This is a genomic window from Sinimarinibacterium thermocellulolyticum, from assembly GCF_040327995.1.
Classification (GTDB): Bacteria; Pseudomonadota; Gammaproteobacteria; order Nevskiales; family Nevskiaceae; genus Solimonas; species Solimonas thermocellulolyticum.
On the sequence record NZ_JBEPIJ010000003.1, the window covers coordinates 170,095 to 261,642 of the forward strand.

At 67.8% G+C, this 91,548-nt stretch carries 87 protein-coding genes and 2 pseudogenes (1 of these 89 only partly in view); 54 read left to right on the forward strand and 35 right to left on the reverse strand.

Annotated elements, in window-relative coordinates:
- From ABSH63_RS04000 to ABSH63_RS04015, 4 genes are all read right to left on the reverse strand, one after another.
- A protein-coding gene (locus ABSH63_RS04000) for a class I SAM-dependent methyltransferase (RefSeq protein ID WP_352887647.1) crosses the window boundary here: on the reverse strand, nt 1-397 show its 5' portion. 881 nt of this gene lie to the left of the window's left edge; 397 of the gene's 1,278 nt are visible here — the first part of the coding sequence; its start codon is at nt 395-397; its stop codon lies beyond the left edge, outside the window.
- Nucleotides 398-415: 18 nt separating this feature from the next.
- Nucleotides 416-1,180, reverse strand: a complete 765-nt coding sequence (locus ABSH63_RS04005; RefSeq protein WP_352887649.1) for a DUF1365 domain-containing protein — start codon at nt 1,178-1,180, stop codon at nt 416-418.
- A 16-nt stretch (nt 1,181-1,196) separates the two neighbouring features.
- Nucleotides 1,197-2,522, reverse strand: coding sequence for an NAD(P)/FAD-dependent oxidoreductase (locus ABSH63_RS04010; protein ID WP_352887650.1), 1,326 nt, complete (start codon nt 2,520-2,522; stop codon nt 1,197-1,199).
- Nucleotides 2,523-2,624: 102 nt separating this feature from the next.
- A complete protein-coding gene (locus ABSH63_RS04015) occupies nt 2,625-3,272 on the reverse strand; it encodes an arylesterase (RefSeq protein ID WP_352887651.1) in 648 nt (215 codons plus the stop codon).
- Nucleotide 3,273: 1 nt separating this feature from the next.
- On the opposite strand from ABSH63_RS04015, the gene ABSH63_RS04020 reads away from it, so the two are divergent.
- The 4 genes from ABSH63_RS04020 (at nt 3,274) to ABSH63_RS04035 (ending at nt 8,724) form a co-directional block, all read left to right on the forward strand.
- On the forward strand, nt 3,274-3,945 hold the full coding sequence (locus ABSH63_RS04020) for an ABC transporter ATP-binding protein (protein ID WP_352887653.1): 672 nt from the start codon (nt 3,274-3,276) through the stop codon (nt 3,943-3,945).
- A complete protein-coding gene (locus ABSH63_RS04025; RefSeq protein ID WP_352887654.1) occupies nt 3,938-6,415 on the forward strand; it encodes an ABC transporter permease in 2,478 nt (825 codons plus the stop codon). Before ABSH63_RS04020 ends, ABSH63_RS04025 begins: the two co-directional genes overlap by 8 nt.
- A 175-nt stretch (nt 6,416-6,590) precedes the next feature.
- A complete protein-coding gene (locus ABSH63_RS04030) occupies nt 6,591-7,565 on the forward strand; it encodes an SH3 domain-containing protein (RefSeq protein WP_352887655.1) in 975 nt (324 codons plus the stop codon).
- A 91-nt stretch (nt 7,566-7,656) separates the two neighbouring features.
- Complete coding sequence (locus ABSH63_RS04035; protein ID WP_352887658.1) at nt 7,657-8,724, forward strand: MBL fold metallo-hydrolase; 1,068 nt, start codon at nt 7,657-7,659, stop codon at nt 8,722-8,724.
- Between the two features lie 72 nt (nt 8,725-8,796).
- Here the strand turns inward: ABSH63_RS04035 and ABSH63_RS04040 are convergent, their stop codons facing one another.
- A complete protein-coding gene (locus tag ABSH63_RS04040) occupies nt 8,797-9,261 on the reverse strand; it encodes a helix-turn-helix domain-containing protein (protein WP_352887659.1) in 465 nt (154 codons plus the stop codon).
- A 141-nt stretch (nt 9,262-9,402) separates the two neighbouring features.
- On the reverse strand, nt 9,403-11,118 hold the full coding sequence (locus tag ABSH63_RS04045; protein WP_352887661.1) for a potassium/proton antiporter: 1,716 nt from the start codon (nt 11,116-11,118) through the stop codon (nt 9,403-9,405).
- Between the two features lie 106 nt (nt 11,119-11,224).
- Here ABSH63_RS04045 and ABSH63_RS04050 point away from each other — a divergent pair, with 106 nt between their 5' ends.
- Complete coding sequence (locus ABSH63_RS04050) at nt 11,225-11,707, forward strand: c-type cytochrome (protein ID WP_352887662.1); 483 nt, start codon at nt 11,225-11,227, stop codon at nt 11,705-11,707.
- Between the two features lie 316 nt (nt 11,708-12,023).
- Nucleotides 12,024-12,722, forward strand: coding sequence for a TorF family putative porin (locus ABSH63_RS04055; protein WP_352887664.1), 699 nt, complete (start codon nt 12,024-12,026; stop codon nt 12,720-12,722).
- 63 nt (nt 12,723-12,785) lie between these two features.
- Here the strand turns inward: ABSH63_RS04055 and ABSH63_RS04060 are convergent, their stop codons facing one another.
- Both ABSH63_RS04060 and ABSH63_RS04065 read right to left on the reverse strand, forming a co-directional pair.
- Nucleotides 12,786-14,297: a YifB family Mg chelatase-like AAA ATPase gene (locus ABSH63_RS04060; protein ID WP_352887666.1), complete on the reverse strand. Its 1,512-nt coding sequence runs from the start codon at nt 14,295-14,297 to the stop codon at nt 12,786-12,788.
- 122 nt (nt 14,298-14,419) lie between these two features.
- A complete protein-coding gene (locus ABSH63_RS04065) occupies nt 14,420-14,671 on the reverse strand; it encodes an accessory factor UbiK family protein (RefSeq protein WP_352887668.1) in 252 nt (83 codons plus the stop codon).
- Between the two features lie 229 nt (nt 14,672-14,900).
- Here ABSH63_RS04065 and glnK point away from each other — a divergent pair, with 229 nt between their 5' ends.
- The 5 genes from glnK (at nt 14,901) to ABSH63_RS04090 (ending at nt 19,270) form a co-directional block, all read left to right on the forward strand.
- Nucleotides 14,901-15,239, forward strand: a complete 339-nt coding sequence (gene glnK / locus ABSH63_RS04070) for a P-II family nitrogen regulator (protein ID WP_352887670.1) — start codon at nt 14,901-14,903, stop codon at nt 15,237-15,239.
- A 16-nt stretch (nt 15,240-15,255) separates the two neighbouring features.
- The gene (locus ABSH63_RS04075) at nt 15,256-16,707 is read left to right on the forward strand and encodes an ammonium transporter (RefSeq protein WP_352887671.1); all 1,452 of its coding nucleotides are present in this window, start codon (nt 15,256-15,258) and stop codon (nt 16,705-16,707) included.
- Between the two features lie 133 nt (nt 16,708-16,840).
- On the forward strand, nt 16,841-17,179 hold the full coding sequence (locus ABSH63_RS04080; protein WP_352887672.1) for a P-II family nitrogen regulator: 339 nt from the start codon (nt 16,841-16,843) through the stop codon (nt 17,177-17,179).
- A gap of 69 nt (nt 17,180-17,248) precedes the next feature.
- Nucleotides 17,249-18,541, forward strand: coding sequence for an ammonium transporter (locus ABSH63_RS04085; RefSeq protein WP_352887673.1), 1,293 nt, complete (start codon nt 17,249-17,251; stop codon nt 18,539-18,541).
- 309 nt (nt 18,542-18,850) lie between these two features.
- A complete protein-coding gene (locus ABSH63_RS04090) occupies nt 18,851-19,270 on the forward strand; it encodes a DUF4124 domain-containing protein (RefSeq protein ID WP_352887675.1) in 420 nt (139 codons plus the stop codon).
- Between the two features lie 36 nt (nt 19,271-19,306).
- On the opposite strand, the gene speE is transcribed toward ABSH63_RS04090, so the two are convergent.
- A complete protein-coding gene (gene speE / locus ABSH63_RS04095) occupies nt 19,307-20,161 on the reverse strand; it encodes a polyamine aminopropyltransferase (RefSeq protein ID WP_352887678.1) in 855 nt (284 codons plus the stop codon).
- 66 nt (nt 20,162-20,227) lie between these two features.
- Between speE and speA the strand changes: the two genes are divergently transcribed.
- Nucleotides 20,228-22,117: a biosynthetic arginine decarboxylase gene (speA, locus tag ABSH63_RS04100; RefSeq protein ID WP_352887679.1), complete on the forward strand. Its 1,890-nt coding sequence runs from the start codon at nt 20,228-20,230 to the stop codon at nt 22,115-22,117.
- 1 nt (nt 22,118) lies between these two features.
- Nucleotides 22,119-23,288: an alpha/beta fold hydrolase gene (locus ABSH63_RS04105; protein WP_352887681.1), complete on the forward strand. Its 1,170-nt coding sequence runs from the start codon at nt 22,119-22,121 to the stop codon at nt 23,286-23,288.
- A gap of 21 nt (nt 23,289-23,309) precedes the next feature.
- Here the strand turns inward: ABSH63_RS04105 and ABSH63_RS04110 are convergent, their stop codons facing one another.
- Both ABSH63_RS04110 and icmF read right to left on the reverse strand, forming a co-directional pair.
- Complete coding sequence (locus tag ABSH63_RS04110) at nt 23,310-23,591, reverse strand: alpha/beta fold hydrolase (protein ID WP_352887682.1); 282 nt, start codon at nt 23,589-23,591, stop codon at nt 23,310-23,312.
- 153 nt (nt 23,592-23,744) lie between these two features.
- A complete protein-coding gene (gene icmF / locus ABSH63_RS04115) occupies nt 23,745-27,011 on the reverse strand; it encodes a fused isobutyryl-CoA mutase/GTPase IcmF (RefSeq protein ID WP_352887683.1) in 3,267 nt (1,088 codons plus the stop codon).
- A gap of 118 nt (nt 27,012-27,129) precedes the next feature.
- On the opposite strand from icmF, the gene ABSH63_RS04120 reads away from it, so the two are divergent.
- Nucleotides 27,130-28,179: an AraC family transcriptional regulator gene (locus tag ABSH63_RS04120; protein ID WP_352887684.1), complete on the forward strand. Its 1,050-nt coding sequence runs from the start codon at nt 27,130-27,132 to the stop codon at nt 28,177-28,179.
- Here the strand turns inward: ABSH63_RS04120 and ABSH63_RS04125 are convergent.
- Complete coding sequence (locus ABSH63_RS04125) at nt 28,167-28,913, reverse strand: SDR family NAD(P)-dependent oxidoreductase (protein WP_352887686.1); 747 nt, start codon at nt 28,911-28,913, stop codon at nt 28,167-28,169. The genes ABSH63_RS04120 and ABSH63_RS04125 overlap by 13 nt on opposite strands.
- On the reverse strand, nt 28,910-29,161 hold the full coding sequence (locus tag ABSH63_RS04130; RefSeq protein ID WP_352887687.1) for a toxin-antitoxin system HicB family antitoxin: 252 nt from the start codon (nt 29,159-29,161) through the stop codon (nt 28,910-28,912). Before ABSH63_RS04130 ends, ABSH63_RS04125 begins: the two co-directional genes overlap by 4 nt.
- A gap of 725 nt (nt 29,162-29,886) precedes the next feature.
- Between ABSH63_RS04130 and ABSH63_RS04135 the strand changes: the two genes are divergently transcribed.
- The 5 genes from ABSH63_RS04135 to ABSH63_RS04155 all read left to right on the forward strand — a co-directional run bounded on the left by ABSH63_RS04135 (nt 29,887) and on the right by ABSH63_RS04155 (nt 34,600).
- Nucleotides 29,887-30,336: a hypothetical protein gene (locus ABSH63_RS04135; RefSeq protein WP_352887688.1), complete on the forward strand. Its 450-nt coding sequence runs from the start codon at nt 29,887-29,889 to the stop codon at nt 30,334-30,336.
- Nucleotides 30,337-30,423: 87 nt separating this feature from the next.
- A complete protein-coding gene (locus tag ABSH63_RS04140) occupies nt 30,424-30,846 on the forward strand; it encodes a hypothetical protein (RefSeq protein WP_352887691.1) in 423 nt (140 codons plus the stop codon).
- Nucleotides 30,847-31,106: 260 nt separating this feature from the next.
- Nucleotides 31,107-33,263 carry a TonB-dependent receptor gene (locus tag ABSH63_RS04145; protein WP_352887693.1) on the forward strand — a complete coding sequence of 719 codons (2,157 nt, stop codon included), beginning with the start codon at nt 31,107-31,109 and terminating at the stop codon, nt 33,261-33,263.
- Nucleotides 33,264-34,397 carry a PepSY-associated TM helix domain-containing protein gene (locus ABSH63_RS04150; protein ID WP_352887694.1) on the forward strand — a complete coding sequence of 378 codons (1,134 nt, stop codon included), beginning with the start codon at nt 33,264-33,266 and terminating at the stop codon, nt 34,395-34,397.
- Complete coding sequence (locus ABSH63_RS04155; protein ID WP_352887695.1) at nt 34,394-34,600, forward strand: hypothetical protein; 207 nt, start codon at nt 34,394-34,396, stop codon at nt 34,598-34,600. Before ABSH63_RS04150 ends, ABSH63_RS04155 begins: the two co-directional genes overlap by 4 nt.
- 25 nt (nt 34,601-34,625) lie before the next feature.
- On the opposite strand, the gene ABSH63_RS04160 is transcribed toward ABSH63_RS04155, so the two are convergent.
- Nucleotides 34,626-35,336, reverse strand: a complete 711-nt coding sequence (locus tag ABSH63_RS04160; protein ID WP_352887697.1) for a sterol desaturase family protein — start codon at nt 35,334-35,336, stop codon at nt 34,626-34,628.
- The gene (locus ABSH63_RS04165) at nt 35,333-36,079 is read right to left on the reverse strand and encodes a FadR/GntR family transcriptional regulator (RefSeq protein ID WP_352887698.1); all 747 of its coding nucleotides are present in this window, start codon (nt 36,077-36,079) and stop codon (nt 35,333-35,335) included. The genes ABSH63_RS04160 and ABSH63_RS04165 overlap by 4 nt, the downstream gene beginning before the upstream one ends.
- An 87-nt stretch (nt 36,080-36,166) precedes the next feature.
- Here ABSH63_RS04165 and ABSH63_RS04170 point away from each other — a divergent pair, with 87 nt between their 5' ends.
- Complete coding sequence (locus ABSH63_RS04170; RefSeq protein WP_352887700.1) at nt 36,167-36,481, forward strand: ribbon-helix-helix domain-containing protein; 315 nt, start codon at nt 36,167-36,169, stop codon at nt 36,479-36,481.
- Nucleotides 36,468-36,890, forward strand: a complete 423-nt coding sequence (locus ABSH63_RS04175; protein WP_352887702.1) for a type II toxin-antitoxin system VapC family toxin — start codon at nt 36,468-36,470, stop codon at nt 36,888-36,890. Before ABSH63_RS04170 ends, ABSH63_RS04175 begins: the two co-directional genes overlap by 14 nt.
- On the opposite strand, the gene argH is transcribed toward ABSH63_RS04175, so the two are convergent.
- Entirely contained in the window at nt 36,885-38,288 is a 1,404-nt protein-coding gene (gene argH, locus ABSH63_RS04180) for an argininosuccinate lyase (RefSeq protein WP_352887704.1), read from the reverse strand. The genes ABSH63_RS04175 and argH overlap by 6 nt on opposite strands.
- A 131-nt stretch (nt 38,289-38,419) precedes the next feature.
- Here argH and ABSH63_RS04185 point away from each other — a divergent pair, with 131 nt between their 5' ends.
- The 5 genes from ABSH63_RS04185 to ABSH63_RS04205 all read left to right on the forward strand — a co-directional run bounded on the left by ABSH63_RS04185 (nt 38,420) and on the right by ABSH63_RS04205 (nt 44,391).
- Nucleotides 38,420-39,535 carry a sensor histidine kinase gene (locus ABSH63_RS04185; RefSeq protein WP_352887706.1) on the forward strand — a complete coding sequence of 372 codons (1,116 nt, stop codon included), beginning with the start codon at nt 38,420-38,422 and terminating at the stop codon, nt 39,533-39,535.
- A gap of 2 nt (nt 39,536-39,537) precedes the next feature.
- Nucleotides 39,538-40,281 carry a LytR/AlgR family response regulator transcription factor gene (locus ABSH63_RS04190; RefSeq protein ID WP_352887707.1) on the forward strand — a complete coding sequence of 248 codons (744 nt, stop codon included), beginning with the start codon at nt 39,538-39,540 and terminating at the stop codon, nt 40,279-40,281.
- 62 nt (nt 40,282-40,343) lie between these two features.
- Nucleotides 40,344-41,267, forward strand: coding sequence for a hydroxymethylbilane synthase (gene hemC, locus ABSH63_RS04195; RefSeq protein ID WP_352887709.1), 924 nt, complete (start codon nt 40,344-40,346; stop codon nt 41,265-41,267).
- A gap of 2 nt (nt 41,268-41,269) precedes the next feature.
- Nucleotides 41,270-43,207 carry a uroporphyrinogen-III C-methyltransferase gene (locus ABSH63_RS04200; RefSeq protein WP_352887710.1) on the forward strand — a complete coding sequence of 646 codons (1,938 nt, stop codon included), beginning with the start codon at nt 41,270-41,272 and terminating at the stop codon, nt 43,205-43,207.
- A complete protein-coding gene (locus ABSH63_RS04205) occupies nt 43,204-44,391 on the forward strand; it encodes a heme biosynthesis HemY N-terminal domain-containing protein (protein ID WP_352887712.1) in 1,188 nt (395 codons plus the stop codon). The genes ABSH63_RS04200 and ABSH63_RS04205 overlap by 4 nt, the downstream gene beginning before the upstream one ends.
- A 13-nt stretch (nt 44,392-44,404) precedes the next feature.
- Here ABSH63_RS04205 and ABSH63_RS04210 read toward each other — a convergent pair whose 3' ends face one another.
- Nucleotides 44,405-45,448: a 2Fe-2S iron-sulfur cluster-binding protein gene (locus tag ABSH63_RS04210; protein WP_352887715.1), complete on the reverse strand. Its 1,044-nt coding sequence runs from the start codon at nt 45,446-45,448 to the stop codon at nt 44,405-44,407.
- Between the two features lie 12 nt (nt 45,449-45,460).
- Here ABSH63_RS04210 and ABSH63_RS04215 point away from each other — a divergent pair, with 12 nt between their 5' ends.
- On the forward strand, nt 45,461-46,330 hold the full coding sequence (locus tag ABSH63_RS04215; protein ID WP_352887717.1) for an SDR family oxidoreductase: 870 nt from the start codon (nt 45,461-45,463) through the stop codon (nt 46,328-46,330).
- A gap of 56 nt (nt 46,331-46,386) precedes the next feature.
- Nucleotides 46,387-46,505, forward strand: a pseudogene (locus ABSH63_RS04220) (MscL family protein); the annotation flags it as partial.
- Nucleotides 46,506-46,525: 20 nt separating this feature from the next.
- On the opposite strand, the gene ABSH63_RS04225 reads toward ABSH63_RS04220, so the two are convergent.
- A complete protein-coding gene (locus tag ABSH63_RS04225; protein ID WP_352887719.1) occupies nt 46,526-48,004 on the reverse strand; it encodes a DUF3336 domain-containing protein in 1,479 nt (492 codons plus the stop codon).
- 124 nt (nt 48,005-48,128) lie between these two features.
- Here ABSH63_RS04225 and ABSH63_RS04230 point away from each other — a divergent pair, with 124 nt between their 5' ends.
- Entirely contained in the window at nt 48,129-48,620 is a 492-nt protein-coding gene (locus tag ABSH63_RS04230) for a DUF456 domain-containing protein (RefSeq protein WP_352887721.1), read from the forward strand.
- A gap of 8 nt (nt 48,621-48,628) precedes the next feature.
- Here the strand turns inward: ABSH63_RS04230 and ABSH63_RS04235 are convergent, their stop codons facing one another.
- Nucleotides 48,629-50,401, reverse strand: a complete 1,773-nt coding sequence (locus ABSH63_RS04235; protein WP_352887724.1) for a LysM peptidoglycan-binding domain-containing protein — start codon at nt 50,399-50,401, stop codon at nt 48,629-48,631.
- 203 nt (nt 50,402-50,604) lie between these two features.
- On the opposite strand from ABSH63_RS04235, the gene pip reads away from it, so the two are divergent.
- The gene (gene pip, locus ABSH63_RS04240; RefSeq protein ID WP_352887727.1) at nt 50,605-51,552 is read left to right on the forward strand and encodes a prolyl aminopeptidase; all 948 of its coding nucleotides are present in this window, start codon (nt 50,605-50,607) and stop codon (nt 51,550-51,552) included.
- Here the strand turns inward: pip and ABSH63_RS04245 are convergent, their stop codons facing one another.
- Nucleotides 51,553-52,017 (reverse strand): Lrp/AsnC family transcriptional regulator, encoded by a 465-nt coding sequence (locus ABSH63_RS04245; protein WP_352887729.1) that lies wholly within the window; start codon nt 52,015-52,017, stop codon nt 51,553-51,555.
- Nucleotides 52,018-52,149: 132 nt separating this feature from the next.
- Between ABSH63_RS04245 and phhA the strand changes: the two genes are divergently transcribed.
- From phhA to ABSH63_RS04260, 3 genes are read left to right on the forward strand one after another with little or no spacing between them, the layout of a single operon-like run.
- Nucleotides 52,150-53,088, forward strand: coding sequence for a phenylalanine 4-monooxygenase (gene phhA / locus ABSH63_RS04250; protein WP_352887732.1), 939 nt, complete (start codon nt 52,150-52,152; stop codon nt 53,086-53,088).
- Entirely contained in the window at nt 53,085-54,176 is a 1,092-nt protein-coding gene (hppD, locus tag ABSH63_RS04255) for a 4-hydroxyphenylpyruvate dioxygenase (protein ID WP_352887733.1), read from the forward strand. Before phhA ends, hppD begins: the two co-directional genes overlap by 4 nt.
- Entirely contained in the window at nt 54,173-55,309 is a 1,137-nt protein-coding gene (locus tag ABSH63_RS04260) for a homogentisate 1,2-dioxygenase (protein WP_352887734.1), read from the forward strand. Before hppD ends, ABSH63_RS04260 begins: the two co-directional genes overlap by 4 nt.
- A 9-nt stretch (nt 55,310-55,318) precedes the next feature.
- Here the strand turns inward: ABSH63_RS04260 and ABSH63_RS04265 are convergent, their stop codons facing one another.
- Nucleotides 55,319-55,498 (reverse strand): hypothetical protein, encoded by a 180-nt coding sequence (locus ABSH63_RS04265; protein ID WP_352887737.1) that lies wholly within the window; start codon nt 55,496-55,498, stop codon nt 55,319-55,321.
- A gap of 345 nt (nt 55,499-55,843) precedes the next feature.
- On the opposite strand from ABSH63_RS04265, the gene ABSH63_RS04270 reads away from it, so the two are divergent.
- From ABSH63_RS04270 to maiA, 4 genes are all read left to right on the forward strand, one after another.
- On the forward strand, nt 55,844-56,389 hold the full coding sequence (locus tag ABSH63_RS04270) for a hypothetical protein (RefSeq protein WP_352887740.1): 546 nt from the start codon (nt 55,844-55,846) through the stop codon (nt 56,387-56,389).
- Nucleotides 56,390-56,526: 137 nt separating this feature from the next.
- Nucleotides 56,527-56,700 carry a hypothetical protein gene (locus ABSH63_RS04275; RefSeq protein ID WP_352887743.1) on the forward strand — a complete coding sequence of 58 codons (174 nt, stop codon included), beginning with the start codon at nt 56,527-56,529 and terminating at the stop codon, nt 56,698-56,700.
- A gap of 59 nt (nt 56,701-56,759) precedes the next feature.
- Nucleotides 56,760-57,782: a fumarylacetoacetate hydrolase family protein gene (locus ABSH63_RS04280; protein ID WP_352887746.1), complete on the forward strand. Its 1,023-nt coding sequence runs from the start codon at nt 56,760-56,762 to the stop codon at nt 57,780-57,782.
- A gap of 16 nt (nt 57,783-57,798) precedes the next feature.
- The gene (maiA, locus tag ABSH63_RS04285; RefSeq protein WP_352887749.1) at nt 57,799-58,446 is read left to right on the forward strand and encodes a maleylacetoacetate isomerase; all 648 of its coding nucleotides are present in this window, start codon (nt 57,799-57,801) and stop codon (nt 58,444-58,446) included.
- A 52-nt stretch (nt 58,447-58,498) separates the two neighbouring features.
- Here maiA and ABSH63_RS04290 read toward each other — a convergent pair whose 3' ends face one another.
- Nucleotides 58,499-59,017, reverse strand: a complete 519-nt coding sequence (locus ABSH63_RS04290) for an acyl-CoA thioesterase (RefSeq protein WP_352887752.1) — start codon at nt 59,015-59,017, stop codon at nt 58,499-58,501.
- Nucleotides 59,018-59,165: 148 nt separating this feature from the next.
- Between ABSH63_RS04290 and ABSH63_RS04295 the strand changes: the two genes are divergently transcribed.
- Nucleotides 59,166-59,849 (forward strand): alpha/beta fold hydrolase, encoded by a 684-nt coding sequence (locus ABSH63_RS04295; RefSeq protein WP_352887753.1) that lies wholly within the window; start codon nt 59,166-59,168, stop codon nt 59,847-59,849.
- Here ABSH63_RS04295 and ABSH63_RS04300 read toward each other — a convergent pair.
- Nucleotides 59,846-60,325 carry an Lrp/AsnC family transcriptional regulator gene (locus ABSH63_RS04300; protein ID WP_352887756.1) on the reverse strand — a complete coding sequence of 160 codons (480 nt, stop codon included), beginning with the start codon at nt 60,323-60,325 and terminating at the stop codon, nt 59,846-59,848. The genes ABSH63_RS04295 and ABSH63_RS04300 overlap by 4 nt on opposite strands.
- Before the next feature lie 125 nt (nt 60,326-60,450).
- On the opposite strand from ABSH63_RS04300, the gene ABSH63_RS04305 reads away from it, so the two are divergent.
- The 4 genes and pseudogenes from ABSH63_RS04305 (at nt 60,451) to lpdA (ending at nt 65,436) form a co-directional block, all read left to right on the forward strand.
- The gene (locus ABSH63_RS04305; protein WP_352887757.1) at nt 60,451-61,710 is read left to right on the forward strand and encodes a thiamine pyrophosphate-dependent enzyme; all 1,260 of its coding nucleotides are present in this window, start codon (nt 60,451-60,453) and stop codon (nt 61,708-61,710) included.
- An 11-nt stretch (nt 61,711-61,721) separates the two neighbouring features.
- Nucleotides 61,722-62,726 carry an alpha-ketoacid dehydrogenase subunit beta gene (locus tag ABSH63_RS04310; RefSeq protein WP_352887759.1) on the forward strand — a complete coding sequence of 335 codons (1,005 nt, stop codon included), beginning with the start codon at nt 61,722-61,724 and terminating at the stop codon, nt 62,724-62,726.
- A gap of 5 nt (nt 62,727-62,731) precedes the next feature.
- Nucleotides 62,732-64,027, forward strand: a complete 1,296-nt coding sequence (locus ABSH63_RS04315; RefSeq protein WP_352887761.1) for a dihydrolipoamide acetyltransferase family protein — start codon at nt 62,732-62,734, stop codon at nt 64,025-64,027.
- Nucleotides 64,024-65,436, forward strand: a pseudogene (gene lpdA / locus ABSH63_RS04320) (dihydrolipoyl dehydrogenase). Before ABSH63_RS04315 ends, lpdA begins: the two are co-directional and overlap by 4 nt.
- Before the next feature lie 120 nt (nt 65,437-65,556).
- Here the strand turns inward: lpdA and ABSH63_RS04325 are convergent.
- Nucleotides 65,557-66,543: a hypothetical protein gene (locus ABSH63_RS04325; protein WP_352887764.1), complete on the reverse strand. Its 987-nt coding sequence runs from the start codon at nt 66,541-66,543 to the stop codon at nt 65,557-65,559.
- 84 nt (nt 66,544-66,627) lie between these two features.
- A complete protein-coding gene (locus ABSH63_RS04330) occupies nt 66,628-67,419 on the reverse strand; it encodes an undecaprenyl-diphosphate phosphatase (RefSeq protein ID WP_352887765.1) in 792 nt (263 codons plus the stop codon).
- 22 nt (nt 67,420-67,441) lie between these two features.
- Between ABSH63_RS04330 and ABSH63_RS04335 the strand changes: the two genes are divergently transcribed.
- Nucleotides 67,442-68,203 (forward strand): pteridine reductase, encoded by a 762-nt coding sequence (locus tag ABSH63_RS04335; RefSeq protein ID WP_352887768.1) that lies wholly within the window; start codon nt 67,442-67,444, stop codon nt 68,201-68,203.
- 85 nt (nt 68,204-68,288) lie between these two features.
- Here the strand turns inward: ABSH63_RS04335 and ABSH63_RS04340 are convergent, their stop codons facing one another.
- Both ABSH63_RS04340 and ABSH63_RS04345 read right to left on the reverse strand, forming a co-directional pair.
- The gene (locus ABSH63_RS04340) at nt 68,289-69,365 is read right to left on the reverse strand and encodes a bifunctional transcriptional activator/DNA repair enzyme AdaA (protein ID WP_352887770.1); all 1,077 of its coding nucleotides are present in this window, start codon (nt 69,363-69,365) and stop codon (nt 68,289-68,291) included.
- A 50-nt stretch (nt 69,366-69,415) separates the two neighbouring features.
- Entirely contained in the window at nt 69,416-70,192 is a 777-nt protein-coding gene (locus ABSH63_RS04345; RefSeq protein ID WP_352887772.1) for an NRDE family protein, read from the reverse strand.
- Between the two features lie 60 nt (nt 70,193-70,252).
- Between ABSH63_RS04345 and ABSH63_RS04350 the strand changes: the two genes are divergently transcribed.
- The 3 genes from ABSH63_RS04350 (at nt 70,253) to ppk1 (ending at nt 74,696) form a co-directional block, all read left to right on the forward strand.
- Nucleotides 70,253-71,086: an EcsC family protein gene (locus ABSH63_RS04350; RefSeq protein WP_352887774.1), complete on the forward strand. Its 834-nt coding sequence runs from the start codon at nt 70,253-70,255 to the stop codon at nt 71,084-71,086.
- A 109-nt stretch (nt 71,087-71,195) separates the two neighbouring features.
- Entirely contained in the window at nt 71,196-72,524 is a 1,329-nt protein-coding gene (locus tag ABSH63_RS04355) for an NAD(P)/FAD-dependent oxidoreductase (RefSeq protein WP_352887776.1), read from the forward strand.
- A gap of 69 nt (nt 72,525-72,593) precedes the next feature.
- The gene (gene ppk1, locus ABSH63_RS04360) at nt 72,594-74,696 is read left to right on the forward strand and encodes a polyphosphate kinase 1 (RefSeq protein ID WP_352887778.1); all 2,103 of its coding nucleotides are present in this window, start codon (nt 72,594-72,596) and stop codon (nt 74,694-74,696) included.
- Here the strand turns inward: ppk1 and ppx are convergent, their stop codons facing one another.
- Nucleotides 74,697-76,217 (reverse strand): exopolyphosphatase, encoded by a 1,521-nt coding sequence (gene ppx / locus ABSH63_RS04365; RefSeq protein WP_352887779.1) that lies wholly within the window; start codon nt 76,215-76,217, stop codon nt 74,697-74,699.
- A gap of 222 nt (nt 76,218-76,439) precedes the next feature.
- Between ppx and ABSH63_RS04370 the strand changes: the two genes are divergently transcribed.
- The 3 genes from ABSH63_RS04370 to ABSH63_RS04380 all read left to right on the forward strand — a co-directional run bounded on the left by ABSH63_RS04370 (nt 76,440) and on the right by ABSH63_RS04380 (nt 77,921).
- The gene (locus ABSH63_RS04370; protein ID WP_352887781.1) at nt 76,440-76,763 is read left to right on the forward strand and encodes a c-type cytochrome; all 324 of its coding nucleotides are present in this window, start codon (nt 76,440-76,442) and stop codon (nt 76,761-76,763) included.
- Nucleotides 76,764-76,782: 19 nt separating this feature from the next.
- Nucleotides 76,783-77,130, forward strand: coding sequence for a c-type cytochrome (locus tag ABSH63_RS04375; protein WP_352887782.1), 348 nt, complete (start codon nt 76,783-76,785; stop codon nt 77,128-77,130).
- A gap of 143 nt (nt 77,131-77,273) precedes the next feature.
- A complete protein-coding gene (locus tag ABSH63_RS04380) occupies nt 77,274-77,921 on the forward strand; it encodes an outer membrane beta-barrel protein (RefSeq protein WP_352887784.1) in 648 nt (215 codons plus the stop codon).
- Between the two features lie 173 nt (nt 77,922-78,094).
- On the opposite strand, the gene rpoD is transcribed toward ABSH63_RS04380, so the two are convergent.
- The 4 genes from rpoD to rpsU all read right to left on the reverse strand — a co-directional run bounded on the left by rpoD (nt 78,095) and on the right by rpsU (nt 82,741).
- Entirely contained in the window at nt 78,095-79,999 is a 1,905-nt protein-coding gene (gene rpoD, locus ABSH63_RS04385) for an RNA polymerase sigma factor RpoD (RefSeq protein ID WP_352887786.1), read from the reverse strand.
- Between the two features lie 84 nt (nt 80,000-80,083).
- Nucleotides 80,084-81,826: a DNA primase gene (gene dnaG / locus ABSH63_RS04390; RefSeq protein WP_352887787.1), complete on the reverse strand. Its 1,743-nt coding sequence runs from the start codon at nt 81,824-81,826 to the stop codon at nt 80,084-80,086.
- Between the two features lie 105 nt (nt 81,827-81,931).
- Nucleotides 81,932-82,378 (reverse strand): GatB/YqeY domain-containing protein, encoded by a 447-nt coding sequence (locus tag ABSH63_RS04395; protein ID WP_352887789.1) that lies wholly within the window; start codon nt 82,376-82,378, stop codon nt 81,932-81,934.
- 147 nt (nt 82,379-82,525) lie between these two features.
- Nucleotides 82,526-82,741: a 30S ribosomal protein S21 gene (gene rpsU, locus ABSH63_RS04400; RefSeq protein WP_352887791.1), complete on the reverse strand. Its 216-nt coding sequence runs from the start codon at nt 82,739-82,741 to the stop codon at nt 82,526-82,528.
- Between the two features lie 114 nt (nt 82,742-82,855).
- Between rpsU and tsaD the strand changes: the two genes are divergently transcribed.
- Both tsaD and folB read left to right on the forward strand, forming a co-directional pair.
- Entirely contained in the window at nt 82,856-83,914 is a 1,059-nt protein-coding gene (tsaD, locus tag ABSH63_RS04405) for a tRNA (adenosine(37)-N6)-threonylcarbamoyltransferase complex transferase subunit TsaD (protein WP_352887792.1), read from the forward strand.
- A gap of 12 nt (nt 83,915-83,926) precedes the next feature.
- Nucleotides 83,927-84,298 (forward strand): dihydroneopterin aldolase, encoded by a 372-nt coding sequence (gene folB / locus ABSH63_RS04410; protein WP_352887794.1) that lies wholly within the window; start codon nt 83,927-83,929, stop codon nt 84,296-84,298.
- A gap of 112 nt (nt 84,299-84,410) precedes the next feature.
- Here the strand turns inward: folB and gmhB are convergent, their stop codons facing one another.
- Nucleotides 84,411-84,974: a D-glycero-beta-D-manno-heptose 1,7-bisphosphate 7-phosphatase gene (gene gmhB / locus ABSH63_RS04415; RefSeq protein ID WP_352887796.1), complete on the reverse strand. Its 564-nt coding sequence runs from the start codon at nt 84,972-84,974 to the stop codon at nt 84,411-84,413.
- Between the two features lie 183 nt (nt 84,975-85,157).
- Complete coding sequence (gene glyS, locus ABSH63_RS04420; RefSeq protein ID WP_352887798.1) at nt 85,158-87,242, reverse strand: glycine--tRNA ligase subunit beta; 2,085 nt, start codon at nt 87,240-87,242, stop codon at nt 85,158-85,160.
- 183 nt (nt 87,243-87,425) lie between these two features.
- Between glyS and katG the strand changes: the two genes are divergently transcribed.
- The gene (gene katG, locus ABSH63_RS04425) at nt 87,426-89,627 is read left to right on the forward strand and encodes a catalase/peroxidase HPI (RefSeq protein ID WP_352887800.1); all 2,202 of its coding nucleotides are present in this window, start codon (nt 87,426-87,428) and stop codon (nt 89,625-89,627) included.
- Here katG and ABSH63_RS04430 read toward each other — a convergent pair.
- Nucleotides 89,569-90,195 carry a primase-helicase zinc-binding domain-containing protein gene (locus ABSH63_RS04430; RefSeq protein ID WP_352887802.1) on the reverse strand — a complete coding sequence of 209 codons (627 nt, stop codon included), beginning with the start codon at nt 90,193-90,195 and terminating at the stop codon, nt 89,569-89,571. The two genes, katG and ABSH63_RS04430, sit on opposite strands and share 59 nt — an antisense overlap.
- A 136-nt stretch (nt 90,196-90,331) precedes the next feature.
- On the opposite strand from ABSH63_RS04430, the gene ABSH63_RS04435 reads away from it, so the two are divergent.
- Entirely contained in the window at nt 90,332-90,649 is a 318-nt protein-coding gene (locus tag ABSH63_RS04435; protein ID WP_352887816.1) for a type II toxin-antitoxin system PrlF family antitoxin, read from the forward strand.
- Nucleotides 90,649-91,107, forward strand: coding sequence for a type II toxin-antitoxin system YhaV family toxin (locus ABSH63_RS04440; protein ID WP_352887804.1), 459 nt, complete (start codon nt 90,649-90,651; stop codon nt 91,105-91,107). Before ABSH63_RS04435 ends, ABSH63_RS04440 begins: the two co-directional genes overlap by 1 nt.
- The last annotated feature ends 441 nt before the right edge of the window (nt 91,108-91,548 follow it).

Below are 91,548 nucleotides of genomic sequence, written 5' to 3' on the forward strand. Positions count from 1 at the left end.
GGTTCTTCTCGTAGGGGCCTTTGTAGTACGGCTCGTTGAGATACAGCACGGCGAGCAGTTGCGACAGGTCGGGCGAATCCCAGCAGCCGTCGAGATAGGCCTCGCCGAAGCCGACCTCGCCGCCGCGCAGCACGTGACCGACCAGCGCGCCGGAGTGGATTTGCAGCACGCCGTGCGGTCCCGGCTCGCTGCCGCGAAAGCGGCGCAGCTCGCCGTTGGGCAGGCTCACGTCGAGCGTGCCGATGCGCAGGCCGCGCAGCATGTACAGCAACAGGCGTAGCGGCCAGGACAGGCGTCCGCCGGCGGGCTTGAGTGCCGCCGGCAGGTCCGGGGAGAAGCCGTCGCGCTGCAGGATGCGGTCCAGATCGGTACGGCTTCCGAGGTCGCGCTCGTTCATGTCTTTGCCTTCCAGTGATCAGCTCACGTTCGGGCGCAGCGGGTCGGGTTTGCGGAAGAACCGCGCACCGCGCAGCCACAGCTTGAGCGCCTCCCAGTGAATGCCGGCGACGACCTTGATCGTCATCCACGGCATGCGCAGCACCTGCGACAGAATCGCCGTGTCGCTCACCGCGAGCCGCTCGCCCGCCAGCGTCGCGTCGAGAATCGCCTCGCCCCCTTGCGTTTCGCGGATCGCCACGCGGATGCGCGCACCTGGCGCGCCCAGCGTGAAGCGATACTGCCCGACGCGGTCGAGGAAGGGCGAGACATGGAACACCTTTTCCTTCTCGATCGGCACCTCATACGGCAGCGGGGCGCCGCCGGATGCGAGCACATAGCTGTGCTTCTCGCCGAAGGTGTTGTTGACCTCGGCGATGACCGCGCGCAACGTGCCGTCGCGGTGCTCGCAGTACCACAGGCTGATCGGGTTGAAGGCGAAGCCGAGCACGCGCGGGAATGTGAGCAGACGGATGCGGCCGCCGTCGAGCTCGACGCCGCGCTCGCGAAGTACTCCCTCGGCCCATGCGCGCAGGCCGCGGCCGTCGCCGTAGTCGCGCGTGCGCAGCGACAGCAGGTTGAAGCGATCCAGCGAGAACAGGCGCAGTCGCGCGGACAGTGCATCGAGCCGGTCGATGTCGACGAACAGATAGAACACGCGGTAGACGAAGCGGTAGAACGGCGGCACAAGGCGCCGGTGCATCACCCGCGTCGCGTAGAGGCAATCGTCCTCGTTCCGGATCATCGCCCTGCGGTCCCCGTCACACGCCGCTCGCCCAGGCCGGCAGGCAGTCGCGGTCGATGCCGGCGACGCAGCGCAGACCCGAGACCAGGCCGTCCTCGTGAAAACCGTACCCGGTCCAGGCTCCGGCCCACCACAGGCCGCCCTTGCCCTGGATGCCGGCGAGCTGGCGGTGCGTGCGCACGCTGTCGGGGCCGTAATGCGGGTGGTGATAGACGGTGTCGTAGACGATCCGCTCGGGCGCGATCTCGCGCGTCGGGTTGAGCGTGACGACGTAGTTCACCGGACCGGCGATGCCTTGCAGCAGATTCATCCAGTAGCTGCCGGAAATCGGGCGGTCGTGGACCTCGCGGTCGAAGTCGACATCGGTGTAGCGCTGCACGCCCTCGCCGAAGGCCGCATCGTTGATGTAGTTCCACGAGGCCCAGGCGCGGCGTCGGCGCGGCAGGTAGCTGTCGTCAGTATGCAACACCACGCGACTCGCGTTGTAGGGAATGCCAGCGAGCACCTCGCGCTCGTCGTTGCCGGCGCCGTCGCCGATCAGGCGCAGCGCCTGGTCGCTGTGGACCGCGCAGACCGCACGATCGAAGCGCTCGCTGCCGGACGTTGTTGATATCTCCACGCCACCGACGACGCGCCGCAGACCGGTCACCGCGGCGTTCAGGCGCAGCTCGCCGGTATAACGTTCGAGCAGCGCCTTCACATACGTGTGACTGCCGCCGATCAGCGTCTGCCAGGTCGGCTGCTGGGTCGCGGTGAACAGCGAGTGCGCGTCGAAGAAGCGCATGAAGTCCGCGGCCGGATACGCCATCGCCTTACGCGGCGAGCAGCTCCAGATCAGCCCGGCCATCGGCAGCAGATAGCGCGCCTGCAGCTCGGCCGAGAAGCCGGCGTCGCGCAGAAAGTCGCCGAGCGAGCCGCCGGGCAGCGCATCGGCCCTGAGCAGACGGTTGCAGACGCGGTTGAGGCGAAGGATCTCGGTCAACAGGCGTAGATGGCCGAGGCGCAGCAGGTTGGCCGGCTGCGCGAACACGGTCAGCAGATTATCGCTGCCCTTCCATTCATACGCACCGCGGTTGAGCGAGACGCCAAAGGACATGCTCGTCGGCCGCGTGCGCACGCCCAGCTCGCCGAACAGCGCGGTGAGGTTCGGATAGTTGACGCCGTTGTAGACGATCCAGCCGGTGTCCACCGGCTGCACCCCGTCCGCCGTCGGCACCTCGATGGTGTGCGTATGCCCGCCGACGCGGCCGTCCTGCTCGAACAGCACGACCTCGTGGCGGCGCGCGAGAAAGAAAGCGGCGGACAGGCCGGCGATGCCGGAACCGATGACGGCGATCTTCATGGAGGTGGAGTGAGCAAAGGGCGCAAAACGCGCCGCTTTTATACGCGAAACCGGTGCGACAGGATGCGCCGCGGCGTCACGACACTGCGGCTGGTGGCGCACTCAGGGCGCAGGCAATGCGGCTTCGATGGTCGGCCACGCCGCATCCAGCATCCGCGGCTGGGCGTCGGCACTGGGATGGATGCCGTCGTCGAGAAAGGCATCGGGGTCGAGTGCGATGTCGGCGAGAAAGAACGGCACCAGCGGCACATCCAGCGCCCGAGCCACCTTGGTGAAGGCGGCCTGGAAACCCTGGGTGTAGGTCGGGCCGTAATTGCTCGGGATGCGCATCTCGAACAGCACCGGCGTCGCGCCGGCGTCGCGGCACAGCACGGCTGCGCGGCGGAGATTGTCTTCGAGCTCGGTCAACGGCAGGCCGCGCAAACCGTCGTTGCCGCCGAGTTCGATCAGAACCATCTGCGGCCGATGGCGGTCCAGTAACGCGGGCAGTCGCGCCAGCCCGCCGGCGGTGGTCTCGCCGCTGACGCTGGCGTTGACGACGCCGTGCGGATAGCCTCGCTGCCGCAGCCGTTCCTGCAGCAGCGCGACCCAGCCGCGCTCGGCCGGAATGCCGTAGGCGGCGCTGAGGCTGTCCCCGAGCACCAGTATCGTCGGCGAGCGGCCGGCAACATGCTCACCGGCCGCAGCCTCGGCGCGCGCGCAACACGCGGCGAAAGCCAGTGCGGCGGTAACAACGAGACGGAGCAACATCGTGGCAAGAACCGTGGTCGCCGCGCGCGGCGTGGGCAAAGAGGTTAGCAGCGGCGGCGCGCCGCTGACGATTCTGAGCGACGTGTCGATGAGCGTCGCCGCCGGCGAGTCGCTGGCGATCGTCGGCCGTTCCGGCTCCGGCAAGACCACGCTGCTGTCGCTGCTCGCGGGTCTCGACCTACCCAGCGCCGGCGAGATCGAGCTCGACGGCACGCGCATCGACGGCCTCGACGAGGACGCGCGTGCCGGCCTGCGCGCCGGCCGCGTCGGCTTCGTGTTCCAGTCGTTCCAGTTGCTCGCCGGCTTCACCGCGCTGGAGAACGTGATGCTGCCGGCGGAGCTCGCCGGGCTTGCCGATGCGCAGGATCGCGCGCGCGCGGCGCTGGAGCGGGTGGGCCTGGGCAAGCGCCTGGATCACTATCCCCACCAGCTCTCCGGCGGCGAGCAGCAGCGCGTCGCGCTGGCGCGCGCATTCTCGGGCGAGCCGGCGATCCTGTTCGCCGACGAGCCGACCGGCAATCTCGACACCACCACCGGCGCCGAGATCATCGACCTGCTGTTCGAGATGAACGCGGCGCGCGGCACGACGCTGATTCTGGTCACGCACGATACCCAGCTCGCCGCGCGCTGCGGCCGCCGAATCACGCTGCGCGAAGGGCGGCTCGATGGCTAGTGCGATGGCTTATGCGGCACGCCGCCTGCGCCGCGGCTGGCGCTCGGGTGAGCTCGTGGTGCTCGTTCTGGCGCTCGCCGTCGCGGTATCGGCGGTGTCGGCGGTGAATCTGTTCACCGAGCGCGTGCGCGCCGCGCTCGAAGCGCAGACCGGCGAGGCGCTCGGCGGCGATCTGCTGTTCCGCTCGCGCAAACCCTTGCCGGACACGATCCGCGCGCCCAGTGCGCAGGTGCGCAGCGTCGATACGACCTCGTTCGCGACGGTGGTGTTCGCCGGCGAGGCCTCGGTGCTGGCGTCGATCAAGGCGGTGGGCGAGGGCTATCCGCTGCGCGGTGCGCTGCGCGTCGCCGACGAGCCGTTTGGCCCCGCGCGTGCCGCCGACGGCATTCCGCCGCCGGGCGAGGCCTGGGCCGATGCGCGCCTGTGGCAGGAGCTGCGGCTGCAGCCGGGCACGCCGGTGCAGACCGGCGCGATCGCGCTGCGCGTCACCCGCGTGCTCGAAAACGAGCCGGATCGCGGCAATGGCTTCGCCGATCTGGCGCCGCGGTTGATGATCAACGCTGCCGATCTTGCCGCGACCCAGCTCGTCGGCCCCGGTTCGCGGGTCGATTACGTGCGCCTATTCGCCGGCCCGCCGCAGGCGCTGGCGCCGCTGCTGGACGCCGAGCCGCCGCCCAATGTGCGCCGCGTGCGCCCGCAGCAGGCGCGGCGCGAGATCGGCAACGCGCTCGACCGCGCCGGCCAGTTCCTCGATGTCGCGATTCTTGCGGCGACCCTGCTCGCCTGCGCCGCGGTCGCGCTGTCGGCGCGCCAGTACGGCGAGAAGCTGCGCGACGAAATCGCGCTGCTCAAGACCCTGGGTGCGCGTCAGGCGTTTCTCGGCCGTGCGCTCGTGGCGCAGTTGCTGCTGCTCGGCGCGATCGGCGCGCTGCTCGGCGCCGGCATCGGCTACGGCGTGCAAGCCGTCATCGCCGCGCTGCTGTCCGATCTGCTGCAGCTCAGCCTGCCGCCGGCGCCGCTGTGGCCGCTGCTCGCCGCCGCCGCGCTCGGCCTGCTGATGCTGCTCGGCTTTGCCGCACCACCCTTGCTCGCGGCGCGGCGCACGCCGCCTGTGCGCGTGTTCCAGCGCGCGGAAACTGGCTCGACCGGCGCGCGTGCGACCTGGCTCGCCGCACTGGCGACCGCCGCGGCGCTGCTCTGGCTCGCCACCGGCGAGCCGAAGATGGCGCTGGCCGTGCTCGGCGGTTCGGCGGCGGCGTTGCTCGCGCTCGCCGGGCTGGCCTGGCTCTTGGTGCTGGCGCTGTCACCGCTCAAGCGTGCGGTCGGCATGTCGTGGCGCTTCGGTCTCGGCAATGTCGCGCGCCGGCGCCGTGCGACCATCGCCCAGGTTGCGGCGCTGGGCCTTGCGCTGATGGCGCTGCTGCTGGTCTCGGTGGTGCGCGAGGACTTGCTCGTGAGCTGGCAATCCAGACTGCCCGAGGACACGCCCAACCAGTTCCTGATCAACATCCAGACCGAGCAGGTCGAGCCGCTGCGGCAGTTCTTCGCCGAGCGTGGACGCGGCGAGCTCGAGCTGTGGCCGATGGCGCGCGGGCGTCTCGTCGCGCTCAACGGCGAGCCGGTCACCGCCGATTCGTTCGACGATCCGGAAACCCAGCGCTGGATCAACCGCGACTTCAACCTGTCCTGGGGCACGACGCTCAACGAGGACAACCGCGTGATCGAGGGCGAGTGGTGGGGCGAATCCGGCGCCGGCCAGCCGTGGCTGTCGGCCGAGGACTATGCGATCGAGCGATTGGGCCTGAAGCTCGGCGATACGATGACGCTGGACTTCGCCGGCGAGCAGGTGACGCTCACGGTCACCAACTTCCGCACCGTCGGCTGGGACAGCTTCAAGCCGAACTTCTTCCTGCTGACGACCCCCGGCGCGTTGTCGGACGCGGTGCCCAAGCAGTGGTTGTCGAGCTTCCGGCTGGAGCGCTCGGAGCGCGCGCTGCTGCGCGAGCTGGTCGCGCAGTTTCCGAACATCACCGTGCTCGACATCGAGGCGATGCTGCAGCAGGTGCGCGGCATCGCCGAGCGAATCGCCACCGCGGTGGAGTTCATCTTCCTGTTCACGCTCGCGGCGGGTCTGTGCGTGCTGCTCGCGGCGATCGAGGGCACGCGCGCCGAGCGCGTGCGCGAGACCGCGCTGCTGCGCGCACTCGGCGCGCGCTCCGGGCTGATCCTGCGCGGGCTGATCGCCGAATACGCGGTGCTCGGCGGGCTTGCCGGCCTGGTCGCGGCGATCGCCGCGCAAACCGTGGCCTGGGTGCTGGCCGAGCAGGTGTTCCGGATCCCCTACGGCCCGCGGCCGCTGCTGTGGCTGATCGGCGCGCTGGCCGGCGCCGTCGTCGTCGCCGTGCTTGGCTGGATCTCGCTGCGGCCGACGCTGAACACGCCGCCGAAAACCGTGCTGCAGCAGGTCTAAACGACTTTGCATGTCCCGATCCCCGGGACGGCCGGGATGAGCGGAACGCCCATACCGCCGAGCCGAGCGGTGCAGGGTTCGCGTTTGCCCGATCCGGGCATGGGCAAAAGTCCCGGCTTGGTGTTTGCGTGCAAAGGCCGTTACGATCGGGGCGGATGGAGGGTCCGGGGGGACCATGTTCAGAACACCAGCCATTGCCGCGCTGCTGGCCGTGGCGGCGAGTGTGTCGGCGGCGCGTGCCGAAGTCCCTGCGTTCGCGGACGAGCTCGGTGCCTTCGTCGACGAAGTGCGTCACGGCGCGCTGCTCACGCCGCAGCGTTACCGCCGCGAGCTGGCGCCGATTCGCAGTCGCGATCAGCGTCGCGCGGTCTTGCCCACGCTCGATGTCGTCGCCGGCCGTCTCGACGAACGCACCTGCCTGTACCAGTTCCGCCTCGCGCTGGAGTGGTCGGGCAAGCCGCTGGACCAGGGCGATGCCACCGTCGGCGGCCGTTCGCTGATCCAGCAGGCGCCGTGCGCGACCCTGTCGAACGAGGTCGTCGCGCTCGCGGTGTACGAGATCGCGGCGCTCGAGCGCCGTCTGCAGCAGGGCGGCCGCTTCGCACTCAACCGTGAGCGCGACGCCATCATCGCCGCAGCCCGCCGCCTGCCGGCGCAGGACGTCGGCGCGCAGCACGGCCTGACCGGCGTGACCATCGACGGCCGTGTCAATCTGCGCATGGCGCCCTCGCTCGATGCGCCCGTGCTGGCCAAACTGGCACCGGCCTCGGTGGTGCAGCTCGCCCCGACCGCGAGCCCCGAGTGGTTTGCGATGCGCGACCAGCCGGGCTATCTGCACGCCAGTGCGTTACGCTCGATCCAAGCCAGCCACCCTACGGAGGCACCGCCGCCGGTGGGCATCGCCGCCACGGCCTTCCTCGAGGCACAGGTCGGGGCCGCGCATGTCTCGGTGCGCGACTCGCCATCCCTGAGGGGGCGCGTGCTCAAGCGGCTCAAGCCGGGCACGCCGGTGCAGCTCATCGAAACCCCCGAGGCGGGCTGGTTCGAATTGGTCGACGGCGAGGGCTTCATCCACGAAGCCGGTCTGCTGCGCGTGGTCAAGTCCGCAGCCGTCGACGGTGGGGCGATGCGCCCGCGCTCGGTGTACTGAACGAGCCGGCGGCGCGGACGCGCTAAGCTCGATGTCCGCACCCATTGCGATGCGGCGCGCTGGCCGCATCGCCCGCACCGACCCTGCCCTCGTGAGTAGCCACAAGAACGGACTGGATTTTCCCTTCGACACGGCCCCGGCCCCGGGCGCGGTGCAGCCGATCGCGGACGGCGTGCTGTGGCTGCGCATGCCGCTGCCGTTCGCACTCGATCACATCAACGTCTGGGCGCTGCGCGACGGCGACGGCTGGACGCTGGTCGACACCGGCATGCAGAGCCGCGCCACGGCCAAGGCCTGGGACGAGGCGTTCGCCGGCGCCCTCGCAGGGCTGCCGGTGACGCGTGTGATCTGCACGCACATGCACCCCGACCACATCGGCATGGCGGGCTGGCTGACGCGACGCTTTGCCTGCAAGCTGTGGATCACGCGCCTGGAGTACGTCATCTGCCGCATGCTGGTCGCCGACACCGGCCGTGAGGCACCGGCCGACGCGCTCGAGTTTTACCGTGCCGCCGGCTGGAATGCACGCGCGCTGGAGCACTACAAGGCGCGCTTCGGCGATTTCGGCCGCGGGGTCTATGCCTTGCCCGACAGCTACCGGCGCGTGCAGGCCGGCGAGTCGATCGACATCGGTGGACGCACATGGCAGGCGGTGATCGGTCACGGCCATTCGCCCGAGCATCTGTGCCTGTATAGCCGCGATCTCAAGCTGCTGATCTCGGGCGACCAGGTTTTGCCGGGCATCAGCTCGAACGTCTCGGTGTTCCCGACCGAACCGGAGGCCGATCCGCTCGGCGACTGGCTCTCGTCGCTCGCGGCGATCCGGCAGGCACTGCCGGACGACGTGCTGGTGCTGCCGGCGCACAACCTGCCGTTTCGCGGCCTACACGCGCGGCTGGACGACTTGATCGCCGGGCATCGGCGCGCGCTGGAGCGATTGAGCGCGCTGCTCGTCGAACCGCTGCGCGTGGTCGATGTCTTCGAGGCGCTGTACAAGCGGCCAATCGACGGTGACGAGCTGCTCGGACTGGCGACCGGCGAGGCGCTTGCGCATCTGAACTATCTGCGCTTGCGCGGCCGCGTGGAGCGCAGGCGCGGCGCCGACGGCGTCGACCGCTATCGCGCGATCGCGGCGCCGGGCTGCCCGGCGAACGCGTAGTCCGGCGAGGCCGAACCCGGTGCGCATCGAGCCACGGTGGCTCGATCGGCGAACGCTCGGTGAGTCCCGCCGTCAGGACTCGGCCGGCGCTTGTGGGTTCGCGGCGCTCAGCGCCTCGAGGCGCGCGCGTGCCTCTTTCTTGCCCAGACCGCGCAGCTCGGCGATCGCCGCGAGCTGGCGTGCGCGCGGCTTGGCCTTCTGGTGCTCCCAGTTGTAGACCGACTGGCCGCTGACACCGACCAGCGCGCCCATTTCGTCGGCGGTCAGGCCCAGGCGCTCGCGCAGCGAACGAAAACCCTTGGCGACGAAGCGGTGGCGCGGACCCTGCTCGGCCGGTGCCGCGGCCGGCGCCGCCTGGGACTCGCGTCGCTGCAGCCGCGAGATTTGTTGTTCCAGTGCGGTGATCTGCCGCTTGAGCGCGGTGATCTCGCGGCGCTGCGCCGTCACCGTGGCGCGCAGCGGCGCAAAGTGCTGGCGCGCCACTTTGTTGGACAGGCGTGTGATTTCGCTTTTGAGCAAGCCCGCAATATCGGCCATGGGGAACTTAGGCTGGAGAAAGGCCGGCCTAGTATGCCCCAAGCGGCCAAATGCTTTCCATGGCGCAGATTTTTCGGTGTGGAGAACGTCGATTGGACACAGGATCGCGTGTCGATGGCAGCGTCCGCTTCTGTAGGTGCCTCAGTGTGGCAGGCGCAGGCCGATTTCGACCGGACGGTCGCCGTCGACGGAACGCACCACGAGCTGCAACTCGCCGAGGCGCAGGCAATCGCCGACCACCGGATGCGGTAGATGCTTGCGCAGCAGCTCGGCGAGCGTCTGTTCGCCGGCACCGTCGGGCAGGCTCAATCCATAGGCCTGCGCAAGCTCGCCGAGGTTCACCTCGGCACTGACGACGAACTCGCCGAAAAAGCGGCGTGCATCGGCGCCGGCGGGCTCCTGAGCGGACTCGAACAGGCGATCCAGTGCTTGCAGTTGCGACTGCGGCGTCAGTAGCGAAACGTAGTCGCCGGCCGCGAGCTCGCCCCATTCGCGATAGCCGAGCACGCGTCCGCCGCGCGCGATACAGATGATGCGCGACAGCTCCGGCAGCACCAGATCCTTGGGGCGCATGCCGATCAGCCGGCTGTTGCGGGCGAGCCGGTAGCTGACCACCTCGAAACCGCGCTGACCCGGCAGATCGATGTCGACACGATGGATGCGTGCCGAGGTCGCCGGTACCTGCAGGCCGAGCAGCTTGGCTGCCGATGCGACCGTCGAGCCCTGGACCACCAGCGACACCAACACGATGAAGAAGGCGACGTTGAAAAAGAGCTGGGCGTTCTCCAGACCGGCTAGCCACGGATAGGTGGCAAGCACGATCGGCACCGAACCGCGCAGTCCGACCCAGGCGATGTAGATCTGCTCGCGTACCGGAAAGCGAAACGGCAGCAGGCACAGCCATACCGCCAGCGGCCGCGCCAGCAGAATCAGCGCCGCCGAAATCACGAGGCCGGGCACGATCAGCGGGACGAGCTGATGCGGTGTCACCAGCAGGCCGAGAATCACGAACATGCCGATCTGGCTCATCCACGCGATGCCGTCGTGGAAGCGGCGGATGCCGGCAGCCGAACGGATCGGGCGATTGCCGAGCATCAGGCCGGCGAGATAGACCGCGAGAAAGCCGCTGCCGCCGGCCAGCGCGGTGAGTCCGAAGATCAAAAGACCGCCGAACAGCGCGAGCAGCGGATACAGCGAATCGCCCAGCGTCAGGCGATTGATCGACGCGACCAGCAGCCAGCCGCCGGCCAGCCCGAAGGCGGCGCCGACCGCGCCCTGCTGCAGCAGCATGCCGAGCGCGTCGACCGCGCCGAAGGTTTCCGGTGCCTGCAGGTACAGGATCAGCGCCAGTGTCAGGAACACCGCCATCGGATCGTTGGTGCCGGATTCGATTTCCAGCGTCGAGGCGACACGCTGATTGAGCGACACGGCGTTGGTGTGCAGCAGCGAGAACACCGCGGCCGCGTCGGTCGAGCCGACGATGGCGCCTATCAAAAGACCCTCGGCGAGGCTCAGTTCAAGGATCCACGCCGACAACAGGCCGACGATCGCGGTGGTCACCAGTACGCCGATCGAGGCCAGCGCCACCGCCGGCCGCAGGCCGACGCGAAAGCTGGTCAGGCTGGTGCGCATGCCGCCGTCGAACAGCACCACCGCCAGCGCCGCAGTGGCGGCCAGGTTGGCCAGCGGATAGTTGTCGAAGCGGATGCCGCCGGGGCCGTCCTCACCGGCGAGCATGCCCACGACCAGGAATACCAACAGCAGCGGCACGCCCAGACGTGGCGTGATCACCGTGGCCAGGATGCTGACCATGAACAGCAGGCCCGCCAGGAAGATGAGCTGATTGGTCAGTTCCATTCGCAGGATTGTAGCGACGGCCCCGAGCGGCTAGGCGGCGCTCTAGGCCTGCCGCTATACTTGCGCCCCTTTGCCCGTCGGCACGTCCTGATTGAGGAGCGTACCCGTGGATCACAAGGACCACGACAAGGTTTTCTTCGCGAACTTCGGCGCCGTCATGGCGGTGCTGTTCGGCATCTTCTTCGTCTGCATCATCGCGGCGTCTTGGATCAGCGGTGACGAGCAGATGAGCCCGGCTGCGATCGCACTGGTCGAGGAACGCATCCGGCCGGTCGGTAAGGTGATCACCGACCCCGCCGCGCTGGTCAAGGTCAGTGCCAGCGCCGCTTCGCGCGCGCCGTACACCGGCGAGCAGCTCAATGCCCAGCTCTGCGCCGGCTGTCACGCTGCCGGCGTGCTCGGCGCGCCCAAGGATGGCGATCGCGCCGCGTGGTCGCAGCGCCTCGGCGCCGCCGGCGGCATCGACGGCCTGGTGGCCTCGGTCGTCAACGGCAAGGGCGCGATGCCGCCGAAGGCCGGCGACGCGAGCCTGAGCGAGGATGAGATCCGCGCCGCGGTCGAGCATCTGCTCAAGGATGCCGGGCTGTAGGCCGGCGCGTCGTCCCGAATCACGAGAAGGCCGGCGTTGCCGGCCTTTTTCGTGGGCGTCGGCGACATTGCACCGTTTTGGTGCGACGCCCTGCGTGCGGCCCGGTTGTCATGCCGTCAGCGGGGCCTGTCCGAGCGCATCGACATCAGCTTGTCCGCAAACCGACACGCGCGTGTCGCGCAGTCTGCGCAGACTGCGCGCCGTCGCGCGGGTGGTGAACCTTCGGCACTTGGCATAATGCTTGCAGAAACCCGGCGGGGCCGCGGGAGAGCGCTAGACATCCGCGGAGTCATCCAAACTTCAAAGAGGCTTTCCTATGACATTCAAGCGTTCGGTTGTGAGCGCCGCGGTTCTGGGTGCGAGCGTGTTCTCCGGTGGCGCCGTCGCTGGCGTGAGCGGCAATGTGGGGGTCAGCAGCCAGTATCTGTTCCGTGGCATCGAGCAGAACGGTGATGCGGCGGTTTCCGGCGGGCTGGACTATGCCCATGACTCCGGTTTCTACGTCGGCACCTGGGCGTCGACGATCAACTTCAATGGGGTGAGCGCGAGCGGCGTGTCGACCGAGGTCGACCTCTACGCCGGTTTCAGCGGCGAGGCCGGGTCGCTCAGCTATGACCTGGGCGCGATCTATTACTGGTATCCAGAAGAGGGTGAGCTGGACCCGAAGCCGGATCCGTCCAACAACACCTTCGAGCTGTACGGCTCGCTGTCGTTCGGGCCGGCGACGATCGGTCTGTACTACAGCCTCGCCGACTACTTCGCGGTGACGGACGAGGGCGTGATGTACCCGTACCTCGACCTGTCCTTCCCGATGTCCGACAAGCTCAGCCTGGATCTGCACGTCGGTCAGCAGACTTTCGAAGAAGATGGCATCGAGGACATCGTCGACTACAGCATCGGTGTGTCCGCCGACGCCGGCAACGGCTTTTCGATGGGTCTGGCCTTCGTCGCCACCGACATCGACGACGATGATCCGAAACTGGTCGTCAGCGGCAGCTACTCGTTCGATCTGTAAGCGAACGTCGGTCGTCGTTTCGAAGGGCCGCCTCGTGCGGCCCTTCTTCGTTGGGCCGTCGCGCTATGCCGGCGGTGCGCGATCCAACTCGCGGTAGCGCAGGGCCTCGGCGACGTGCTCGGCGCCGGCGCGTTCGCTGCCGTCGAGATCGGCCAGCGTGCGCGCGACGCGCAGACAGCGGTGATACGAGCGCGCGGTCAGCAGGTGGCGCGCCAGCGCGGTCTGCAACAGCGCGCGGCCGTCCGCGTCCGGCTGCGCGTACTGTTCCAGCGCCTTGCCGTCGAGCCGTGCGTTGGCCACGCCCTGGCGCCGCAATGCGCGTGTGCGTGCGGCGACGACGCGCTCGCGCACCGTGCGGCTGCTTTCGCGCGGCGCGCCATCGTCGGTCATCTGCGCGGCGTCGACGCGCGGCACGAACAGCTGCAGGTCGATGCGATCCAGCAGCGGCCCGGAAATCTTGGCGCGGTAGCGCAGCACCTGATCCGGCGTGCAGCGGCATCTGCCGGAGACGTCGCCGAGCCAGCCGCAGGGGCAGGGATTCATCGCCGCGACGAGCTGGAAACGCGCCGGAAACTCCGCCTGGCGGGCGGCGCGTGAGACGGTGATGTGCCCGGTTTCGAGCGGTTCGCGCAAGACTTCGAGGCTGCGCCGGTCGAACTCCGGCAATTCGTCGAGGAACAGCACGCCGTGATGCGCGAGCGTGATCTCCCCGGGGCGCGGCACGCTGCCGCCGCCGACCAGGGCGACACCGGAGGCGGTGTGATGCGGCGCGCGAAACGGACGCCGGCCCCAGTGCGCCGGATCGAAGCCGCCCAGGGCGATCGAGGCGACGGCGGCCACTTCCAGCGCCTCGTCGGCTTCCAGCGGCGGCAGGATGCCCGGCAGGCGCCGCGCCAGCATCGACTTGCCGGCCCCGGGCGAGCCGACCAGCAGCACGGAGTGGGCGCCGGCCGCGGCGATTTCGAGCACCCGCCGCGCCTGCGCCTGGCCGCGGACGTCGGAGAGGTCGGGCGCGGTATCGCAGGCTTGCGGTAGCGCCGGGGCCGCGGCCGCGGCTGGCCGGCCTTCGTGCAGGCTCGCGCACAGCTCCATCAGCGTGCGCGCCGGCAGCACGCAGGCCCCGGGCGCCAGCAGCGCCTCGGCGGCATTGGCCGCCGGCACCAGCAGCGCGCGTCCGGCCTGCGTGGCCTTGAGCGCCGCCGGCAGCACGCCGGGGACTGGCCGCAGCTCGCCGGACAGCGACAGCTCGCCGAGCACCTCGACGCCCTGCAGCGCTCCGGCGGGAACTTGTTCCGACGCCATGAGGATGCCAAGAGCGATCGCCAGATCGAAACGGCTGCCTTCCTTGGGCAGGTCGGCCGGCGCCAGATTGCAGGTGATGCGCTGCACCGGAAAACGGTAGCCGCAGGTGGTGATGGCCGCCTTGACGCGGTCCTTGGCCTCGCGCACCGCGGCTTCGGGCAGGCCGACGATGTTCAGGCCGGGCAGGCCGGGTGCCAGATGCACCTCGACGGTGACCAAATCCGCCGTCAGTCCGTTCTGCGCGCGCGATAGCAGCGTCGCCAGTTGAGCCATCCGCGTTGCGCCTCCCTCGTGACGCCGGCCGCGGACCTGTTCTCGGTCCGGCTACGAGTCTGCGTGCCGGCGGGTCGCAGCGAGGATCGGCAAGCGCCGCGCCGGCGTCAAGCGCAGCGCTTTTAGCCTCGTGCGAGCTTCTTCTCGAGTTCGGCGAGGCGCTGTTCGAGCGCGACCAGTTTGGCCTGTGTGCGCGCCAGCAGCTCGGCCTGGATGTCGAAACGCTCGCGCGAGACCAGATCCCATTTCTCGAGGTTGGCGCGCAGCACCGCGCGGAAGTTGTCTTCCAGCTCGCGCCGCAGCGCGCTCAGGTTCTGCGGCAGCACCTCGGCGAGCTGGCGCGCGAGATCCTCGAAGCGTGGACCGTCCGTCATGGCGCGTGCAGTTTCACGGCTCGGCGCGCGCGATTCAAGCACAGAACCGCCGACGATCGTGCACCGACATGGTGCGTCTTGCGCCCTATTCGCGTGCGATCGGGGGCAAACGGCCCTGTCGGCGGGCGTCTGAGCCACTGGCACGCTCCGTGCTTTTGCCCAGTCTGGCCGCCGGAGTCCCAAGGCTCCTCTGGCGAAAAGCCAGCTTTCCGACTCAGGAGTGATATCCATGAAATTGATTGCAGCCATCATCAAGCCGTTCAAGCTGGACGAGGTGCGCGAAGCACTCTCGGACATCGGCGTGGCCGGCATCACGGTGACGGAGGTCAAGGGCTTCGGTCGCCAGAAGGGGCATACCGAGCTCTACCGCGGCGCCGAGTACGTGGTGGATTTTCTGCCCAAGGTCAAGATCGAGGTTGCCGTCGCCGACGACAAGCTCGACGCGGCCATCGACGCCATCACCAAGGCCGCCCACACCGGAAAGATCGGTGACGGGAAGATCTTCGTCTTCACCCTTGACCAGGCCATCCGTATCCGCACGGGTGAAACCGGCAAGGATGCACTGTAAAAGGGGGAATCTCGACATGATGCGCAAATACTTGAGCGCCCTGGCGCTGGCACTGGGTCTGGGTCTCGCCCCCGCGTGGGCGCAGGACGAGGCGGTGACCGACATGCCGGCCGAGGTGGTCGAAGTCGCCGAAGAAGCGGTTGTTGCGGTCGAGCAAGCGGCGCCGGTCGAAGCCGCCGTCACCGAAGAAGTCGCGGCCGAAGCGGCCAAGCCGGAAGTCACCGTCGAGCAGAAGGCGGCGGAACTGGCCTACGCGCTCGACACCTTCTACTTCCTGGTGTTCGGTGCCTTCGTCATGTGGATGGCGGCCGGTTTCGCGATGCTGGAGGCCGGCCTGGTGCGGGCCAAGAACACCGCCGAGATCCTGACCAAGAACATCGGCCTGTTCGCGATCGCCTCGGTCATGTACATGCTGGTCGGCTACCAGATCATGTATCCGGGCGACGCGGCGATGAGTCCGTACTTCCCCGGCTTCGGCGGCCTGCTCGGCAGCAGCGACAACGACGTGGCGGCGGTCATGGCGGGCGACTCGTACTACTCGGGCCTGTCGGACTTCTTCTTCCAGGTCGTGTTCGTCGCCACCGCGATGTCGATCGTCTCCGGTGCGGTCGCCGAGCGCATGAAGCTCGTGTCGTTCTTCATCTTCGCGATCTTCATGACGGGCTTCATCTACCCGCTGCAGGGCTTCTGGAAGTGGGGCGGCGGCTTTCTCGATGCGGCCGGCTTCCTCGACTTCGCGGGTTCGGGCGTCGTTCACCTCACCGGTGCCACTGCGGCGCTGGCCGGCGTGCTGCTGCTCGGTCCGCGCAAGGGCAAGTATGGTCCGGACGGCAAGATCAACCCGATCCCGGGCGCGAACCTGCCGCTGGCCACGCTCGGCACCTTCATCCTGTGGCTGGGCTGGTTCGGCTTCAACGGCGGGTCGGAGCTGAAGATCTCCGACGTCGGCGAGGCCAACGCGGTGTCGCTGGTGCTGGTCAACACCAACATGGGCGCCTCCGGCGGTCTGATCGCGGCGATGCTGACCTCGCTGATCCTGTTCAAGAAGACCGATCTGACGATGGTGCTCAACGGCGCGCTCGCCGGTCTCGTCGCGATCACCGCCGAACCGCTGACGCCGACGCCGCTGGCGGCGACGCTGATCGGTGCGGTCGGCGGCGTGCTCGTGGTGTTCTCGATCCTGGGTCTGGACAAGCTCAAGATCGACGACCCGGTCGGCGCGATCTCGGTCCACGGCGTGGTCGGCATGTGGGGTCTGCTGGCGGTGCCGCTGACCAACGGCGACGCCACCTTCGGCGCGCAGTTGCTCGGCCTGTTCACGATTCTCGGCTTCGTCTTCGTCGCCGCCTTGATCGTCTGGATGATCATCAAGCTGGTGATCGGCATCCGCGTCAGCGAGGAGGAAGAGCACGAGGGTGTGGATCTGTCCCAGTGCGGACTCGAGGCCTACCCCGAGTTCACCAAGTAAGCATCGAACGGAGTTCTCCTCCGGTGGGTTGGGGCGGACGGCTTTGTCCGCCCCTTTTTTGTGCGCGCAGCTTCGACTTTTGCGAAAACCGGCAATACACTCGCCGCCGTAACCGCGGAAGGAACGCTCGCCCATGAAAATGCTGATCGCCATCATCAAGCCCTTCAAGCTCGACGCCGTGCGCGAGGCCCTGGCCGACATCGGCGTGCAGGGCATGACCGTGACCGAGGTGCGCGGGTTTGGCCGGCAAAAGGGGCATACCGAGCTGTACCGAGGCGCCGAGTACACCGTCGATCTGCTGCCCAAGATCAAGATCGAAGTCGCACTCGCACCGGACATGGTCGACAAGGCGGTGGATGCGATCCTCAAGGCCGCGAAGACCGGCCAGATCGGTGACGGTAAGATCTTCATCTACGACCTCGAGCAGACCGTGCGCATTCGCACCGGTGAATCCGGCGTCGAAGCGGTTTGATCGAATCGACGGTGCGCCCCCGTTGAACGAGACAGCAGCGGGGGCTTTTTCACGCATGGGGGGAGAGTGATGAGAACAGCCATCGGCGTGCTGACCGGCGTGCTGCCGGCGGCGGCGCTCGCGCAGGACGGTATCGATAGCGGCAGCACGGCGTGGATCATGACCAGCTCGGCGCTGGTGTTGTTCATGTCGCTGCCGGGGCTTGCGCTGTTCTACGGCGGTCTGGTGCGCGCGAAGAACGTGCTCAGCGTGCTGATGCAGTGCTTCGCGATCGTCTGCGTCGTGTCGATTCTCTGGTTCGTCTGCGGCTACAGCCTCGCGTTTGCGCCCGGCAATGGCTTCATCGGCGGCCTGTCCAAGGCTTTCTTCGCCGGCGTCGCCGAAGGCTCGATGAGCGGCGCGATTCCGGAAACCGCGTTCGCGATGTTCCAGCTCACCTTCGCCTGCATCACCCCGGCGCTGATCGTCGGCGGCTTCGCCGAGCGTATGCGCTTTTCGGCGATGCTGCTGTTCTCGGTGCTGTGGCTGTTCGTGGTCTACCTGCCGGTGTGCCACTGGGTCTGGGCGGCCGACGGCTGGCTCTACGCGCGCGGCCTGATCGACTTTGCCGGCGGCACCGTGGTGCACATCACCGCCGGCGTCGCCGCGCTCGTTGCCGCGCTGGTGCTGCGTCCGCGCACGGGCTTTTTGCAGACGCCGATGATGCCGCACAACCTGACCATGACCGTCACCGGCGCGGGCATGCTCTGGGTCGGCTGGTTCGGCTTCAACGGCGGTTCGGCGCTGGCCGCCGACAACAACGCCGCGATGGCGATCCTGTGCACCCACCTGTCGGCCTCGGCCGGTGCGGCCATGTGGGGCGCGATCGAGTGGATCCGCTACGGCAAGCCCTCGGCACTGGGTGTGGTCACCGGCATGGTCGCCGGGCTCGGCACGATCACGCCGGCGTCCGGCGTCGTCGGTCCCGGCGGCGCACTGGTGATCGGCTTGCTCGCCGGCTTCGTCTGCTTCAACGCCACGCATGCGCTCAAGCACGCGCTCAAGATCGACGACTCGCTCGACGTGTTCCCGGTGCACGGCGTCGGCGGCATGCTCGGCACCCTCGCCGCCGGCGTCTTCGCCGCCACCTCGCTCGGCGTGTTCAGCGGCCAGGGTTATGCCGAGGGCATGGGCATGGGTTCGCAGCTCGGCGTGCAGTTGCTCGGCATCGGTGCCGTGGCGGGCTGGACCGCGGTCTGTACCTGGGTGCTGCTCAAGCTCGTCGGTGTGGTCAGCGCGTTGCGGGTCAGCGTTGAAGAAGAGACCGCCGGCCTCGACACCACGCAGCACAACGAACGCGGCTACGACCTGCAGACGCTTTGAGGCAGGTTGTGCGAACGGCCGTCGCAGTACGGCCGCTCGCACGACCGACCGCACCCGCAGAGCCACAACAGCCCGTCGCCGGCGGCAACCTCAAAGCGCACTGGTGCGACGCCGCAGCCGGCCTGGCTGTCATCGCACAGCGGCAGGCGCGCTGAGCGGCCGCAGGCGCACCAGCGGTATTCCCCGGGCGCGAGCTCAAGCACACAGGGACGTCCGGCAGCGTTTCCACACCGTACACGCCGTTTCTTCATCGTCGCTGCGGAATCGTACTAGACTCGAATCCAGTCACCGTATCGCCAAGGAACGCGCATGTGGCCGAAGACAGCAAGTGTGGCGCTGCTGCTGCTCGCCGCGGCCGGCACCGCCGGTGCCGGACCGGTTTACAAGTGGGTCGATGACCAAGGGCGCGTGCACTACGCCGACACGCCCAAGCCCGGCTGGAAGCGCGTGGATCTGAAGGTCGCTCCCGGCTTCGCGCCGGCAACGGGTGGCCAAGTCGAAGGCACCGACACGCAGCAGGGCGCAGCTCCAGACTCGCCCGAGCGCGGCAAGCTGCGCGCCGAGGAATGCCAGAAGCGTCGCGAACAGCTCGAGACCTACCGCAGGGCGAGCACCATCACCGAGCGCGACGCGCTCGGCAACGAGCGCACGTACAACGAGGAACAGCGCCTGCAACTGATCGAGCAGACGCAGCAGCAGGTGCGCGAACTCTGCGGCGCCGACGGTTGAACCGGGCGACCCCGCGATGGCGAGCGGGCGAGGGGTTCAGGTCTCGGCGAGGGCTTTGCGCACGTAAGTCGGCAGCGCGAACGCCGCGCGGTGGGTGTCGGCGTTGTAGAACTGCGTGTCCAGCGCCGCGATCGCGGCTTCATCCAGGCGCTCCACACCGCTGCCGGCGCGCTTGAACGCCAGCGAGGCCGACCACCAACCGGACGGATAGATCACCTGCGGGAAGTGCAGCAGACGCGTCTCGGCGAAGCCGGCTTCGCGCATCGCCGCGTGCATCTGCCGAATCAGATCCAGGTGCAGCAGCGGTGATTCCGACTGCTGCACGAGCATGCCGTCGTCGGCGAGCGCCCGGATGCAGTCGCGGTAGAACGTCTTGCCGAACAGGCCTTCGGCCGGGCCGACCGGATCGGTCGAGTCAATGATGATCAGGTCGATCGAACCCGGCGCGGCGTCCTTCATCCACTGGATGCCGTCGCCGAAGAACAGCGTTGCGCGTGGATCGTCGTTGCGGTCGCAAAGCTCGGGGAAATACTGCTCGGCGAGGCGGGTGACGCGCTCGTCGATCTCGACCTGGGTGGCCGACTTCACTTCGGGGTGCTTGAGCACCTCGCGCAGCGTGCCGCAGTCGCCGCCACCGACGATGACCACGGTTCTGGGGTTCGGGTGCGTGTTCAGTGCCGGGTGCGACATCATCTCGTGGTAGAGGAAGTTGTCGCGCGTCGACACCATGGTGCAGCCATCGATCGTCATCAGATGGCCGAAGGTCGCGGTTTTCCAGATCTCGATTCTCTGGTACGGCGTCTGCTCCTCGTGCAGTTTCTCGGCCTTGAGCGAGAAGGCGGTGCCGGTGGCGTCGATCGCTTCGGTGAACCAGGTCTGGTCCAGGGACATGTCACGAATCCTCTAAAATCGCGGCGCGAGTATAAGCGCTCGCCTTCTCATGCAAGTGAATCCGACGTGACGAATCCCGGCTGGAACGCCGCGCAGGCGCGCGAGTTGTACAACATGCCGCAGTGGGGCGAGGGCTACTTCGACGTATCGACGCAGGGGCGTGTCGTCGTGCGGCCGCATCCGGCGCGGCCCGAGCTTGGGATCGACCTCTACGAGTTGGCGCAGCGGCTGCGGCGCGAAGGCCTCGAACTGCCGGTGCTGGTGCGCTTCGCCGGGATCCTGCACGACCGCATCGATGCGCTGACCGGCGCCTTCGCCGAGGTCATCGCCGAACTCGGCTACGCGGGACGCTATACCGCGGTCTATCCGATCAAGGTCAACCAACAGGGCGACGTGGTCGAGCAGATCGTGCGCCACGGTGGCGAGCGCGTCGGCCTCGAAGCTGGGTCGAAGCCTGAACTCGCCGCGGTGCTCGGCCTCGCCCGCCCCGGCAGCGTCGTCGTCTGCAACGGCTACAAGGACCGCGCCTACATTCGTCGCGCGCTGATCGGCCAGAAGTTGGGCCACGAGGTCTACATCGTCGTCGAGAAGCTGTCCGAGCTGCCGCTGGTGATCGACGAGGCCAGGGCGCTGAAGGTCGATCCGCTGATCGGTCTGCGCGTGCGTCTTTCGGCGAACTTCACCAGCACCCAGCAGAACACCGGCGGCGAGAAGGCCAAGTTCGGCCTGACCTCGCCGCAGATCCTCGAAGCGGTGGAGATGCTGCGCGCCGCCGGCCGGCTCGATGCGGTGCGGATGGTGCACTTCCATCTGGGCTCGCAGGTGGCCAACGTGCAGGACGTCGCCAAGGGTCTGCGCGAGGCGGCGCGTTACTACGTCGAGCTGCGCCGGCTCGGCGCACCGGTGGACGTGGTCGACGTCGGCGGCGGCCTCGGCGTCGACTACGAGGGCACGCGTTCGCGCTCGTTCTGCTCGATGAACTACTCGCTGCGCGAGTACGCACGCAACATCCTGCGCACCTTGCAGGAGGCGTGCAACGAGGCCGGCGAACCGCAACCGGACGTGATTTCCGAATCCGGACGCGCACTCACCGCGCATCATGCGGTGCTGATCGCCGATGTCATCGACCGCGACGAGCTGCCGTCGGCGCGGCTCGATGCGCCGGATGAGGACGCGCCTACGGTGCTGCATGAGCTACACGCGCTGTTCGAGCAGATCGACGCCCAGGGGCCGATCGAGACCCTGCACGACGCCGCGCAGTTCTTCGGCGATGCGCAGGCCCAGTACACGATGGGCCTGCTCAGCCTGCCGCAGCGCGCCTGGGCCGAGCGCGCCTACTACGCGCTGGCGCGTGCGGTGCTGCCGAAGCTCGACCCGGGCATCCGCGCGCATCGCGAAGCGATCGACGAGCTGCGCGAGAAGCTCGCCGCCAAGTACTTCTGCAATTTCTCGGTGTTCCAGTCGGTGCCGGACGCCTGGGCCATCGACCAGGTGTTCCCGATCATGCCGATCCATCGCCTCGACGAGCGGCCGGATCTGCGCGTGCGCCTGTGCGACCTGACCTGCGACTCCGATGGCCGGCTCGATCACTACGTCGACCGCGAAGGGTTGATGCCGACGCTGGCGCTGCACGCCTTGCGGCCCGGCGAGCCCTACCTGATCGGCCTGTTCATGGTCGGCGCCTATCAGGAGATTCTCGGCGACATGCACAACCTGTTCGGCGACACCAATGCCGTCAACGTGGTGTTGGACGACGCCGGCGGCTGGACGCTCGAAGGCGCGGAGCACGGGGATTCGACCTCCGAGCTGTTGCGCTACGTGCATCTGGAACCCGAGAAGCTCAGCGCCGCGTATCGTGCCAAGCTCGATCGCGCCGGGCTGCCCGCCGACGAGGCGCAGGCCCTGTTGCGTGAGCTGGAAGCGGGCTTGAGCGGCTACACCTATCTGAGCGCCTGAGATGTCGTTGCGCGACGAGGCGCTGCGCCAGGTCTCCCTGCTCGGTGAGCGCGGCCTGCACTGGGTGTCGAATGCGATCGAGCGGCGTCGCAATGCCGAGAGCTTCATCGTTTCCGGGCTGACGCCGTTCGAGACGATTCACGGCGACGGCCTGATGAGCGTGCGCCGTTATCCACCGCTGGTCGAGCACGAGATCGCGGTCGGCGCGCAGACGCGGCCGGTGGCGCGCGAGACGCACCGCACCCCCGTCGTGCTGGTGCCGCCGCTCGCGGCCACCAGTCTGAACTTCGATCTTTTGCCCAACCGCAGCCTGGTCCGCTTCCTGCTGTCCTACGGCTATCGGGTGTACCTGATCGATTGGGGCGATCCGCAGGCCGATCACCATCATCTGGGCCTTGCGCACTACACCACGCGCATGCTGCCCGAGGCGCTGGCCGCGATCCGAGCCGACAGTGGCGAGCGTGATCTGAGCCTGCTCGGCTACTGCATGGGCGGTCTGTTCTGCCTGATCTACGCCGGCTGGTCGCACGATCCCAAGATCCGCAACATCGTCACCGTCGCCAGCCCGATCGACAGCCACCAGATCGGCGTCGCCGGTTCGCTGCTGCAAATGATGAACGCGCCGCTGCGCGCGCTGCAGCGCGCGGTGCCGGCGGTGCGCAAGCTCCCGTTCCACGGTCTGCCGGTCGATCCGCGCTGGCTGCGGGTGCCGGGCTGGGTCAGTTCGGCGTTGTTCAAGCTGACCAATCCGCTGGGTGCGCTGCAGAGCTATCTCGATCTGCTGATGAACCTCTGGGACCGCGACTACGTGACCGAGTACCAGACCATGGCGGCCTGGTTCAATCGCATGCACGACTATCCGGGCGGCATCGTCCAGGACTTCGTGCTCAAGGTCGGCATCGGCAACCAGCTCGCCCGCGGCAAGCTCAGCCTGAATCGCGACCAACGCGTGCGTTTGGACCGCATCGACTGCGCCCTGCTCGCGATCGCCGGTAGCGGCGACAAAATCGTCAGCGTCGAGGCCGCCCGCAAGGTGCTCGACATCGTCGCCAGCCGCGACAAGACCTTCGAGATCGCGCCCGGCGGTCATGCCGGTGTGTTCGGTGGTTCGCGCGCGCCGGCGACGACGTGGACGCTGGCGGCGGAATGGTTGGCGGCACGAAGTGCCTAAAGTGCGGAAGTCGTATCGTTATTATATAAATAATAACAAACGCTGGCACGCAAGGAACCGCGCCAGCTCTCGCCGGAACACGCGCGGAGCCTCGAACGGGATCGCGTGGCCGCAGTCGGGGATGTCGACGATGCGCGCATGCGGCACCAGATCGCGGATCATGCGCTGGCTCTCGGCTGGATGCATGATCGAGTCGTTGCCGATCAGCACCGTCATCGGCACCGCCAGCGAAGGCAGCGTTGTGCGCCAGTCGTCGTCTTCGAGATACGAGCGCACGCTGTCGAGGTAGATCGTCCAGTTCACGGTCGGCGCGAGGCGGCGGACGCGCACCACGGCGTTGCGATCAGACGCGCTCGAAGGGCGCCGCGACGAGCCTCTCCAGCGGACCTACGCCGTCGTGCGCGTGGTATCGCCGACGACGGGGACTTCGCGGGATCCGGTGATCGTGCGCGCCGCTCACATGTTCCGCCGGTAGCGTCCTCCGACCTCGAACAGCGTCTGGGTGATCTGGCCCAGCGAGCACACGCGCACGGCGTCCATCAGCACCTCGAAGGTGTTGCCGTCTTCGATCACCGTGCGGCGCAAACGTTCGAGCATCGCCGGCGCGACTTCGGCGTTGCGTTGCTTGAATTCGGCGAGGCGGCGCAGTTGCGACTGCTTTTCCTCCTCGGTGGAGCGCGCGAGCTCGATCTGCTCGGGGATCGCATCGCCATGCGGATTGCGGAAGGTGTTGACGCCGATGATCGGCAGCGAGCCGTCGTGCTTCTTTTGCTCGTAGTAGAGCGATTCTTCCTGGATCTTGCCGCGCTGGTAGCCGGTTTCCATCGCGCCGAGCACGCCGCCGCGGCTGGCGATGGCCTCGAACTCCTTGAGCACCGCTTCTTCCACGAGGTCGGTCAGTTCGTCGATGATGAAACTGCCCTGGTTCGGGTTCTCGTTCTTGGCCAGGCCCCACTCGCGGTTGATGATGAGCTGGATCGCCATCGCACGGCGCACCGACTCCTCGGTGGGTGTCGTGATCGCCTCGTCGTAGGCGTTGGTGTGCAGGGAGTTGCAGTTGTCGTAGATCGCGATCAGCGCCTGCAGCGTGGTGCGGATGTCGTTGAACGCCATCTCCTGCGCGTGCAGGGAGCGGCCCGAGGTCTGCACGTGGTATTTGAGCTTTTGCGAGCGCTCGTTGGCGCCGTATTTGTGCTTCATCGCCACCGCCCAGATGCGACGGGCGACACGGCCGATCACCGAGTACTCGGGGTCCATGCCGTTGGAAAAGAAGAACGAGAGGTTCGGTGCGAAGTCGTCCACGTGCATGCCGCGCGCCAGATACGACTCCACGTAAGTGAAACCGTTGGCGAGCGTGAATGCGAGCTGGCTGATCGGGTTCGCGCCGGCCTCGGCGATGTGGTAGCCGGAGATCGACACCGAGTAGAAGTTTTGCACCTTGTGGTGGACGAAGTACTCCTGGATGTCGCCCATCATCTTGAGCGCGAACTCGGTGCTGAAGATGCAGGTGTTCTGGCCCTGGTCTTCCTTGAGGATGTCGGCCTGCACCGTGCCGCGTACCACCGACAGCGTCCAGGCGCGGATCTTCTGGATCTCGTCGTCGGTCGGCTCGCGGCCATTCTGTTCACGGAACTTGTCGAGCTGCTGGTCGATCGCGGTGTTCATGAACATCGCGAGGATGATCGGCGCCGGGCCGTTGATCGTCATCGACACCGAGGTCGTCGGCGCGCACAGATCGAAGCCCGCGTACAGCAACTTCATGTCGTCGAGCGTGCAGATCGACACGCCCGAATTGCCGACCTTGCCGTAGATGTCCGGACGCAGGTCCGGATCCCAGCCGTACAGCGTCACCGAGTCGAAGGCGGTGGACAGGCGGTGCGCCGGCATGCCCTCCGACAGCTTCTTGAAGCGGCGGTTGGTGCGCACGGCGTCCCCCTCGCCGGCGAACATGCGCGTCGGATCCTCGCCCTCGCGCTTGAACGCGAACACGCCGGCGGTGAACGGGAACGAGCCGGGCACGTTCTCCTTCATCAAAAAGCGCAGGATTTCGCCGTCGTCTTCGTAGGTGGGCAGCGCGACCTTACGGATCCGGGTGCCGGAGAGCGACTCGTGCGTGAGCTTGGTGCGGATTTCCTTGTCGCGGATGCGCACCACGTACTCGTCGCGGGCGTATTGCTCACGCAGTGTCGGCCATTGCTCCAGCAGCTTGCGCGCACCCGGCAGCAGATCGCCGTCCTTGGATGAGATCATCTGATCGAAGCCGGCGACCGGCTGGCCGGCGGCTTCGAACAGGGCTTTCGCGATCTTGAGCGATTGGCGTTCGCGGGCGATACGCACCTGCTGCTGCACGGTGCGGTGGTAATCGCGCACGGTATCGGCGATCTCGGCGAGATAGCGCACACGCTCGGCCGGTACCACGGCGCGGCGCTGTGACGAGGCCTTCACGCTCACTTTCGGCAATGCGCCGGGCTGTGTTCTGAGGCCCTTGGCCTGTAACGCCGGCAGCATCGCCTGGTACAACGCCGTGACGCCGTCGTCATTGAAGCGCGCCGCCTGTGTGCCGAACACCGGCATGGCATCCAACGGCTGCGAGAACTTCTCGCGGTTGCGCTGGACCTGCTTGCGCACGTCGCGCAAGGCGTCCTCGGCGCCCTTGCGGTCGAACTTGTTGATCGCGACGAAGTCGGCGAAGTCGAGCATGTCGATCTTTTCGAGCTGGCTGGCTGCGCCGAATTCCGGCGTCATCACGTACAGCGAAAGATCGACGTGCGGCACGATCGCCGCATCGCCCTGACCGATGCCCGAGGTCTCGACGATGACCAGATCGAAGCCCGAGACCTTGCACGCGGCGATCACGTCCGGCAGCGCGGCGGAAATCTCGCTGCCGGTGTCGCGCGTCGCCAGCGAGCGCATGTACACCTGCGGGGTGTCGATCGCGTTCATGCGGATGCGATCGCCGAGCAGCGCGCCGCCGGTGCGCTTGCGCGATGGATCGATCGAGACGATCGCGATGCGGAGCTGATCGCGCTGGTCCAGACGCAGGCGCAACACCAGCTCGTCGGTCAGCGAAGACTTGCCGGCGCCGCCGGTGCCGGTGATGCCCAGCACCGGAGTCTTGGTGTGTTCCGCGGCCGCGCGAATCGCGCCGCGCGTCGCCTCGTCATAGGCGCCGTTCTCCAGCGCGGTGATCACGCGGGCGAGCGCCCGGCGGTCGCCGGACTCCAGCGCCGCGAGCGCGTCCGCGGGTTTCGGCGCCAGTGCCGTCAGGTCGCGGTCGCTGCTCTGGATGACGTCGTCGATCATGCCCTGCAGGCCCAGGCGCGCACCATCCTCCGGCGAGTAGATGCGCGTGACGCCGTAGTCCATGAGCTCCCGGATCTCGGGCGGCACGATGACGCCGCCGCCGCCGCCGAAAACACGGATGTGTTCGCCGCCCTGGCTGCGCAACAGATCGACGATGTACTTGAAGAACTCGACGTGGCCGCCCTGGTAAGAGGTGATGGCGACGCCATGCACGTCCTCTTCGAGCGCGGCCTTGACGATCTCGCCGGCGGAGCGGTTGTGGCCGAGATGGATCACCTCGGCGCCGCTGGACTGCAGGATGCGGCGCATGATGTTGATCGAGGCATCATGGCCGTCGAACAGCGCGGTGGCGGTGACGAAGCGGACCTTGTGCTTGGCCTTGTAGGGCTTGAGCTGTTTGGCGACGGACAGATCGGTCATGGCAATGTTCCCTTGGCGCACAGCCGCGCTGGCGGGTCGGTGAGGCCAAAGTTTAGCCAGCCGTGCGCATGCGCACGATGTCGGAAACTGGCAGCGCAGATGCGAAAATCCGCCAGTCATGCCCGATGTGCGCTCGATGGAAAAAGACAGCGTCTCGATCAGCTTCGTCGTCGAGGCGCTGCGGCCCGTGCGGCGCCGGGGGCACGACGTCGCCGCGCTGCTCCAGGCGGCGGGCATCCCCGAGGGCTTGCTCGGCTCGCCGCAGTCGCGCGTGCCGGCGCAGTGCTTCAGCGCGTTGTGGCTCGCGGTCGCCGCACTGCTCGACGACGAGTTGTTCGGGCTGGACTCGCGGCGCATGAAGGTCGGCAGCTTCGCCGCGATCACCTACGGCTGTGTCGGGGCGCGCACGCTGGCGGAGGCCGTGCGGCGCATGGTGCGACTATTCGGCATCATCCTCGACGACACCGCGCTAGAGCTGGAGCTGGGGCAGGACGGCACGCAGGCCGAGCTGCGCCTGCGGCCCACCCCACGCGCCGCCGGCAAGCCGATCGTGCCCTTCGCGCACGAGACCCTCTTGGTGATGGCGCACGGGCTGATGTGCTGGCTCGCCGGCCGCCGCATCCCCATCCAGCGCGCCGAGTTTGCCTACCCGGCGCCGCCGCACTGGGCCGAGTACCGGGTCATGTACTCGCCGCAGCTCGCGTTCGAGCAGCCGTGCACGCGCATCGTCTTCGACGCCGCGCTGCTCGCCGTGCCGGTGCGCCAGACCCAGCGCAGCGCGACCGCCTTTTTACGCGCCGCGCCATACACCATCGTGCTCAAGTACAAAAGCGCCGAGAGTTGGACCGCGCGTGTACGCCGGGCGCTGCGCGACACCGCGCCGGATCGCTGGCCGGGTTTCGACGCGCTGGCGCGGCGGCTCGACAGCACGCCTTCGGCGCTGCGCCGCGCGCTGGAACGCGAGGGGTCGAGCTTTCGTGCGATCAAGGACGCCTTGCGCCGCGATCTGGCGATCGCGCTACTGAGCGAGGGCACGCGTCCGATCCCCGAGATCGCGCGCGCCGTCGGCTTCGCCGAGGCGAGCGCCTTTCACCGGGCGTTCAAGCTCTGGACCGGGGTACAGCCCGGCGCGTATCGGCGCCGGCGCGCAGGCGCTCAGGCGCGGTGAACCGCGAGCGGCGCGAACGCCTGACAGGTCGGCATCAAGGAGAGAGTGTTCACGTTCACGTGCGCCGGTCGCGTCGCGACCCAGTGCACGGCATCGGCCACGTCCTCGGGCGTCAGCGGCTCGGTGTTCTCGTAGACCTGCCGTGCGCGCGTCGCATCGCCGTGAAAGCGCACGGTCGAAAACTCGGTGCCGCCGGCCAGGCCCGGCTCGATGTCGGTCACGCGCACACCCGTGCCGAGCAGATCCGCGCGCAGGTTCAGCGAGAACTGGCGCACGAAGGCCTTGGTCGCGCCGTAGACGTTGCCACCGGGGTAGGGCCACTCGCCCGCGATCGAGCCGATGTTGATGACGTGCCCGCGCCCGCGCTCGACCATGCCCGGCAGCAGCGCGCGCGTCATCATCATCAGTCCCTTGACGTTGGTGTCGACCATCCGCTCCCAGTCGTCGAGCTGCGCCTTGTGCGCCGGCTCCAAACCCAGCGCGAGACCGGCGTTGTTGACCAACACGTCGACGGCCGCGAATTCGGACGGCAAGCTCGCAATGGCGCGTTCGACCGCTCCACGGTCGCGCACGTCGAACGCCAGCGGCAGGGCATTCGCCCCCAGCTCGCCAACGAGTTGGCCCAGCCGCTCGCCACGGCGACCACTGACGATGACGCGCGCACCATCGGCCGCAAAGCGGCGCGCGATGGCGGCGCCGAAGCCGGCGCTGGCGCCGGTGACGAAGACGATCACCTGCCCCTCCTCGCGCCTGTGCGCGTGCGTGCCGCAAGCCTTGCCAGGTCCGGCAACGCGATCCAGCGCTCGGCCAGCAAAGCGCTGCGCTCGGCGCGCGACACAAACCGGGCTTCTGCATCGAACTGGGCAAGCATCGGCGTCGTCATCTCGTCGATCAGCGGATTGATGTTGATCCGGCGCCGCCACGAGAGCGCCTTCAAGCGCTGACACTGCTCGTCGGCCATGCGAATGGTCAGGGCGCACATGACTTTGCTCTCCTTGGAAACCGTTCCGGCGTCACTGCCGGCAACTCAGGCAAACGCAATTCCAATCGGTGCAAGTCCCGCAGATTGCGCGTGAGGATGAGACTCGCATTGCCAGCGACGGCAAGCTCGATCAGGTGGTCGTCGGCTCATCGTCCGGACTCGGACGCCAGCCGAAAGAGATCTCAGGTCCAGTGACAGCCTGCGACAAAGATATCCCCCAGCGCCTCGCGTTCCGCAGGCGATGACCGACACGTGCGGAAAAGCCGGACGCGGCCAAGGACGTCCTCATACTCGGCAAACAAGGCCGTTTCCATCAACCGCACGCAGTTGCCGCGGATGCACGCCTCCACGACCGCAGTTGACGCGTCCATGCCGAGGCACCCCCGAACACCTTGGTGTCGACGACGACCTGCACGCTGCGATGGTATCACCAGAGCTTCCACGGACTCACCGTGCTCAGGCCTGCCCTCGAGCGAAACGGACATGCCATTGGAGGCAACCTCCTGGCGTTGGCGACCCTCCTCGAATCGTTCGCGGAACCCCTGCGAACTTGTTCGCACTTGTGCCTGCAGACGCGCCGTCTCAACTATTGACGGAAGGGGGGGCAATAGCGTGCGCAGCTGCCACGATAGGCAGTGATCAAAGGCAGGTTTGACAATGTTGGATCGATTTTCACGAGGACGGACTGCGCTCGTGCACCCGCCTGCGCACCGGCAAGCAGAACGATGACCTCGATCCGACGATTCTCTGCGGCTTTGTGCGCGGCCGCGGTGTTGCTACAGACCAGTACTCCATCGGCCTGGGCGCAGGAGACCATCACTCCAGCGCTCGGCGTCCACTGGTCCTGGGGAGATAAACGGCCGGTCGCGCTGCGACTGGGCGCCGGTTTGCATCTGACCGATGTGCGCGACGGGGTGCACGGCACGCTGGGCGCGCCCGCAGGCGCGGGCTTTCATACGGCCTACGTACCGCTATGGTCGCTGCCGGTGACGAGTGCAGCAGATATCGATGGCGCGGTCGAGGCTGGGGGGGTGTTGACGGCTGACCAGAAAAGCAGGGGCAGTGGTGCCGCGGTTGGTGCGGTTCTGGTGCTCGGTGGGCTCGCGGCGATCGTGTTGATCGCCAAGAATCGCTTCGAAAGCCAGAGCAGTGGCAGCAGCCGTGGCGACGGTTAAGGCTCCCGCCGAGGGCTTCGCCGCGCCTTCGATGGCAGGGCCATAGGGCGCATGCGACTGCGCAGCGCGCGCATCGCCAGCGCAGTCATGCTGCTGTCGCTGGGCGCGGGTGCGCATGCCGAGCCGCCCTTGGATGGGAACATCGGCCTCGCCGTGGGCCTTGAGTGGGGCGCTCCGCGACCCGCGCTCTACCTGAGCGCATGGCACGGCGTCCGCCTCGCCGGCCAGGGCGCCGACCAGGTGCCGCAGCGGCCGATCCTGCGTTTGGGTGGCGGCGCAGACGCAGACGCGCTCGGATCGGCCGCCCGCACCGGTGCGCCCGCGACCGAAGATGAAGATGAGGGCTATTCGGCCTGGCTTTACGCCGGGCTCGTCGTCTCGGGTCTGGCAGTGGCCGCACTGCTCGCGGGCGGCGGCGATCACAGCGATGAGGCCGGGGAGTTCGCGCGCGACGAACTAGTGGAGAACAACCCGCCCTGTCAGCCGATTCCAGGTGTTTGCTTGCCCTGATCGTTTTGCATCGAGTCCGATGCGTCGCCCGATCGGCGCGCGTTCCGGATCCTGAGCGCGGGGCCGAACGGAAGGTCACCGAGGGTGGTCGAACGCCCCGCCGACGCTTCGTTGCGCCGGCGGCGCCGGCACACGCGGGGCTGAGGCGCGGCGCGCGGCAATGTCGGCCCATGACTGGGGCCTCGGCGCAATATTTGAGAGTAGTTTTCATTTGTATTTCTATTCATAATGAGCGCCCTTGCTTTCAGGGAGCGCATCACATGTCGCGTCATGTCGTCGCCGGCGTCGTCGCCGCCGTATTCCCCGTTCTGGCGCTGGGTGAGGCGGCCGCGCCGACCGAGCTTGCGCCGCTCACCGTCGAAGGGGCGTCGCAGGTCGAGTTGAGCGAGGTCTATGCCGGCGGCCAGGTCGCGCGCGGGGCGCGTGCCGGGTTGCTCGGCAACCTCGATGATCTGTTCTCGCCGTTCTCGGCGCAGGCGTATACCGCCGAGCTGATCCATCAGCAGCAGGCCGACGGCATCGGGGATGTCTTGCAGAACGATCCAACGGTGCGTCTGGCCAAGGGCTTCGGCAATTTCCAGGAGCTCTACGTCATTCGCGGTTTCCCGGTGTTCTCGGACGATCTGACCCTCAACGGCGTCTACGGCATCCTGCCGCGCCAGTTCGTCGCCGCGGAGCTGATGGAGCGGGTCGAAGTGTTCCGCGGCGCCAATACCTTCATCAACGGCGCCGCGCCCGGCGCCAGCGCGATCGGCGGTACGGTGAATCTGGTACCCAAGCGCGCGCCGGAGGAAGGTGTGCGCCGCTTCACCGCGGGGATCGAAGGCAGCCAACTGGGTTATGGGCAGTTCGATTGGGGTGAGCGCCTCGGGTCGGACCGACGCTGGGGACTGCGTGTCAACACCGTCGTTCGCGACGGCGAGACCACCGTCGAGGATGAGACGCGTGCACTCAGGGTCGCCGCCCTGGGCACGGACTACGCCGGAGAACATCTGCGCGTATCGGCGGATCTCGGTTTCCAAGACCATCGCCTGGATCAGCCGCGCCCGCAGGTGCGTCCGACGGCGGCAGCGCCGCCACCGCCAGCAGCCGACGCCAACTTCGCCCAGCCGTGGACCTACGCCGACGATCGACAGCTGTTCGGCGTGCTGCGCGGTGAGCTCGATCTGAACCAGAGTCTGTCGGCCTGGCTCGGCTTTGGTGGGCGGCAGGGCGAGGAGGCCAATGTGCTCGCCAATCCGACCAGCGACGCCGAGGGCAACTTGCGCGCCGTGCGCTTCGACAATGCGCGCGAGGACAACATCCTGTCGCTCGACGCTGGTGTGCGCTCGGTGTTGGCCAGCGGCAGCGTCCGCCATCTCGCCGCCCTGTCCTATAGCCATGTGCGGCAGCGCAGCCGCAATGCGTTCGCGTTCAGCGATTTCGGTGGCTTCGATGCGGGCACGCTCGCTGCGCCCACCGCCGTGGAACCGCCGCCGGCCGATGCCTTCATCGGTGGGGATCTGGACGATCCTCGCCAGACCGAGGACGCCGATCTGGCCAGCGTCGCGCTCGCCGATACCGTGGTCTGGTGGGACGGGCGTCTGCGCACCACCTTCGGGCTGCGCCACCAAACGATCGAGACCCGTAGCTTCGACGCCAATACCGGTGCGCAGACCGCCCGCTACCGCGACGATGCGTGGACACCGGCCGCGGGCTTGGTCTTTCGGGCGACGCCGCAGCTCTCCGTCTATGCCAATTACGCGGAGAGTCTGCAGCCGGGTCAGACTGCGCCGGCCTCGTTCAACGATCAGCCCGTGGAGAATGCCGGGGAATCGCTGGCGCCGTACAAGAGCCGCCAGATCGAGCTCGGCACCAAGTACCAATCGGTCGACACGGGTTTCACCGCATCGGTGTTTCGGATCGGCCGACCCTTCGGCATCGTCGAGAACCAGCGGTTCACCGACGGCGGTGAGCAGCGCAACACCGGGATCGAACTGACCGTCTACGGTCAGCCGCTGCCCACGCTGCGCCTTTTGGGCGGGCTGACCTGGCTCGATGCCGAGCTCGTGCGCACGCAGGATGGGATCGATCAAGGCAATCAGGCCATCGGCGTGCCGCGCTGGCAAGCCAATGTCAATGTAGAGTGGGACGTGATCGCGCTCGCCGGACTGACGCTGGAAGGGCGCATCATCCACACCGACGAGCAATTCATCGACACCGCCAACACGCGGCGGATCGATGCGTGGACGCGCTGGGACGCGGGGCTGCGGTATCGCTGGGCGCTGGCCGACGCGCGCGAGCTGACCCTGCGCGCCCGCGTCGAGAACCTCACGGACGAAGACTACTGGGCGTCCAGCGGCGGATTCCCCGGCTCGAATTATCTGATCCTGGGCGCTGCGCGTACGCTGATCGCCTCGGCCAGCCTCGGATTCTGAATGCGCGCGCGCACGCTGCGGCGCTGGCAGGCGGTGCACACGGTTTCGAGCCTGTTGTGCACGCTGTTCATGCTGATGTTGTGCATCACCGGCCTGCCGCTGATCTTCCACGATGAGATCGAGGACGCACTCAATCCGCCGACCTGGCAGCCGGCTCATCCCGACGGGCCGCATCTGTCGCTGGACGCCGTCCTGGCGATCGCGCTTGAGCGGCGTCCGGGCGAGGTGCCGATCTTCATGAGCTTCGACGTCGACCGACCCGTGGTCAACGTCACCAGCGGTCCGACGGCCGATGCGCCGGCCGGAGCGATGCACTTCGCGTCTTTCGATCTGACCAGCGGTGAGCGGGTGCCGCCGGCCGCGGTCGGCGAAACCCTCATGCATGTGCTCTTGCAACTGCACACCGATCTGTTCCTGGGTCTGCCGGGCATGTTGCTGCTGGCTGCGATGGGGCTGATGTTCGTCGTCGCCGTCGTCTCCGGCGTCGTGCTCTACGGGCCATTCATGCGGCGTCTGGATTTCGGCACCCTGCGGCGCGGCGCCGCGCCGCGGCTGTGGTGGCTGGATCTGCACAATCTGCTCGGCGTGACCACGGTGGCCTGGGCGCTCTTGGTCGCGGTCACGGGAGCCATCAATGCGCTGGAGCCGGTGATCATCGAGGCCTGGCGCACGCGAGAACTCGGCGATCTGATCGCCGAACACGGCGGTCGCGAGAGGGCGCACCCGCGCGCCTCGTTCGACGCCGCCGTGGCCCAGGCCGTGGCCGCGGCGCCGGACCGGCAGCTTCAGTTCGTGGCCTTTCCCGGCAGCCGGTTCTCCACGCCCGGCCACTATGCGATCTTCCTGCACGGCAAGACCCCGTTCACCGAACACCTGATCACACCGGTGCTGGTCGACGCTGCCAGCGGTGTCGTGGTGGGTCTGCGCGAGATGCCGGCCTATGTGAAAGCGCTGTCGCTGTCGCGGCCACTGCACTTCGGCGACTACGGCGGCCTGGGATTGAAGATCCTCTGGGCCCTGCTCGATCTCGTCACCATCGCCGTGCTCGTCAGCGGACTTTGGCTGTGGCTGCGGCGCCGTCGTTCCGGGCGTGTCGGATACGCTGCGGCGTGGTCATCCATGCAAGCCCCATGAAGCGCGCCGTGCGTCGTCCCATCGCGATCTGGGGCTGGCCCGTCGCGGTGTTTCTCGGCAGCCTTTTCGGGCTCTTCACGGCGCTGTGGCACGACGGCGGCTGGGATCTGGTGGCGACGGCGATGTTGGCAAGCAGCCTGGTGGCCATCGTCTGGCCGCTCGCGCGCTCGACACGCTGCCGGGGTCCCTCCAGGCGCCGATGAGCGCGCCTCGCCTTGCCGCAAGTCTTCAGCGCGTGCCGACGGAATGTGTCGTCCCGGAACGGCGCACGTCCTCGACCTTGGGCGCCGTGCCGAACAGGCGGTCGCCCAGGCCCATGGACACCCCCCACCAGTAGTTCTCGTTGCGGAAGTGGTGGTAGCGGTGCTCGCGCACGCGGCGTTGGTAATAGCGATTGGCCGGGCACCACGGAATGTGGGCGAGAAAGTGTACCCACTCGTAGTGCAGCCCGAGCAGCAGGTACACGGTGACCGCCGTCAGCACCCAGGCCTTCCATGGCCATAGCGCCCACAGCAACAGCCCAATCGTCGGGACCACGAGAACGTGCACGTGCCGCGGGATGAACACCCACTTCAGGTTCCACGGATCTGCGTGGTGACGGCGGTGGGTCTTGGGCAGGTAGAAGTCGATCGTGCGGCCGAACAGTCTGCGCGGCTTGAAGTGCAACATGAAGACGTGAATCAGCCACTCGTTGACCGGGAAGTAGGCGAGGATCACGAGTGCGATCAGCGCGTCGATCCACGACAGCCCGCCGAGCGCGAAACGCCAGCCGCCGAACAGCAGCACGAAGGTGGCGATCAGCAGGCTGCTGGGGTGCGTCCAGAACACGCGCAGCGCGGTGCGCGCATCGCGCGGAAGACCATCCGGCGGCCGCATCGGGTTGCGCGTCGCCGTCTCGCTCGCCGGAATCATGCGCGCGTCGTCGATCTGCGCGTTCACACTCGGCCTCCTTGCGCCTCGACGGCGTCGAGCGCGCGTTCCAGTGCGAGCCGGCCTATCTCCACATGACGCCGGCCGGCGCTGCGGGCGGCCGGTTCGTCGCCGCCGCGCACGGCCCGCGCGATCGCCGACAGGTTCTCGGTATCGCGAAACTCGGCTTCGAGCGCCACGGTCAGCGTGTCCCAGACCGCCCGATAGGTCTTGGTCATCGAGTTGAACGCCAACCGAAAGGCGATGTTGCCGCCGTGCTCGACCAGCTTTTTCCAGAATTCCAGCGCGAGCGCCTGCAGCGCGCTCAGCTCATCCGCGCGCTCGCGCATGTGCGCGAGGATCGCGTCGAGCTCATCGGCGAGCCGTGCGCCGCCCCGCTTCGCGGCCGCGGCAGCGATGTCCGGCGCCAGCGCCGAACGCATCGCCATGATCGACCGCACCACTGGGGCGTTGAGGCGGCCGTCGGCATGGACCAAGAGGTTCGGCAGCAATTCGAGTCCCCCCTCGTTCAGATAATCGAGCACCACGCTGTTGCCGCCCTGACGCACGGCGACCAGCCCGGCCTGTTGCAGGCGCTTGATCGCCTCGCGCACCGCGCCGCGGTTCACACCCAGCGCCGCGGACAACTCGCGCTCGGCGGGTAACGGCGCACCGGCCGCGAGCTCGCCGTGCAGGATCTTGTGCGCGATCTGGCGATACACCGCGTCGGACAGCGACGCCTTGCGGACCGCGGAGAAGGTGTATCTACTCATGTGGTCAACTTATCAGACCAGTTGTCCACTGGCAATCGAGCCTGGCCTTCGTGTATCGTCTGACAACGTCAGACAGATAGGCGCCAGATGAAGACCGCCGAACGCAAAGCGCGATATGACGCACAGGATCGACCGCCCGAGCGCGTGACCGTGCGACTCAAGCCGGAGCTTGCACGACAACTCGATGCGGAGCGCCGCGCAACCGGGCTGACCGTGACCGAAGTCATCGAGCAGGCGCTGACCGGGCATTTCGCGCGACAGCCGCGGCGCGGCCGGCTCACGCTGATACAAGCCCTGCAAAAACACGGCGTGATCGGTGCCGTGGACCTCGGGCCGGATGCCTCGGTCGATTACAAGAGCGGAGTACGGCAAGCGATCGACACCAAGCATGGTCATCGCTGACACCGGCTTCTGGGTCGCGCTCTACAACCGGCGCGACCGGCATCATCAGGCCGCGCTCGACGCCGCCGAGCGCTACGACGCCGAGGGTTTCATCACCACGCACGTCGTGATCGCGGAAGCCTGCCATCTGCTGCACCGCCGCGAACACGCCGGCGTGATGCTGCAATTCATCGAGGCCCTGCGCGACGGGCCGGTCGAGATCATGGATCTGCGCGTCGACGATCTTGCGCAGATCGCGCGACTGATGCACAAGTACCGCGAACTGCCGATGGACTACGCCGACGCCTCACTCGTGCTGCTGGCGGAGTACCTCGGGCACGGCCGTATCCTCACCACCGATCGACGCGACTTTGGCAGTTACCGCTGGAAAAGCCGGCACCCGTTCGAAAGCCTGATGGACACGCTATGAAGCTCCGGACGCCCTCGCCCGCGCGATCGCGGCGCGCACCTGCACCGGCGCCGTCGCGCCGTAGTGATCGCGTGCCTTGAGCGAACCTTCGAGCGTGATGCAGGCGTAGACGTCGCCTTCGATCAACGACGAAAAGCCCTTGAGCTCGTCCAGCGACAGCTCGGCGAGATCGCAGCCCTTCTTCGCCGCGTAGGCGACGGCGCTGCCGACGGCATGGTGCGCGTCGCGAAATGGCAGGCCTTTTCGGACCAGGTAGTCCGCCAGGTCGGTGGCGGTCGAAAAGCCTTTGACGGCGGCGGCGCGGCAGTTGTCGCGCTTGACCGCGATGGCCGGAATCATCTCGGCGTAGACCTGAAGGCACATCGTCACCGTGTCCACCGTGTCGAACAGCGGCGGCTTGTCTTCCTGGTTGTCGCGGTTGTAGGCCAGCGGCTGGCCCTTCATCAGCACCAGCAGCGCATTGAGGTTGCCGATGACGCGCCCGGTCTTGCCGCGCACCAGTTCCGGCACGTCCGGATTCTTCTTCTGCGGCATGATCGAACTGCCGGTGCAGAAGCGGTCGGGCAGCTCGACGAAGCCGAACATCGGCGTCGACCACAGGATCAGCTCCTCGCTCCAGCGCGACAGGTGCACGAGGATCAGACTGGCTGCGAAGCAGAACTCGATCGCGAAGTCGCGATCGGACACGGTGTCGAGCGAATTCTCGGTCACGCCGTCGAAGCCGAGCTGTTCGGCGACGAAGTGACGATCGATCGGGTACACCGTGCCGGCGAGCGCGGCGGCGCCGAGCGGCAACAGGTTCATGCGCTTGCGGCAATCCAGCAGCCGCGCGCGGTCGCGCAGGATCTGCTCGCGCCATGCCAGCACGTGATGGCCGAAGCTGACCGGCTGGGCGATCTGCAGATGGGTGAAACCCGGCATCACCGTGTCGGCCTCGCGCTCGGCGAGGTCGAGCAGGCCGGCGGCGACACGGTCGATCAGCGGCACCAGCTCGTCGATGACGTCGCGCACGTACAACCGCAGGTCGGTCGCGATCTGATCGTTGCGCGAGCGGCCCGTGTGCAGGCGCTTGCCGGCATCGCCAATGCGCGCGGTGAGCTCGGCCTCGATGTTCATGTGCACGTCTTCGAGTTCCATCTTCCACTCGAAGCGGCCGGCGTCGATGTCTTTCAAGATGCCGTCGAGACCGGCGACGATCGCCTCGACGTCCGCGGAACTCAGCACGCCCACCTTGCCGAGCATGCGCGCATGCGCCTGCGAACCGCGGATGTCCTGGCGGTACAGGCGCGTGTCGAAGCTCACCGACTCGGAGAAGCGCTCTACCAGGGTGGAGGTCGATTCGGCGAAACGTCCTCCCCAGAGCTTCTGGCCGGAGTTGTGCTTGGAGGTGCTTGACATGATGGTACGGGCGGACTGGGGCAGGGAATTATAGGCGCCGGGTGCTGCCGGCCAGACCACGGGCGCGCTTGCCGGCGCGGCCTGCCCCTGCGAATCTTGCAGCGAGTCCACCGACCGACCACGATCGCCGCGTGCAACGCATCCGACCTTCCACAGCGCAGGCGCTCGATCTATTTCCCGACTTCTGCTCGCTGCGCAGCGTGCTGACGCTGGCGTTCACGATGGAGCTGGTCGCCATCGTGCTGACGCTCGGCAGCGGCGCCGCCGGTCGCGCCGGCGTCGAGAAACTGCTGCTGATCTCGATCTATCTACAGTGGATCAGCCTGTGCTCGGCGGCGGCGATGTGCTGGGCGCGGCGCTGGATCGGTGTTGCGCGCGCCGGCGTCGTGTTCTTCCTCTGCTGGGGCATGTTGGTGGTGATCGTGATGCTGATCGCCGATCTGGCCTATCGCATCACCCATGCGCTGGACTGGGCATTCGTCGCGCCGGCGCAGTCGCGGCTCGAATTCGTTCTGCGCCACACCGGCATCGCAGCGATCGTCGCAGCGCTTCTGCTGCGCTACTTTTGGGTGCGTAACCAGTGGACCATGCAGGTGCAGGCCGAGGGTGAGGCGCGCTACCAGGCGCTCAACGCGCGCATCCGCCCACATTTTCTGTTCAACGCTCTGAACAGCCTTGCCGCGTTGATCCAGGTCCGCCCCAACGAAGCCGAGATGATGGTCGAGGACTTGTCGGATCTATTCCGCGCGAGCCTTGAAAAGCGCGGTCAGGTCGCGCCGCTGGTCGAAGAGATCGGCCTGTGCCATGCGTACCTGCGCATCGAAAAGCTGCGCCTGGGCGACAAGCTCAAGGTCGAATGGGACGTCCCTGAGGAGCTGCTGAACTGGAAAGTGCCGAAACTGGTCGTGCAGCCGCTGATCGAGAACGCCGTGCATCACGGTGTCTCGCGGCTCGCCGGCGGCGGCGTGATCCGCATCGCCGCGCGCGAGATCTTCGGGCGCTTGATCATCGAGGTGACCAACCCGATGGCCGGTGGCGACGGCGCGCCGAGCAGCGGCAACCGCATCGCCATCGACAATATTGCCCAGCGGCTGAACCTGATTTACGGTGAGGGGGCGCGCCTGGAAATGGGCCGCGATCTGCGACTCGAGGGCGGCGTGTTTCGCGCGCGGCTGGTCCTGCCGGCGCAGCCACGGCGCGAAGGTCGTGATGGTGTCGTCGAGGTCGATCAGGCAAGAGGGGAGTGAAGATGCGCGTCGTGATCGTGGACGATGAACCGCTGGCGCGTGAACGCCTGCGACGCCTGCTTCAGGAATTCCCGGGCTACGAGGTCGTCGGCGAGGCCGGTGACGGCGAGACCGCACTGGACGTGATCGACGACGAGGAGCCGGATCTCGTGCTGCTCGACATCCGCATGGGCGGGATCGACGGCTTGCAGGTCGGACGCCAGCTCGCCGAAATGGACGTGCCGCCGGCGGTGATCTTCACCACCGCCTACTCCGAGCACGCGCTTTCGGCCTTCGATGCCAGCGCGCAGGGTTATCTGCTCAAACCCATCCGTCTGGAAAAGCTGCGTGACGCGTTGCAGCGCGTGCGCAAGCCAACTCGCGCGCAAAAGCCGCAGGGCACTTCGGCAGCCGGCGACGGCAAACCCAAGCGGGAGTTCGTGCTCGCGACGACGCGCGACGGCCTGGTGCGCGTGCCGTTCGACGAGATCCTCTACTTTCTTGCGGACCAGAAGTACACCACGGTGTATCACCTGCACGGCGAGGTGCTGATCGAGGAATCGCTCAAGACGCTGGAGATCGACTTCGCGCCGCTGTTCCTGCGCGTGCACCGCAAGGCGCTGGTCAACACGCGCTACATCGCCGGGCTCGAACGCGATCGCCACGGCGATCCGCATCACTGGCTCAAGCTCAAGCACGTCGCCGACCCGTTGCCGGTGTCGCGGCGCCGGCTTGCCGAGGTGCGGCGCTTCCTCACGGAAACCTGAGCGTCGTTGCCGGGCTCGTGTGACAATGCGGGGCGATCCAGCGCCCGAAAGACCCTCCTCGCATGAAGCTTCGCATCGCCACGCGCGAATCTCCGTTGGCGCTCTGGCAGGCCCATCACGTGCGCGAACGGCTGCAGCAGGCCCACGCGGGCCTCGCCGTCGAGCTGGTGCCGATGACCACACAGGGCGATCGGCTGCTCGGCAGCTCGTTGGCCACGATCGGCGGCAAGGGCTTGTTCGTCAAAGAATTGGAGCAGGCGTTGCTGGACCGGCGCGCCGACATCGCCGTGCATTCGATGAAGGACGTCCCGGTGCAGCAGCCCGATGGCCTGATGCTCGCCGCCTTCCTGCATGGCGAAGACCCGCGCGATGCCTTCGTCTCCAATGCGTACGCCGCGTTCGACGCGCTGCCGCAGGGTGCGCACGTCGGCACCTCGAGCCTGCGTCGGCAGGCGCAGCTTCGACATCTGCGGCCGGACCTGCGCGTGACCGAGCTGCGCGGCAATGTCGGCACGCGCCTGCGCAAGCTCGACGAAGGCCAGTATGACGCGATTTTGCTCGCCGCCGCCGGGTTGGTGCGGCTGGGGCTGGCCGGACGTATCCGCGAGCGTTTCCCGGTCGAGCGCTTCGTGCCGGCGATCGGTCAGGGCATCATCGGCATCGAGTGTCGCGCAGACGATGCGCATACGCGCGCGCTGCTCGCGCCGCTGCATGATGCGCGTTCGCAGCATCGGCTCGCCGCCGAACGCGCGATGAACGCGCGGCTCGGTGGCGCCTGTCAGGTGCCGGTCGCCGGGCACGCCGTCGTCCAAGGCGACCGGTTGCGCCTCGTCGGTCTGGTCGGCGCGCCGGACGGCTCGGTTCTACTGCGCGACCAGATCGAAGGGGCGCGCAACGACGCGGCTGCGCTCGGCGAGCAGCTTGCCCAGCGTTTGCTCGACGCCGGTGCGCGCGCGATTCTCGCGCCGCTCGGCTTTCGCCTTTGACGATGACCGAACCGGCGACGCTCGACGGTCTGCGCGTGCTGGTCACGCGCCCGGCCGAGCAGGCCGAGCCGCTGTGTCGGCTGCTGGAGCGTCATGGCGCCCGGGTCACGCGCTTGCCGTTGCAGGTCATCGAGCCGGTGCGCCAGGGGGCGAGCGCTGCAGCCCGATTGCAGCGGCAGCGGCAGGCGCGAGCATGGATCTTCACCAGTGTCAACGCCGTGCGCTACGCCCGTGCGCTCGATGCCGGGGTGTGGCCCACGTGCATCGCCGTCGGCCCGGCGACTGCCGCCGCGCTGCGGCAGGCCGGGATCGAGGAGGTGATCACACCGGCGCAACGGCACGACAGCGACGGGGTACTGGCGCTGGACCTGCTGCATGATGTGCGCGACCAGGACGTGGTGCTGGTCACCGGCGAAGGCGGGCGCGATGCGATCGAAACCGGGCTCGCCGCGCGCGCTGCGCGGGTCACGCGCGTGGAGGTCTACCGCCGGGTCGCGCTGCCGCATACGCCAGAAGCACTCGCGCGCGCCTGCGCCGACGTCGATGCCGCCGTCTTCACCAACGGCGAATCGCTGCGCCTGATGTTCACACGCATCGCCGACGATGCGCGACTGAGACTGCTCGACCTGCAACTGGTTGTGCCCAGCCGGCGTGTGGTAGAACAGGCGCTCGAACTCGGCTTCAGAACCGCGCCGCTGGTCCCCGAGCAAACGGGCGACGCCGGATACCTGCGCGTCCTCGAGCACTGGTGGCAGACCCGGGACAGGCCTTCCCGCATGACTGATCAAAACCCCAAGCAGGATTCCGAATCACCCCCGACGGACGCTGCGGCTACCATGGCCGCCGCCGTGCCCGAGGCCCCGACCGAGTCCGGCTCTGAGACGGGCGCCGCAGCCGGCGCCGAGGTTGCAGCAGCAGTGCCGACTGCGGCTGGACGGGGGCGCGCCGCCCTATGGGGACTGCTCGTGCTGCTGGTCGGCTTGGCGTTAGTCGCCGCTGTCGGCTGGGAAGGCTGGCGCCGGATCGAGGCGATGATGGCCGAGCGTGATGCACGCATCGACCGCCTGCAGGCCAGCGTCGATGCCGGCGGCGCGCAAGTCGAACGCCTGCAGACGCGTGTCGCCGATCAGGCCGTCGCGGTGCAGCGCAACGCCACGCAGATCGCGCGCTTCGGCGAGCGTCTCGATGCCCAGGACCAGGCGATTGGCCTTTTGCGCGAGGAGCTCGGTGGCGGCCGCATCCGTGTACAGCTCGCCGTCGTCGAGCAGTTGCTGCTGCTTGCCAACGACCGCTTGCAGGTCGGCCGCGAGGTCGACGCCGCGATCACCGCGCTCGAAGCCGCGGACACACGACTGGCGGCGCTCGCCGATCCGCGCTTGTTCGCGGTGCGCGAGGCGATCGCGCGCGAACGCACGGCATTGCAGGCGGTGCCGCGCGCCGATATTCCGGGCGCCGCGCTCGTGCTGGCGAGTCTGATCGAGCGGGCGATGCGGTTCGCACTCAAGGCGCAGGTGCCGGAGCGCTTCACGCCAGTGCCGCGCGCAGCCGACACAGACGAGGTCGAACCGACCTCACGCGGGCAGCGCGCGTGGCTCGCGCTGCGACGCGCGGTGTCCAGCGCGTTCACGATCCGTCGCGAAGCCGGGCCGCCGCCGCAGATGCTCAGCGATGAGCAGGACGCGCTGATCCGCCAAGTGCTCGCGCTCAAGCTCGAAGGCGCGCGCGCCGCGCTGCTACGTCGGGATGCTGCGACCTTCCGCGAGCTGTGTCGCTCGGCTTCGGCCTGGCTCGGGGAGTACTTCAGCGACGGTGATCCAGCCATCGAGGCCGCGCGTGCAGAGCTGACGCGGCTGCAGGATCTGCAGCTCGATCCGCCGCTGCCGGACATCAGCGCGAGTCTCGTGCTCCTCAGAGCGCAACTGGAGCCCGCACCGCAATGATCCGCACGCTGCTGATCGCGGTCGTCGCGCTGGCGCTGGGCGCCGCTGCAGCCTGGTATCTGCGCGACGAGACCGGCTATGTGCTGCTGGGCTTCCGCGGCTGGATCGTCGAGACCTCGCTGCTCGGCCTGCTGCTCGGGCTTGCGCTGCTGATGTTCGGCGTCTGGTTGCTGCTGCGCCTGCTGGTCAGTGGTGTGCGTCTGCCGCAGTCGTTACGCACGATGATGGAACGTCGCCGCCGCGAGCGCGCGCAGCGCTCCTTCGAGGCCGGGCTGCTGCATTTACTCGAAGGCGACTGGCAGCGCGCGGAAGTCGAACTGGTGCGCCGCGCCGCGGACCACCATGCCGCGCAGCTCAACTACCTGGCCGCGGCGCGCGCGGCGCAGCGCCTGGGCGCCGGCGAGCGGCGCGATCACTACCTGCGGCTCGCTACCAACCTGTCACCTCAGGTCGAACGTGCGGCCCTTTTGACGCGCGCCGAGCTGCAGATCGAGCGCGGCGAGTTCGTCGCTGCGCGCGAGTCCGCCGAGCGCTTGCGTCAGATCGATCCACAGCAGCCCTATGCCGCCGAATTGCTCGCCGAAGCGCTGAGCGGCCTCGGTGACTGGGAAGCGCTGCGGTGTCTGCTGCAGGAGCCTGCGGTCACCGCGAGACTCAATCCCGCCAAGCGCCGCAAGCTGCTGGAGCGTGCGCTGCTCGAACGCCTGCGCATGGCCGAGGGCGAGGCACGCCTGGAACGGCTCAAGGCCCTGTGGAGTGAAGCGCCGGCCGATGCACGCCAGTGGCCCGCCGTGCGTCTGCAGTATGCGCACAGTCTCGCGCGCCTCAACGCCCAGGCCGAAGCGATGGCGCTGGCCAGCGACACACTGGCGCGCGAGTGGGACGCGGGGCTGGCCGAGCTCTACGGCAGCCTCGAACCCGCCGACGTCGTCGCGCAGCTCGCGACCATCGAGCAGTGGCTGACGCGCTACGGCGAACGGCCGGAATTGCTGCTCGCCGCGGGTCGCGCCTGCCTGCGCAACCGTCTATGGGGCAAGGCGCGCAGCTATCTCGAAGCGGTGATCAGGCTCGCACCATCGGCGGCCGCGTATCTCGCGCTCGCCCGTGTCTGCGAGCAGACGCAACAGCCGGACGAGGCGCAAAGGCTCTACCGGCAGGGGTTGGAGTTGACGGTCGCGCCGTGAACGCCCGGGGGCTTTATGCCATTCCCGGCCAGGTTTCGTGGGCGTAGTCGAAGCTGTCGTAGAACAGGTGATCGGCGTCGAGGCCGGCGGCGGCAAAGGCTTGCTTGCCGGCGCGCACCATCGCCGGCGGCCCGGACAGATAGGCCGCAAAGCCGCGCAGCACGGGATGTGCCCGCAGCACGGCTTCGTGCACCAAACCGGTCGCGCCGTCCCAACCCGGTTCCGGTTCCGACAACACCGGCACGTAGCGTAGCCATGCATGCCTGCGCGACCACTGCGTGAGGCGTTCGTGTAGATACAGATCGCGCTGTGCGCGCACGCCCCAGTACAGATACACCCTGCGTTCGCACGCATCGCGCGTGAGGGCTTCGAGCATCGCGTGAATCGGCGCGATGCCGGTGCCGCCGGCCACCATCACCGTGGGCCGTGCGGCGTCATCGCGCAGATAGAACGCGCCGAGCGGGCCTTCGAAGCGCAGGATCGCGCGTTCCGGCATCTCATGCGCCGCCCACTGCGCGAAGCGTCCGCCGGGCGCGACGCGGATGTGAAGTTCCAGCGTCGGGTTCGTAGCGTCCACCTGCGGTGCGTTGGCCAGCGAAAAGCTGCGGCGGCGGCCGTCGTCGAGCAGCAGGTCGATGTACTGCCCCGGCATCCAGGTGAACGCGCCTGCGCTCGCACTGCCCCTCGGTAGCTTGAGGCTCAGGCCGAGCACGTCGTGCGCGAGCCAGGTCCGGGATTGCACGCGGCACGGCAGTTGCCGCGGCCGCAGTGCGTCGAGCTGCGGCGGCTGGTGCAGGTCGAGCAAAAGGTCCGAGCGCGGCCGGGCGAGGCACATCAGGATGTAGCCCGCTTCGACTTCCGCTGCGGACAGCCCCGGCGGCGGAAACGGATACTCCACAAGCCCTTCGAGCTTGCGCACGCGGCACGAGGCGCAGCCGCCGGATTGGCAGCCGAACGGCAGCGCGAGATGATGCCGCAGACCCGCCTGCAGCACGGTTTCGTCGGGCGAGACCTCGAAGACCGTTTCGCGGCCCGCCAACCGCACGCGATGTGTCATGCTCGCGGCACCATGAATGAACTCCAGCATCCGCCGCGCGCGTTGATCGCGGGTTGCGGCGACATCGGTTTGCGTGTGGCGCGACGTTTGCGCGCAGCGGGCGGCGAGGTTACGGCAATCCTGCGCGACCCGCAAAAGCGCGCGCCGCTCGATGCGATCGGCGCTGCGGTGCGCATCGACGATCTCGATCGACCCACCGACGCCGGTGATTGGCCGTGGCTGTTCTGGTTCGCGCCGCCGCCGCCCGAGGGCGAGATCGATGCGCGGCTGCGCGGCTGGCTCGCGGCGCAGCGCGGGCGTATCGGCCGCGTCGTCTACATTTCCACGTCCGCGGTGTACGGCGACTGCGACGGTCGCTGGATCGACGAGGACGAACCGCTCAAGCCACAAAGCGCGCGAGGCCGGCGGCGTCTCGACGCGGAAAAGGTACTCGCCAACTGGTGCCGCGCGACCGGCGCGCAGCACGTGATTCTGCGTGTGCCCGGCATCTACGGCCCCGGCCGCTGGCCGCTGCAGCGTCTTAGTGCCGGGCTGCCGGTGCTCCGCGCCGAGGACGCGCCGTACAGCAATCGCGTGCACGCCGATGATCTCGCCGCGGCCGCGGTGCTGGCCGCTGCGCGCGGTGTGGATGGGCACGCCTACAACATCGCCGATGGTGAGCCGACGACGATGACCGACTACTTCACGCAGGTTGCGCGTCGCTTCGGCCTGCCCGAGCCACCGGTGGTCGATCGCGCCGAGGCGCGGCGCGTCTTCACCCCGGCGATGTGGTCGTTCATGGAGGAGTCCAAGCGGCTGCGCATCGAGCGCGCCCGCACCGAGCTCGGCTTTGCGCCGCGTTATCCGAATCTGGCAGCCGGTCTGGCCGCCGCGGATGGTTGATCGCACCGGCCGGGTACACGGTCGCGATCCGCGCCTCCCGCGCAAAGATGCGCGCGATGAGCCTGATCGACGAGTTCGGGCCGCTCGCGATGCGCGGCAACGTGATCGATCTTGCCGTCGGCGTGGTCATCGGCCGGCCTTCGGCGAGATCGTCTCGTCGCTGGTCGGTGAGATCTCGACGAGCCGCTGAGCGGATCAGCGCGACGCGACGCGACGCAGTACCGGCCGGCGCTGCTGAAGCAGCTCGTGCTCACGCGCCTTGAGCAGGCGCAGGCAGTCCTCGAAGGTACGCGAGATCCGCGTCTGGTTGCGGATGCGTTCGAGCTTGGGCCAGGTGGCGCGCTCGCCGGAGCGCACGTAGCGCTGGATGTCTTCCGGCGTCGGGTTGGTGAACGTGCGCAGCACGCGTCGTGGCGTGCTGCGCGGGTAGATGTTGATGTCGCCCGAGTAGCGCTGGCGCACGACGTTGTCGATCTTGCCGAGGACGCGGCCGCTGCCGTAGGGATCCAGATGCTTGCGCGCCAGCGACAGCGCGCCGCTGCCGCCGGACTTGACCAGCTCGGCGGCCAGCGGCACGACCCCGCGACGGCCCTGCTGCTCGCGGTCGATCCGCGCCATGAACGGCACGATGTGCGGATTGGTCTGGCTGACGATGTAGTGGTTGACGTTGTGCAGCCGCGCGATGCGCAGCATCGGCAGATCGGCGGAGAGGGTGCCGTCGATCCAGCGCTTGCCGGGCATGTACGGCACGATCTGGCCTTCGTAGTCGCGCGCCTGCAGCGCCACCGGCGGGAACACGCCGGGGACTGCGCACGAGGCCAGCACCGCGCGGCGCAGGATCACGTGCGGCGCGGTCAGGTAATTGAGCAGCCGGCCCTGCTGGTGCGGCTCGGCCGGCGACACGGTGACGCAGATGATGCGCTTGCTGTAATCGAAGGCTTCGACGAAGCTCCGGTCGCCGATGTTCGCGGCGAGACAACGTTCGAGCTGCGCGCCGTCCATCATGGCGCCGCCCTTGAGCGCTTCACGCAGGCCCAGGGCGCGGAAGGCATCAAGGTCGAGGCCGCCGGGCTGGAACAGGGCGTCGATTTCCTCGTCGAGCCGTGTGCCGACGGTGGCGGCGATGATCGAGCCGGCGCTCGATCCGGAAATCACACGGGGCAGCAACTGCGCTTCGTGCAGGGCCTTGATCACGCCCAGATGGAACAGGCCCAGCGTGCCGCCGCCGGACAGCAGCAGCGCCGAGCGGCCGAAGGCCATGGCGGTGCGCTTGAAGAACTGGATCTTGTCCTCGAAGCCGAAGTCGGGGAAGTCCCCGGCGCAGACGAAGTCCAGACAGCGCGTGACTTCGGCGATGTACTCCTCGATCAGGCGCTTGGTGCCGACACGGGCAATGCCGTAGAGCGCCGGGTTGGACATGTTGCCGAGATTGCCGTGCAGCCCCTCGTAGAGATCGAAGGCGAGCTGACGCGCGTCGCCGGCCTGGCGCAGGCGGCGCAGCGCGGTGAGCCGCTCGCGGATCAGCAGGTAGTCGTAGTCGTCGCTGGTATCGTCCTGCTTCCAGTCCTCGGCACCTTCGAGGCGGTCGAGTTCGAGCGCGATCTCGCGCCAGCTTCGGTAGTCGGCGGCGTTGTCGAGGTCCTGGATCCGCTGGGCGATGAGCTTGCGGGACATTCTGGGGGGCATCCTCATCGCCGCCGAGTGTAAGCGATTTGGTGCACTGCGGAAGACGGGTTCGTTCACCTTTCGTCGGCGACGAACGTCTAAGCTGTCGCGTCTCTGGTACTCGACATCGCCCATGGACCCCGTCGTCATCACCTTGTCGTGGTTGGCCGTCGTCGCCTTGATCGCGGTCGGCATCGCCGGTGCGGTGCTGCCGGCGCTGCCCGGCGTGCCCTTGGTCTTCGTCGGTCTGTGGCTCGCGGCGTGGATCGACGGTTACGCGCGCGTGGGTAGCGGCACGCTGGTCGTGCTCGGCGTGCTGACGGCGCTGGCGCTACTGATCGACTTCGTCGCCTCGGCGCTCGGCGCCAAGCGCGTCGGCGCCAGTCCCAAGGCGGTTACCGGCGCTGTGCTCGGCAGCCTGGTCGGCCTGTTCTTCGGCTTGCCAGGCATCATCCTCGGGCCCTTCGTCGGCGCGGTACTCGGCGAGTTGGCGACGCAGCGCAATTTCGATCACGCCACCCGCGTCGGCATCGCCACGTGGATGGGTTTGCTGTTCGGCACCATCGCCAAGCTGGTGACCTCGCTGGTGATGGTCGGGATCTTCGTGTTCGCCTACTTCTGGTGAGGTGCTGATCAGTCCTGCGGTACTTGCAGCGTCTGTCCCACCTTGATCAGGCTCGACGTGCCGAGCCCATTGGCGCGGCGCAGCGCCTCGATGCTGACGTCGTACTCACGCGCGATCGACGACAGCGTCTGCCCGCTGCGGACGCGGTGTTCGCGCGTGATGGGCGCGCGGCCCTCGACCGGAATGTCCAGGCGCTGACCGACGCGGATCAACGATGAGGACAAGCCGTTGGCCGCGCGCAGGCTCGCCTCGCTGACGCGGTAGCGGCGCGCGATGGCGGCCAGCGTGTCGCCGCGGCTGACGATGTGCACGGCGGCCTCGCGTCGCGCTGCCTGAATCTGCGAGCGGGTCAGGGCCGGCTTGGATTCGCCCACGGCGACGCTGATCGGCCCCGGTCGCGCTTCTTCGCGAGGCGGCACCTTGATCACCTGACCGATGCGGATCATCGAACCGCGCAGGCCGTTGACCCTCTGTAGCGCTTCGACGGAGGTGCGGTACTCGCGCGCGATGCCGCCCAGCGTCTCGCCCTTGCGCACCTTGTGCAACAGAAAGTAGACGCGCTGGCTGTCGAAGCGCTCGTGCTCGCCCAGACGCGCGTAGCCGACTTCGAAACTGCGCGCGGAGCCTGCCGGAACACGAATCAGATGGCCTGGTGGCACGTACAGCTTGCCGTCGATCACATCGGGTCGATAGGCCGGATTGAGCTTGCGGAACAGCTCGTCGTCACCGCCACTCAAGCGGCGCAGCGTCTCGTAGGGCACGTAGTGCTTGGTCTCGACGATCTCGAACTCGATCGGATCGAGCCCGGCCGGCCGGTCGCTGCGCTGACGCCATTCGCGTTCGAGTTCGACGGCCGCGAGAAACTCGGCGTAATAGTTCTTGCCGGCGAAGCCCCAGCGAGGATGGTTGCCGCGCTCGATCAGGTCGACCAGGGTCTTGCCGTTGATCGCCTTGAGACCACGGGCGATGCCGTAGCGGCCGTGATTGTAAGCGGTCACCGCCAGCGGCCAATCCTGCAGCAGGGCATAGTCGTCGCGCAGGTGGCGTGCGGCGGCATCGGTCGAGGTCCAGGGATCGCGGCGGTCGTCGACCACCTCGTCGAGCCGCATGTACAGCTTGGCCGAGGCTGGAATGAACTGCCAGACGCCGGCGGCGTGCGAGCGCGAGTAGGCCTCGACGTTGAAGCTGGATTCGACGATCGGAAGCCGCGTGAGTGCTTTGGGCAGTCCGTAGCCGGCGAAGATCTGCTCCATGTACGGCAGATACGCGTCGGCGACCTGCAGCGCCCGCTCGGTGCGCTCCTTGATGCCGCGCTGTGTGCGGATGGTGCCGCGCAGCCGGGCAAAGCGGTCGTCACCGGGCTGATCCTTGAACAGCTCGAAGATGCGCCGCTCCTCGGCGTTCATCGACTGCGGTGCATGGCGCTTGGCGTGCACCGAAGCGATCAGGCGCTCCATCGCCTCGCGCGCATCCTGGTCGGCCTTGCGTCGGTAGTTGTCGAACTGCGCTTCCGACATCGTCGCGGCCTTGCCGCGGTGATCGATCACGCGCAGCACCTTCCATGGAATCTCGCTCGAATGCACGATGGTCTGCAGCTCGGAGTAGCCGCCGAAGACCTGTTTCCAGAACTGGACTTTGGCTTCGATCTGGCGATAGCGCGGGAACAGCACATCGAAGGAGGCTGCGCCGTGCGAGGCCGTGGCCGTCTGCGTCGCCTCGGAGCGCTCCCCCGGCGCGGCCGACGACGCAGCGGCACTCGCCGCCGCGGAGCCCAGGAGCATGCCGACACTCAAACCCATGTGCCGCAACACGGCCCCCACCACTCCGCTGACTCCCACGATACGCATCCCGCGACGGCGCAGCCGTCAGTGCAGTTGGAACTGGCGCGAAATGGTAGTTGGCGCGTCGCGCACGGGCAACGACGCGCGCGATCCGGCGATGCGGTTAAGCTAGCCGCTCACTCGATCCATCGACCGAGCCCGCCATGGCGCAACCATTTCCCGCCATCGAGCCGTACCACACACTTCGCCTCAAAGTGTCCGATCTACACGAGCTGCACATCGAGGAGTGCGGCAATCCACAAGGCCAGCCGGTGGTGTTCGTGCACGGCGGCCCGGGCGGCGGCGTCGAGCCCTGGCATCGGCAGTTCTTCGATCCGCAGAAGTACCGCATCGTGCTGTTCGATCAGCGCGGCTGCGGCCGCTCCACGCCGTATGCCGAGCTGCGCGAGAACACGACTTGGGATCTGGTCGCCGACATGGAGCGTATCCGCGCCGAGTTGGGCATCGAGCGCTGGGTCGTCTTCGGCGGCTCCTGGGGTTCGACGCTCAGCCTGGCTTACGCCCAGACCCACCCGCAGCGTTGCAAGGCGCTGATCCTGCGCGGCATCTTCTTGCTGCGCGAAGCCGAGATCCGCTGGTTCTATCAGGACGGCGCGAGCTGGATCTTTCCCGATGCCTGGGCGGAGTTTCTGCGGCCGATTCCCGAGGCCGAGCGCACCGATCTGGTCAAGGCGTACTACAAGCGTCTGACCAGCCCGGATCCTGTCGTGCGTCGCGAGGCGGCCAAGGCCTGGAGCATCTGGGAGGGGTCGACCAGCAAGCTGTTCCCGAGTCCGGAGATGGCGGCACGCTTCGGCGAGTACCGCTTCGCCGAAGCCTTCGCGCGCATCGAATGCCACTACTTCATCCACAAGGGCTTCTTCGATCGCGACGATCTGCTGCTCGCCAACGCGCACAAGCTGCGCGGGATCCCCGGCGTGATCGTGCAAGGCCGCTACGACGTGGTGTGTCCGATGAAGTCGGCCTGGGATCTGCACCGCGCCTGGCCGGAGGCGGAGTTCCATGTCGTCGCCGACGCCGGCCATGCGGCCAGCGAGCCGGGCATCCTGTCGCGCCTGGTCGACGCGACTGAGCGTTTCGCCACTTTGTAGTTACAGCGCGAGCCCCTCGTCGCGCTTGATCGCTTCGAGCACCAGGCTGGAGCGCACGTCCTTGACGCCCGGCAGGCCGATCAGCACCTTCATCGAAAACTCGGCGAAGGCTTGGAGATCGGCCACCTGCACGTGCAGAAGGAAGTCCAAGTCCCCGGTCATCACGTAACAGGCGCGCACCTCGGCACGGGCGCGGATCGCCTCCTCGAACGCGAGCGTCACATCGCGCGACTGGCGCTCGATGCTCACCCGCACGAAGGCCTCCACGCGCCGGCCCAGGGCCGCGGGGTCGAGGATCGCGGCATAGCGCTGGATGACGCCGATGTCCTCGAGCTTGCGTACGCGGCGCTGGCAGGCGGTCGGCGACAGCGACACCCGTTCGGCGAGTTCGACCATCGGCAAGCGGCCGTCGCGCTGCAGCTCGCGCAGGATGCGCAGATCGGTGCGGTCGAGATCCGGGCGCATGAAATCACACCGACATCGAGAATACTCGCAGAATATCACCAAGAAATGTGCGACTGACGCGCGAAATTGCAGAAATGCTGCGCCGAAACCGCGCTAAGCTGGCTCCATCCCTGCGGACCGGCGGAGGCGAGCATGTTCGGGGCCCACACCACCAGCGGCCTGCGCGGTGACTACTCGCGCGCGCGCGCCGATTTCACCGTCGAGCAGTCCTGGCAGACCTATGGCGAGGCCGATCATGCGCTGTGGCGCCGGCTGTACGCGCGCCAGTCGCAGCTGGTCCGGCACTACGCCTGCCGCGCGTTCGCCGACGGTCTGGCGCGTGCCGACTGCGCGGACGCGATTCCGGATCTGGCGCGCGTCAACCGCGCGCTCACGCGCGCGAGCGGCTGGCAACTGGTCGCCGTGCCCGGCTTCATCCCGGACGAGCAGTTCTTCCGTCACCTGGCGGCGCGGCGCTTCCCGGTGACGGTGTGGCTGCGCAAGCCCGAGGAATTGGACTACCTCGTCGAGCCCGACATCTTTCACGACTTCTTCGGCCACGTGCCGATGCTGTTCGATCGTGCTTTCGGCGACTTCATGCAGGCCTACGGCGAAAAGGGACTGCGCGCGCTCGCGGTCGGCGCGCTGCCGCACGTTGCGCGGTTGTACTGGTACACCGTCGAGTTCGGCCTGATCGACGCCGAGGACGGCCTGCGCGCCTTTGGTGCCGGCATTCTCTCGTCCGGCGGCGAGACGCCGTATGCGGTCGAAAGCCCCACGCCGCTGCGCGTACGCTTCGACCTGCGCCGCTGCATGCGCACGCGCTACCGGATCGACGACTTCCAGAAGACCTACTTCGTGATCCGCGCGATCGACGAACTCAAGGACACGGTGGCGCAAGACCTGGTGCCGCTGTTGCAAAGCCTCGTGCTCGAACCCGAGCTGGAACCCGACCGGCTCTACCCCGGCGACGAGCCGGTGCCGCCGCGCGCGTGCCGGCCTGAAGCGCAAGGCGCGATGCGCGCGTCCCCCGCGCCGAGGTCCCGCATCAAAGTCCCGGGTGAGTCCGGGGCGGAGCATCATCTGTCATGAGCACACCAGCACCCGCGGCCGCGCCGCACAACCCGCTCGGCACCGACGGCTTCGAGTTCGTCGAGTACACCGCGCCGACCCGCGCCGGCATCTTAGAGCTGCACCGGCTGTTCGAGATGATGGGCTTCACCGCGGTGGCCCGGCACCGCAGCAAGGACGTGACGCTCTATCGTCAGGGTGACATCAACTTCCTGGTCAACGGCACGCCTTACACGCACTTCGAGCAGTTCGCCAAGGCGCACGGCCCCAGCGCCTGCGCGATGGGCTGGCGCGTCAAGGATGCAGTCAAGGCCCACGCGCACGCGCTCGCGCAGGGCGCGGTGCCCTTCGACACCAAGCCCGGCTTCATGGAACTGCGCCTGCCGGCGCTCTATGGCATCGGTTCGAGTGTCCTGTATCTGATCGACCGCTATGGTCCCGAGCACTCGATCTACGACGTGGACTTTCGTTTCTTCGACGGCGTCGAGCGCGTGCCGAAGGGCGTCGGTCTGACCGTGATCGACCACCTCACCCACAACGTCGAGCGCGGCAACATGGACACTTGGGCCGGTTTTTACGAGCGCATCGGCAACTTCCGCGAGATCCGCTATTTCGACATCGAGGGCAAGCTCACCGGATTGGTGTCTCGGGCCATGACCTCGCCGTGCGGCAAGATCCGCATCCCGATCAACGAGAGCGCCGACGATCAGTCGCAGATCGAGGAATTTCTGCGTCAGTACCGCGGCGAGGGCATCCAGCACATCGCGCTCGCCACCGACGACATCTACGCGACGGTCGAGGCGCTGCGCGCGCGTGGCGTGCAGTTCATGGACACGCCCGACGGCTACTACGATCAGGTGGACCGGCGCGTGCCGCGGCACGGCGAGCCGCTCGCGCGGCTGCGCGAACTGCGCATCCTGATCGACGGCGCGCCCGCCGAGGGCATTTTGTTGCAGATCTTCACCAGCACCGTCATCGGCCCGATCTTTTTCGAGATCATCCAGCGCAAAGGCAACGAGGGCTTCGGCGAGGGCAACTTCAAGGCCTTGTTCGAATCGATCGAGGACGACCAGATCCGGCGCGGCGTGATCAAGAGCGAGGCCGCATGAAGAAGTGGATCTACCGCCCGATCGTCGAGGGCCTGGCCTCGCGACAGGCGCACGCCGATCTGCCCGCAGGCACGGTCGAGCGCGAGCTCGGCAAGGAAGGCTTCTTCGGCCCGGCGACGCAGATGATCCATCCGCGCCCGCCGACCGGCTGGACGAGCTGGGAAGGCCCCTTGCGGCCGCGCGCCTTCGACCTTTGCAAGCTCGCCGCGGCCGCGGCCTGTCCGTGGGATGCGCCGGTGGTGTTGCACAACCCGCATCTGTGCCTGCGCCACTGGGTCTGCGCGCAGCCCATGCAGGCGCTCGTGCGCAACGCCGATGGCGACGAGCTGCTGTTCCTGCACCAAGGCGATGCCGAGCTCTACTGCGACTACGGTCATCTGAGTCTGGTCGCCGGTGACTACGTCGTGCTGCCGCGCGGCACGATGTGGCGCATCGATTGCGTGCAGCCGACGACGTGGTTGTTGATCGAGGCGACCAATTCCAGTTACCAGCTGCCGGACAAGGGGCTGATCGGCGAGCACGCGATCTTCGATCCGGCGCTGTTCGACTATCCCCGCATCGACGAGGCATTCCGGGCGCAGCAGCAGGGCGCGCTGGGCGCACGCGACTGGCGCGTGCGGATCAAGCGCGGCAACCGCATCTCCACCGTGACCTATCCGTACAACCCGCTCGATGCGCTCGGCTGGCACGGCACGCTGATGCCGGTGCGCATCAACGTGAGGGACATCCGTCCGCTGATGTCGCACCGCTACCATCTGCCACCCAGCGCGCACACGACCTTCGTCGCGCACCGCTTCGTCGTCTGCACCTTCGCGCCGCGCCCTTTCGAGACCGATCCGGGTGCGATCAAGGTGCCGTTCTTCCACAACAACGACGACTACGACGAAGTGCTGTTCTACCACGCCGGCGACTTCTTCTCGCGCGACAACATCCATCCCGGCATGATGACGCTGCACCCGTGCGGGTTCACGCACGGACCGCATCCCAAGGCGCTGCAGAACATGCTGGTGCAGAAGAAGCCGGCGACCGACGAATACGCGGTGATGATCGACGCACGCGACGCGCTCGAGGTCGGCGACGACATGCCCAGTGTCGAGTGGACCGACTACCATCGCTCCTGGCGCAGCGACTGACTTGCAGTGTCAACCGGCCCAGGCAAGGGTCGGAAGACAACGCTGCACCGCCTTCGCCTCGGCGGCCCTGCGCCGGTCGCCGGACGACTGTCCGGTCCGATGGCGAAACGCGCTGTGAAACGCGCTCTGCTCGGCGCAGCCGAGCATGAACGCGATCTGGCAGAGCTGGACGTCGGGGACTTGCAGCATGGTGCTCGGTCTGTGCCTCCACCGGGGTGCGCGATGCCTCGTCCGAGGACAGGATCGGTAGCTCCAGAGCCGCAGCGTCGAAGACCAGCGCCGTGCGCGCGGCGCCCAAGCGCGGCGTCCCGCCGAAAACCCGTGTGTAGCCGGACACGTCTACCGCCTACGGAAACTGAAAGTGCGCGTCGAAACTCAAGGCCGGCCGGTTTGCGAGCCAGCGGACGAAGTGCGCGCGCCGCCAGCATGTGCTGAGGAATCACGGGATCGGGTGGCGCACCATGGGGCGCGGTCCATCGCCGGTGGGCGCGACCGCGAGATCCACCCGCCGGTGGTTCGGAGCAGGAGGTGCACGTGAACAAAGCCATGCGCCAGCTAGCGGCGCTCGCAGTATCGGCTGTCGTGATCTCGGGCTGCGCCGCCGGTAGCGGTCCGCAACCCCCGATCGACGAAGGTCCGCCGCCCGAGCTGCGCTCCTACGCGGTGCGCGGCAGCGCCGACAAGCTGCCCCTGATCCAGGTGGAGCAGATCGACAGCCGCTCGAACGATGGCCGCTTTCGCATCGAGTGGGAGGTCGGCGGCGCCAGGGCCTATGCCGCGGACCTGTATGTCAGCGAAGACCCGTATCCGCCGCTGTTTTCCTTCAGTGATGCGCAGGGGGACGTACGGATCTCCTCGCTGTACTGCTGGGTCGGGGATCCCGACTGCCGGCTGCGGCATGTGCTGAACTGCCGCTTCGATCCGCACAATGTCCTGCAATGCGACGGACAGGGCGCGGTCGACCTGACGCACTGGCTCGGCGAGTTGCCGCGAAAGGTCTGGCTCGTGCTCGAGGCCTGCAACCGGCAAGCCGATGCGACGCGCTGCGCCGCCAACGCGGTCGAGGTGGAGTTTCGGTGAACGCGATGAATGCGGCCCGCGATCCGACCGACCCCGGCGTAATTTGACGCCGTCGGATCCGTCGGTGCCGCTCAGGGGCACAGTTCACCGCCACCGCAGAAATCTCCGATGGCGGCTCGCTGGACGTCACCGCACAGGTGAACCGGTCCTCCTCCAACCCGGACGCGGCAACGACCGGCAACGCCAGTGGTTCCGAAGGCAAGGCCACGGCCGGGAGGCTATCGCGCACGCAGTTCGCCGGCGGCACCTGCGGCATCGCCACACGCGCCGCGCTCGACGCGCAGCGTGCCACACCCGATCCCTGCGGGTGAGCCGCGCGCGGAACGACTACCATGGTGCGTGGCGCACCGACCGATTCATAAAACGAACGATGAAGCTTGCGAGCCTCAAGGACGGCAGCCGCGACGGCCGCCTCGTCGTCGTCTCCACCGATTTGACTCGCTGCGTGCCGGCGACCGGCATCGCGCCGACCTTGCAGGCCGCACTCGATCGCTGGGACCAGACCGAGCCGGCGCTGCGCGCGCTTGCACAGCGCCTGGACGCCGGCGGCTGTGGCGACGAGGCCGAGGTCTTCCACCCCATCGCCTGCCACTCGCCGCTGCCTCGTGCCTACCAGTGGGCCGACGGCTCGGCCTACGTCAACCATGTGGAGCTGGTGCGCCGCGCGCGCGGCGCCGAGCTGCCGGACAGCTTTTGGACTGATCCGCTGATCTACCAGGGCGGCAGCGACAGCTTTCTCGATCCGATGGGGCCGATCGAGGCCGCGAGCGAGGACTGGGGTATTGATCTAGAAGCCGAGATCGCAGTGATCACCGGTGACGTACCGATGGGCGTCACCCCCGAAGCGGCGCGCAACTGCATACGGCTGGTGATGCTGGTCAACGACGTCTCGCTGCGCAATCTGATCCCGGCCGAGCTGGCCAAGGGCTTCGGCTTTTTCCAGTCCAAACCTTCGAGCGCGTTCTCGCCGGTCGCGGTCACGCCGGACGAACTCGGCGCCGCCTGGGACGGCGGCCGCGTGCATCTGCCGCTACGCTCCAGCATCAATGGCCACGTGCTCGGCGTGCCCAATGCCGGCGTCGACATGACCTTCGACTTCCCGACGCTGATCGCGCACGCGGCCAAGACGCGCAAACTGGCGGCCGGCAGCATCATCGGTTCCGGCACGGTCTCCAACCGCGATGCCGGCGGCGGGCCGGGCAGGCCGGTCGCGGACGGCGGCGTCGGCTATTCCTGCCTTGCCGAGGTACGCATGATCGAGACGCTGTTGCACGGCAAGCCGCGGACGCCGTTCCTGCGCTTCGGCGATCAGGTGCGCATCGAGATGCTCGACGCGCAGGGACGCTCGATCTTCGGCGCGATTGAACAGGTGGTTGCGCGCCACCGGCCCTGAAGCGAAGGAGGACTCGATGCTCAAGCTCTATTCCTACTGGCGTTCGTCGGCCAGCTACCGCGTGCGTATCGCGCTCAACCTCAAGGGCCTGCCGTACGAGATCGTGCCGGTACACCTCGTGCGCGATGGCGGACAGCAGTTCTCGGCCGCGTACCGCGCGCTCAATCCGCAGTCGCGCGTGCCGCTGCTGGTCGATGGCGACTTCGTGCTCAACCAGTCTCTGGCGATTCTCGACTACCTGGAGGCCCAACATCCGCAGCCGGCGCTCTTGAGCGGCGATGCGCGCACCAAGGCACGTATCCGCGCGTTCTGCCTGACCATCGTCGCCGACATCCAGCCGCTGCAGAACACCTCGGTGCTGAAGTATCTCGGCCAGACGCTGCAGGTGGGCGAGGATGCGCGCACGGCCTGGCTGCGACACTGGATCACGCGCGGGCTCGCCGCGCTCGAGGAAGGTTTGCGCGACGTGCCGGATGCGCCCTTCGTCTTCGGCGCATCGCCGAGCTGGGCCGATTGCGTGCTGGTGCCGCAGATCTATGCGGCGCAGCGTTTCGGCTGTGACGCCGCGCGCTATCCGCGGCTCGCGCGCGTGGCTGCGCACTGCGCGACGCTGCCGGCCTTCCAGCGCGCGCACCCGGACGCGCAGCCCGACGCCGGCGCTTGAGGGCAGGGTCGCGCCGGCCCGGCCTTCGGCGTCGCCGGATCTTCGCCCCGGGTCACGGCTGTCGACCGGCGCGCAGGCGTTTCATTTCCTCGGCATGGCGCAGGCGCAGTTCGCGGCGCAACTGCGCCTCCTCGAACCGGTGCTTCTCGGCGGCCGACTCCGGCTTGAGCGGCGGAACCGGCACCGGCTTGCCGTCGGCGTCGACGGCGACGAAGGTCAGATAGGCCGACAGGATGTGGCGCCGCTCGCCGCCGCCGGCGCGCTCGGCCTCGACCTTGCAGCCGACTTCCATCGACGTCGTCCACGCACGATTGACCGAGCAGTTGAAGATCAGCACGTCGCCGCGTTTGGCCGGGGCGATGAAGTGCACCGCGTCGACGCTCGCGGTCACGCAGACGCCGCCGGCGTGACGGTCCGCGGCGACCGCGGCGAAGCGGTCCATCAAGGCCATGATCTGGCCGCCGAACACCGTGTCGTTGGCGTTCAGATCGTTCGGAAACACCATGTAGACCTGTTCGCGCACGGCGGAGTGGCTCACCGGCTTGGCCGGGACATCACCGATATCCTGCATTTTGCTCCCACCTTTGCTGACGTTTGCCGCGCCGGATGCCGACGCCGCCGGCACCGGGTTGCGGCGTATCGTGCAGCAGCGAGACGGCCGCGCGCCAAGGTCCGTGGCCGTCTGCACACACAGCCACGGATGGAAGGGACTCGGACCGATGACCACGGCAGCGCTCGCCGTCGAACGGCACTATGCCATCACGCGCGATGCCGTGCCCTTGGTCGTGGCCCGCTTCGTCTGCCACCAGCCGCGACGCGCCTGCCTGCTCCTCAGCGACCCCGCGCTCGATCGCTCGTTCTGGATGCGGGGGGCGCCGTCGGCGATCGAGCACCTGCTGGGTCGCGGCTGCGAGGTATTCGTGGCCGAGCTGCGCGGCTGCGGTCTGTCGGCAGCGGCCGGCGCGCCGACGGCGCGTCGCCTGCACGACCACGTGGCGCTCGACGTTCCGGCCTTGGTCGCCGCCATACGCCGCCTCAGCACGCCGCTGCCGCTGTACGGGGTGGGCCACCGCCGCGCGGCCACGCTCGCCCTCAATGCCGGCGGTTTCGACGGCGTCGTCGGCCTCGACGCCGCGCCGCTACCGGGAATGGCCGCGGGTGCGGGTGCATCCGTCGCGCTGCTGGTGGCCGGCGCCGATGACGCGCGCGCGCAGCGCGACGGTCGGGAGCTGGCTGCGCTCTTCGGTGCTCGGCAGGGCGAGGTCCACACCGCGGCGTCGCGCCGCTCTGGGCTCATCGTCGATGGCGAGGCCGCGCGTGCGCTGTGGTCAAAGGTGGTCGCCTGGCTGGATGCCGCGGCGCGCCCGGCAACGCCCGATCTCGTCGACGCCGGTTCGGGTTAGCTCCGCTGCAGTCGCAGCGGTAGGCGCGTCGTGTTCACCGTTTGACTCATCGAGATCGACGAGCTGATCTCCTGTACGCCGTCGATCTGCGACAGCTTCTGCCAGAAGAACTGCTCGTACTCCTCGATGCTGCCGACGAGGATCTTGAGCAGAAAATCGACGTCGCCCATCAGCGTGTGACACTCGATCACCTGCGGGAACAGTTTCACCGCGGCAAGGAAGTTCGGCAGCACGTCGCGGCCGTGACGCGCCATCTTCACGTGTGCGATCACCATCACGCCGAGCCCGACCTTGCGGTGATCCAGCAAGGCGACGCGCGCGCGGATCACGCCGCTGTCGGTGAGCTTCTGGATGCGCCGCCACACCACCGTGCGCGACGAGGCCACCTGCTCGGCGATGTCGGCGATCGGCAGGGTAGCGTCGCGCTGCAATAGATCGAGGATGCGCAGGTCGAGCGCATCGAGTTCCGGGTTCATGTGTTCCGATCTTACGCCTTTGAGGGGAACGATGTTCCACGGATACGGATTCTGGGTAGAAATCAGGGACGAATGTGCGCCGGCGCACTTCTAGAATGTTTCGCGTGCATGGTGAGGAGACTGGCATGGCAGACAACAAGCCGAAACGTGCCCGGCCGCAGGTTTCGCAGGCGCTGCGCCTGCACGTCCCCGAGCCCGCCGCGAGGCCGGGAGACGACCCCGACTTCAGCTACGTGCGAGTGCCCAAGGCCGGTGCGCTCGAGCGCCCGGCCATCGACACCGCCGAGCCGGCGCTGCGCCCCTACGCCGAAAGCCTGGTGCGTGTGCTCGACGAAGAGCACCGCGCCGTCGGCGACTGGAATCCGCGGCTCGACGCCGACACCCTGCGCCGCGGTCTGCGCCACATGCTGCTCACCCGCATCTTCGACGACCGCATGCTGCGCGTGCAGCGCCAGGGCAAGACCTCGTTCTACATCAAGTCCACGGGCGAGGAGGCGGTCGCGGTCGCGCAGGCCTACGCGCTGCATCCGGACGACATGCTGTTTCCGAGCTATCGCCAGCAGGGCCTTTTGATTGCGCGCGGCCATTCGCTCGTCGACATGATGTGCCAGGTCTACAACAACACGCGCGATCGTCTCAAAGGGCGGCAGTTGCCGATCATGTACTCGGTGCGCGAGAAGAACTTCTTCTCGATCTCCGGCAACCTCGGCACGCAGTTTCCGCAGGCGGTCGGCTGGGCAATGGCCTCGGCGATGAAGGGCGACACGCGCATCGCCGCCAGTTGGGTCGGCGAGGGCACCACGGCGGAAGCAGACTTCCACTACGCCTTGACCTTTGCGGCGGTCTACCAGGCCCCGGTGATCCTCAACGTGGTCAACAACCAGTACGCGATCTCCTCGTTCCAGGGCTTCGCCGGTGGCGAGCATGCGACCTTCGCGCAGCGCGCGATCGGTTACGGCCTTCCCGGCATCCGTGTGGACGGCAACGACTTTCTCGCGGTCTACGCGGTCACGCAGTGGGCGGCCGAGCGCGCGCGCGCCAATCACGGTGCGACGCTGATCGAGCTGTTCACCTACCGCGCCGCCGCGCACTCGACCAGCGACGATCCCTCCGCCTACCGGCCCGAGAACGAGTTCGCGCGCTGGCCGCTCGGGGATCCGATCGAGCGGCTCAAGCAGCACCTGATCGCCATCGGCGAATGGAGCGAAGCGCAGCACGAGCAGTTGGCCAAGGACCTCGACGACGAGGTGCGCGCCGACCTCAAGGAGGCCGAGAGCTACGGCACGCTGTCCACGCCGCCGGCGAGTCCCAAGACCATGTTCGAGGACGTGTTCAAGGAAATGCCCGCGCACCTGATCCGGCAGCGGCAAGAGATGGGGTACTGACGATGCCGAAGATGAACATGATCCAGGCGATCAACTCCGCGCTCGACGTGATGCTCGGTCGCGACGACAACGTCGTCGTCTTCGGCGAGGACGTCGGTTATTTCGGTGGCGTGTTCCGCTGCACCGCCGGCCTGCAGAAGAAGTACGGCAAGACGCGGGTGTTCGACACGCCGATCGCCGAGGGCGGCATTCTCGGCGTGGCCATCGGCATGGGCGTCTACGGTCTGCGGCCGGTGCCGGAGATCCAGTTCGCCGACTACATCTACCCGGCCTTCGACCAGCTCGTGTCCGAGGCCGCGCGCTTGCGCTACCGCTCGGGCGGCGAGTACTGGGCGCCGATCACGGTGCGCGCGCCCTGCGGCGGTGGCATTTTCGGCGGGCAGACGCATTCGCAGTCGCCGGAGGGCATCTTCACCCACGTCAGCGGCCTGAAGACGGTGATGCCGTCGAACCCCTATGACGCCAAGGGTCTGCTGATCGCGGCGATCGAGGACGACGATCCGGTGATGTTCTTCGAGCCCAAGCGCATCTACAACGGGCCGTTCGACGGTCATCACGACCGACCGTTGCAGCCGTGGTCGAAGTTCCCGCAGAGCGAAGTGCCCGATGGCTATTACCGCATCGACCTGGGCAAGGCCGCGGTCGCCCGGCCGGGCAGCGAGGTCACCGTGCTCGCCTACGGCACGATGGTGCATGTCAGCGTCGCCGCCGTGGAGGAAGCCGAGATCGACGGCGAGGTCATCGACCTGCGCTCGCTGGTGCCGATCGATCTCGATACGATCGTCGAGTCGGTGAAGAAGACCGGCCGCTGTGTGATCGTGCACGAGGCCACGCGCACCAGCGGCTTCGGTGCCGAGCTCTCGGCCCTGGTGCAGGAACACTGCTTCTACCACCTGGAAGCGCCGATCGAACGCGTCACCGGCTGGGACACGCCCTACCCACATGCCTTCGAGTGGCACTACTTCCCCGGGCCCGAGCGCGTGATGCGCGCGCTCAAGAAGGTGATGGAGGGGTGAAGGCCATGGGCAAGTACGTGTTCAAGCTGCCCGACGTCGGCGAAGGTATCGCCGAGTCCGAGATCGCGACCTGGCGTGTCGCCGTCGGCGACACCGTGCGCGAAGACCAGCCGCTGGTGGACATGCTCACGGAGAAGGCGGCCGTGGAGCTGCCGTCGCCGGTCGCCGGCACCGTGATCGAGCTGTGCGGCCAGCCGGGCGATCGAATCGCCGTGGGCGCGCCGCTGGTGGTGCTGGAAGTCGACGGCGCGGGCAACGCTAAGGATGAGCCGCCGGTCGTGCGCAAACCGGCCGCCGCACCCATGCCCCAAGCCGAGGTACCGTCGGTGAAGGCGCAGACTGCGCCACCCGCAAGCGCGGCCGTCGCCCCGGCGGCGCAACGCGCCAGTGCGCCGACGCAGCCCGCGCGCCGCAAGCCTGGCGAAAAGCCCATCGCTGCCCCTGCCGTGCGCCAGCGTGCGCGCGACCTGGGCATTGATCTGCGCCTGGTCGTCGGCAGCGGTCCGGCCGGGCGCATCACCCACGCCGATCTCGATGCCTACGCAAAAGGCGCCAGCCGCGCGCAGGCGGGCGCGCAAGTGGCGCCGCGCACCGGGGTCGAGGAGATCAAGATCATCGGCCTGCGCCGCAAGATCGCCGAGGCGATGCAGCGCGCCAAACAGCGCATCCCGCACTTCGCCTATGTCGAGGAGCTCGACGTCACCGAGCTGGAGGCGCTGCGCGCGCATCTGAACGACACGCGGCGACCGGAGCAGCCCAAGCTGACGCTGCTGCCGTTCCTGCTGCGCGCGCTGGTGCAGGTGCTGCCGCGCTTCCCGCAGGTGAACGCGACCTACGACGACGAGGCCGGCGTGCTGCGCCGCTACGCCGCCGTGCACTGCGGCATCGCCACGCAGACACCCTCGGGCCTCGTCGTGCCGGTGCTGCGTCACGCCGAGACGCTGGATGTCTGGCAGATGGCGGCCGAGATCAGGCGCCTCGCCGAGGCCGCACGCAGCGGCAAAGCCACGCGCGACGAGCTGTCCGGATCGAGCATCACCATCACCAGCCTCGGCGCGCTCGGCGGCATCGTCTCGACGCCGGTGATCAATGCCCCGGAAGTGGCCATCATCGGCGTCAACAAGCTGGTGGAGCGGCCGATGTTCGTACGCGGCGCGGTCGTGCCGCGGCTGCTGATGAACCTGTCCTCTTCCTTCGACCATCGCATCGTCGATGGCTACGACGCCGCGCAATTCATCCAGGCGCTGAAGCAGCGGCTCGAACATCCGGCGACGCTGTTCCTGACGGAGGGCGGGGCGTGAGCAAGAAGATCACCACGCAGGTGCTGGTCGTCGGCGGCGGCCCCGGCGGTTATGTCGCGGCGATCCGTGCTGGTCAGCTCGGGCTCGACACGACGCTGGTCGAGGCCGAGCGCCTCGGCGGCACCTGCCTGATCCGCGGCTGCATTCCGTCCAAGGCCTTGATCCACACGGCGAGCCGCTTCGCCGAACTGCGGCAGCTCGCGGCGCAGGCGCACGCCGGCATCGCGCTCCATGCGGCGCCGGTGTTCGATCTCGTCGGCGCGGTGCAGTGGAAGGACGGCATCGTCGACAGGCTCAGCAACGGCGTCGCCGGACTGCTGAAGAAGGCCAAGGTGCGCGTGATCGACGGCTACGCCAAGTTTTCCGACGCGCGCAGCTGTAGCGTGCAGACCGCCGAGGGCGCGATCGAGATCGGCGCCGAGCACGTGATTCTGGCGACCGGTTCGGTCGCCGCCGGTCTGCCGCAACTGCCCTGGGGCGAGCACGTGATCTCCTCGACCGAGGCCTTGTCGCTCACCGCGCTGCCCAAGCGCCTGGTCGTCGTCGGTGCCGGCTACATCGGGCTGGAACTGGGCATCGCCTTCGCCAAGCTCGGCGTCGAGGTGCGCATCGTCGAGGCGCTCGAGCGCATCCTGCCGAGCTACGACCGCGAGCTGGTGCGCCCGGTCGAGCAGTGGCTTAAGAAGCGCGGCATCGAGGTGCTGTTGAACACCAAAGCGCAGGATGTCGTGCGCGCCGACGGCGGCCTGCGCGTCACCGTGCAGACCGGCAGCCAGGCGCCGCGCGATCTCACCTGCGACAAGCTTTTGGTCGCCGTCGGCCGCAAGCCGAACACGCAGGGCTGGGGGCTCGAACAGATGGCGTTGACGATGAACGGTGCCTTCGTCAAGGTCGACGCCCAGTGCCGCACGGCGATGCGCAACGTCTGGGCGATCGGCGATCTGGTCGGCGAGCCCATGCTCGCGCACAAGGCCTCGGCGCAGGGCGAGATGGTGGCGGAGTTGATCGCGGGCCGCCGCCGCGCCTTCGATCCAGTGGCGATCCCCGCCGTGTGCTTCACCGAACCCGAGATCGTCGCAGTGGGTCTGTCGCCGGACGAGGCCAAGGCGCAGGGCATCGACATCGTCACCGGCCAGTTCCCGTTCGCCGCGAACGGCCGTGCACTGACGATGGACGCCGGTGCCGACGGCGGCTTCGTGCGCGTGACCGCGCGCGCCGACAATCACCTGGTGCTCGGCATCCACGCCGTGGGTGCCCATGTCTCCGAGCTTTAGGGCGAGTTCGCGCACGCGCTGGAAATGGGCGCGCGGCTCGAAGACCTCGCCCACACCATCCACGCGCACCCGACGCTGACCGAGGCCCTGCCCGAGGCGGCGCTCGGCGCGCTCGGCCACGCGATCCACGTCTGAGCACCGTGAAGTGCGCTCGTCCGGCCGCCGGCGCAGCGCAGGGAATCGCCGACTGGCCGATGCGCCCTGCAGCCGATCCGCGGCGGGCGCGGGGTGTGCGTCATCGCCGCCGGCGCGCGATCACCTCCACTCGCCTTCGCCGTGATCGCCCACGGCCGGCGCATGTCCTTGGCGCAGGCGCAGCCACCAGGCACGCATCGCGGTGATGCGTTTTCGCAGCGACCGGCGGTATCGCGAGCGCCGCAGCAGTCGTCGGTACGGTGCGCTCTGGCGCAGGGCCAGTAGCTCGACCTCGGCGGGCTGCCAGGATGCGCAGGCCGCGGCGAGGTCTTCGGTGGTTTGATCCGGCGGCTGCTCGGCGAACCAGGCGCGCAAGCGCATCGGCCATTCGATGCCGTAGTTCCAGTAGTGCGTCAGGCCATCGTCCAGCGCACGAACGTCGTAAGCCGCATCGGCTGCCAGCGACAGGGCGAGCTGTTCGACCGTGCGCCGCAGGGCGGTCAACGGCAGCAGCGCGTCATTGATCGACAGCGCATGGTCGAAAAGCCCCTGGGCCTGCGCCGGCACGCCGATCGCGCCCACGTTCCACGACGGCCAGGGCCCGGCGCTGCGCACGCCGAGCCGGCGCAGCAGGGCGGTATGGCCATTGAGCAGTTGGCTGTAGCCGTGGCGGGGATCGAGCCCGATCGATTCCTCGAACACGTGGAAGAACACCGCCGGTCTTGCGTCGGGCGGCGGATGATTCAATGCGTGCAAGGCCTGCCACGGCAGGGCGCACCAGCGCGTGTCGCCGTCCACGGCCACGAGCGGCGTGCCGATCTCCCGGACCGCGCGGCGCAGGACTTCGAGCTTGATGCGATGGACGTAGTCCAAAGGTCCGCGCCAGGCGCGCAACTGCCCGGCGTCGAGGCGGTGCACGACAATGAGCGCATGATCCGGAATCCACTGCGGCCGGTCGGTGTAGACGTGGATGTTCGCGCGCAGTCCCGGGGTGTGCCGGAGCAGATGCAGCAGGGTGAGCAGCGAGTACCGGGTCTGCAGATGAAAATCGTCGTGTCCGTGCACGACGTACACGAACCGTGCCGTCAAGCCTGAGGTGTGGGACATGATGGCCCTCGGCGTCTGAGGATGGACCGGCAAAGCCGCGCTGCGCGGCATGGGATCATCGGCGGCGGATCGGTGGCGGTCACGTCAGCCCCCGATGGTCAGCAATACGGCGCCGAGCAGGATGCGGTAGTAGGCGAAGGGCACGAAGCTGTGCTCGGCGATGTAACGCAGCAGCCATTTGACCGCCGCGAATCCGACTGCGGCGGAGACCGCGAAGGCCACGACTAGATCGCGCCACGGCTCGCGGATGCGCGCTACCGGGTCGGTGAGCGTCTGCAGCAGCTCGTAGCCGGTGGCGGCGAACATGGTCGGGATGCCGACGATGAAGGCGAATTCAGCGGCGCGCCGTCGGTCGGTCAAACCGAACAGCAGCGCGGCGAAGATCGCCGCGGCCGAGCGCGAGGTGCCGGGGAACACGCCGGCGATCACTTGTGCGATGCCCACCGCGAAGGCGACGCCCCAACCGATCTGGCTGCGCACCGGCTGGCGCTTGAGCCAGGCCTCCACTGCGAAGATGACGAAACCACCGATGATCAGCGCCCAGGCCACCGGCGCGACCGTTTCCGGCAGGGCGACGCCGAGCCGTTTGGCGAGTAGACCGAGCACCGCGGTGATGCCGAACGCCGCGACGATCTTGCCCAGCAAGTCGCGGATCTCGGGATCGCGGTGCCAGCGCGTGGCCAGCGTCCACAACCGCTCGCGGTACACCAGTGTGACGGCGAGGATCGCGCCGCATTGGATGGCGATGTTGAACAAGTCCGATCGACGGTCCAGCCAGATCTGGGCGATCAGCAGATGGCCGGTGCTGGAGATCGGCAAAAATTCGGTCAGTCCCTCGATGATGCCGAGTAGGATCGCTTGCAGCAGGCCGTCCACGGAAGAAGGTTCACGACGAAAAATGGCGAGCAAGGATAATGGAGCGGGCGTTCTGGCGCGTGTGGCGCTGATCACGGGGGCGGCGCGGCGCATCGGCGCGGCGATCGCCACCGCCCTGCATGGGCACGGCTGGAACGTCGTCCTGCACGCGCATGCCTCGATCGACGCGGCGCGCGCGCTGGCCCAGACGCTCGACGCGCGCCGTGCGGGCAGCGCCATCGCCCTCGACGCCGATCTGCGCGACGCGCGGCAGATCGAGACGGTGGCGCAGGCCGCGCACGCGCGCTGGCAGCGGCTCGACGCGCTGGTCAACAACGCATCGAGCTACTACCGCACGCCGCTCGGTTCGATCACCGCGGCGCAGATCGACGAGCTGCTCGCCAGCAATCTGCGCGCGCCCTTGCTGCTGAGCCAGGCCTGCGTACCGCTGCTGGCCGATGGCGGTGCGATCGTCAACGTCGTCGATGCCCTGCTGCGCCGGCCGATGCGCGGCTTTGCGCCGTATTACGCGGCCAAGGCCGGGCTTGCGTCGCTGACCGAAACCCTGGCGCTGGAGCTGGCGCCGCGGATTCGCGTCAACGGCGTCGCGCCTGGGCACATGCTCTGGGCCACGAGCGATGCGCTGACGACGACGCAACAGGACGCCGAACTCGCCCGCATTCCGCTGCGGCGGCTCGGTGGCGCCGACGCCATCGCGCAGGCGGTGCGGTATCTGTTGTCGGACGATGCGGCCTACGTCACCGGCGCGGTGTTGCCGGTCGACGGCGGGCTGCGGCTGGCCTGACCGGGCGCGATTCGGGTTTGCCGGCCCAGCGATACCAAAGCGCGCTTTGATCAGCCCACCCGGCCATCCGCGGCCGGGTTATCGGTCAGGCGCCGCCCGTGGCGGCATCGCCGGAGCGCGCCGCCGCGTCGCGCTCGATCTCAAACAAGCGCTGCTTGCGCCAGCGTCCGCCACCGTAGCCGCCGAGCGCGCCGTTCTTGTTCACGACGCGGTGGCAGGGGATGAGGATGGCGATGCGGTTCTTGCCGTTGGCCGAACCGACGGCGCGGCAGGCGCCGGGGCGGCCGACGACTTGCGCCAGGTCTTGGTAGGAGCGGGTCTGGCCATAAGGGATGTCGAGCAGTGCGGTCCACACGGTGCGCTGGAACGCCGATCCGGGAAAGACCAGCGGCAGCGTGAAGCTGGTGCGCGCGCCGCGGAAGTATTCGGCGAGCTCGACCCTGAGCCGCGCGAGGTGGGGATGCTCGCCCGGCACGAGCGGCACCTTGAAGTGTTTGCGCAACGCGTCGAACTGCGCTTTGAGCATGCGTCGCTCGGTGAATTCGAGCAGCACGATGCCCTCGTCGCGAGCGGCGGCGAGCATAGGGCCGAGCGGGCTGTCGAGCCAGGCGACGCGGATCGGGTCGAGGCCGGCGTCTGCGGGTGCGCGGCCGAAGCTGCGCTCGAACGCGCTGCGAAAGCCGCTTTCCGACTCAAAGCCGTGGCCGATCGCCAGATCGGTGACCGACTCGCCGTTGCGGATGGCCTGCAAAGCGGTGTTCATGCGTCGTCCTCGGCAATAGGCGGAAAAGCTCATGCCGCAGTGGTCCTTGAACCAGCGGCGCACGCGCGCCGGATCGAGCCCGCGCTCGCGCAGCTCTCGTTCACGGATACGGCGCGCGGGATCGCGCTCGATGTCCTCGATCAGCCGCGCGATCCACGGCGGCGGCGTGCCCGGCGCATCCAGCGGCCGACAGCGCTTGCACGGTCGGTAGCCGGCCAAGCTCGCAGCGCGCGCATCGGCGAAGAACTCGACGTTCTCGGGCCTGGGCTTCTTCGCGCGACACGATGGCTTGCAGAAGATGCCGGTCGTTCGCACGCCGAAGTAGAACACGCCGTCGTAGCCGGCGTCGCAGGCCAGATACGCGCGCTGCATCTCGGCGGTGGAGGGCAGTTGCGGCATGCGCCGATGCTAGGCCGTGGGCGCGCGGTCGGCCAGCGAAAAAACGACCATCAATTCCGCGCCGCGAGTTGTAGCGTTTCGACGGTCTGTCCGCTCGGCACGCCGTTGCGGCCGAAGCGATGCTCGGTGAACAGTGCGCGGCCGTTGCGATCGACCAGCAGCACCGTGCTCGAACGCGTGCCGTAATGCTCGCCGCGGATGAACGCGGGCGCGAGAAAGCGCTCCATCTCGGCGCCGACGCCGGTATCCGGCAGCACCGCATCCTCGGCGACGTGATCGCTCGCCAGCGCCGCGATCAGACTCGCGGTGTCGGTGCGGCCGCGGGCACACCAGTCGCGCAGCGCCTCGCGCAGGGCGATCAGCTTGGGCCAGGGTGTGTTTAGCGCGGCGTTGCTGACCGCATGCACACCGGCGCCGAGCCGTTCGCGGCGGAAGCGCCCGTGATTGCTCAGATACCAGGTGCCGTCGGCGTCGCCGAGCAACAAGTTGAAGCCGGCGTAGCGTGCGGCCTCGGCCTGTAGCGCAGCGCCGTAGTGCCGTGCCGTCTGCGATCCGCGCAGGTACTGCGCGACCAGGCCGCCGCGCGAGGGCGCGTTCGGGTCGGGCGGTATCATGCGCCGGACATTGGTGACGGCGGCCCAGCGGCCGTCGCGCGCCAGCGCCAGCCAACTGCCGTGACTCTTAAGGTCGCGCCCGCCAAAGATCTGCGGCGCGTCGTCCCACCACGTCGCCGGCGCGGTCGGGCGATGGTGGAACTCGTCGCGGTTGGCGGCGAGCACCAAGGCATACTGCGGATGCGCGTCGAGCGCGAAGCCGATCAGGCACATGGCACGCACTGTCGGTTCGGTGCTGCGCGCTGTCAAACAGGGATGTGAGCGAGTGCAGACATGACCCCCTCTGCGACCATCGACGAATACGCCTGGGCGCGACGCGCCGAGATCGAACGCTGGCTCGCGGCGCCGCCGGACTGGGGCACGCGGCTGATGTCGCGGCCGGGCCAGTTCGCGGCGAAGACCGCGCAGCGCCTGGTGCCGGTGGAGGTGTTGCGCGCCAGCCTGCGCGCGCTCGACCGCGCCGCCGGACGCTTCTCCGGGCCGCGCGACATCCTGCAATGGGCCGGCGTCGATCGTCTCGACCAGATCGCCGATCTGGGCCTGCCGCGCTGCGATGCGCTGGCGCTGCGTGTCGAACGGCGCGCGATGATGCTCGGCGGCGGCAGTGGCGCGGCCTTCGGCGTCGGCGGTGCCGCCGGCATGGTCGCCGACGTGCCGGCGCTGCTGACGCTAGCGCTACGCACGATCCACCGCAGCGCCTACTGCTACGGCGAGGACTGGCAGGCCGAGGGCGGTTTGTCGATCGGCGTGTTCGCGCTGGCCTCGGCCAACAGCTTCGACGAGAAGCAGCAGGCCTGGGAGGCACTGCGGCGCGACGTGCCGCTGCTCGATGCCGCCTGGCGCGACGGCGTGGAGCGCGTCGCCGAGCGTGAGCTGGCCAAGGACGCGGCGCAATTCAGCCTCAAGACCCTGGCCGGTCGCATCGGCCTGCATCTGGGCACGCGCAAGGCATCGGGCGTGGCGCCGGTGATCGGCGCGCTGATCGGCGGCGCGGTCAATGCCGGGTACATCCGCGACATCGCCCGCGTCGCCCGCTACGTGCTGCAGGACCGCTGGATACGACGGCGGCTGCCGCAACTCGAAGACGAGGTCGAGCGCACGCGCTGAGTGCGGAAGCGGTCCGGACTAACAGGCCGCTGTGATTGCGCCGCACGACGCCGGAACCTAGCATTTTGTGCGCTGCAGCATCGCAGCGAGGCCACGGGATGCTCCGCATTTGGACGCGCAACACCACGTCGTCATCGTCGGTGGCGGCTTTGCCGGCCTGCACGCGGCCCTCGAGCTCGGCCGCGCCGGTTGCCGCGTGACCCTGCTGGACAAGCGCAACTTCCACCTCTTCCAGCCGCTGCTGTACCAGGTCGCCACCGGCGCGATTCCGCCGGGCGACATCGCCATTCCGCACCGCGTGGTGCTGCGCCGGCGCCGCAACGTCACCTGCCTGACCTCGGCGGTCTTTGAGCTCGACCCGCACGCGCGACGCATCCGTCACGAACACGGCACGCTGGACTACGACACGCTGATCGTCGCCACCGGCGTCAAGCACCACTACTTCGGTCGCGATTCGTGGTCGGCGTTCGCGCCGGGGCTCAAGACTGTCGAGCATGCGTTGGAGATCCGGCGCAAGCTGTTCCAGGCCTTCGAGCGTGCCGAGGCGACCGAGGATGCCGCCGAACGTGCGCGCTTACTGCGCTTCGTCATCGTCGGCGCCGGCCCGACCGGCGTCGAACTCGCCGGCGCGCTCGGCGAGCTGGCGCACAAAACCATGGTGCGCGACTTCCGCCGCATCGATCCGCGCAGCGCGCAGATCCTGCTGGTGGAAGGGGCCGACGAGGTCCTGCCGGTGTACGCACCCAGGCTGCGCGCGGCCGCGCGCCGGCACCTCGAAGAGCTTGGCGTGAGCGTGCGCACCGGTACCAAGGTCGAGGAGATCGGCCCGAACTTCGTGCGCATGCGCCGTGGCAACGCCGAGGCCGAGACCGTCGAGACCGCGACGGTACTTTGGGCCGCCGGGGTCAAGGCCTCGTATTTCGGCGAGATCCTGGCCGAGCGCACCGGCGTGCTGCTCGATCGCGGCGGCCGGGTCAAGGTCGAACCCGACTGCTCGCTGCCGGGGCACCCGGAAATCTTCGTCATCGGCGATCTGGCGCGCCTGGTCGATGCGCGCGGCCGCGAGGTGCCGGGCCTTGCGCCGGCGGCGATCCAGCAGGGCCGCTACGTGGCGGCCGTGATCCGCGCGCGTCTGCGCGGCAAGCCCGCGCCGCCCGCGTTCCGCTATCGCGATCTGGGCTCGATGGCGGTGATCGGCATGAACAAGGCGGTCGGCGATCTGCGCGTGATGCAGGTGACCGGCATCTTCGCGTGGTTCATCTGGGCCTTCGTGCACATCATGTCGCTGATCGACGCCGAGCAGCGCGTGCGTGTCTTCGTGCAGTGGGCGTGGAAGTACTTCACGCGCAAGGAGGGCGACCGCCTGATCACGGGCGCGCCGCCGAAGACGCGCGCACTGCGCCTCGACAGCCAGCGCAGAGCAACGGCCGACTCTTGAGCGCCGTCATCTCTTGTCCACCGGCCTGTCATAGACTCGAAGAATGTTGATGACGACCGGGGGTCGAGCATGACCAAGGAGCCGCCGGAGCTGCCGGATCTCGCCGAGCTGGGCTTTGCGCCCGCCGATCTGTTTCTGAACCGCGAGCTGAGCCTGCTCGAATTCAACCGGCGCGTGCTCGAACAGGCCCTCGACGAGTCGGTGCCGCTGCTCGAACGGCTCAAGTTCCTGTGTATTGCCAGCGCCAATCTCGACGAGTTCTTCGAGATCCGCGTCGCCGGTTTGCAGCAGATGGCCGAGCTCAATCCGCTGCAGCGCGGCGCCGACGGCATGACGCCGGCGGAGACGCTGGCGGCGATTAGCCGGCGCGCGCACGAGCTGGTCGATGCGCAGTACCGGATCTTCAACGAGGTCATCATCCCGGCGCTGGAGCGCGAACGCATCCGCTTTCTGCGCCGCTCGGAATGGACGCCGGAGCAGGACGCCTGGCTGAAGAACTACTTCCACAACGAGCTCATGCCAGTGCTCTCGCCGATCGGGCTCGACCCGGCGCATCCGTTCCCGCGCATCCTCAACAAGTCGCTGAACTTCATCGTTCAGCTTTCGGGCAAGGACGCCTTCGGCCGCAACACCGGTTTTGCGATCGTACAGGCGCCGCGTGCGCTGCCGCGGCTGATCCAGATTCCGTCCGAGGTGCCGGGCACCGGGCCGCACGACTTCGTGTTCCTGTCGAGCGTGATCCACGCCTATGTCGACGACTTGTTCCCGGGCATGGAGGCGACCGGCAGCTATCAGTTCCGCCTGACCCGCAACTCCGATCTTTTGGTCGACGAGGAGGAGGTCAAGGATCTGATGGAGGCGCTCGAAGGCGAGCTGTCGCAGCGACAGTGGGGCGACATCGTGCGCCTGGAGGTCGCGCACAACTGTCCCGAGCACCTGTGGCAGTACCTGATGGACGTGGCCCAGCTGCAGCCGGCCGACGTCTACCAGGTCAACGGCCCGGTGAACCTGCACCGGCTGATGGCGATCCCGGACCTGATCGACCGACCCGAACTCAAGTACCCGCCGCACACACCGCGCATTCCCAAGGCGCTCGCGGGGCCGGACCTGTTCGCCGCGATCCGCGAACGCGATCAACTATTGCATCATCCCTATGAATCCTTCATGCCGGTCGTGGAGTTCCTGCGCGCGGCGGCGCGTGATCCCAAGGTGCTGGCGATCAAGCAGACGCTGTACCGCACCGGCGACAAGTCCGCGGTCGCCGAGGCGCTGATCGAGGCGGCGCGCAACGGCAAGGAGGTCACCGTCGTCGTCGAGCTGCGCGCGCGCTTTGACGAGGAAGCCAACATTGATCTCGCCGAGCAGTTGCAGGAGGTCGGTGCGCACGTGGTCTACGGCGTCGTCGGCTACAAGACACACGCGAAGATGTGCCTGGTCGTGCGCCGCGAGGAGGCGACCACGGTCGGCGGCTCGACGCTGCGCCATTACGCCCATCTGGGTACCGGCAATTACCATCCGCGCACCGCGCGCATCTACACCGACTACGGCCTGTTCACCGCCGATCCGCAGATCTGCAAGGACGTGCATGCGGTGTTCCTGCAGCTCACCAGCCTCGGCAAGGTGACCAAGCTGCATCGCCTGCTGCAGTCGCCATTCACGCTGGCCAAGCAGTTGCAGGCCAAGATCGAGCGCGAGATCGCGCATGCCGTCGCGGGCAAGCCGGCGCGCATCATCGCCAAGATGAACGCGCTGGTGGAACCGGAGACGATACTCGCGCTGTATCGCGCCTCGCGCGCGGGGGTGAAGATCGATCTGATCGTGCGCGGCATGTGCTCGCTGCGGCCCGGCGTGAAGAACCTGTCCGAGAACATCCACGTGCGTTCGATCATCGGCCGCTTTCTCGAACATCACCGCTGTTACTGGTTCGCCAACGCCGGCGACGCCGAGCTGTACCTGTCGAGCGCGGACTGGATGGAGCGCAATCTGTTCCGCCGCGTCGAGGTCGCGTTCCCGGTGCTCGACAAAAAGCTGCGCGAGCGCGTGCTCGAACATCTGCACGCCTATCTCGCCGACACCGCGCAGAGCTGGGTGCTGCAGCCCGACGGCAGCTACCAGCGGCCGTCGGCGGATGGCAGCAAGGGTGTGCAGTTGCGCTTCATGGAAGAAAGCTGATCAGCCGTTGAGTTTGAGCCGCAGTTGGGCAGCGGCCAGCACCTCTGCTTCGCGTTCGAGATCGGCGCGCGTCAGCGGGTGCGACTCCAGCCAGTTTTTCTGCGTGAACGCGAGCTCGTAGCCGCGCCGGTTCGCGGTCACGCGCACCGGCGGCTTGAGGCCCGGCGTGCGCGAACGGTGCAGCAGATAGGCCAGGCGTAGAATCAATGCCATGCGCTTGACCGGCTCCACCCAGATCGTCGGCAGCTCGTCGAGCACCTCCAGCGCGAAGCGGCCGCGATGCAGGCGCACCAAGGCCGCCAGCAGTTTCTGCTCGGTCTGCGAGAACCCGTGCAGGTCGCTGTTGCGCAGGATGTAATGGCTGTGCTTGTGATAGCCGTTGTGAGTGATGGCCAGGCCGACTTCGTGCAGTTGCGCCGCCCACTGCAGGAAGTGGCGCGCGATGCGCACATCGAGGGACCACGCGCGCGCGGTCTGGTCGAGGATCTTCAGCGCCGTGCGTGCCAGATCGCTCGCGTGGCGCACGTCCACGGCGTAGCGCGCCGCCATCGCCTTGACGGCATCGTCGCGCACGTCGTGGTTGGACAGGCGTCCGAGCAGGTCGTAGATCAGCCCTTCGCGCAGCGCGCGCTCCGAGGTTTCCATGGCCTCGATGCCGAGCGTGTCGAAGACGCCGGCGAGCACCGCGAGCCCGCCGACGAACACCGGGCGGCGGTCCTCGCGCAGGTCGGTGAAGTCGATCTGGTCGATGTGCTTGCGTTCGAGCACCAGCTCTATGGTTTTCTCCAAGCCCTCGCGGGTGATGTGCTCACGGCTCCAGCCCCGACCCGTGATCACGCGCCAGATGCCGCGGATGGTGCCGCTCGAGCCGATGGCGACGTCCCAGCCGGCGCGGCGGTACGGGCGTTCCAGGAATTCCAGCTCGACGCGCGCGGCCAGGCGCGCGCGCTTGAAACGCGCCGGCGAAATCTCGCCGTCCTCGAAGAAGCGCATGGTGTGCACGACGCAGCCCAGCGATACCGATTCCATCAGCTCGGGCTGGCTGTGTCGGCCGATGATCAGCTCGGTGCTGCCGCCGCCGATGTCGACGACCAGCCGGCGCGCGTGGTCGGCGCTCATGCCATGGGTCACGCCGCCATAGACCAGGCGCGCCTCCTCGGTGCCGGAAATGATCTCGATCTCGTGCCCGAGCGCGGCCTCGGCGGCGGCGTGGAAGTCGCGACTGTTGCGCAGCTTGCGCATGGTGTTGGTGCCGACCGCGCGCACGCGCTCGGGTGGGATGCCGCGCAGGCGTTGGCCGAAACGCTGCAGGCAGGCCAGCGCGCGCAGCGCCACGTCCGGCTGCAGGCGTTTGTTCGCGTCCAGCCCGGATGCCAGCCGCACCGGCTCGCGCAGGCGGTCGATGACTTGGATGTCGCTGCCGTTGCTGCGCGCGACCATCAGGTGGAAGCTGTTCGAGCCCAGATCGACCGCGGCGATTTCCGGCGTCGCCTCCGCCGCGGGGCGGACGATCGCGCTCATGGCAGTCGCTTGGTTCGCTGGGCGCGCCGCGGCGGCGCGGCGCAAAGAGGCGGCAAGGGCAGTGGCATGAAGGCGCCGTGGACGAAAATGCGCAAAGCGCGAGGTTAACAGCTCGCGCCGAGTCGCTCACCCGCGTTGACCCAGGGGAGCAATTCCCGGAACATATCGCGCCTTTGATCGCCGGTTCGATCGAGGCCATCCGGATTTCCAGGAGTCCCAGACATGAAGTTTGCGCGTTGGGGCGCTCTTGCCCTTGCCGCTGCCCTGGCCGCGCCTGCGGCATTCGCGCAGGGCGATGCCGAAGCCGGCCGCGTCAAGGCCAGCACCTGCATGGGCTGCCACGGCATTCCCAAGTACAACAACGCCTACCCGACCTACCGGGTGCCCAAGCTCGGCGGTCAGCCGTCGGCCTACCTCGAGGCCGCGCTCAAGGCCTACCGCAGCGGTGAGCGTCCGCACCCGACGATGCACGCGCAGGCCGCGAGTTTGTCCGACCAGGACATCGCCGACATCGCGGCGTTCCTGGCGTCGGCCCCTGCCCACTGAGCTTTCCGAGATCTGCTCCATGAAGCGCGTCACCGTCATCGCTCCCATCATCGCCTTGTTCGCCGCGCTGCCGCTGGCGGCCGCGGCCGCGGCTCCGGAAAAGGCTGCCGCATGTGCCGCTTGCCATGGCGAGGGCGGCGCCAAGCCGATCCTGCCCGAGTATCCGGTGCTCGCCGGCCAGTACGCGAGCTATCTCGAACACAGCCTGCGCGAGTACCGCTCCGGCGCACGCAAGAACGCGATCATGGCCGCACAGGCCGCGGCGCTGTCGGACGCCGACATCGAGGCGCTCTCGCGCTACTTCGCCAGCCAGCCGGGTCCGCTGTACACGCCGGGCATCGGCGCAAGCCACGCGCCGGCGCCGTAGCGCCGCCCGTGTCGGGCCAAGGCACGCATCCGCGTGCCTTTGTCATTTGTGGGCGCTGATGAACGCGAAGCGCCGCTATACTGCACGCCATGCCCGAGGGATGCGCTGGGGTCGGGCGCGGATACGAACAACCGGAGGACAACATGGCACGGGTTGGGAGAGCATTCAAAGGAGCGTTGCCGGGCCTTTTGGCCGGTGCATTGCTGACGGCGCCGCTCGCCTCACGGGCGGCCGACATGGCCTATCTCGACGTCTACTACATCGTCGATTCCACGCTGGAGTTCGATCTGGCGGCGGCGCCGTCGACGGTCGAGTCCGACGACGGCGATGGCGCCGGCGTCAAACTCGCCGCAATGCTCGGCGAGAGCGTGTTCCTCGCGGCGGAGTACCAGTCCAGCGACAACGACTTCGCCAACGCCAGCGCGACCAACGAGACCTCGCGCATCGGCCTGGGTTACAAGACGCCGTGGCCGGTCTACGTGCTCGCCGAGTACGTCAACAACTCGCTCGAGGTCGATCCGTCCGTGGCCAATGGCGTTTCCGGCGACGAAGACGGCTGGGCGGTGCATCTGGGGATCAAGGCGGACCTCGTCAAGTTCGTGACCCTGGATGCGCGCGTCGGTTACCTCGATGTCGGCGAGAGCGACGGCATCGAGTACATCGCCGGCCTGGGCTTCAACCTCGACCGCAACTTCGGCATCTTCGCCGACTACCGGGTCAGCGAGCTCGACAACGATCGTCGTGAGGCCAGTGTCGAGGAAGTCCGCGCGGGCCTGCGGTTCCGCTTCTGATTCAGCGCGACGATGCAGCGAAAGACCCCGCCGCATGGCGGGGTTTTTCGTGAAGGCGGATAAACTCAACCCCACACCGGAGCGGTCGCGCGCCGCGATGCGCGCCCGATCGGGCCCTGCCGGGGCTCAGCGCCCGTTTGCGAATGCCGCCGGGATTCGTGAGCCCCGTGTCCTCACTCCTCGAGGAAGCTGCGCAGGTAGTTGGCGCGGCTCGGATGGCGCAGCTTGCGCAGCGCCTTGGCTTCGATCTGGCGGATGCGCTCGCGGGTCACGTCGAACTGCTTGCCAACCTCCTCGAGCGTGTGATCGGTGGTCATGTCGATGCCGAAGCGCATGCGCAGCACCTTGGCTTCGCGCGGGGTCAGGCTGGCGAGGATCTGGTGCGTGGCCTCGGCGAGCGAGCGCGAGGTCGCCTCCTCCAGCGGTGACACGGCCGAGGTGTCCTCGATGAAGTCGCCGAGGTGCGAATCCTCGTCGTCGCCGATCGGCGTTTCCATAGAGATCGGTTCCTTGGCGATCTTGAGCACCTTGCGGATTTTGTCCTCGGGCATCTCCATGCGCTTCGCCAGTTCCTCGGGCGTCGGCTCGCGGCCCATCTCTTGCAGCATTTGCCGTGAGATGCGGTTGAGCTTGTTGATCGTCTCGATCATGTGCACCGGGATGCGGATGGTGCGCGCCTGATCGGCGATCGAACGCGTGATCGCCTGACGGATCCACCAAGTGGCGTACGTCGAGAACTTGAAGCCACGACGGAACTCGAACTTGTCGACCGCCTTCATCAGGCCGATGTTGCCTTCCTGGATCAGGTCGAGGAACTGCAGCCCGCGGTTGGTGTACTTCTTGGCGATGGAGATCACGAGGCGCAGGTTGGCCTCGACCATCTCCTTCTTCGCGCGGCGCGCCTTGGCCTCACCGACGTTGACGCGGCGATAGATGTCCTTGATCTCGTCGAGCGAGAGCAGGTTGTCGCCCTCCATCTTCTTGAGGGTTTCCTGCAGCGCGAAGATCTCCTGCTTGCGGTTGTTGAGCTCGGCGGAGTACTTGCGCTTGGCGCGGATCGCCTTGTTGATCCAGTCCGGGCTGGTCGCGGCACCCGGCTCGCGGTAGAGCTTGAGGAACTCCTCGCGGCTCATGCCGGCGTCGACCACACAGATGCGCATGATCTGTCGCTCGGTGCGGCGGATCAGATCGATTTTGTCGCGCAGGTTGCGGGTGACCTCGTCGACGATCTTCGGCGACAGCTTGAAGGTCATGATGTGGCGCGCCACGGCCTCGCGCTTCTCCTGCGTTTTCTTGTCTTGACTGCCGCGCTTGACCAGGGCGTCCCAAGCCTGATCGTAGAGCTTTTGCAGCTCGGCGAAGGCTTCGGCGGTGACGACCGGGTCGGGGCCGGTGTCGGCCGCCTCGTCCTCGTCGGCGTCGCCGTTCTCGCCGTCCTCGTCCTCGTCTTCCTCTTCGTCGGGCTCTTCGCTCGGCGGCGGGGCGGGCGGCGGAATCTCGTCCGGTGCATTGGGATCGAAGAATCCGGTGACGATGTCGCTGAGCCGCTTGTTGCCCCGCTTGTGGCTCTCGTAGGCTTCCAGCAGGATCGCCACCGTCTCGGGGTATTGCGCCATCGCGAACATGGCCTCGTTGAGGCCTTCTTCGATGCGCTTGGCGATGCGGATTTCACCCTCGCGGTCGAGCAGCTCTACGCTGCCCATCTCGCGCATGTACATGCGCACCGGATCGGTGGTGCGCCCGAACTGGTCGTCGAGCGCGGCGATGGCCGCGGCGGCTTCCTCGGCGGCCTCTTCTTCTTCCTCGTTGGTCGCGACGACCGCGGGTTCGGAGAACAGCTGTTGATCCTCTTCCGGGGCTTCCTCGTGAACCGGGATGCCCATCGCCTGGATCATGCTGATGATGTCCTCGATCTGCTCGGTATCGACGATTTCGGGCAGATGGTCGGCGACCTCGGCATAGGTCAGGTAGCCTTTCTCCTTGCCGAGCGCGATCAGCAGCTTGATCTGGGACTGCTTCTGCGCCTGCTTTTCGCTCAGATGCGCCTTCTCGGTCTTGTCACTGTTCGTGTTGGCCATGCAAATCTCGTGTCGTCGCCGAATCGGTCTGGCGGTCCAAAGAACCCGTTATCATACCATCGATCGCCGATCGCGGGCCGCCGGTCAGGGGCCAGGTTCGCCCGAGCGTCCGGCGAGCCGGCGCGTGATCACCTCGATCTCGCGCGTTTCCGGCCCGCTCAGGCTGCGCACGCGCGCCTGTTCCAGTAGCGTCTGGACACGGGCGCGCAGCGCCTTGTCGCGCAGGCGGGCCAGGCCGTCGACGAATTCGGCCTCGATCGCGGCATCGTCGAGTGCGACGTCGCGCTGCGCCAGCAGCCGTGCGATCGCGTGGCCGCGTGGCTCGTCCTTCCATGCCTCGATCAGATGGCCGGCATGGGCGTCGGCACGTGCGAGAAAGAAGTCCGCGGCCGCGATCAGGACGTCGACACCGGGCACGCCGGCCTTAAGCAGCAGCGGGACGTTGTCGATGCGCTCGGCCAGCCGCGGGCGCTCCAACAGCAACTGCAGCAGCCGCCGTACCGGCCGCGCCACGGGCGGCGGCGCCGGGTCGCCGCGCTGCACGACAGGGGTGCTGGCCGGTTTGCGCATCCCCGCTTCGACGTCATCGCGGCCCACGCGCGCGAGCCGCGCCAGTTCTTCGAGCATGAGCGTGCGCAGCGCACCCTCGCGCAGCTTGTCGAGGTGGGGGCGCGCCAGCGCGATCAACCGTGCGCGGCCTTCGACCGTACCGAGATCGACCTGCTTGGCCAGCTCGTCGAGCAAAAAGCGTGACAAGGGTTGCGCCTGGGCGATGCGCGCACGGAACGCCGCAGCGCCTTCGGCCTGCACCAGTGTGTCCGGATCATGGCCCTCGGGCAGGAACATGAACGCACATTCGCGCCCCTCTACGCTCTCCGGCAGCGCCTGTTCGAGCGCGCGCCACGCCGCCGCGCGGCCGGCGCGATCGCCGTCGAAGCAGAACACCACTTTGCTGGTCGACTTGAACAGCAGTTGCAGGTGTTCGCGCGTCGTCGCGGTGCCCAGGGTCGCGACCGCTCCGTGTATACCGTGCTGCGCGAGCATCACCACGTCCATATAGCCTTCGACCACCAGGAGCTGCGCGAGTGCGGTGGTGCGTGCCTGCTTCGCCTCGTATAGCCCGTAGAGGTGGCGACCCTTGTGGAACAGCGGGGTTTCCGGCGAGTTCAGGTACTTGGCCGGGTCATTGCCGAGGGTGCGGCCGCCAAAGCCGACGACGCGCCCGCGGGGGTCGCGGATCGGGAACATGATGCGGTTGCGAAAGCGGTCGTAACAGCCGCCGCCGTCTCGCTCGATCAGCAGACCGGCGGTGATCGCGTGGCGCGTGTCCTTGAGAAAGCGCGTCAGCGCGTCCCAGCGATCGGGGGCGAAGCCGATCCCGAACCGCTTGGCGGTTTCGCCGGACACGCCACGCTTTTTCAAGTACTCGATCGCCTCCGGGCTCTCGCGCAGGCGTTCGCGGTAGAAGCGCTGCGCGGCCGCGAGCGCATCGAGCGGGCCGTCCATGACCACGCGCGTGTCCCGCCCGCCTTCGCGGGGGACTTCCATGCCGGCGCGCTGCGCCAGCGCCTCGACCGCCTCGACGAAACTCAGGCGGTCGTACTCCATCAGAAAGCCGATGGCGTTGCCGTTCTTGCCCGAGCTGAAGTCGAAGAACATCTGCTTGTTCGGATTCACGTAGAACGAGGGGGTCTTCTCGTTCGTGAAGGGCGACAGCCCGCGCAGCTCGCGTCCGGCGCGCTTGAGTTCGATGCGCGCGCCGATCAGCTCGACGATGTCGGTGCGCGCCAGCAGCTCGTGGATGAAGGCGTCGGGAATGCGGGACATTTGTCGTCCTGACAAGCCGCCGCCGTTCGGCGTGAAGACAGTTCACCGGACTGTCTTCCGATCCGCCTCACTGGCGGCGACTTTCAAAACAAGCGGAGCCCCAATCTACCCGAGTTTCGCCTTGATCAGGCCCGACAGCTTGCCCATGTCGGTGCGCCCCTGAGCCCGGGGCTTGATCCAGGCCATGACCTTGCCGATGTCCTTGCCGCCGGCGGCGCCGGTTTCGGTGATCGCCTGTTCGATCAGCGCGGCGACTTCGGCCTCGCCGAGCTGCTGCGGCAGGTAGTCGAGCAGCACGGCGATCTCCGCGGCCTCCTTGTCGGCGAGATCGGTGCGGCCGGCATTCTGGAACTGCGCCTGTGCGTCGCGGCGCTGCTTGATCATCTTTTCGACCACCGCGTGGATCACCGCCTCGGTCAGCTCGACGGCGTCGACCACCTCACGCTGCTTGAGCTCCGCCTGTAGCATGCGCAGGACCGACAAGCGTGGCTTGTCGCCGGCGCGCATCGCGGTCTTCACGTCCTCGTTAATGCGGGTCTTGAGCTCGCTCATCACTCGATCTCCAGAAACACAAAACGCGGCCATGCCGCCGCGTGATGCGCTTACTTGAACAGTCGCCGCCGGCGAGGGAAAGCGGTCCGGGTAACCGTTGCCCCGCCGAGCCGCCGGGCTCGTCAGGACGCCAAACGCGCGTTGGCCTCAGAAGAGGCGGATCCGCCGGTTCGACTCACGCTGGACTTTCTTGGCCTGGCGCTTGATGGCGGCCGCACGCTTGCGCTTGCGCTCCTGGCTCGGTTTCTCGTAGTACTCGTGCTTACGTAGATCGGTCAGGACACCGGCTTTTTCGCAGGTGCGCTTGAACCGGCGCAAAGCCACTTCGAAAGGCTCGTTCTCACGAACGCGGACGGAAGGCATGAACGACTCACTCGCTTGGTGCGGACTCGGGGACAGGCCCACGAAAGGGGCGCGATTCTAGCCGCATGGGCGGCGCCGCGCAATCCGCCCGGCGCGGATGGCTACAATGGCCCCATGAACCCCTCCGCGTGCGCGGCCGGTCTGCGGCCCGGGCCGATACTCGGCATCGAGACCTCCTGCGACGAAACCGCCGCCGCGATTTACTGCGGCGAGCGCGGTTTGCTCGCGCATTGCCTGTACAGTCAGGTGAAGCTGCACGCCCAGTACGGCGGCGTGGTGCCCGAGCTCGCCTCGCGCGATCACGTGCGCCGCATCAACGGCCTGATCCGCGCCGCGCTCGCCGACGCCGGCGTGCAGGCGGGCGAGCTGGGCGGCATCGCCTACACCGCCGGTCCCGGCCTGATCGGCGCGCTGATGGTCGGTGCCGCGGTTGCATCCGGCATGGCGAGCGCGCTGGGCGTGCCGCTGATCCCGGTGCACCACATGGAGGCGCATCTGCTCGCGCCCATGCTCGAAGACCCGGCGCCGGCGTTTCCGTTTCTCGCGCTTTTGGTTTCGGGCGGGCACACGATGCTGGTCGCGGTGCGCGGCCATGGTGTCTACGAGCTGCTCGGTGAGAGCCTCGACGACGCCGTCGGCGAGGCCTTCGACAAGACTGCCAAGCTGCTCGGCCTGCCGTATCCGGGCGGGCCGCATCTGGCTCGACTCGCCGAGCAGGGGCGCGCCGGCCGCTTCCACTTTCCGCGGCCGATGACCGACCGGCCGGGCCTCGAGTTCAGCTTCAGCGGACTCAAGACCGCCGTGCTCACCGCCTTGCCGGCGGATGCCGATGCGCAAACGCGCGCCGATCTGGCGCTCGCGTTCGAAGAGGCGGTGACCGACACGCTGGCGATCAAGGTCGAGCGCGCGCTGCAGGCGGCGCAGCTGGAGCGCGTGATCGTCGCCGGCGGCGTCGGCGCCAATCGCCGCTTGCGCGAGAAGCTGGCCGAACGCGCGCGGCGGGGCGGGTTTGCGCTGTACTTCCCGCGGCTCGCGTTTTGTACCGACAATGCCGCGATGGTCGCGTACACCGGCTGGGTGCGGCGCCGCGACGGGCAGATGCCCGGTGGCGCGCTGTTCACGACCCCGCGCTGGCCGCTCGACAGCCTCACGCCGCCACGCAGCGCGGCTTGATCCGGACCTTGCATGGACACGATCTTCATCCGCGGGCTGCGCGTCGATGCCATCATCGGCGTGCACGCCTGGGAGCGTCGTCTCGAACGAGCGCTGGTGTTCGATCTGGAGCTGGGAACCGACATTCGCGACGCCGCGTCCAGCGATCAGATCCGCGATGCCATCGACTACGCCGCCGTGGTCGAGACGGTGACACGGCTGGCGCAGACCCTGCAGCCGGCCCTGCTGGAGACCCTCGCCGAAGGCATCGCGCGCCGGCTCTTCGAGGATTTTCCGATCCGGCGCCTGCGTCTGGTGATCGATAAGCCCGGTGCGGTGCCGGACGTGAAACAGATCGGCGTTGCGATCGAACGCCTGCGTGAGGACTATGCCGCCTGCGGGTGAGGCGGGGCTGTGCGGTTCGTCCAGTGGCCGAACCGGCCGCCGGGCCGGGCTGGACCGAGGGCGCGTGTCTGCGCCATGGGGGTCTTGGCGCGCGATCGCTCAAGGCGCGTGCTCAGTTGATCTGCGGGAGCGCCTGCTGCGCGGCGATCAGCGCGCGGGTGTACGCGGCCAGATCGTCGTAGACCGCGACGCCGCGCAGCTCCGCGCGGTGTTCGGCCTCGGTGCGCAGTCCATTGCCGGTGCGCACGAGGATAGGCCGCGCCTTGGCCGCGCGTGCCGCCTCGATATCGCGCCAGGAATCGCCCACCACCGGGATCAGCTCGGGGCTTAGATTCAGGCGCCGTGCCAGATCCAGGATCATGCCCGGCGCCGGTTTGCGCATCGGCGTCGCCCGATCCGGATGCTCCGGGGCGAAAGCGATGGCGTCGATGCGTCCGCCCAGTTCCGCGAGCCGTTGCTGCAGTGTGTCGTTGACGGCGCAGAAGGCGTCGTAGTCGAACAGGCCGCGGCCGAGGCCGGACTGGTTACTGGCGACGAACACGCGAAAGCCTGCCTGACACAGCCGCGCGATCGCCTCCAGGCTGCCGGGAATGGGGCGCCATTCGGCGACCGACTTGATGTAGTCCGGCGAGTCTTCGTTGATGACGCCATCGCGGTCGAGTATGACGATCTTCACGCACGCACTCCGTCAGCCGTGCTTGGCACGGCCCCCAGCCCGGCCAGTTTGCTTGACTCGGCATGACTTTGCGTCATGCCTCGCCCCGAGCAAACACGGGCCGGGCGTGCGCCGGCGCGAAGCCGCGCTTCGCGAAGGCCGCCGGCTCGCCCACCGCGGCCGGGCGATGCGATGCGCATGGTGTCACGCCGCAGCGTCCGTTCGCCCTGGCAGGCAGGCCAGATCGGCGACCGAGCGGCACAGACGGTCGAGCTGGGCGAGCAGCGCGAGGCGGTTGGCGCGCAGGGCGGCATCATCGACGTTGACCATGACCTCGTCGAAGAAGGCATCGACCGGCGCGCGCAGCGCGGCGAGGTTCACCAGGCGCGTGCGATAGTCGCCGATGCGCGCGTTCTCGGCCTCGAGCGCGTTCATGCGCTCGAACAGGACGCGCTCGGCGTCGAGCGCAAGGCGCGCCGGATCCACCGCGCCGGCGACGGTGCCGGCCTGCCGGAGGATGTTGCGCACGCGCTTGTTGGCGGCGGCGAGGTCCGGCGCCGCCGTTTCGGCGACAAAGGCGTGCACGGCCAAAAGGCGGCGCAGGAAATCGAGCGGCTGCGTGACGTCCATCGCCCGCACGGCCTCGAAAGTCTCCGCGGTGATGTCACGGCCGTCCACGTTGCGGCCGACGAGATGGGCGCGCAGGCGTTCGAAGATGAAATCCTCGAGCTCGCGCAGCACCGCATCGCTGCGCGCGGACGCCGGCTGCAGCGCCAGCGCCGCGGACAGCAACGTGCGCAGGTCCAGCGGCAGCTCGGCCTCCAGGCAGATGCGCAGCACGCCGAGCGCGGCGCGGCGCAGGGCGTACGGATCCTTGCTCGCGCTGGGCTTCTGGCCGATGGCGAAGATGCCGGCCAGGGTGTCCAGCTTGTCGGCGAGCGCGAGGATCTGGCCGATGCGTGTGGACGGGATCGGCGTCCCCTGCTGCGTCGGCAGGTAGTGCTCGCGAATCGCCTGCGACACTTCGGCGCCCTCGCCCGATTTCGCGGCGTAGTAGCCGCCCATCAGGCCCTGCAGCTCGGGGAACTCGTAGACCATCTTGGTGACGAGATCGGCCTTGCACAGCGTGGCGGCATGCGCGACCGCGGCCTTGTCCACCCCCAGCGCCGCGGCGATGGACGCCGCGAGGTCGCGCAGGCGCCGGGCTTTGTCGCCGATGCTGCCGAGATCCTTGTGGAAGGTCACGCGATCGAGCCCTGGCAGGTAGGCCGCCAGCGGCTGCTTGAGATCCTGCTGCCAGAAGAACAGCGCGTCGGAGAGGCGCGGGCGCACCACGCGCTCGTTGCCGGCGATCACCTGAGCGACATCGCGCGACTCGATGTTGCACACGGTGATGAACGCGTTGGTCAGCACCGTCTGCTCCACGTCGTGGAACACGGTGAAATAGCGCTGGTTGGTTTCGACGGTGGCGACGATCACCTCCGGCGGCAGTTCGAGGAAGTGCGGCTCGAAGTGACCGGTGATGGCGACCGGCCACTCGACCAGTGCCGTGACCTCGTCGAGCAGCGCCTCGCAGATGCGGGCGTGGCCCCCCAGCGCGGCGGCCTGCGCTTGCACCTGACGGCGGATCTCGGCGCGGCGCGAGTCGATGTCGGCCCAGACCTTGGCGGCCGTGAGCGCGGCCGGGTAGTCCGCTGGCGCGCGCAGGGGGATGGCCGCCGGCGCATGGAAGCGGTGGCCGTAGGTGACGTTGCTCGCGCTCAGACCGAAGCGCGCCAGCGGAACGACCTCACCACCCAGCAGGCACACCAGCCACTGCACCGGCCGCACGAAGGTTCCCTCGCCGCTGCCCCAGCGCATGCGCTTGGGTACGAGGGCATCCATCGCCTTGAGCGTGTCCTCGAAGATCTCGGGCAAGAGCTCGGCCGTTGCGCGGCCCGGCGTCTTCTTCGCGAAATACAGCTTGCCGTCTTTTTGTCCCAGCGCCGAAACCTGCACGCCGCAGGACTTGGCGAAGCCGAGCGCCGCCGGCGTCGGCTGGCCGTCCCTGAATGCGGCAGTCAGCGCGGGGCCCAGGCGTTCGACGGTCTGCTCGTTCTGGCGCTCGGCGACCGCGTCGATGAGCGTCGCGATGCGCCGCGGCGTCGCAAAGATCCGCACGCCGGCGTGGGCGATCCCCCGCGTCGTGAGCCCCTTGCACAGTCCGTCGCGCAAGGCCTCGGCGAGCGGCTGGACGTAGCGGGCGGGCAGGTCTTCGGTGCCGATTTCGAGCAGCAGATCGCAAGACATGGACGACGACGGGCCGATCACGAAAGGGCGCGTAGTCTCCGGGATCGACGCATGTTTCGCCAACCGCCGGCGGTAAACTGCAAGGAAAAATCTATCGAAGTGTAATATACAATCAATTTTACAAATAGAGGCCGCGGGTTTACGGTGCGCCAAAGTCTCCACCCAGCGTAAAAGGCCAGCCCCGTGTCCAATCAACCTGCTCAGTGCCCCTTCCATCCCACCGCCGCCGATGGCACCGCCAACCGCGACTGGTGGCCCCGTCAGCTACGCGTCGACCTGCTGCGCCAGCATTCGTCGAAGTCCGACCCCATGGGCGCGGACTTCGACTACGCGGAGGCGTTCAGCCGCCTCGACTACGCCGCGCTCAAGAAAGACCTGCATGCGCTGATGACCGATTCGCAGGACTGGTGGCCTGCGGACTTCGGCCACTACGGCCCCTTGTTCGTGCGCATGGCCTGGCACAGTGCCGGCACCTATCGCGTCGGTGACGGCCGCGGCGGCGCCGGCCGCGGCCAGCAGCGCTTCGCCCCGCTCAACAGCTGGCCGGACAATGCCAATCTCGACAAGGCGCGCCGTCTGCTGTGGCCGATCAAGCAGAAGTACGGCCGCCAGATTTCCTGGGCCGATCTGATGATTCTCGCCGGCAACGTCGCGCTCGAATCCATGGGCTTCAAGACCCTGGGTTTCGGCGGCGGTCGGGCCGACACTTGGGAGCCGGATCAGGATGTCTACTGGGGCCGCGAGACCAACTGGCTCGATGATCGGCGCCACCACGGCGAACGCGAGCTGGAGAACCCGCTCGCCGCGGTGCAGATGGGCCTGATCTACGTCAATCCCGAAGGGCCGAACGGCAATCCCGACCCGGTTGCCGCTGCACGCGACATCCGCGAAACCTTCCGCCGCATGGCGATGGACGACGAGGAGACCGTCGCGCTGATCGCCGGCGGTCACACGTTTGGCAAGGCGCACGGCGCCGGCGACGCTGCGCTGGTCGGTCCGGCGCCGGAGGCCGCCGAGCTCGAAGCGCAGGGCTTGGGCTGGATCAGCCGGCACGGCAGCGGCAAGGGCGCCGACACCATCACCGGCGGGCCCGAGGTCACCTGGACGACCACTCCATCGAAGTGGGGTCACGACTTCTTCAAGCACCTGTTCGCCTACGAGTGGGAGCTGACCAAGAGCCCCGCCGGCGCGTATCAATGGGTGGCGAAGGACGCCGACGCGATCATTCCCGATGCGCACGACCCGTCGAAAACGCACAAGCCGACGATGCTGACGACGGACTTGTCGCTGCGCTTCGACCCGGCCTACGAGAAGATCTCGCGGCGTTTCCTAGAACACCCCGAACAGTTCGCCGAGGCTTTCGCGCGCGCCTGGTTCAAGCTGACCCATCGCGACATGGGGCCGAAGGCGCGCTACCTGGGGCCGGAGGTGCCGGCCGAGGATTTCATCTGGCAGGACCCGGTGCCTTCGGTCGATCACCCGCTGGTCGACGAAGGGGACATCGTCGCGCTCAAGCAGAAGATCCAGGCCTCGGGCCTTTCCGTGTCCGAGCTGGTGGCGACCGCCTGGGCGTCCGCGTCCACGTTCCGCGGCTCGGACAAGCGCGGCGGCGCCAATGGCGCGCGGATCCGGCTCGCGCCGCAGAAGGACTGGGCGGTCAACCAGCCGGCGCAGCTCGCCAAGGTGCTCGAGGCGCTCGAACAGGTCCAGCAGGCGTTCAATGCCGCGCAGTCCGGCGGCAAGAAGGTCTCGCTCGCCGACCTGATCGTGCTCGCCGGCGGCGTCGGCATCGAGCAGGCGGCGAAGAAGGCCGGACATGACCTGACCGTCCCGTTCACGCCGGGCCGCACCGACGCGACCGCCGAGCAGACGGACGCCGCGTCATTCGCGCCGCTGGAGCCGGTTGCCGACGGCTTCCGCAACTATCTGAAGGCCAAGTATGAAGTGCCGGCCGAGGCACTGCTGATCGACAAGGCGCAGTTGCTGACGCTGACCGCACCCGAGATGACGGTGCTGGTCGGTGGCTTGCGTGTGCTCGGTATCAACGCCGACGGCAGCAAGCATGGCGTGCTGACGCAGCGAGTCGGTGCCCTGACCAACGACTTCTTCGTCAACCTGCTCGACATGCGCACCCAGTGGCGACCATCCGCGGTTGACGGCGTCTACGAGGGGCGCGACCGGCGCAGCGGTGCACTCTGCTGGACCGCCACACGCGTCGATCTGGTGTTCGGCGCGAACGCGGAGCTGCGCGCTCTCGCCGAGGTCTACGCCAGCGCCGACGCGCACGAAAAGTTCGTCGACGACTTCGCCGCCGCCTGGGTCAAGGTCATGAACCTCGACCGTTACGATCTCGCGCGCAAGCGATCCGCGGCACGATCGGGCTGAGCCTCGATGCGCGGTCGGCCGCTCGCGCTCCCACAGTCGCGGGGTGCGAGCGGATCAGGCCAACCGCCGACTCGAAAGTGCGAAAGATTCCTGACACTACCGACCTGGCCGATTGGTCGGAGACGCAAAGTGTCGAGCTTGAATTCATCCGCCCAGGCAGCTTGCGAAGGCAATGGGCCGCAACGGTCACACCGTCGCCGCGCATGACCCACTCGCGTAGGCGGCGCGCGATCTGTGGGGAAGGATGCGGCGGGATGTCGGCACGAGCGGCGGCGAAAGCCTCTATCCATCCGGAAAGGGTGATGAAGGCGGCGCGCAGCTCGGCGGCGCGCCTGGTGCCGACGAGCCAACCCAACAGCAGGTCGATGCCGTTGCCGGACCGGAGGTTGTCGCAGGAATTGCAGATGCCGCCCCCGGTCCGCGCCATATTGGCGTAGAACCGAAACGCGGCGCCAGATTTGCCGCCGTGCGAGGGGCAGTGTTGCGGCTGGTCGGGGACGGGCCTGACGTCGAAGCCGTGATGCTCGGCCAACCACTTCGGCGAGGAATAGCGCGCTACGAACCTCACGCTCGGCCTCGCGCCCTCTCGAGGGGCGTCACGTCATTTCTGACATCCTCGGAACCAGGAGGACGTCATGAGACGCCAGATTGAAGATGTAAGGATTTTTCCTTACGATGCGGGCATCGCTCTCAGGAGACCCGCCATGCATGCCATTCATGAAGTCGCCACGCTGACCTCTAAGGGCCAGATCACGCTGCCCAAGTCCATCCGGCAAGCGCTGGGAGTCGATACCGGCGGCAAGGTTGCGTTCGAACTGCGTGGTGGCGAAGTCGTCGTCACCCGTGCCGATGCCGAACACGAAGACCCCGCCATCGGTGCATTCCTGAACCTACTTGCCCGTGACATCGAAGCCGGCCGGAACATTCGTGGCCTGCCCGATGATCTGGCTCGCTCGATGCTGGAGCATGCGGGTCACAAGGTGACCCTGGGCAACGATTTCGATGAGGACGTGGAAATCTGATGCAACGGCAGGGTTGGACACTGCTGTTCCACGACAACCTGATCGAGCAAATGATGAAGCTGCGCGCGGCCGTGCTGCGCGCGCAGGAGCACGACCCGGTGGGATTCGGGTCCAACGCCAACGTCAAGTTCTTCCGGGCCTTGATCCAGTTGATACTAGACGTGTTACCGGGCGATCCGGCGCGTGACGAGTATCGTCTGGGCAACACCATGGGGCCGGCTTATAGCCACTGGCGGCGGGCCAAACTCGGAAGACGGTATCGGCTATTCTTCCGGTATGACTCGAAGGCGAAGGTCATCGTTTACGCCTGGGTCAACGACGAGCAGACCCTGCGGTCATCGGGCAGCAAATCAGACCCGTATGCCGTGTTCGAGAAAATGCTCGGACGCGGGAATCCGCCAGACGAATGGAACGCATTGGTGCGGGCAAGCAAGAAGGATTGGAGCAATCCGGAATAGGCGCCCGCGGTGTTTTCCCTTCCGACATCTTTCAACACGACCCCCGCATCCCAGTCGAAGCGGTTTTCGAAGGGGTTCCACTTATGTTGGGCCTGGAATCTCACCTTGCGTCCGTCGTCACAGGTGCGCCAGCAATCGGAATTGATGCAGCGCGTGTTGCACGACACCCGACCGGGCCCTTGGCCGGGCGAGCCGGAAAGGGGTCGCTCGCGACGGCAGCCTGTGGCGCCGGAGGCGTTTCCTTCTTCGACGAGGCGAGCGAGGGTTTGTGCCGGGCCAGGTAGGCATCGAGCGCCGTGCCGAAGTTGCCGGGCCTGGCTAGCAGCTTGCTGAAAAACTCGGCATGAATTCTGCGGTCTATACGCGCGACATTCCAAACAGGGGTCTGGGATGCGGGGAATAGAAATCCAGCAGGGTGCGATGTTCAGCTACGTTTCTCTG

What these genes read in the sequence shown, in the direction of transcription:
- dnaG (WP_352887787.1), bottom strand. Translation starts at nt 81,826, where the DNA reads ATGTCCCGCATTCCCGACGCCTTCATCCACGAGCTGCTGGCGCGCACC.
- ABSH63_RS04380 (WP_352887784.1), top strand. Translation starts at nt 77,274, where the DNA reads ATGGCACGGGTTGGGAGAGCATTCAAAGGAGCGTTGCCGGGCCTTTTG.
- ABSH63_RS04310 (WP_352887759.1), top strand. Translation starts at nt 61,722, where the DNA reads ATGAACATGATCCAGGCGATCAACTCCGCGCTCGACGTGATGCTCGGT.
- ABSH63_RS04230 (WP_352887721.1), top strand. Translation starts at nt 48,129, where the DNA reads ATGGACCCCGTCGTCATCACCTTGTCGTGGTTGGCCGTCGTCGCCTTG.
- ABSH63_RS04030 (WP_352887655.1), top strand. Translation starts at nt 6,591, where the DNA reads ATGTTCAGAACACCAGCCATTGCCGCGCTGCTGGCCGTGGCGGCGAGT.
- ABSH63_RS04040 (WP_352887659.1), bottom strand. Translation starts at nt 9,261, where the DNA reads ATGGCCGATATTGCGGGCTTGCTCAAAAGCGAAATCACACGCCTGTCC.
- ABSH63_RS04335 (WP_352887768.1), top strand. Translation starts at nt 67,442, where the DNA reads ATGGCGAGCAAGGATAATGGAGCGGGCGTTCTGGCGCGTGTGGCGCTG.
- ABSH63_RS04215 (WP_352887717.1), top strand. Translation starts at nt 45,461, where the DNA reads ATGAATGAACTCCAGCATCCGCCGCGCGCGTTGATCGCGGGTTGCGGC.
- ABSH63_RS04200 (WP_352887710.1), top strand. Translation starts at nt 41,270, where the DNA reads ATGACCGAACCGGCGACGCTCGACGGTCTGCGCGTGCTGGTCACGCGC.
- ABSH63_RS04340 (WP_352887770.1), bottom strand. Translation starts at nt 69,365, where the DNA reads ATGCCGCAACTGCCCTCCACCGCCGAGATGCAGCGCGCGTATCTGGCC.
- ABSH63_RS04170 (WP_352887700.1), top strand. Translation starts at nt 36,167, where the DNA reads ATGAAGACCGCCGAACGCAAAGCGCGATATGACGCACAGGATCGACCG.
- ABSH63_RS04260 (WP_352887734.1), top strand. Translation starts at nt 54,173, where the DNA reads ATGAAGAAGTGGATCTACCGCCCGATCGTCGAGGGCCTGGCCTCGCGA.
- ABSH63_RS04055 (WP_352887664.1), top strand. Translation starts at nt 12,024, where the DNA reads ATGACATTCAAGCGTTCGGTTGTGAGCGCCGCGGTTCTGGGTGCGAGC.
- ABSH63_RS04350 (WP_352887774.1), top strand. Translation starts at nt 70,253, where the DNA reads ATGACCCCCTCTGCGACCATCGACGAATACGCCTGGGCGCGACGCGCC.
- maiA (WP_352887749.1), top strand. Translation starts at nt 57,799, where the DNA reads ATGCTCAAGCTCTATTCCTACTGGCGTTCGTCGGCCAGCTACCGCGTG.
- ABSH63_RS04175 (WP_352887702.1), top strand. Translation starts at nt 36,468, where the DNA reads ATGGTCATCGCTGACACCGGCTTCTGGGTCGCGCTCTACAACCGGCGC.
- ABSH63_RS04150 (WP_352887694.1), top strand. Translation starts at nt 33,264, where the DNA reads ATGCGCGCGCGCACGCTGCGGCGCTGGCAGGCGGTGCACACGGTTTCG.
- ABSH63_RS04395 (WP_352887789.1), bottom strand. Translation starts at nt 82,378, where the DNA reads ATGAGCGAGCTCAAGACCCGCATTAACGAGGACGTGAAGACCGCGATG.
- ABSH63_RS04085 (WP_352887673.1), top strand. Translation starts at nt 17,249, where the DNA reads ATGAGAACAGCCATCGGCGTGCTGACCGGCGTGCTGCCGGCGGCGGCG.
- ABSH63_RS04295 (WP_352887753.1), top strand. Translation starts at nt 59,166, where the DNA reads ATGACCACGGCAGCGCTCGCCGTCGAACGGCACTATGCCATCACGCGC.
- ABSH63_RS04130 (WP_352887687.1), bottom strand. Translation starts at nt 29,161, where the DNA reads ATGTGCGCCCTGACCATTCGCATGGCCGACGAGCAGTGTCAGCGCTTG.
- ABSH63_RS04375 (WP_352887782.1), top strand. Translation starts at nt 76,783, where the DNA reads ATGAAGCGCGTCACCGTCATCGCTCCCATCATCGCCTTGTTCGCCGCG.
- ABSH63_RS04080 (WP_352887672.1), top strand. Translation starts at nt 16,841, where the DNA reads ATGAAAATGCTGATCGCCATCATCAAGCCCTTCAAGCTCGACGCCGTG.
- ABSH63_RS04155 (WP_352887695.1), top strand. Translation starts at nt 34,394, where the DNA reads ATGAAGCGCGCCGTGCGTCGTCCCATCGCGATCTGGGGCTGGCCCGTC.
- ABSH63_RS04025 (WP_352887654.1), top strand. Translation starts at nt 3,938, where the DNA reads ATGGCTAGTGCGATGGCTTATGCGGCACGCCGCCTGCGCCGCGGCTGG.
- ABSH63_RS04245 (WP_352887729.1), bottom strand. Translation starts at nt 52,017, where the DNA reads ATGCGCCCGGATCTCGACCGCACCGATCTGCGCATCCTGCGCGAGCTG.
- ABSH63_RS04290 (WP_352887752.1), bottom strand. Translation starts at nt 59,017, where the DNA reads ATGCAGGATATCGGTGATGTCCCGGCCAAGCCGGTGAGCCACTCCGCC.
- folB (WP_352887794.1), top strand. Translation starts at nt 83,927, where the DNA reads ATGGACACGATCTTCATCCGCGGGCTGCGCGTCGATGCCATCATCGGC.
- glnK (WP_352887670.1), top strand. Translation starts at nt 14,901, where the DNA reads ATGAAATTGATTGCAGCCATCATCAAGCCGTTCAAGCTGGACGAGGTG.
- rpsU (WP_352887791.1), bottom strand. Translation starts at nt 82,741, where the DNA reads ATGCCTTCCGTCCGCGTTCGTGAGAACGAGCCTTTCGAAGTGGCTTTG.
- ABSH63_RS04265 (WP_352887737.1), bottom strand. Translation starts at nt 55,498, where the DNA reads ATGCTGCAAGTCCCCGACGTCCAGCTCTGCCAGATCGCGTTCATGCTC.
- ABSH63_RS04190 (WP_352887707.1), top strand. Translation starts at nt 39,538, where the DNA reads ATGCGCGTCGTGATCGTGGACGATGAACCGCTGGCGCGTGAACGCCTG.
- ABSH63_RS04235 (WP_352887724.1), bottom strand. Translation starts at nt 50,401, where the DNA reads ATGCTCCTGGGCTCCGCGGCGGCGAGTGCCGCTGCGTCGTCGGCCGCG.
- ABSH63_RS04120 (WP_352887684.1), top strand. Translation starts at nt 27,130, where the DNA reads ATGCCCGATGTGCGCTCGATGGAAAAAGACAGCGTCTCGATCAGCTTC.
- ABSH63_RS04140 (WP_352887691.1), top strand. Translation starts at nt 30,424, where the DNA reads ATGCTGCTGTCGCTGGGCGCGGGTGCGCATGCCGAGCCGCCCTTGGAT.
- ABSH63_RS04005 (WP_352887649.1), bottom strand. Translation starts at nt 1,180, where the DNA reads ATGATCCGGAACGAGGACGATTGCCTCTACGCGACGCGGGTGATGCAC.
- ABSH63_RS04440 (WP_352887804.1), top strand. Translation starts at nt 90,649, where the DNA reads ATGCAACGGCAGGGTTGGACACTGCTGTTCCACGACAACCTGATCGAG.
- ABSH63_RS04370 (WP_352887781.1), top strand. Translation starts at nt 76,440, where the DNA reads ATGAAGTTTGCGCGTTGGGGCGCTCTTGCCCTTGCCGCTGCCCTGGCC.
- ABSH63_RS04305 (WP_352887757.1), top strand. Translation starts at nt 60,451, where the DNA reads ATGGCAGACAACAAGCCGAAACGTGCCCGGCCGCAGGTTTCGCAGGCG.
- ABSH63_RS04225 (WP_352887719.1), bottom strand. Translation starts at nt 48,004, where the DNA reads ATGTCCCGCAAGCTCATCGCCCAGCGGATCCAGGACCTCGACAACGCC.
- glyS (WP_352887798.1), bottom strand. Translation starts at nt 87,242, where the DNA reads ATGTCTTGCGATCTGCTGCTCGAAATCGGCACCGAAGACCTGCCCGCC.
- ABSH63_RS04010 (WP_352887650.1), bottom strand. Translation starts at nt 2,522, where the DNA reads ATGAAGATCGCCGTCATCGGTTCCGGCATCGCCGGCCTGTCCGCCGCT.
- ABSH63_RS04060 (WP_352887666.1), bottom strand. Translation starts at nt 14,297, where the DNA reads ATGGCTCAACTGGCGACGCTGCTATCGCGCGCGCAGAACGGACTGACG.
- ABSH63_RS04325 (WP_352887764.1), bottom strand. Translation starts at nt 66,543, where the DNA reads ATGTCCCACACCTCAGGCTTGACGGCACGGTTCGTGTACGTCGTGCAC.
- hppD (WP_352887733.1), top strand. Translation starts at nt 53,085, where the DNA reads ATGAGCACACCAGCACCCGCGGCCGCGCCGCACAACCCGCTCGGCACC.
- ABSH63_RS04315 (WP_352887761.1), top strand. Translation starts at nt 62,732, where the DNA reads ATGGGCAAGTACGTGTTCAAGCTGCCCGACGTCGGCGAAGGTATCGCC.
- ABSH63_RS04105 (WP_352887681.1), top strand. Translation starts at nt 22,119, where the DNA reads ATGTCGTTGCGCGACGAGGCGCTGCGCCAGGTCTCCCTGCTCGGTGAG.
- ABSH63_RS04090 (WP_352887675.1), top strand. Translation starts at nt 18,851, where the DNA reads ATGTGGCCGAAGACAGCAAGTGTGGCGCTGCTGCTGCTCGCCGCGGCC.
- ABSH63_RS04300 (WP_352887756.1), bottom strand. Translation starts at nt 60,325, where the DNA reads ATGAACCCGGAACTCGATGCGCTCGACCTGCGCATCCTCGATCTATTG.
- ABSH63_RS04145 (WP_352887693.1), top strand. Translation starts at nt 31,107, where the DNA reads ATGTCGCGTCATGTCGTCGCCGGCGTCGTCGCCGCCGTATTCCCCGTT.
- rpoD (WP_352887786.1), bottom strand. Translation starts at nt 79,999, where the DNA reads ATGGCCAACACGAACAGTGACAAGACCGAGAAGGCGCATCTGAGCGAA.
- ppx (WP_352887779.1), bottom strand. Translation starts at nt 76,217, where the DNA reads ATGAGCGCGATCGTCCGCCCCGCGGCGGAGGCGACGCCGGAAATCGCC.
- ABSH63_RS04165 (WP_352887698.1), bottom strand. Translation starts at nt 36,079, where the DNA reads ATGAGTAGATACACCTTCTCCGCGGTCCGCAAGGCGTCGCTGTCCGAC.
- speE (WP_352887678.1), bottom strand. Translation starts at nt 20,161, where the DNA reads ATGTCCCTGGACCAGACCTGGTTCACCGAAGCGATCGACGCCACCGGC.
- ABSH63_RS04065 (WP_352887668.1), bottom strand. Translation starts at nt 14,671, where the DNA reads ATGACGGACGGTCCACGCTTCGAGGATCTCGCGCGCCAGCTCGCCGAG.
- icmF (WP_352887683.1), bottom strand. Translation starts at nt 27,011, where the DNA reads ATGACCGATCTGTCCGTCGCCAAACAGCTCAAGCCCTACAAGGCCAAG.
- ABSH63_RS04135 (WP_352887688.1), top strand. Translation starts at nt 29,887, where the DNA reads ATGACCTCGATCCGACGATTCTCTGCGGCTTTGTGCGCGGCCGCGGTG.
- ABSH63_RS04075 (WP_352887671.1), top strand. Translation starts at nt 15,256, where the DNA reads ATGATGCGCAAATACTTGAGCGCCCTGGCGCTGGCACTGGGTCTGGGT.
- ABSH63_RS04345 (WP_352887772.1), bottom strand. Translation starts at nt 70,192, where the DNA reads ATGTGCCTGATCGGCTTCGCGCTCGACGCGCATCCGCAGTATGCCTTG.
- tsaD (WP_352887792.1), top strand. Translation starts at nt 82,856, where the DNA reads ATGAACCCCTCCGCGTGCGCGGCCGGTCTGCGGCCCGGGCCGATACTC.
- argH (WP_352887704.1), bottom strand. Translation starts at nt 38,288, where the DNA reads ATGTCAAGCACCTCCAAGCACAACTCCGGCCAGAAGCTCTGGGGAGGA.
- ABSH63_RS04210 (WP_352887715.1), bottom strand. Translation starts at nt 45,448, where the DNA reads ATGACACATCGCGTGCGGTTGGCGGGCCGCGAAACGGTCTTCGAGGTC.
- ABSH63_RS04015 (WP_352887651.1), bottom strand. Translation starts at nt 3,272, where the DNA reads ATGTTGCTCCGTCTCGTTGTTACCGCCGCACTGGCTTTCGCCGCGTGT.
- ABSH63_RS04205 (WP_352887712.1), top strand. Translation starts at nt 43,204, where the DNA reads ATGATCCGCACGCTGCTGATCGCGGTCGTCGCGCTGGCGCTGGGCGCC.
- hemC (WP_352887709.1), top strand. Translation starts at nt 40,344, where the DNA reads ATGAAGCTTCGCATCGCCACGCGCGAATCTCCGTTGGCGCTCTGGCAG.
- ABSH63_RS04435 (WP_352887816.1), top strand. Translation starts at nt 90,332, where the DNA reads ATGCATGCCATTCATGAAGTCGCCACGCTGACCTCTAAGGGCCAGATC.
- ABSH63_RS04045 (WP_352887661.1), bottom strand. Translation starts at nt 11,118, where the DNA reads ATGGAACTGACCAATCAGCTCATCTTCCTGGCGGGCCTGCTGTTCATG.
- pip (WP_352887727.1), top strand. Translation starts at nt 50,605, where the DNA reads ATGGCGCAACCATTTCCCGCCATCGAGCCGTACCACACACTTCGCCTC.
- ABSH63_RS04280 (WP_352887746.1), top strand. Translation starts at nt 56,760, where the DNA reads ATGAAGCTTGCGAGCCTCAAGGACGGCAGCCGCGACGGCCGCCTCGTC.
- phhA (WP_352887732.1), top strand. Translation starts at nt 52,150, where the DNA reads ATGTTCGGGGCCCACACCACCAGCGGCCTGCGCGGTGACTACTCGCGC.
- ppk1 (WP_352887778.1), top strand. Translation starts at nt 72,594, where the DNA reads ATGACCAAGGAGCCGCCGGAGCTGCCGGATCTCGCCGAGCTGGGCTTT.